The organism is Gemella taiwanensis (assembly GCF_054054385.1).
Genome location: NZ_JBSMTL010000007.1, coordinates 1 through 83971, shown reverse-complemented (window position 1 = coordinate 83971; position 83971 = coordinate 1). Strand labels below are relative to the sequence as shown.

Here is an 83971-nt window from a genome sequence, read left to right as displayed (position 1 = left end):
CAGTAGATGGACAAACAACAAAAGTAACAGAAAAAGAAGTAACAAAAGACAACTGGAACTACGAGTTTAACGATCTACCAAAATATGAAAACGGAAAAGAAATCACATACAGTATAGATGAAGAAGCCGTACCAGGATATGAAAAATCAACAGATGGTTATAATTTGAAAAATAAATATACACCAGAAAAAGTAAGTGTAGCAGGAACAAAAACATGGGATGACGCAAACAACCAAGACGGAAAACGCCCAGACAAGATTAAAGTAATCCTAAACAAAACAGTAGACGGACAAACAACAAAAGTAACAGAAAAAGAAGTAACAAAAGACAACTGGAACTACGAGTTTAACGATCTACCGAAATATGAAAACGGAAAAGAAATCACATACAGTATAGATGAAGAATCAGTTGCTGGATATAAGAAAACTATAGATGGTTATAATCTGAAAAATACTTATATCCCACCTAAACCAAAATTACCTAATACAGGAAGCACATCAACTGAACTAGGTGGATTAGGATTTTTAGCTGCATTAACAGGATTGGTATTAGCTAGAAGAAAAAATAAAACTAATTAATAAATAGTTTATACGAGAAATACGAGACATAGAGCCAAAATATGTCTCGTATTTTTGATTTTTTATGATACAATTAGGATGGGATAAATAAATTAGAATTTATTGAGGAAAAGATGAAAATAGAAATTAGAGAAGTTATAAATAAGGAAGAAAAAGAAGAGATATCCAAGGAAGTACTTTATGATTTACCAGAATGGTTTGGACTTCCTGAAAGCACAGAAAATTATATTATAGATTCGCAAGATAAACCATTATTGGCTTTTTATGTGAATGATGAAGTCGCAGGTTATATTGTTTTAAATGCAACGAGTAAGGATTGTGCAGATATTTTTGTTATGGGTGTTAAGAAGAAATTTCATAGAATGGGTATTGGATTAAAATTGAACAATGCATTTGAAATCTTGGCTAAAAAATTAGGATATACATACTCACAGGTGAAAACAGTTAAGACAGGTTGCTACAAAGAGTATGATATTACCAATAAGTTTTATATAGCGATGGGCTATAAAGAATTGGAATGTTTTCCTACTCTATGGGATGAATGGAATCCATGTCAAATATATATCAAATACCTTGGAGAATAATAAATTTTGAATTATGAAATTATCAACAAAAATAGACTCTTTGTTAAATTCAATTGATGGAGAAAAATAGAATTATCTATATTGTTATATTTTATAAAAGGAACTTTTAACAAACGAAACTTAAGTATAAGTTAATTTATAATATCACTATGCTAAAAAATAATTATGTGATACACTGTAAATATAGATTAACGAGAAAGGGATATAGAAATGAAGAAGGGTAAGAGTTTAGAAGATTATGGATGGATAATAAATGTTTTAGCTCTGATTGTTGCTATTTTCAGTCTATGGTATAGTAGTCAATCTGCCAATTCTGCAAAAGAATCTGCTGATTTTGCAAAAAAAGCTAATATTATTCAGATAGAGACGTATAAATTTGAAGAATTAAATAAGGATATTGAGACAATACAAAGATTATATGCAAAGTATAAACATAATTCAAAACTAGTTTTGGAATCTAGTGACTTAGAAGAATTGGAAAAAGTTTTTGAAGGACTAACTGGACATATAGACATTGATGAAAAAGACGATTCAACTAATTATGCTAAAGTGAAGAAATCTGGAATAAAATTAAAAGAAGCTTGTGAACGTTATATTTAATTCTTAAAATCTACAGATAAAGAAGTATCAAATAATCAAAAAATTAAAGGCAAAGGTAAACTCGTCAATACAGGATCTCTACCAGAGTTAGAGAAATTGCTTAGTGAGTTTAAAAAAGAAAAAAGAGACTATTTAAAAAATAAATAAAATTTATAATATGGAATTGATTTATAGAGACGATAGTGATTGATCTGACCCCAAAAAGTTAGACTTAGGATAGCGTAGTAGTTATAATGACTGCGACGCTATCTTTTTTATATTTATACAGTCATATGTTTTATTCTATATTGCTTAGGACTTAACCATCCTAGTTTCTCTTTTATTCTCTCTTCATTATAATATTTTATATATTTTTCAATAGCTAACTTCAGTTCCATATAATTATTATATGTTGTTCCATAGTATATCTCTTGTTTTAATATTCCGAAGAAATTCTCCATTACCGAATTATCCAAACAATTTGCTTTTCTAGACATACTTTGGTAAATACGTTCTTCTTTTAACCTTTTTGAGTATGCCTTCATTTGATAAGCCGATCCTTGATCAGAATGGAAAGTTCTCCTATAAGGGGATTTAGCTGTGACTTTAATAGCTTCTTCTAGTGCATCCATTATATTTTTAGCTGATGGGCTCTCACTTATACTATAGCTTATTATCTCACCATTATACATATCCATAAATGGATCTAAATAAAGTTTCTTTACTACTAATTTACCTCTCTCACTAACTTCATAATATTTAAATTCAGTTGTGTCTGTAGTGATTTTCTGATGTGGAATATTAGTATTGAATCGTCTTCTAATTCTATTCTTAGCTGTTTTTCCAATTTTCCCTTTATATGAATTGTATTTTCTACTTTTTCTAGTGAATGATGTAACCTGTAATCCTAATTTTTGTATAATTCTTTGAACTTTCTTTTTGTTTATAATATATCCTAAATTACGTAATGCACCATATATACGTCTATAACCATAATCTTTGTTATTCTTTCTTATTTCTAATATTTTCTCTTCAATTTCTTTATCTGGATTAACTCTATCGAATCTCTTCTGCCAGTACATATACGTTGCTTTTGGCATTATCGCATATAAAAGAAGGTCTTTAAGTATGAATTCTCCTCGGAGACTGCTTATAATTCGCGCCTTCTTTTCATTTCTGCTTCTTCCGCTAAACGCAATCTCCTCGCTTCTTTTAAAAATGCATTTTCTATCCTTAGTTGTAGTAATTGATCTTCTAATTCTTTTACATATTCTTTAGATATATTATCAATTGTGGTTTGACTTGTTGTTTCCTTACTTAACTTTTTAGTTGATTTAGCCATTGAGATTTTCCGACCTTTCCTTCGTTCTCTCAATGCATTAGGACCAGCTACTCTAAAGCGATTAACCCAGTTACAAATAAGTGCTGGATTATTTATACCTTCTTGTAAAGCTATGTCATTGTATGAGAGTTCACTTGTTAAGTATAATTCTACAACAAATATCTTTTTTTCGAAAGAATATTCTTCATTTTTTCTAGAACGACGTAATCCTTCATCTCCATATTTCTTATATTTGGCAACCCAAACTTCAATATTATTATGAGATTTTATAGCATACTTTTTCGCTAACGATCTTATGCTTATATTTTCATTTATATACTCTAGTACGACTTTCTTTTTAAATTCAAAATTATATTTAATCATAAAAATATCGACCTCCAAAAAGTTAGATTTTTTGGTCTAACTTTTTGGGGTCGGTACATTTATTATTATGTCTTTTTTTTTTATTTGCAATGTATGGTGAGGTGTGGTACACTTTAAGTGAAAGATGTATGGTGGATAGTGGTACACTTAGAAAGGAGGTTACTATGTTTAAAATTGATTCATTATCAGATAAACCAATTTATAAACAAATAGTAGATCAAATTAAATCTATGATAAGCAAAAACTTATTGCAAGAGGGAGATAAATTACCATCGGTAAGAGAATTTTCTAAAATGTTAGGTGTCAATGTTAGTACGATACAAAAAGCTTTTCAACAGCTGGAAAGTGAAAAAATAATTATAACAATTGTAGGGAAAGGTACTTTTATCACTAATAACTTTGATAGTATTATCCCAAATTATAAATTAATAGATTCTATAATTGAAGAATTGGTTAGGGAAGTAAAGATAAGGGGAATCTCGGAAGAAGATTTATTAGAAAAAATTAAGTTAGAATTTCGAAAGGATGATTAATAATGAATAATAAGAAGATAGATGTAAAGTTAAAAGAATTAATCATGGAATGGAGATTTTTGGGATTATCGATGGAGAAATTGTGTGAAGTGATTTCTGAAAAGCTAAAGGAGAAAAATTATGAAACTTGCGATAAAGAATATTAATAAAAAATTTTCAATAAAGAAAGTATTAAATAATGTTAGTTTTACTGTAAATGCTGGAGAAATTGTAGCACTTGTTGGTAGAAATGGAAGTGGGAAAACAACTTTATTAAAGATTTTATCAGGAATATATAGTCAAGATTCTGGGGAAATAGAAATTGAAGGCATAGATAATAAAAATATAAGAAAACAACTGATTTATATACCGGATAGATTCGATTATTTCAAAAATTCTAAAATTAAAAAGGTTTGTGAATTTTACAAATTAGCCTATGAAAATTTTGATGAACAATATTTTAAAACAGAATTAGAAAAAATTAAATTATTACAGACTAGCAGATTATCTGAATTATCAAAAGGACAATTAGCCATTTTTAGTTTGATTTTGGGGATTTCATGTCGAACAAGGTTTATCTTTTTAGATGAACCGTTAGACGGAATAGATGTGATAAATACTAAAATGATAGTTGACTATATTTTGGATGCTCAAAGTGATGGGATTGGATTATTAATTAGTAGTCACCAATTAAATGCTTTAGAAAATATAAGTGATAAGGTTGTCTATTTAGATGATGGAATTGGAATAGGTGAAGAAATTAATAAGGATGAGTATAGTAAATATCAATTGGTGTATCAAGAAAAGATACCAGAGGAGTTACGTTGTAATCCTAATTTAAGAATTATTAGCAATATTGGAAGAGTTTATGTGGTTATTGTGAGGGGAAGTTATGATGCTACTCATGACATTATTCAAGATGAAGATCTTCTTCAATATGATAAACTACCTATTGTATTAGAGGATATCTTTTTATTAAATAGTAAAGGGGAAGATGAAAATGTGTAAAGATATTTTAAAAATCATTCGTATATACTTAAAACAATATTCAATAATGTTAATTATACTATTAATTGCTTTTTCGATATTTGCTGCTACAACTACTAATAAGCGATTAAATGAATTAAAAAATGGAGTTGCAGCTTATGATTTTCAATTAACAACAGGCATAGCTAAGGAATTGGAAATAAGAAAAGGAGCATCTAATGATGAATTAAATCAAAAAACACACGAACTGTATAAGTTAAAAGAAGAATATCAGAAAAATTATAAAGAAAAATTGTCAAAAGAAAAATTAGATGAGATGAAACATTCTTATGCGGTTGGAGCATATTTACATAATTTTCCAAGTTCTCCAATATGGACATTTTATACTAACAATGAGGATCTAAATGTACTTACAGGTGGAGGAAGTGAAAAATACAAACAATACTTAACTGAAGAAGAACTGAATAACGTTCCTAAATATAAAGAATGGTCACGAATGCAACCCGGTAGCAAGGAGTACTTTGATAAACAAGAGGAATTAGATAAAGTATATCCACCAGCATTAGATATTAGTAATGTAAAAACATTAACCTTCTTAAAAGAAAATTTAGAAGCTAGTAAAGTTAAGTTGAAAGAAACTATGTTTAGCGAAGGAACTAATATTGGTTATTATATTTTGATAACTTTAATCCCGTTGTTAATCTTTGGAGTTGAATATCATACTAATTTTGGTAAATTTGTAGCGAGCTTACCTTATGAAAAAGAGAAAGTATATTTTGCCAAAGTAATTTTATCATTTTTAACTTTAATAGTTACTTATATTTTAACAGGTCTAGTTAATATAGCGGTTATAAGCAATAGTTTGTTAGGAGAAATTTATAACGTGTCAGCGGTATTTGAAATAAACAATAAAGTATATATACTGGGAATAGGTCTAGTATTATTAGGAGCTATTTTATCAAGTTTTTGTGGAAGTATATTAAGCATAGGTGCGATGTATATTCCGGCTCTTACACTGATATATTATCCATTGGGAGTGTGGATTGCTATAGGAAGATTGTTCTTTGTAAATTATCTTCCAGATGGACCGTTTCTTAATAATATACCAAGGATGCCAATATTTTATTATTTCGGCTACACTCCTTGGAAGAATATTATTATTTATCTAGTTATTTTAACAATAATTATGCTGTTAGCAAGTAAGGTTTATAAAATACACAATGTAGAAAAAGAAGGTGAATTTTTCACAATAGAAAGACTGTCATTAGTGGGATATTTTATATTATTAATGGGAATATTTGCTTTTTCACTGGTAATGCTAACAGAAGTGTTTACTATTAGCCAAGGTGTATCTTTAGCATTAACGATATTATTAATACCAGCTATAGTTTGGAAATTAGTTAGAACAAAAATAAGAGTATAAAATTAAAAATAATTAGAAATCATTCTTTATTTTCCGACAATTCTATGGAGTTTTGTAAAGTTTTCAAGAGAAAATACACAATTTTTCAAAAAAATGGTTGACACATAAAAAATTTACTGATATACTTAATAACAAGTTAATGATTCACACGTCGATAAGATAAGTAAAAGTGAAAGATGGTAAAGAGAGTCTCGGTTGGTGAAAAGAGATCGTATTGGAAACTTTGAAAATGGTCTTTGAGTGTTAATGGTCGAATAATTAGGCCTTTACGGGTGAGCCCGTTATAGCTTCAGGGTATAACATCAAATTTGATGCGTACTTTTTGAGTTGATATTTGTGAGAATATCATAAAGTAAGGTGGTAACACGTAAATGATTAGACGTCCTTGCAGAAGCGTAAGCTTCTGTGAGGACTTTTTTATTTCTCAAAATAATCACAAGGATACTTAACTTACAAAATAATACAAAATTTCGGAGGAAAGTAACATGTCAGAATTACTAAATATTTACAAAACTTTAAAAAATAAAAAATGGGTGAACTTAAGCCACAAGATTGATGAAAATTCACCTAAGTTTCCAGCACTTCCTGCCCTAGAAAAAGAAAATGTCTTTACTTTAAAAGATGGTTTCTATGTTCAAAAATTCTCAGTAGTAGGTCAATATGGAACACACATTGATGCACCAATTCACTTCGTAGAAGGTGGACGTTGGTTAGATGAAATTGAACTTAAAGATTTACTATTACCTTTATACGTAATCGATAAAAGTAAAGAAGTGGCAGAAAATAATGACTATGTGATTTCTAAACAAGATATCCTTGATTTTGAAGCTGAGCATGGTGAAATATTACCAGAATCATTCGTAGCATTCAGAAGTGACTGGTCTAAACGTTGGCCTAGCTATGATGAAATTAGAAATCTAGACGAAAATGAAGTTCAACACACTCCAGGTTGGGGAAGAGATGCATTAGAATTCTTAATTAAAGAAAGAAAAGTTAAAGCTGTCGGACATGAAACTCTAGATACTGACTCAGGAGTTACAGCAGCTGCTGAAGGACTTATTCAAGAATATTACTTACTAGAACAAGATATTTATCAAATTGAAGTTTTAGCAAATCTTGATCAAGTACCTGCAACTGGATCATTAATTTCAATTGCTTATCCAAACTGGACAGAAGCAACTGGGTCACCGGTAAGAGTGGTAGCGATACTACCAGAAGACGAATAGTACGGTCTTTATAAAAAAGTTTTAGTTTATGAAAAAAATAGATATTAGAAAAGAGAAAAGAAGAAAAGTTTGAAGAGGAAAGTAACTGGAAGTTTATAATAAGGTCAAAATAATAAAGTCAGAAGAATAAAACAAAAAGAGAAAATAAATCAGTTAAACAAGAGGAGAAAAATATTATGTGTCAAGGATGTCAAAATAAAGTAGTAAAAAATGTAGCGTATAGAGTGGATCATGTAGGATCATTTTTAAGACCTAAAGAGTTAGTAGAAGCTCGTGAGAAATTCTCAAAAGGAGAATTATCACAAGAAGAATTAACAAAAGTAGAAGACAAAGTGATTGCAGAATTAGTTGAAAAACAAATTGAAAATGGATTAAAAGGAGTAACAGACGGGGAGTTCCGTCGTGCATACTGGCACCTAGACTTCTTCTGGGGTCTTAATGGTGTAGAACACGTTCAAGGAGAAAAAGGTTACCCATTCAAAGGTATTGAAACTAAACCAGATACAGCAAAAGTATCAGGAAAAATCAGCGGAGAAAATCACCCATTCGTAGCTCACTACAAATTCTTGAGAGACTTAGTAGCTGATAGAGAAGGTGTAACTGTAAAATTAACAATTCCATCACCATCACAATTATACTTTGAGCTAATTCGTACAGAAGACCACATCAAAGGATACGAAAAATTCTACCCAACATTTGAGGAATTAAAAGATGCGATTGTAGCAGCTTATAAACAAGTTATCGCAGACCTTTACAACGAAGGATTACGTGTATTACAATTTGACGATTGTACTTGGGGAGCATTAGCTGATGATGGATTTGCGAATCGTTTCCGTGATGCGCGTCCTTTAGAAGAAGTTCGTAGAGAATATGCAGCACGTTGTTTAGCATTAAATAATGAAGTTATCGAAGGGAAACCAGGAGACTTAGCAATCAATACACACGTTTGTCGTGGTAACTTCGCTTCTAAATGGATTTCTCAAGGTGGATATCAAAATATCGAAGATGAGCTTCTAGCTGGAGAAAACGTAGATGCGTACTACTTAGAATACGATACAGATCGTGCAGGAGATTTCAAGCCACTAGCAAAAGTTGGAAAAGATAAAAAAGTTGTTTTAGGATTAATTACATCTAAATTTGCAGATTTAGAAGATAAAGAAGAAGTAATCGCAAGAATTAAAGAAGCTAGCGAATACATTCCATTAGAAAACATCTACTTAAGTACTCAATGTGGATTTGCTTCTACAGAAGAAGGAAACGTGATTACAGAAGAAGATCAATGGAAAAAAATCGGCTTAATCAAAGAAATCGTAGAAGAAGTTTGGGGTACAGAAAAATAATAATACTTTAGTATTTCTTCAAGTACACTAAATTAAGAGAATTATATAATTAAAGTAAATGATAAAAGTAAGCACATAAATTGACTTTTTTATCGATAATACAGTAAACTAAACTAGCATTGATTTCATTCGTTCAATGTATAAGTAATATCTGGTTTTATTTTTCACATTATAAAATATAGTCTATTTAATTAATACATGAGTAGCAATGTAAGTCTCTCACTGTCAGATAGGCAAATGTATTTAACCATTATTAAATAGGGGAAACCAAAATATTTCATAGTTTGAAAATAGGACTTAAAATCAAGGAGGAAAAAAGAATGAAAAAGAACAAATTGTTTATAGGAGCACTAGCGTTAGTAATGAGTGTCGTAACAGCATGTAGTTCAAAAACGCAAAACACAATTACCACTTCTCAAGATAAAGATACTTTCACGTATGCTATTAGTGATGATCCATCATCAACTAACCCAATTAAGGTTAGTGACCGTTGGGGGTTAACAATGACTAATATTATCTACTCACCATTAATTAAAGTTAATGGAGATGGTTCAAAAGAATATGCTTTAGCAGAATCTACTGAACTTGCAAAAGATGGTCTTAGCTTAAAAGTTAACTTAAGAAAAGATGTAAAATGGTCTGATGGACAAAAATTCACAGCTGACGATGTAGTTTTCACTTATCAAACAAAAGCTAAAAAAGAAAATGGAAACTTCAAAAACTTATGGATTGGTGATAAACCGATAACTATTGAGAAAGTAGATGACTACACAGTAGTATTTAAGTTCCCAGAGCCAAGTGCAGCTGCAGCAAATAACATTGCAAATGAAACTTATATTATTCCAAAACACGTTTATGGAAATGTATCTGATTTCTCAGTTAAAGAATTAAAAGAAACACCAGTAGGAACTGGACCATACAAACTAGTAGAAAACAAACGTGGAGAATACATTAAATTTGAAGCGAATGAAAATTATTATAATGGTAAGCCAAAAGTTAAAAATGTAGTACTACGTATTATTAAAAGTGCTGATACTACAAAAGTAGCATTACAAAAAGGTGAGGTAGATGCAGCATATGTATTACCTGCTGCAATTAAAGATTTAGATTCTAAAAACATCGATACTTATCCTTACAGTGAAAACCGTATTGGATACTTAGGACTAAACACAAACACAGATGAATTAAAAGATGTTAAAGTTAGACAAGCTATTTTATACGCATTAAACAAAGAAGATATGAATAAAGCTGCTTACTTAGACAGTAAATACTACCAAAACCCTTATTCATTCTTACCGCCGAAAAATCCATTCCATACTGATGATGTAGAGAAATATACTCAAAATGTTGAAAAAGCAAAATCACTATTAAAAGAAGCTGGAGTTTCTAACTTGAAACTTAACCTAGGATATGCAAGTAACGATGCTGCAAATACTATCCAAGCAACATTCATCCAACAACAATTACAATCAGTAGGAATTAATGTTGAGCTACGTGGTGGAGATGAGACAGCTATCTTTACAGAATTAAGAAAACCTGGTTCTAAAGCTTACAACTTATTCTTAGGTGGATATATCATGGGTAACGATCCTGATTTATACTCTAAGCTATTTGGATCAAATGGTACTTCAAATTACTTCCAATACAGAAGTGAAAAAGTTGATGGATTATTCAAACAAGGTGCAGCTGAATTAGATGAAGCTAAACGTAAAGAAGTGTACAAAAACCTTCAACAAGAAATTGCTAACCAAGCATACCTATACCCAATCGTAGATAACCAAAAAATCTTAGCGGTTAATAAACGTGTTGGAAATGTTAACGATGCTAAGTTAGTACCAATCTACACATTTGATGATTTATCAAAAATTACTCTTAAATAGTAATAGTAGTGGAAAATAAAATATAGTGTGAGGGGGAGTACGATAAAATCCTATTTATATAAGATTTTATAGTATCTCCCTCGCTTTATTAGTTTTAAGGGGAATGTTAATTTATAATTTACAACAAAAAGGTTTGCGATAAATTATAAATGAATTTCATAAAAATATAGTAATTAAAATTTAAAGGAGATTGTATGATTCGATATATTTTGAAACGTATATTACAAGCAATACCATTACTTTTAGTAATATCGTTTATAGTATTTACTTTAATACATTTAGCGCCATATGATGCTATCGATTCACAGATAACGTCTAATATGTCACAAGAAGAAATAAATATACTTCGTGAACAAAGCGGGCTTAATAAACCATTCTTAATTCAGTATGTAGATTGGTTAGGTCAAATATTGAGTGGAAACTTCGGGCACTCATTAGTAACTCATAATAGTGTAGGAGAGGAAATTCTAGCGAAAATCCCTAATACAATATCGTTAGTATTACCAGCCTACGTGACAGCACTAATAATCGCAATAGTACTAGGATTAGTAGCTGCAGCAAACAAAGGTAAACGGCAAGATAAACTAATCGATGCTGTAGCTTCATTAGGAATAGCTACACCATCATTTTGGATAGCGATGATATTCATCTATGTTTTAGGATATCAATTAAATTTATTCCCAATAATAGGAATGCACACAATTGGTAAAGAAGGCGACTTTGGTGATTTCTTATCACACTTTATAATGCCTTATCTAACTCTAACGATTGTATTTTTCGCGGAACTTACACGATATGTAAGGTCTTCAGCTTTAAATCAAACAAATGAAGAATATGTAGTAGTTCAGCAAGCTTTCCAAGCGACAAAAACTCAAATCTTCACAAGACACATTATAAAAAATGTACTAATACCGGTCATAACTCAAGTAGGTATGTCATTACCGATGTTAGTAACTGGTGCGATTATTACAGAAACAGTATTTAGTTGGCCTGGAATTGGACCATATATTACACAAGCAACTAGAGCGTTAGATTATCCTATAATAATGGCGGTAATGTTATTATCAGCTACATTAGTAATAGTAGGTAATTTAATTTCAGATATACTGTACTCAATAGTTGACCCTAGAATTAGACGAGGAGGTAAGTAAGATGAAAAGATTTATTAAAATAGCTAAAAGTTCAAAAATTTATATTTTTTCACTTATTTTTATAGCGATATTAGTGTTCGTTTCATTAATAGCACCTTTACTTCCTATTGATCCAGCGGCTACTGATGTAGCGAATCTATCTCAATCACCAAGTCTACAACACCTATTTGGGACTGATGAGGTAGGTCGTGATTACTTCATTCGTGTAGTTTATGGAGGTCGTGTTTCTCTTATCGTAGGATTATTAGCGATGGTGACTGCCGTAACAATCGGAACGATAGTAGGTCTTATCGCAGGGTACGTTGGTGGAGTTGTTGATAGTATTCTTATGAGATTAGTCGATGTATTATCATCTATCCCATGGTTAGTATTAGTAATCGTACTTAGTGTGTTTTTAAAACCAGGAATTGGTTCAATAATTATAGTAATAGGATGTTTTTCTTGGATGCGTCTTGCGAGATTAGTTCGTGCTGAAACTCTATCGGCAAAAGAATATGATTATGTAGTATATAGTAGATTTAGCGGTGTAAAAACTATCTCTATCTTAAAGAAACATATTATTCCAGCTATAATACCAACTTTAGTAGTAGCGGCAAGTGCCTCAATAGCTAACGCAATAATGACAGAAGCGGCACTTAGTTTCTTAGGTCTTGGTATTCAACAGCCTATGACTTCTTGGGGAACACTTCTGCAAAATGCACAACAAAGTCTACAACGTGCACCTCATATGGCAATTATCCCTGGATTATTTGTAATGTTAACAATTTATTCATTCAATAATATTGGTAACCTACTTACAAAATATATTCAAAAGGAGGGAGAATAGTATGACAAACATAGTAGAATTAAAAAATCTAACGGTTAATTATAAACCAAATAAAGAAGTAGATAAACAGCTAATACATGGTATCGATATTAATTTAAGAAAAGGTCATATCACTGGTGTTGTTGGTGAATCAGGAAGTGGAAAAAGTATTCTGATGCGTAGCATAATGTCTATTCTTCCTAACAATATTTTTGATAAAAATGATAAGTTTATCTTTGATGGAAAGGAAGTCAAGAAGGGTGAAAAATTACCAATTTCTATGATTTTCCAAAACCCTATGACCTCACTAGATCCAGTTAGAACAATTGGTTTTCACTTAATAGAATTAATAGAAAGATTTCAAAATAAATCTAAAGAAGATGCGAAAAAACTAGCTATAGAGCAACTTGAAAAAGTAGGTATTCTTAACGCACCACTTAGAATGGAACAATATCCACATGAATTATCTGGTGGTATGCGTCAAAGAATATTAATAGCCATGGCGTTACTTGCTAATCCTAAGTTATTAGTAGCAGATGAACCTACAACTGCTCTAGACGTTACGGTTCAAGCACAGATTTTATCTCTAATTAAGAAATTACAAAAAGAAACAGAACTTAGTGTAGCACTAGTCAGTCACGACTTCGGTGTAATAGCTGGAATGTGTGACTATGTGTATATTATGTATAGAGGTAGAGTTGTCGAAAAAGGTAATGTTGAAGAAATCTTCAGCAATGCACAACACCCATATACAAAACAACTTCTAGCTGCAGCAAGATTAGAAAATACTAATAATGAGCTTCTGACTGTTGATTATAAAGAAGATGACAAACACTATACTTGGCAAAAACTTAGCGATACTCATGAGTATCTGAAAGAGGTGGAGTAATGAGTAAAGAGTATTTAAAACTGAAAAATGTACGAAAAGTTTATAAGTCTAAAGGAATAGGAAAAGAAATCAAAGAAACTATTGCGGTTAATGATATTAGTTTAGATATTTATAAAGCTGAGACGCTAGCTGTAGTAGGTGAATCTGGTAGTGGAAAGACTACTCTAGGTAAGGGAATTTTAAATATAGACCCATTTATTTCAGGTGATGTTTTTGTAGAAGGTAATGAAAAATCTTTAACTAAAATGTCAAAAAAGGAACTTGCAGAAGTTTATAGTAAGATGCAAATTATTTTCCAAGACCCATATTCATCATTAAATCCACGAATGAGCGCCTTAGATATAGTTATGGAAGCTTTACATAAAGAAGACAAAGAAACTGCGAAGAAAAAGGCGTTAGAAATCTTAGAGTTTGTTGGAATTTCTAATGAAGACGCGCTAAAATTATCAAATGCTTTTAGTGGAGGGCAACGTCAACGTATCGGTATTGCTCGAGCAGTTGTAACAAAACCAGACTTCATTCTATGTGATGAACCAACTTCTGCCTTAGATGCTTCAACACAAGCACAGGTAATTAATTTATTAAAAGATTTACAAAAAAAATTCTCTCTAACATATTTATTCATCTCACATAACTTAGGTGTAGTAGAGTATATCGCAGATAGAATAGCGGTAATGTATAGAGGTAATCTAGTAGAACTAGGAACAACAGAACAGATTATGAAAAATCCACAGCATGTTTATACAAAACGTCTTCTAAATTCTATGCCGATTATTGATCCAGTAAGAGCTAGAAAGATGTTCGAAGAATTTGAAGTCAGTGCAGAGGAAATAGTAATAACTGGTACTGAAAAATTTGAAGAAGTTGAAGAAGGACACTTTGTGTTAAAATAATAATTTGAATGCCAATCTCAAAGATTAGAAAGAAAGTCTAGTTCTTGAGGTTGGTATTTTTGCAAAATATTTAAAAGAGATTTTGACAGTAGGCAAACTTTGGAGTAAAATAATAATATTATTACATAATATGGAAAAGAGGAGCTATTATGGCTAAGAAAAAAGAACTAAAAACAAATGCTATGAGATTTTTAGATGAAAATGGTGTAGAGTACAATCATTTTGAATTTGATGCAGAAAGCGATGCTGCGAAAACTGGTGTAGGAGTAGCTGATATCATCGGGCGCGACCATAACCAAGTATTTAAAACAATTATGACTACAGATGGTAAAGGTAATTACGTTGTGGGAGTGTTGATGAGTGAAGATAGCATAAACTTTAAGAAACTAGCTAAAGCAGCAGGTGTGAAAAGTTTATCAATGTTACCACTTAAAGACTTAACAAAAATTACAGGATATGTAAAAGGTGGATGTTCACCATTTGCGATGAAAAAACTATTCCCGACTTTTGTAGATGAAAAATGTCGTGAAGTAGAAACGATTATTGTTTCTGCAGGTAAAGTAGGTCACCAAGTAGAGGTGAAACCAGAAGTACTAGAGCAACTTATCGGTGCTCAAGTAGTAGACTTTAAAGCTGAATAATATAAAAAGAACGACTTTTAATAATGATAATTGATGTATCTTATTATTTGAGTCGTTTTTTATTTTTTAACAAAAAATAATATATATTCAGTAAAATTTAAATATTAAAAATTTATAAATTATTGTTGAAAAAAGACAACAAATCACTCTAAAAATTACTGAAAACGTATGAAGTAACAATATTTATCTTAATTGAAAAAGTATTGTAACATAATTGAAATAGTTTAGATATTCTACTGAAACTTTGTTTTGTTATACTAATAAGAGTAAGGAGGCGTAGTATGTTATTTGATACGCATGCGCATCTAAATGATGATGCTTATTTAGAAGACTTAGAAGAAACTATTGCTCGCGCGAAAGAAGCGGGAGTTAAATTAATAAACATAGTTGGCTTCGATGATAAAAGTATAGAAAAAGCACTGGAAATTACAGCTAAATATGACTTTTTATATTTAACAGTTGGTTGGCACCCAGTAGAAGCAATAGATTTCACAGAAGAAAAATATGAAATGATAAAAAACATTGCTTTAACAAATGATAAAGTAGTAGCAATCGGTGAGATTGGTCTAGATTATCATTGGGATAAAAGTCCAAAAGATGTTCAAAAAGAAGTATTTAGAAGACAAATTCAATTAGCTAAAGAAGTAAATAAACCGATAGTAATTCACACACGTGATGCTATGGCAGATACAATACAAATACTTCAAGAAGAAAAAGCTAGCGAAATTGGTGGGATAATGCACAGTTTTTCTGGTTCTGTAGAAAGCATGAATATTATGCTAAAAGAGAACTTCTATATTTCATTAGGAGGTCCGGTAACATTTAAAAATGCGAAGACACTTAAAGAAGTAGCAAAAGCCTGTCCATTAGATAAGTTGTTAATTGAAACGGATTGTCCGTACTTAACACCAACACCATATAGAGGAAAAAGAAATGAACCTGCATATGTGCATTATGTAGCACAAGAAATTGCAGATCTTAAAGAAATGTCGTATGAACAACTAACAAAACAAACATTCAATAATGCATGTACGTTGTTCGGATTAGAAGATAAAAAGGAGATTGATTAACAGAATGAAATTAGGTAGAATTATTGCAGCAGCAGCAACATCAGGATTATTATTATCAGGAGCTTTCGTAGTAGCGGAAGAATATACAGGGCACAATGTTTTCGCCGTGAGTTTAGATAACGGAAGCAAAGTTGAGTTAAAAGCTAAAAAAGGAACAGTAAGAGAAGTTCTTATTGCTAATGACATTCCTTTTGGAGCAGACGATAGAGTAGAACCAGGACTAGATACAAAGGTAAACGGTGGGGAAACTATTAACATCTATAAAGCTCACGAAGTAACAATCGTTGATGGTGATACAACTACAGTAAGAAAAACTACTTACAAAAAAGTTGGAGATATCTTAAAAGAATTAAACATTACTCTTGGAGAAAACGATAGAGTAACACCAGATTTAAACAAAGAAGTAGCAACAGTTGATACTATTAAAATCGTAAGAGACGGAAAAGCTACAGAAGTTAAAAAAGAAGAAATTAAATTCGGAACAAAAGAAGAAAAAGATGATTCTAAATATGTAGATGAAAAAGTTACTAAAGTTGAAGGTAAAAACGGAGAAAAAGAAGTAACTTATAATGTTGTAAGAGAAAACGGAAAAGAAATTTCTAGAGAAGTTGTTTCAGAAAAAGTACTTACAGAAGCAACAACTAAAGTAGTTGTAGTAGGAACAAAACAACGTCCAGCAGATCAACAAAAATCAGCTAGTCAATCATACGCAGCTCAATCAACTCCAGCTCAATCATATTCATCAGCTGGTGGTTCAGTAAGATTATCAAATGGTAACACTGCAGGAGCAGAAGGAGCGGCAGCAGCTCAAGAAATGGCTCGTCGTACAGGAGTTTCAGCTTCAACTTGGGAACACATTATTGCACGTGAATCAAACGGACAAGTAAATGCTAGAAACGCTTCAGGAGCTAGTGGATTATTCCAAACTATGCCAGGATGGGGATCTACAGCAACAGTTCAAGACCAAATCAATGCAGCTACTCGTGCATACAAAGCGCAAGGGTTAGCAGCTTGGGGAATGAGATAATATAAACAAAAAGGCGATCGCTTGATCGTCTTTATTTGTAAAATTATATAAAGAAAATCTAAGTTATAATATTATGTAATTACACATGATTTTATAACTTAGATTTTTAATTTTGTATTCTCTTTTCAATCAATTTGAATGTTACAAAAGATATCGCAGAACAAATCACTATTGCAATTGCACTAGAATGGAAGATATTACCAATTCCGACTAGTGGTGAAACAACCCCACCTAAGAAAAATGGTACGAACCCGAAGAATGCAGATGCACTACCAGCACGTTCACGCTCTAAACTCATAGCGATAGCAGAACCAGCAGGTAGTATAAAACCTAGCCCTAGTAAAAGAAGGAAGAATCTAGCTTCAATGAATAGGAAAGGTAATGTTAATGTTAATACGATTGCTAGATATATACTAACTGCTAGCATAAGTGATAATCCTAGCTTAATACTATTTTTTTCTTTAAAGCTACCAGCACTTTTACTTCCTAAAACTATAGCAAAACCATTAAGACCAAAACATAAACTGTACATTAATGGAGTTAAATTATAGTGTGTTTGTAAGATAAATGGAGACGCAGCTATATATGCGAACATTGCAGCTAAAGCGAATCCTTGGATGATAACTAGCGCAAAGAACAGTTTATTTTTTGCGACTAGGATGATTGAGTAATAAGTTTTAGTTATTGGAAGATTCAATCTTTTATCTGAATTTAATGATTCATGGAACTTAAAACTTACAGCTAATAAGATAATACCTATTACAGCAAGAGTTACGAAAATTCCTCTCCAGTCTGTAAGTTGTAGTAATAAACTCCCTAATATAGGAGAAAGTATAGGTGCTAATCCATTAACTGCCATAAGTAATGCAAAGAATGCAGCTAGTTCACGCCCTTGGTATAAATCAGTAGAAATAGCACGAGAAATAACTACAGCACCTGCAGATGAAATACCTTGGATAAATCTCAATGTTATCATTGCATAAACATTCGGAAAGATAATAATAGCCAGTGTACTGATTAAATATATAACTAAGCTTATTATTAATGGATTTTTACGTCCGTATTTATCACTGATAGGTCCAATAAGCAATTGCCCTATTGCAAGACCAACCATACTACCTGTTAGAGTAAGTTGAATTGTTGAGGTACTAGCATTGAAAAACGAGGTCATAGTAGGCAATGCTGGTAAATATAAGTCTGTAACAAATGGCCCAAAAGCCGATAAAGTTCCTAGAAATAGAACTAAAAATAATTTAGAATTTCTTTTTAATGTCATATTGACTCCTTTCTATTTTTTGAAATACGTTACGTATTATAGCATAAATAAATTTTTTTCGTAAGTTTTTTTCTTTAAAGAAGTAAAAAAATTTAATATGAAATTTTATAACTATTGATAATAAATCTTAAATAAATATTTTACTATTTTTAGATGTGGGAGATTCAATTTTTGTACTTAACATAAAAACATTAAACTTTATATTTTTAAATATAATTTTGTATTCAAAGTGCGGGGTGTATAATGTTTGTAAACCTCTTAAAAACAGTTGTATCAAGGGTTTATGTCTGTTAAAATAAAAGTATGAAGTACAAAAGGAGGTTGTTAATATGGTAAAAAATTCTCAGAAATTTAAGCATCCTAAGGGGCTGTGGCTTATTAATGTAATGATAGCCATTCAGAGTTATGCATCATATGCAACATCAGGATTTTTAATATTATTTTATACTTATTCTGTAGAACAAGGTGGATTAGGGTTAGATAAAACATTCGCAGGGGACGTTATGGCGTATCTTGGAACAATTGGTTCTCTTCTACCGCTTTTAGGAGCATATTTAACTGATAAATATATCGGTATGCAACGTGCAATTCAGTTTGGTATTCTATTTAACTCGATAGGGACACTGTTTACCGCATTTGCTCATGGTAGATTTTACATCTTCTTAATAGGGGTAATTATTAACTCTATTGCTGGAGCATTCTTCCGTGGTAACCTATCAGCTATTGTAGGGGAACTATACGATGAAAAACAAGTATCTATGAAAGATGCTGCATATAGTATCTTCTATACTTTCGTAAATATCGGAAGTTTACTTGGTCCAATTATCGGTGGTCTAATTTACCAAGATTGGGGAGCTACAAAAGGAGCAGATGGTAAAATTGCAGTTTATGGATTTACACCAGCATTCTTAATGGTTTCTATCTGTTTATTTGTCACATTCATATTATTTACATTTGGTAAAAATAAATTACTAGGTGATTCAGGAAGATATCCAGTTGGTAAAAATAAACATGAATCTGCTGAAGAAAATAAAGAAGACTTAAAAGGATCTAAATATGATAAAGGTCGTTTATATGCTGCCGTTATAATCTTTGTATTCTCTACAGTGTTTTGGTCAGCGTATTTCCAAACACAAACAACAATTACTCTTATGACAGATGAGCTTGTAAATTTAAATGTGTTAGGATTTGATATGCCGATTACTTGGTTAGTTTCATTTAATGGATTCTTATGTATAGTGCTTGCTCCACTATTTGGATGGTTCTGGATGAAAAAAGCAGAAAAAAATAATGACTGGAAAGTAGCTACGAAAATGGGTTGGGGTATGCTACTAACTGGTTTAGGATTTGTATGTTTTGTACTAGGACTTCAATCATTAGGTGGAAAACTAGATGGATCAATAAAAATGAGCATTTGGTACGTATTAGGTGGATACTTCGTACTAACAGTAGGGGAATTACTAGTATCACCAATTGGTATGGCATTGTTCAGTAAATTATTACCTAAAAAATTCGCCGCTATGTCTATGGCGATGTGGTATTTCACATATGTTGTATCTTCATGGATCACAGGTAAAACAGTAGGTTGGACTGAAACTTGGGGTTATGAAAAAGTATTAACTATAATTGCAATAATTATGGGAGTATTAGGGGTACTGCTATTTATTATAGCTAATCCATTAGAAAAAATTATGGCTCTTGATAAAATTGGAAAAGAAGATGAAGAAGAGCTAGAGGTACAACAAGCTTAAAAATAATAAAAAACTGACTTAAATAATCGTAAGTGATTAATTTAAGTCAGTTTATTTTATATCAAAATCTATAGAATCAATATTCATAATAAGTTTGTTATTTATAAACCAAATTAATGAAAATACATAAACGGCATAAGTAAAAAATAATAAAGAAGAAAGAATAGTAATTTTATTATTTTTTAGGAATATGAAATTCAATAAAATTATTATTAAGTAAACAACAACAGAAATTAACAAACGTTGTTTATTTTTTTTTGCCCAATTATTGTATTTTTCCAATAATTCAGCTTTTTTAGCTTCGTTATCCACAAAATTCCTCCTAAGTTTTATATATAAAATTATAACAAATAAAAGACTATGCTGCAATTAAATAACTGAAGTGTAAAAAAGTGAATAATATTTGTATATATTCCCTATTTATGTTGATTGAATACAAATAAATATGGTATAATTAAGTTGCCATATTATACACAAAATTGGAGGCAATATGTCTTATACAAGAGATTATATATTTGAAAAAATAATAGAAAAACTACCTACTTTAAAAATTCATGAAAGACGAGAAAAAGATAATAGTGTTTTTATTTTAGAGTATGAAAATCGTCGTGCAAAAATAGATATAGATAGTTTTGTCAGAAAGTTAGGAGATAAGAAAACTAGCAAAGGGGATAAAAAAATAGAAGAGTTTGTCTACTATATAGTAGAAAATTTCAGTGCACAAACAAGTGTTTCTTTAGACAACATTAATGAAGAACAATTGTTGGAAAATATTTATCCCGTAGTTAGAGCTAGCAGTTTTAATAAAGATAAAGAAAAAGATCTTGTTAGTTTTGAACATACAAATGAAACAAAAATTTATTTAGCGTATGATTTTAAAGATGGCTATAAATTGCTAGATAGTAGTTTTTTAGATAAATTCTCAAAAAATAAGCAAGAAATTTTAGAGGTTGCTAAAAATAATTTAGAAAAATTACCACTTAAGTATAATGTGGATGAAGTTGCAGGGAATAAATTTTATTTCCTAAATGCGAAAGATGGTTATGATGGAGCTAGAATATTCGATAAAAATGTATTAGATTACTTTTATAAGAAAATAGGGGATTCATTTTATGTCGGTCTGCCACATCAAGATACGTTAATTATCGCAGATATAAATAATAAACAGGGATTAGAGATTTTGCAAAAAATGATGGTTCATTTTTTTACAGAAGGTCTAGTGCCGATAACAACAATTACATTTAAATATGATGGAAAAGAACTAGAGAGTTATTTTATTTTTGTAGAATAACTCTAAAAATAAAAATTAAGTATAGGAGAGAGAGTCATGTTATTTTTTTACAATAAGAAAATGTTAGGAGAAACATTATTAATTACTATTCAGAGTAAGGAAGAGGTAACATACGAAGATAAGAAGAATATCACTTTAATTAAAGATGAAAATGGCGCTTTAGTTGGGTTAAATATTTTTAACGTTGAAAACTTGAAATTAGATGGAGAAGGAAGTATTGATTTAACAGAAGAACAAAAAGAGATTCTTCAAAAACGTTTAGAAAAAAATGGAATAAAAATTGATTTAGAAGGAAACAATGACGATTTCTTCGTAGTTGGAGAAGTTTTAAGTTGTGAAAAACACCCAGATGCTGATAAGTTAAAAGTAACTGAAGTAAAAGTTAGTGAAGATGAGACATTACAAATTGTCTGTGGAGCGCCTAATGTAGAAGCAGGACAAAAAGTTGTTGTAGCATTAAGTGGTGCAATGATGCCAAGTGGTTTATTAATTAAAAAATCAAAATTACGTGGTGTAGAATCAAACGGAATGCTATGTTCAAAACGTGAATTAGGATTACCACAAGAAGAAGCGCGAGGAATTTTAGTATTAGATGCTGACACTAAAGTAGGAACTCGAGTGAAAGATTTGAATCTTAAATAAAATCTAACTTAGGAGGTGTAAAGTATGGTTAATTGGAAAAAGTGGTTTTTAGAAGAAGATGAAGATGAGATATTCGAAGAAGAGATATCACGTAAAGAGAAGAAAGAAAGTCCTTTAGAAACTAGGGAAAGAAGAACTGAAAACAAGAGAAAAGAAAGAGTCTATTATGAAGATGAAGAAGATTTTGAAATAGACTTTAGTTCTAGAAAATCTAAGAGATCATTTGAAGATGATGAGTTTGAGTCAGACTCTAGAAATAGAAAAGGAAGAGAGAAAACTCAAGAAAAATTTGATGAATATGAAGAAGTAAACCTTGAGGATTTTGAAATAGATGAATTCGAAGATGATGATTATGAAGAAGACTTCGAACAAGAGAAAAAATCTAAAAAAGGAAATGGTTTCTTTGCTAAATTCAAAAATCTATTTAAACAAAATGATGAAGAATTAGACGATGACTTTTTAGATGAAGATCTTCTTGAAGAAGATGAAGATGACGAGGCTGAAGATTATAAAACATATCTAGAGCGTCAAAAACGTGAACAAAAAGAGAAAGCTAAAATAGCTGAAAAAACACAATCAAGAGTAGTCAAAGAAGAAGACTATGAAGATTATGAAGACGATGAGGAAGAGTACGAAGAAGGTAAAAAAGTAGGATTCTTCTCAAGACTTAAAGAAAAATTATTTAACGTGAGTGATGATGAAATCGATCAAGAAGAATTAGAAGCGGTACTAGATGATTTTGAGGATGAGGTAAAAGAAGAGGAAACTCCAGTTAAGAAAAAAACTCAAGTATCAGTTGAAAGATTTGATTCTGAACCTGAAGAAGAACTAGAGATTGAGTTTGCAGATGAAGTTAAAGAAGAAGCTAAGTTTGAAGAAATCGATATTACTAAATACGAAGAAAAAGAAGAAAAAGCTTCAGCTGGAACAGTTACAGACTTAGGGGATGCTCTTAAGAAACTTGGAGTTTCGAGTTCTGAAATAACTGATGTTGATATCTTTGATGAGAAACCATCAAGAAGAAAACACCCAACTCTTGCTGCTGTTCGTACTAAGAGATTAAAACAAGATCATAAGATTGACACTCTTGGAGACAGTGTAGTACTAGGAAAAGATAGTAGTGAATTAAAACAAGAAGTAGCTACTTCATTCAAAGGTCAAGCTAAAGAGGAAACTCAAGTTCAAGAAGAAAGAACTACTAAAAATAGAGAAGCTCGTAGAGAATTCGAAGAAAACTTTAATTCTCTAGAGAGAAGAAGCGATAAGATTGAAAAAGATAATCCATTATACGCTAAGAAAAACGAAAAATTAGAGGGTATCTTTGATGAAATTCGTGAAAAAGAGAGCAAAACCCACGAGAAAGAGGCTCCAGCACTAGAAGTTAGAGAACTTGATGCTGAAGGAAGCCGCCGTGAAAAATTAAAATATACTTCTGTACATGATGTATTAGAAGGAAATGAAGATTTATTCGAAGATGATATCGACAGAGTAAGCAAAAAACTTGTTGGTGAAAGATTCGAAGAAGGCCAAGAATCTAGCGAAGAAGTTGAAAACTTCAGAAAAGGTTTATATGAAGGTAAGAAATCTGAAAATACTCAAGAAAGAACAGCCTTAGATGAGCTTATTAAAACTGAGAATATTGATGTTTCTCCAAGAAAAGAAGAAACTCTTCCTGAAATAGAAGAACTTAATGAAAACTTAGCTGACCTTAAGAAAGAAAAACAAGAAGAAACTTATGTTGATTTAGTTCAAGAAGTGGCTAAAATAGAAGATGTTGAAGTTGAAGACTACGAAGAATTTAAAGAAGTTAAAAAAGATAGACTTTCTGGTTACAGTGATTATCGTTTAGATGAAGAAGAAATTGAAGAATTAGAAGAACAAAACTATCTAGAAGAATCTGCAGACTCAGTAAATATCGATAGTCTATTAAGAGAAGTATCTCCAAACAATAAGATTATTAAAAAAGCTAATGATGTAGATAAATTCACAGATGAAAAAGTTGTTCCTAAAGAAGTAGCTGAGAAGAGAGTAGAAGACGCTAAAGTTCGCGAAGAAAGTGAACAAGTTGAAGAGGTAGAACGCGGAATAGATTATACTGAAAAACTATATACTAATGATGTTTCTGAGTACTTCGATAAAGGTAATGGAACTAAATTAGGTGAATATAAAACAGTAGATCATGGATATAGACCAGTAAGTAAAGAAAAAATCGAAAATAATCAAAAAATTCTTGACGCAATTTTTGAAAAATATTCATCAGGAATTTCTTCATCGACTAGATCAGTAACGAGTCAAATGATGAGTTCAAATACTATTACACCTAAATCACGCAGTGTTGGTAAATTCAAACCATCTCCAGTATATTCTTCTGTATATGGTTCAGCAACACGTAATACAGCCGAAAATTCAAATAAACCAGTTGGTATATCAACTACAGGATTATCTATAAATAATCAAGTAAAAAAAGATGAACCAAAAATAGCCGAAAAAAAAGCAGTAGAAGCTAAAACAGCTACTACAGTAAAAAATAATGTAAATATCTATAAAGAAATTGCTTCACAAGAAGAGACAGTTTGGAATATAGGTTCAGCAAAACGAGTACCTAAAAACAAGGTGAAAAATAAAAAATAATTAGATAATAGATAAGAAAGAGGATGGCTCAAAAGTCATCCTCTTTTACTTAATGGCTTTAGCCAATTGATGATATGAAGTCTCGGAAATAAATAAACCACCTCTTTTCAGGGGTGATCTTTACTTTGTTAACTTTTTAATCTATTACATATTCTCCAGGGCTTAGGGTGTTAACGATAGTTTCGAATAAAATAATTCCAACTACGTTTAACATTAATCTTGAACGAATTTTTTTTCTGTTTTTTGGTGCATCGTAGACTTTAATCAAATGATCGCTCATTTTTGCTAGTGGACTACTCACAAGGCTAGTGATTGATAGAATTGTTGCTCCATTTTGTTTTGCCTCCAAGACGCAATCATTAATGACGTCAGTATTACCTCCTAGAGAAAATACTAGGATCACATCATCTTTTGTACAAATATCAGGGATTCTTTTAATAGAATAATGTTCAAAATAGTCATTTGACCAAAGGTTAATAAGTTTAAGTTTTCTATTGAAATCACTCATAACCATGTAGCTTGAGCCACTACCTATACAAAATATACGACGAGCATTAATTATTTTATCGGCAAAAGTATCAAAATCATCTTGATTAAGAATAGACATTGTTCGAGAAAATTCAACGCTAAGCTGTTCTTTTAAAGTAATAAAGTTAGAAGAAGTAGCGTTATTATTTTTAGCTAATTCTTTACTCATTTTTAAATCATATTTTAAATCGATAAATGTGTTATACTCCAACTTTTTACAAGCACGAATTACGGTAGAAGAAGAAACGAGAACAGCCTGTTTAATTTCTTTTAAAGTGGTATGTTCAATATTATCTTGCTTCATAAGATAATCGATGGCTTGTTGTTCTGAAATGGATAGTCTATCGTAGTTTTCTTTTAAATTCTCAAAAAACATAAAAATGCCCCCTATAGTAAAATTTACTAATGAATATTTTTTCTTTACTCAGCATTAAGTATCATATCACAAAAATTTTAAAATGAAAAGTTATTTTATAAACGTTTTCTAGAATTTAGTAAAATTTTACTAAAATAGTAATAAATTACAATAGAAGAAACTTTTAGGCAAAAAACTAAAAACCGTTTTCATATCTGTTATAATGTACCTATAAAAAATAACAAAGGAGAAAAGGTAATGGCAAAGAAAAAAAATAAATTCGTCTCTGCTTTTGAGCAATTCGGACGTTCGTTCTTATTACCAGTATCTGTACTTCCTGGTGCAGGTATTATTAAAGGAATCGGGACAGCCTTCAGTAATTCAAACACACTAAAAATGTTCCCAGCGTTAAAAAATGACATTATTCAATTTATTATGAAATTCCTAATTGTATTAGGGGATACAGCATTCAACAACTTACCAATTATATTTGCGGTTGGGGTAGCTGTAGGTTTAGCAAAACGTGAAAAAGGTTCTGCTGCGCTTTCTGGTTTACTAGGATTCATCGTATTACACTACGTACTTAACTTCCTATTAGTACAAAGTCACAAATTAGTAGATACTAGTAAATTATCAAGTAACGAAGCAAAATTAGCATTATCAAATGCCATGCAGACAAAAGTACTTGGTATTCAAACAATGGACCTTAGTGTATTCGGAGGTATCATTGTAGGTATAGTTGTATACTTCGTCCATAAGTGGGCTGTTAAAGTTCAATTACCAACAGTTATTGGATTCTTCAGCGGACCACGTTTCGTACCTATCGCAACTATCGTAATTATGTCGGCAGTTGCTACTGGACTATTCTTTGTATGGCCTCCAGTACAAAAAGGTATCAGTGTATTATCAATCTTCATCCTTAAATCAGGACCTATTGGAACGTTCCTGTATGGTTTAGTAGAGAGAGCATTATTACCATTCGGTCTTCACCACGGTTTAAACTGGCCAGTTCGTACAACTGAATTAGGTGGAGCTTGGGAAATTGGTGGACAACGTGTAGTTGGTACAATCAACGCTTACTTAGCTTCATTAGCTGATCCAAACGTACAACACGTAGATCCAAGTATCACAAGATTTAACGGTGGTAAATTCGTTTACTTCATGTTCGGTCTTTCTGGTGCAGCTTATGCAATGTACAAAACAGCTGACGAGAAAAAACGTAAAGTTGTAGGATCATTATTATTCGCAGCTGCAGGTACTTCATTCTTAACTGGTATTACAGAACCAATCGAATTCACATTCTTATTCGTAGCACCAATTCTTTATGTAGTACACGCATTCTTAGCAGGTTCAGCATTATTCGTAATGCACATGTTAGGAGCAGGGGTTGCTACTCCAACTGGACACGGATTTATTAACTGGGTAATCTATGGAGTACTTCAAGGTCCTAAAACAGCTTGGTGGTTAGTACCAATCGTAGGTGTAGTTTACTTCTTCATCTACTACATCGTATTCAGATTTATGATTGTTAAATTCGATCTTAAAACTCCTGGTCGTGAAGACGGAGATGATGTTAAATTATCTAATAAAAACGAAGCTCGTGCTAAACTTGGTGTAGAAATCGCTACAATCGGTAAAGAAGAAGCACCAAAATCAGTAGACGTAGCTGCTGGTGATGATGAAGTAATGGAAACAGTACAAAAAACACCAGAAGGAATTAGAAAACAAGCGATTGAATTAGTTAAAGCACACGGTGGACCAGATAACATCGAAGCTGTAGATGCTTGTATAACTCGTTTAAGAATTAATGTAAAAGATAAAAGCTTAGTTGACCAAGAACGTATTACAACGAAACTTGGAGCTATGGGATTTGCAGAAAGTGATATGCAAATGCAATCAATTTACGGATCTCATGCTAATGTATTAAAAATGGAAATCCAAGAAATGCTTGGTATGGAGGAATAATTTCATGAAGAATTTGTTTGTTACAGACTTAGACGGTACATATGTTAAGAATTCAGTGTTCGTAGAACAAGAAGATTTAAAAGCGTATCATGATGCGAAAAAATACGGGGATTTCTCAGTTGCGACTGGGCGTTCTGTTGAAGAAATCAAATATATTGCAGAAGGCAATGATATGGATGTTACACACATGATAGGGTTTAACGGAGCGGTCGTAACAAGACAAGATGAAGTTCTTTTTGAAAAACACATTCCTACTAAAGATTTAACTGGAATATTTGAATATCTAAAGGAAAGCAAATTAATATTTGATGCTTTAGATGGAAAACAACGTATCGGTAATTTTGATCATGAGAAAAAAGATAGATTGTGGAACATGGAACTAATTTGTGTTAAAAATCCTTTTGAAATACTAAAAGGAAAAACAATCTATAAAATAAATGTAAGACCAACAAAAGACCAATTAGATTATCATTACGATATAATGAAAGAAAAATTTCCAGAAGTAGAGATTTATAAATCAGGTTCAACACGTATGGAAATCACAGCAAAAAATATTTCTAAAGCTAGTGGTATTGAAGCTATCAGGTCAGGATATGATAGGGTAATAGCTTTAGGAGATTCAGGAAATGACGTGGATATGTTTAAAGTAGCTGACATCTCATACTGTATGAACCGTGCGCCACAAGAAGTAAAAGAGCAAGCTACACACGTAGTAGAAGATTTTGCAGCGGCGATAAAACATTTTGTAGAGAACTATGAATAGTAAAAAGAACCAGCAGAGATGCTGGTTCTTTTTTGTGTACTTAGTATTTTTCTAATAGTTCACCTCTTACCGCTGAGATAAGATAAAGTGAACCTGTAATTAGAAGAATTTCATCATCTTTTAGATTTGGGATAATATTGTTTAATGCAACTTCATAATTCTCATATTTAGTAACATGAGTATCACCAAAGCTTTTTACTAGATTATCAAGATTTGATTCTTTAATTTCGATTGGAACTTTTGTTGCTGAGAATTCAGCTGGGATTGATTTTAATTTTTCAATCATATCTTTATAATCTTTGTCTTCTAGAATACCAAGTAGAATCTTCAATTTAGAGAATTTTTGCTTATCTAGGTAGGCTACTAAACTATCAATTCCATCATTGTTATGCGCGCCATCTAGAAGGATATTTTCACGAATCCATTCTAAACGTCCTACCCAAACTGATTTGCTTAGAGCTTCTTTTATAACCTTATCTTCTATATCGATAATATTGCGTTTTTTCAGGTTAGATAATGCTTCTAGAGCTAAAGATGCATTAAAAGTTTGGTGTGCACCGACCATTTTAGTAGAATAATCTACACCTTTATATGAGAATACGTTACCTCTAGCTTCGACTTTCTTCACAACGATATCCTTTTCGTTTAAAATACTTAAGCTAGCATTTTTTTCTTCACATATGTCTTTTATTACATTTACGACACCTTCACAAGCAGGATAAATTAGAACATTATCATTTTCTTGGATAATTCCACCTTTTTCATAAGCAATTTTTTCAAGAGTATCGCCAAGAATCGCAGTGTGATCTAGACCGATTTTTGCAATTATAGATAATACTTTTTCTTTAAAAATATTTGTTCCATCATATCTTCCGCCAAGACCAACTTCCATAATGACGAAGTCTGTTTTTTGATCTCTAAAGTATAATAAAGCTACACCAGTGATAATTTCAAAGAATGACAGTTTATCGCTAGGATCTGGATTATTTTTATCGTAAGTTTCTTGAACTAGTTTGAATAATCGATAAGCTTCTTTATATGAAATAAAATCATCGTTAACACGGATTCTATCGTTAAAACTCAGCATACCAGGACTTGTATATAATCCAACTTTATATTTAGTTTTTAACACATCTTTCAAATAAGAACAAGTAGAACCTTTACCGTTAGTTCCAGCAACATGAATTACTTTAAGATCTTTTTCAGGATGATCGAAAAGTTCAAGAATATGTTCCATTCTGTGAAGACCAAGTTTCATCCCAGTACGTTCTATTTTATACGATGAAGTAATAAGAAGTTCTTCACAAACACACTCAATCGCATAGTTTATAATTTCATCTTCATCTAAAGTTAGAAGTTTTTCAGCAAGTTGCTCTAAATTTAACTGGCTGAAAAGCTCTAATATGTTATTTTTATCTTTTAAATTATTTTCTTTTAAATATTTCTCAAATTTTATTTTACAATTCAAACTCATAAATAAACACCAACATTTCTAATAATATACACTTAATTTTATAATGATAAAGATGAATTGTAAAGGATATAATTTTGGTGAATTTGATGGAGGGATTTAGCTAGGAACTGTTCCAAAAGTTCTAAAATTTAACAAAATCAATAAGAGAATTCATAGACGCAGTGGTTTATTGATATCTAAATTCACTTTATAAAAGCTTTTTAGATGTCTAATAAACCACTGTGGAAAGTGACTCTACAAAATCTTGTTTCTTAAGAAATCAAGATTTTTGAGTCACTCCCAATACAAAAAAGTGCATACTTTAATTTTAATTGTTAGTATGTTAGTATAATTAATGAAGAAGTTAGAAATCGAAAAGGAGAACAGCATGATAGCAATAACAGGTGTAACAGGAAAACTAGGTGGAAGAGTAGCGAGAGTTTTAAGTGAACGAGGGATAAATACTGTTCATATTGCAAGAAATCCTATGAAAGCTAAGAAATATAGTAATGCAGAAATAAGAAAAGCAAGCTACGAGAATAGCGAAGAAAGTCGTTCGGCATTAACTGGAGTAAAAACATTATTAATGGTATCAGCGAAAGAAAATGCCAAAAGGGTGGAAGAACACATTGGATTTATTGATGCAGCTAAAACAGCAGGAGTAGAACATATCGTATATATTTCATTCTATAATAATAAAGAAGATGCAACATTTACTTTATCACGAGACCACTATCAAACAGAAAAATACATAAAAGAACAGGGATTACAATATACATTCCTTAGAGATAATTTTTATTTAGATTTCTTTTTAGATATGTGTTTAGAATATGGAGAACTTCGAGGACCAGCAGGAGATGGTTTAGTATCTGCAGTAGCTCGTAAAGATGCTTCAGATATGGTAGTGGCAGTTATGTTAAAAACAGAGGAATATAAAAATAAAGTATTAAACTTAACAGGTCCACGAAATTTATCGATGAAAGAAATTGCTGAGATTGTTAGTGAAAAAACAGGTAAGGAAATTACATATTACAATGAAACAGTAGAAGAAGCCTATAAATCACGCCAAAAATGGGAAGCAGAACAATGGGAATATGATTCATGGGTAAGTACATATACAGCTATAAAAAAAGGTGAACAAAAAGGAGTTTCACTAGACATAGAAAAAGTATTAGGAAGACCAGCAACATCATTGGAACAACTTTTAGAGGAGTATGTTGGAAGAAAATAAAGTAGGAACAGAAATTTTCCAAATTTTTTCAACTTTAATTTCATTTTAATTATAGTCTAAAGTTCACGTAAGGTAAGTGGGATATAATATAAACATAACAAAACTTAATAATATTTTTTTTTCATAATATATGGGACTGATTATTTTATCAGTCCCTTTCTCCATTACTATAGTAATTTTCTAAAGTTACTATAATTGTATGCTATATCTTTATATTATATTTCTTTTCCAAGTTTGAGAGAATTTTTTCTCCGTCAATAAGATTTTTATTTTTGATATCTTTAATTCCTGCTTTTAGAAACTCAGCTTCTAATCTTTCTTTATTTGTCTGGGATTGTAATTTTTTTTGAATGTGATTAGATGTTTTTTTAAAAAATTTATTTGTAATAGAATTTGGGTTGTGTTTTTGCATATTATCACCTCACTATAAAAATATACCATCATTTTTAGTATTGTCAATATAAGAGATATATTTGAAAAGTAAATCTTTGAGTAAAGTATTTTTCAGAAAGGTATCTATTTTCAACTTTAATTACATTTTAATTATAGCTTTAAGTTTACATAAGGTTCGGATTATATAATATAAACATAACAAAACTTAATAATATTTTTTTTCATAATATATGGCTCATCGAAAGATGAGTCTTTCTCCATTTTTTGGGATTATTTTCAAGAATTTTCAACTTTAATTTCATTTTAATTACAGCTTTAAGTTTACATAAGGTTTGAATTATATAATATAAACATAACAAAACTTAATAATATTTTTTTTTCATAATATATGGCTCATCGAAAGATGAGCCTTTCTCCATTTCTGGGAGGACTTGACAAGTTATTATTTTTGTAAATATAATATATTTAAATTGATAATTAATAAATTCTATGAATACTCATGCTGTTAAGAGATTAGCAAATGAAAGTATTTAGTATAGATGATATTTGCGAAGGTGTAGATATGAATATTAGTTTTGAAAGAAGCATAAACGAAAGAAATTCTCTATTAATCTGCGAATGGTCGAATGAGAAAGGTGAAGAATTTCAAAAGCAATGGATGGGATCAAAAATTTCTTATCCTTTAGATTTAGAAAAAATAAGAAAATTAGAGAATATATTTTCTATTTTTCATGAAGAAGAATTTATAGGCGTAATACAAATTATAAAAATTGAGGAAAATAATGCACATTTAGGTAGATTTATTTTAAATCCGCAAAAAGTAGGACAAGGATTTGGAAAAAATGCATTAGAGTTGTTTGTTCATCGTATTTTCGAAGATGAAAATATTAATAGTATAACTCTAACAGTATTTGATTCTAATATAACTGCTAAAAAGCTGTACGAGAAATTAGGTTTTAAAATTGATAAAGTGATAGAATTTCCAAGTTTAAAGTATATCATGAAAAGAACTAGATAGTTATTATTTTCAAATATTTTCAACTTTAGTTTCATTTTAATTATAGTCTAAAGTTCATGTAAGGTAAGTGGGATATAATATAAATATAACAAAACTTAATAATATTTTTTTTCATAATATATGGTCCATCGAAAGATGGGCCTTTCTCCATTTTCAGAATAGTTTTCAGGTTATTTCTTGAAACTTTAATTCAAAGTGCTATAATATTATTTATGAAAAAAACATCAGTAAATTTATTAGAAGGTCCGATATTACGGGCGATGATTACTTTTGCAATACCGATTATGATCGCTACTATTTTTCAGCAACTCTATAATACGGTAGATATTATGATTGTTGGTAGATTCCTTGGAGAAGAATCCCTTGCTGCTGTTGGAGCTACTGCTGCGATATTTGAGCTTGTTGTTGGTTTTGCATTAGGTATAGGAAATGGAATGGGTATAGTTATTGCCCGTTACTATGGTGCAGGAAATTATGAAAAGTTAAAGAGTGCTGTGGCGGCTACATTTGTTATTGGTGGAGTATTGAGTATTATAATTGCCGTATTAGGTAATTTTACCTTATATCCTTTGTTGGAATTGCTTGGAACACCTAGTAATATTATTGCTCAGTCTTATGAGTATATTTATTTTATAGTGGTATTTGTAGGTGTTACTCTTGCATATAATTTATGTGCTGGATTACTTCGAGCAGTTGGAGATAGTAAAGCAGCCTTATATTTTTTAATATTTTCTGCAATTATTAATATTATATTAGATATATATTTTATTGCTTATTTACATATGGGTGTGCGTTCAGCGGGGATTGCAACTCTTATTTCACAAGGAATTTCTGCGGTATTATGTTTTACTTATATCCGCAAAAAAACTCCGTTTTTAATACCATCTAAAAAGCATTTCATATGGGATAAAAAGCTTTATATTGATTTATTGGGGCAAGGGATTTCTATGGGGCTTATGCTCTCTGTTGTCTCTATTGGAACGGTAATTTTACAAACATCGATTAATGCCTTAGGTTCAACGATTATCAGTGCTCAAACAAGTGCTAGAAGAATTATGGTACTAGCACTTCTTCCAATAATAGCTATGAATGCGACAATAACGACCTTTACATCGCAGAATTTTGGTGCGAAACAATATAAACGTATTGTTGAAGGACTTCGACAAGGATTGATTATTACGATTACTTGGTCAGTTTTCATTTGTATCGTCTTATTCTTTGCAAGTCCAGCTTTAAATGAATTTATAACAGGAAGTAACGATGAAGAGTTAATCTATCAAGCCTCATTGTATTTAAAAATAAGTTCTGCTTTCTATCCAGTCTTAAGTGTACTCGTTACTTTAAGAAATGCTCTACAAGGTTTAGGTCAAAAAATGATGCCACTTGTTTCGAGTATTATTGAAATGTTAGGAAAAATATTCTTTGTTATTTTTATTATCCCAAGTACAGGATATTTAGGAGTAATATCTGTAGAACCTATACTATGGTGTGTAATGGCAGCTCAATTGTATTATGCATTTAAAAAAGAACCAGTTATTCGTTCGTTGAAGAAACAGAGTTAGTAGAAGGTTGTGGGTAGCACCCAATTAACAAAATAGAGAAGGAATGAGGCTGACCCAAAAGTACTAGATTTTGAAAAAAGTTTACATAAAAACTCATAGACGCAGTGGTTTATTGACATCTAAATTCGCTTTGTAAAAGCTTTTTAGATATCTAATAACCTGTGCGGGAGTGACTCTAAAAAATCGATTTCTACGAAATCACGATTTTTGAGTCACTCCCTTTTTTACTGCAAACACAACAGTCACGTGATATAATAGTAAGGTATTTAAAAATTAATGATAAGGTGACAGAATGAATAAATTAAAACAATTATTAAATGAGAAAAAATATTTAATTATGGGGATATTGAACTTTACTCCGGATTCTTTTTCGGATGGGGGAGATTTCTACGATGTGGAAGCTGCGATTGAAGGTGTTCGTAAGATGGTATCTGAAGGTGCGGATATTATTGATATCGGTGCGGAATCGACTCGTCCAGGTTCGACTGTAGTTAGTGAAGAAGATGAACTTGCAAGACTGCAAAGCGTATTTCCAACTTTAAGAAAAATATTTCCTGATGTGTGCTTTAGTGTTGATACATATAAACCTAATGTAGCTGAATATATGATTGAGGCTGGAGTAGATGTACTAAATGATGTAAATGGAGCAAAAGGAAGTACTATGGCAGAAGTCGCTGCTAAGTATGATATTCCAATCTTTATTATGCACAATGGTGGTGTAGAAGAAGGGCGCGAGATTGAACAAGTTGTACGTGAACTTGGTGAAAGTGTTGATATTTGCCTAAGTGCAGGTGTGAAGAAAGAAAATATTATTGTCGATCCTGGAATGGGATTTGGTAAAACTGCAGAAGCTAACCTAGAAATTACACGAAAACTAGAGTTACTTAATTCATTAGGTTGTGAAATCTTATATGCAGTAAGTAGAAAGAGAACTACAGATTATGTACTAGGTGGAAATAGTAATCCGAAAGATAGAGATATAGTAAGTGCTACATTATCTTTAGAAGCGGTGAAACGAGGAGCTAGAATGGTGCGTGTTCATAATGTAAAAGTTATGAAAGAAGCCTTAATAACATATGAAATAATTAATGGCTAATCTAACAGAAGGAGGTTAAAATGAAGAATACATTTGTTTATAATAATCATTTAGAAGCGAAGAAAGTTCTTAGTACGCTTGAGAGTGAATTAGAAACATGCGATGAATTTATTTTCAGCGTGGCGTTTATTTCTGAGAGTGGTTTAACTAGTTTACTTCAAACTTTGAAGAATTTAGAAGAGAAGAATATCCGTGGGAAAATTTTAACGACGAATTATTTATATTTTAATACTCCTAAAGTGTTAGAGAAATTGTCTAATTTTAAAAATATTTCTTTAAAGATTTATGACTGTGTAGAAAATAAGCACGGTTTCCATACTAAAGGTTACTTATTTAGACGTGGTGACTCATGGAAAGTGCTGATGGGAAGTTCGAACTTAACGAGCGCTGCACTTACGATAAATAAAGAATGGAATACTTTTGTTGAGGGTGATAGGGTTCTAACGGATAACATTCTATATGAGTTTAATAGTCTATGGGAGAAATCTAAGTCTTACTCTGAAATAAAAGATAAGTATGTTGAAGAATTCGCTAGTAATAAGATTGAGACTGCTACTAAGAAAATTATTTCCGAGGAAATTAAACCGAATAAGATGCAAAGGAGTTTTATAGAAAATTTCGAAAAACTTCGTAATCAAGATAATAAGGGGCTTCTTATTTCTGCGACAGGAACTGGTAAGACATTTGCGGCTGCTTTTGCGATGAAGAGTATAAATGCTAAGAGGTTATTATTTATCGTTCATAGGGAACAGATTGCTCGTCAGGCGCTGGAGACGTTTAAGGCTATTTTTGGAACTAGTCGTAGTTATGGTTTACTTACAGGTAAAGAGAAAAATATAGAAGCAGATTTTATTTTTACTACAGTTCAAACTATGTCTAAAGAAAATATTTTTAAGAGTTTTAATGATACTCATTTTGGTGAAATTATAATAGATGAGGTACATAGGGCAGGAGCTGATAGTTATCTTAGATTGATGAATTATTTCAAACCGGTATTTTACTTAGGGATGACGGCGAGCCCTGATAGAACGGATAGTTTTAATATTTATGAATTATTTAATAATAATATTGTTTATGAAGTTCGCCTTAAAGAAGCGATGGAAAATTCATTGTTATGTCCATTTCATTATTTCGGTATTAGTGATTTAGAGGTTGATGGTAAGGTTATTGATGAACTGAGCGATTTTTCAAATTTAGTATCTGATGAACGTGTTGAACATATTATAAGTAAGATCAATTATTATGGTTATTCAGGAGATAGGGTAAAGGGTCTAGTTTTCTGTTCATCGAAACAAGAAGCTAAGGTGCTTAGTGAGGAGTTCAATGCGCGTGGATATAATACTACTAGCTTAACAGGTGAAGACAGTCAGGAGCGACGCGAACTGGAGATTGCTAAGTTAGTTGCGAATGATGGAGATACGCTAGATTATATATTTACCGTAGATATTTTCAATGAAGGTGTAGATATTCCAGAGGTTAATCAGGTAATTATGTTAAGACCCACTCAAAGTTCTATTATTTTTATTCAGCAGTTGGGTCGTGGTTTACGAAAATCTGCGGATAAGGACTTTGTAGTAATAATAGATTTTATCGCGAATTACAAAAATAACTTTTTAATTCCTGTAGCTTTATCTGGAGACAATAGTTATGATAAAGATACCGTAAGGAAATTTTTATCCCAGGGAACTAGGTATATTCCGGGGACGTCGACTATTCACTTTGATGAAATCTCTAAACAGAGAATTTACAGTGCGATAGATAATGTTAAGTTAAACACATGGTTATTCGTTACTGATGAGTATAATAAGCTTAAAAATAAACTAGGAAGAATACCTACGTATTCTGACTTTGAGGACTATGACGCTATAGATATTAGAAAGATTTTCGAGGTAGCTGGAAGTTATTATTCATTTTTAACTAAAAAGGAAAAACAGTTTGAATATAGTGGGAAATTGACGAAGACAGCAGAGAATATGTTGAACTTTGTTTCTACTAATTTAATCTTGAGTAAAAAAATAGAGGAACTTATAATTCTACGTTTGTTATTAGATGATAAGAAGTGTAGTGTTCTTACAATTTTTGAAGAAATAATGTTGAAAGACTACAATAAGTTTATCGCTGACTATGAATTGGATGTCAGTAGGAAGATACTTACTAACAATTTCGTAACTAGTAGCGTCACTAAGAAGAAGTTTCATGATTGTATATTTATTGAGGAGAATGTTGCCGAAATAAAAATATCTAAGGAATTCGAAGAACAGTTACAATCAGAGATTTTTAGGGAGTTATTGTTAGATCTAGTAGATTATGGGATTTACAGATATAATAAATATTACAAAGATAATTTATACAAAGATACTAATTTTGTATTGTATGAGAAATATAGTTTTGAGGATATTTGTAAATTATTCTCATGGGGAATAAACTACGTACCACTCGCTATAGGTGGTTATAAATACGATGAAAGAACGAAGACTTTGCCAGTGTTTATTAATTACGATATTGATGAAAATTCATTTAACCGTGATTACACACATGGATTTTTACCGGATAATGGATTTACTTCGATGTCGAAGCCGAGAAGAAATTTAGAATCGAAAGAGTGCGATTATTTCTATAATAACGATACGAAAATCTATCTATTTATGAGAAAAAATAAAGATGATAAAGATGGAGCAAGAATATTTTATTTCCTAGGTGAGATGAAGACAATAGGAGAGCCTAAGTTGGTAGCTAGAGAAAGAAGCGGAGATACAGTAATACAATTCTTCTATAAAATACAAACTCCAATCCGTGAAGATATGTATGAATATTTCACGAGGGATAGGATATAAAAATAATATATTAAGAGCAACTAAAGTGAATTTGAGTTCTAGAGAATTAGGGTTTAATTTAGTTGCTCTTTTTATTAATTGTGGTGAAAATAAAGTTGAATGATAAATATTTTAAATTTTCAAAAAAGAATGAATAATATATTGAAAATTTAATTGTGCTAATGTAAAATAGAGCTAATATAGGAGGTGATATTCAATGAATATTTTCTTGAAAAACAAACTCTATAGGTTATTCACTGTTTCATTAGCTTTTGGGAATGCAGGGAGGACGTTATTTGATATTGCGTTTATTATTTACGCGACGAGTTTACCGAATCCAGAATTAGCCGTAAGTATAGTGTCAATAGCCACTACATTACCTTATATTATCTCGTTTATCTTAGGATATGTCGCAGATCAGACAAAAGATAAGTATGATAGAATAATGTCTACTAGATTTTATCAGTTTTTATTATTTTCATTATTCGCTTTGGTGTGTATTTATGGAATACAATGGTGGATTTTTATTGTATTAGTATTTGTGAATGTAGTTGCAGATATTCTAGGTGGGTATAATAGCTATTTATCAATGTCGATAAATACTAGGTTAGTGAGTAAAGAACAACTTAGTGGAGCATTGGCATTTATCAGTTCTATAAACAATATAATCTCACTTGGAGGGAAGGCTGTAGGAGTATTTGTTTTAGGGCTTCTAAGTTATAACTATTCATATTTTGGAATGTTGAATGCAGCACTATTCTTAATATCATTTTTAATACTGGCAAAGTATAAAAATGCGATGAAAGATGAGATCGGTAGTTTTAAAGTTGAGAATAAAGAGAAGGTAAGTACTAAAAGATTTTTAAAGGATACTATTGAAAATTTTAAAATACTTCGTGAGATAAAGAAAATATATAATTTTGTTATACTATTTTTAGGGATGAATTTTTATTCATCCGCAATGTTCGCGTTGCTTTTAGTAATTTTAGTAAAAAATGATAGCTTATTGTTTGGAAATGTTGCTTATACTATTACTTTATTAGAAATCGTGGAAGTACTTAGTACAATTGCCGGAGGAGTCTACCAGATTAGTTTTTATAAAAACATGAGTTTAAGGAATAATGCTATATTAGAAATAATTTTATTCATTATGTATGTAGGAAATCTATTGATACTGCAAAATAAATTTATACTCGTGATTTTAACTGTAATAATAGGTTATTTTGCAGGAATATCAAATCCAAAACTAGATGCATTGATTTTACAATCAGTGCCTGAGGAAAAACAAACGTCAATATATAGTATCTTTAGTACTGTTATTACTATTTCCGTTCCGATAGGAACAACAGTAATACTATTTTTCGCGAATTTTATTAGTGCTTCATTTGCATTATACAGTTTGCTACTATTATTAATTATAGTTTTGATGTATTCATTTAAAGTTAAGTAATAAAAAAACAATCCCCTTAGATTTTGTCTAAGGGGATGCTTCTATTCATTACTTCATGGATGAAAAGAAGTATGAGTTTAATGTCTAGTTATTTGAATGAATAGCTTATTGATTTTCTACGAATTTTTTCTCATCAAATCCGAACCAAGCTGCTTCCATGATACCTTCCATATCTTTGATTAGAGCTAATCTTGGGTTGGCAGGAGTACATTGGTCTTCGTAAGCATCCATTGCTAAAGTAGGTAGAGCTGCTTTGAATGCTTCGTAGTCAACACCGTGATCTTTGAAGCACATTGGAGTTCCTACACGTTTACCAAGTTCGAATACTGCTTGAGCATAAGAATCAACTGCTTGTTCTGGAGTATCAGCTTTTAGTCCTAACATACGAGCGATGTCTTGGAATCTTTCATCAGCTTGATAGTGTTCGTATTTAGGCCATAGAGATACTTTACCTGGGCGAGTACCATTGTATTTGATTACGTATGGTAATAATGTTGCGTTAGTTTCACCGTGTACAGTGTGGAATTTACCACCGATTTTGTGTGCCATTGAGTGAGAAATTCCTAAGAATGCATTTGCGAAAGCCATACCAGCTAAGCAAGAAGCATTGTGCATTTTCTCTCTAGCATCTTTATCAAATTCTTTAACAGATTTTTCTAAGTTTTCGAATACAAGTTTGATTGCACGAAGTGCTAATCCATCAGTATAATCGTTAGCAAGGATAGAAGTATAAGCTTCAGTTGCGTGAGTAAGTACGTCCATACCTGTTGCAGCTGTTGGTCTAGCTGGTACTGTTTGAACTAGTACTGGGTCAACGATTGCTACGTGTGGAGTGATAGCATAGTCTGCTAGAGGATATTTTTTATCATTTTCTTTATCAGAGATTACTGCGAAAGGTGTAACTTCACTACCTGTACCAGAAGTTGTTGGAACAGCGATGAATGTAGCTTTTTGTCCTAAGTGAGGGAATTTTACAGTACGTTTTCTGATATCTGCGAATTTTTGAACTAATTCTTTGAAGTCTGCATCTGGTCTTTCGTAGAATAACCACATGATTTTAGCTGCGTCCATTGGAGACCCACCACCTAGTGCTACGATAGCGTTAGGTTTGAATGTATTCATGATTTCTAATCCACGTCTTACAGTTGTGATATCAGGGTTAGGTTCTACTCCAGCGAATATTTCGTATTGAACTTTATTTTTACGACGGTTTAATTGATCGATGATGCGTCCTGCGAAACCAAGTTTAACCATTGATTCGTCAGTTACGATCATTACTCTTTCTAAACCCTCCATTTCACTTAAGTATTTGATTGCGTTTGGTTCGAAGTAAACTTTTGGAGGTAATTTGAACCATTGCATGTTATTGTTTCTACGTCCGATTAATTTGATGTTTAGTAAGTTAACTGCATTTACGTTACCAGATACTGAGTTACGTCCATAGCTACCACATCCAAGAGTTAGTGATGGGATGAATGCATTGTATACATCTCCGATTCCTCCGAATGTAGAAGGTGAATTCCAAACTACACGACAAGCACGAACTACTTTACCAAATTCTTCAGCAACTTCTTCGTTTTGAGTGTGGATTGCTGCAGTGTGTCCTAGACCATTGAATTCAACCATTTGTCTAGCTTTTTCAATACCATCTTTTGTGCTACTAGATTTTAATACAGCTAATACTGGAGATAGTTTTTCACGAGTAAGTGGTTCTTTAACTCCAACTTCGCTACATTCAGCAGCTAAGATTACTGTTCCTTTTGGTACTTCGAATCCAGCTAATTTAGCGATTTCTGTAGCTGGTTTACCAACGATTATAGAGTTTAACTTAGCTCCACCGCAGTTTTTAGAGTTTGCTTCTACACCGAATAGTAAGTTTTCTAGAAGAGTTTTTTCTTTTTTAGTTACGAAGTGTACTCTGTGAGATTTCATAAGTTTAACGAATTCATCGTATAATTCTTTATCAACGATTGCAGCTTGTTCACTGGCACAAATCATACCGTTGTCGAATGCTTTACTTAATACGATGTCGTTAACAGCTTGTTTAAGTTTAGCTTCTTTGTGTACATAAGCAGGTACGTTACCAGCACCAACACCTAGAGCAGGTTTACCGCAAGAGTAAGCTGCGCGAACCATTGCGTTACCACCAGTAGCAAGGATAGTAGCTACTCCATCGTGATTCATAAGTGCATGAGTTCCTTCCATTGAAGGTTTTTCGATAAATTGAATGCAGTTTTCAGGAGCCCCAGCTTTAACTGCTGCATCACGAACGATACGAGCTGCTTGTTTAGAACATTCATTTGCAGATGGGTGGAAACTGAAAATTATTGGGTTACGAGTTTTTAAACAGATTAGAGATTTGAATACTGTTGTTGATGTTGGGTTAGTTGTTGGTACAACACCACAAACAACACCAACTGGTTCAGCTATAGCTGTAAGTCCATCAACGTCATCTTTATCGATTACTCCAACAGTTTTAAGATCGCGCATGTAGTTTACAATGTATTCACATGCATAAAGATTTTTAATCGCTTTGTCTTCAACAACACCACGACCAGTTTCTTCAACAGCTGCAACTGCTAACGGTCCGTGTGCTTCAAGAGCTGCAACGGCTGCTGCTTGAACTATTGCATCAATTTTCTCTTGATCTTCGATCTTTTTGAATTCATCTAAAGCTACTAATGCTTTTGATACTAATGTATTTACTTCTTCAACTGGATCTACAGTTTGTAATTTTTCTTTAGACATGATATTTTACTCCTTTTAATTCAGGAATTTATAACAGAAATAATGAGAATATCTGTAAAGTATAATAGTGGATAATTATCATTTAATTTTTGTTATAAACACCTCTTATTTGTTTACATTTATATTTTACACCTACAATTAATCGATGTAAATACCTGTTATATAACTAAAAAACCTAGATAAAATATATATTTTCATATAAAATTTGAATGTACAAATTAATGGTGTAGGTATTTTTGAATTTAATATTATATTTCTATTATATAAATAAATTACTTTGATAATAATTGTTTTCAATGTTATCTTACATTATACAAAATAATTATTATATAACAGATTATGGAGAGTGTTTTTGTTTTGAATAGTTAAATATAATATTAAAAATAAAGTTTCATATATTGATAACGTTTATCAATTGATATTAAAAGGAATTGTGTATTATAATAGAAGAAAAGAATAACAAGTATATTTATCGTAGTCTAACTTAAGAAGTAATTAAATTGGTGAGGGAGCTAGACTGTAATTTTTTCAGTAAATATTTAACATGAATTATATTTATGATTTACTTGTATTTACTAACGATGATTAAATTAAAAAATATTTAAAAAATACATAGTTATTAGTTGATTTTTATTTTTATACTTGATATAATAATCGCTAGAGTAATTTTATTACTCCTTACTCTCTAGTAAACTAGAGAGTCGCAAAGACCAAAAGGAGGTAACACACACATGAGAAAATATGAAGTAATGTTTGCTGTTCAACCACGTATCGATGAAGAAGCTAAAAAAGCTGTGGTTGATAGATTCGTAAATATTCTTTCAGAAGGTGCAGAAGCAGTAGAAGTTAAAGATTTAGGTAAAAAACGCCTAGCTTATGAAATCGAAGACTTCAGTGATGCTTACTACTATGTAGTAGAATTAACTTCAGAAACAGATGCGTCTACAAAAGAATTCGATCGTTTAGCAAAAATTAGCGATGACATCATCCGTCACATGGTAGTAAGATTAGAAAAATAAGGGGTGAAATACTATGGTAAATCGTGTAGTATTAGTAGGTAGATTAACTAAAGATCCAGAATTGAGATATTCTAGTTCGAATCTTCCAATGCTTTACTTTACAGTAGCTGTAAACAGAACATTCACTGACCAAAATGGTCAAAGACAGACAGATTTTATTAACTGTGTAGCTTTTAGAAAGCAAGCAGAAAATATGGCGCGTTTCTTAGGACGTGGAAGTCAAGTTTCAGTCGAAGGTAGAATACAGACTAGAAATTATCAAGGTAAAGATGGAAACACAGTTTATGTTACTGAAGTAGTAGCAGAAAGTGTTCAATTCCTTGAATCTAAAAACAGCTCACATAGTAGACAAAATAATGGTTTTGATTCTATGAGTTTTAATCAACCTCAATCTCAACCAGCGTATAATAACAATAATCAAAATTATTATAACAACAATACTAATCAAAACTTTGGACAAGCTAATTCAGCTATGCAAGATTTTATTAATGACAGTTCATCATTCTCTGATTTTGGGGAAAACTTCCCAAGTAATCTAGATGATGACTTCATGCAGGATGTAGTAAATCCGTTTAAAGAAGACTAAAATTACATAGGAGGACATGCACAATGGCAGTAAATAACAATCGTCGTAACAACATGCGTCGTCGTAAAAAAGTATGTTATTTCACTAAAAATAACGTAGAATTTATCGACTACAAAGATGTAGAATTACTTAAAAAATTCATCTCTGAACGTGGAAAAATCTTACCACGTCGTGTAACAGGTACTTCAGCTAAGTACCAAAGAATGTTAACTACAGCAATTAAAAGAGCTAGACACATGGCACTTTTACCATACGTAGTAGACGAAAAATAAGAATAAAAGTGAAAAAGATGAGCTTAGGCTTGTCTTTTTTTTGTGCTTTGATATAATAAGAGAGAAATATAGTAAAAATTATAGGATATGATAGGGGGAAAAGGGATGGAATTAAAAAGATTAGATGAAACTAAGGTATTAAAAGATCCAGTGCATAGTTATATTCATATTCACTATGAAGTAATTTGGAATTGTCTTGATAGTAAGGAGTTTCAAAGATTACGCCGTATTAGACAATTAGGAGGAGATTTTCAAGTTTATCCAACAGCGGAACATTCAAGATTTTCTCACTCGTTAGGGGTATATGAGATTGTTAGAAGGATGGTAACTGAGGTAAAGTCTTTATGTGTTGAATTAACTGAATATGAAAAAGTGTGCGTGATGCTTGCGGGGTTGTTACATGATGTTGGACATGGTCCGTTTTCCCATGCATTTGAACATGTAACTAATCATAGTCATGAGGAATATACGGCGAAAATTATATTGGGGAATACTGAACTTAATTCTATTTTACGAGCAGTATCTAAAAAATTGCCTGAAGATATAGTTTCTATTATTCAACATACTCATGAAAATGATATATTGAATCAGATAGTTTCTGGACAACTCGATGCTGATAGGATGGATTATCTACTACGTGATTCTTACTTCACAGCTACAAGTTATGGACAATTTGATCTAGAAAGAATATTGCGCACGATGCGCGTTAGAAAGACGAGTGAAGGTAGGAAGGTAATTGTAGTAAAACATACTGGTATCCATAGTGTGGAAGATTATATTATGGCGAGATACCAAATGTATTGGCAGGTTTACTATCATCCTGTAGCTAGAAGTTATGAAGCAGTTTTTATTCAGTTGTTTAATAGACTGAAAGATATTTTTAAAGATAATAAAGATTATTTTGAAGATATGAGAGTGCTTGTTCCATTTTTAGAGAAATCTGAGGTTAGTGAAGAAGAGTATTTCAGATTAGATGAGAATTCGTTATTATACTGTTGTGCTCTTATTCAAGATAAAGCTGATGCGATAGCTGCAGACTTAGCGAAAAGATTGCAAAATAGAAAACTTTTCGAGTATGTAGATTATAATGAAGAGAATTTAGCTCAAATTCAAAATATGCTACGTGAGAATGGTTATAATGAACAATATTATTTAAGGATAGAGAATGTGGAAGCGAGTGTCTATAGCCCGTATAAAGGTAGAAAAATTTTAATTGAGAAATTAGATGGACAAATAGTTGCTCTTGAAAAAGCGAGTACTATCGTTGAATCTATAACAAAAGGTCAGACTAAAAAAGAGGGAACTATATTTTTCCCAAGATAAAATAAAATTTTTAAGGTAATATGGAAGTGTTTGGAAAGAGAAATGTGCTCTTTTGATAAGAAATATTTCTATGTTACCTTGTTTTATTATTGGGTTTAAAGAGTATAATTTTAAATTTTTATAATAATTGTCAGAAAATAAAATATTTTTAACTTACTATTGATTTTAGTTTTCGGAAATGTTATAATCATAATTACATTATAAAAAACAAAAATAAATTAACAACAAAGGAGAGATGTAAAATGTTTGAATTAGCAAATGTAGCGAGACCAGGGGTAAGTGAATATATTTCAGGAAGCGGGGCATTGTCTGCACTTGATAATAGATTAGAAGGGTTTAAAACTCCTTTGCTTGTTACTGGAGAAAAATCTTACGCGGCGTTTACAAAATTTTATAAAGGAAATAGAGAATTTAGAGTAGCAAAATATGATGGATCGGCATCTTTTGAAGATATGCAACGTATTGCAGATGAATTTGGTGAAGGTGTTGACGTAGTTCTTGGAGTAGGTGGAGGTCGTGTTATCGACACTGCCAAAGGTGTAGCGCAAAACTTAAACGTTGAGTATATGACAGTACCAACAGTAATCGCAACTTGTGCACCTTATGCACCTGTAGCTGCGGTTTATCACCCAGACCACACATTTAGAGAAGTTGCATACTTTAAACGTACTGCGTATGCTTGTGTGGCAGACTTAGATTTATTATTAGAATCTCCAAAAGAATATTTCGTAGCAGGTATCGGTGATACTTTAGCTAAATGGTATGAAGCAGTAGTTTTAATAGAAAGAAATAATAAATTTAACGATCCGTTTGTAAGAATGGGATTAGAAGCAGCTAAAATCACTCGTGATGTACTTTTACGTGATGCTAATGGTGCATTAGAAGCTATGGAAAAAGGTGAAGTAACAGAAAGTTTCAAAAATGCTGTAGACACAGTATTTGCAATCTCAGGATGTGTTGGATGCTTCGGTGTTCACTATGGACGTATGGCAGGAGCTCACGCAGTTCACAATGGTATGAGTTTAGTTAAAGAAACACACTCTGTGTTACATGGTACAAAAGTATCTTATGGCATCTTAGTTCAATTACTTGCTGAAGGTAAGAGAGAAGAAGTTGAGAAACTTGTTCCATTCTATAAAGACAATAACTTAGCTTACAACTTAGCTTGTGTTAATGTAACTGAAGATGTAGAAGAAAAAATGAAGAAAATTGCAGAATTTGCAGCTAGTGAAAAAGAAACATTTAAACTTGCAGTTGATGTTTGTACTCCAGAAGTTGTATTTAATGCGATGAAAGAATTAGAAGAATTAACAAAATAATAAAATGGTAAAAGACCTCGGATAAGTTAATCTGAGGTCTTAATTTTTGTGTTTTATAAGTTGTTTTTTAATACTGGTACTAGCATAGCGTTGCTAATGTTTTGTGCAGTATCGTCTTGAGGTAGATAATTAACGATTTCGTAACCGAATAGAATTGCGACAGCTGGGCCTTGGGCAGTAATTACATTTTTATCAACGATTACCGCTTTTTCGTTATTGTATGTTTTGCAGTTTATTTCTTTATCGAATCCTGGATAAGAAGTTACTTCTTTATCTTCTAGTATACCCGCTTTGCTTAAAACGATAGGTGCGGCACAGATAGCTGCAACAAGTTTTCCGTTGTTATACATTTCTTGATAAAATTCAATTATCTTATCGTTGTCGCGAAGTAGTGTGCTTCCAGGCATTCCACCAGGGATTACTATAGCATCATAGTCAAGGATGTTGTCGATATCGTTAATTTTTTTATCTACTATTATTTTCACATCGTGTGAGCTTGTTATGTGATCTTCGTTGTTGGCAGAAATTAGATCAACATGAATATTAGCACGGCGTAATATATCGAGAGGTGCGATAAATTCTAATTCCTCACTTCCGTTTTCAACGAATAAAGCAACTTTTTTAGTCATAAAAAATCCTCCTAATGGTATTGTATGTAGTTATAGAAAAGGTAATTTGCAAGTTTATATTTTCTCTCCTTACTATTTTTGTGTAGCTTGCGACACCTCCATATCTTTTGTTGTACAAAAGGATATTCCGGTTAAGAAATAAGCCTGTAGTCTTATTTCTTCGCAGTAAAACACTATTGTGTTTTACTTTAGCTACTATAAAATAGTAAGGGGAATAAAAAACTAATTGGATACAATAAGAGTACAGAAAAAATACATATAAGAGAGTGTTTCTTCTATATCGTATATCATTTCTTATTAGTTTTATTTTATTGTATTTATAAAGAAAAATCAACCACCTACGGAAGATGGTTGATTAAGTTTAAACTCATTGTTAATTATTTAGAAATTTCTAGAACTCCGTATCCAGTGTCACGGCGTTTGTATACTACTGAAATTTCGTTTGTATTGCTGTCTAAGAATGCGAAGAAATCGTGTCCTAGAAGTTCCATTTGGAATACAGCTTCTTCTCTTGTCATTGGTTCTACTTTAAGTTGTTTAACTTTACCGAAATCTAATGCAGTTTCTTCAGCTTCTTCTAACTCGTTAGTAAGAAGATTTTCTTCAACAAATCCTTTTTCGCGTCCTTTTCTATTGATTTTAGTTTTGTGTTTTCTCATTTGACGTTCAAGTTTGTCTACAACTAAATCAACAGCTGCGTATAAATCTTCGTTAGTTTCTTCTGCACGAAGTGTTACACCTTTAAGTGGCACAGTGATTTCAATTTTTTTCTTATTATTTTTGTATACTTTAGCATTAGCATAAACGTTTGCTTCTAAACTGTCAGCAAAGTATTTTTCTAATTTAGAAACTTTGTTTTCAACATACTCTCTAATTGCTTGAGTAATCTCTAAATTTTCTCCTCGTACTTGATATCTTAACATTTTAAAGCACTCCTTTCATAAAGTAGCCTAGCTACTTTATAGGGGGTTCCCCCTCTTTTTATAGTTTTATTATACCACTTTTTGATAACGTTAGCAATATAGTTTGCATAAAAATGTCGCTTTTATAAAATGGATATTTATTTTGCTTTATAAATATATTTTTGTTAAAATAAAATTAAATATAGCAAACATAGAAGTTAGAAAGAATTGTAAAAGCTTAAGATGTTAACTAAATGAGTAAAAATAATCTGAAAATTTAATAAATATTTACAGATAAGGAGTGGAGAAATAATGTTTTTTAGGGAGTACTGTGAATTTATAGAAGCACTTTATATAATTTATTATTCAAAAATGGATGACTATGAGAAAAAAATTAATTATAGAAGAATCAAAGACAGTTATGATAGTTTTGGGAAAAGAAACGATGATTTTGAAGAAATTTATGATGAGATAATTACAGGAGCAGTCTATACTTTGAAAGAAAGTGATTTAACTTTTTTGAAGAAGTACGATGGGCTGCTTTTGTCTATTTCTAGATTACTCAATTTAAAAATTAAATTACACTGTTTAGATAATTGTCCGTATATCCAAAAGTTGTATTCAGTTGAGTTGGTAGGGGATAAATATCATTGTCTACAATGTGATAATAGAGATCAAAATTTATTTTTTAGTTTTGAAAATAATAATCTGAAGACTACATATTGTAGGAGATGTATTTCTTTTGGAAGAAGTGATGATAATTTTATAAAATTTCATGTTAATATTCCAGTATCAAAAATTGAGGCACCTAAACGACCAAGTGTAAAGCTGAGTGATATTCAGGAACTAGCGAGTATAGGGTTGGTAGAGAATACTAGAAAAGATTTAAGTACACTAGTTTGGGCTGTTTGTGGAGCGGGAAAGACAGAAATAGTTTACGAGGTGATTTATCAAGCGATCCTAGAAAATAAAACTATTTGCTTAGCTATTCCAAGGAGAGATGTAGTTAAAGAATTATTTGAAAGATTTTCTCGCGATTTTAGTGGTTATCCTATAAACGTCTTACACGGAGAAGAGAAGGTACTAGAAGAATCTAATTTTTATATAATGACTACTCATCAACTTGTGAAATACTACAATTATTTTGATATAATGATAATTGATGAGGTGGATGCTTTTCCGTATTCAGGAGATGAATGTTTAGAAAATGGTGCAAAAACAAGTTTGAAAAATAAAGGGGTATTTATGTTTTTATCAGCTACGCCTTCAAATAAAATTAAAGCTAGTGTCGATGAAGTTATTAAAATACCTATAAGATACCATAGATATTTGTTGCCTGTTCCGAAAATTAAAATTGAAAAGACAGAGGTGTTTGATTTTACGAAGAAATCTAAATTTATAGAAAAATTTATAAAAGAAAGATTAGCTAGAGATAGACGAATTTTGATATTTGTCCCTGAAATAGGAATGTGTGAGACAGCAGTACTTTATCTTAAAAATATTTTTTCAGACGATATTATTATAGATTTTGTGTATAGTGAAGATGAAAATAGGAGTGAAAAGATCAGGGCGTATTATGATAGGAAAATAGATATTCTTGTAACTACTACTATATTAGAACGCGGTGTTACTTTTGATTATCTAGATGTGATAGTTTTTGATGCAAAACATATAAATTTCACAAAATCGGCATTAATTCAAATTTCGGGAAGAGTAGGAAGAAAGGATTATGATAATAGTGGGGATATAGTATTTTTATCGGATAAAATTAGCGGGGAGATGAAATCGGCGATTAAGGAAATAGAATACATGAATAACCTGGCTAAATATAGGAAGTTAAATAGGAGGTAGATTATGAATTGTAGTTTTTGTGGATCGGAAATTAGGAGTAAGTTAGGTTTCGATACAATTTTCAAAACAAGAGAAAAATTTCAACTGTGTGCTGAATGTAAGGTACATCTTGATATTAATGTTTTAGAAGTAGGAGAATACACTCTTTATTATTTCTCCGATTATGAGTTTGTCAAAGATGATATTTATTCGATAAAATATTTTGGAGATGTAGCGTGTGCGCTGAAGTTTAAAAATTTATTTAAACAATTTCTATCTTTAAATAAGTTTGATTTGATAACGATTGTACCTGCTAATGAGATTCGGGAGATTATACGTGGATTTGATCATATTGAACAGCTATGCAAAATGTGCGACATTAATTTTGAGAAGATACTAGGCTGTGAATATAGAGAAAAACAGGCGAAACTTCATAAAGAGAGAGGGGAGAATAAATACTATATTCTACCTAATGGACAAAATTTGGGAACAGTTAGAAGTATGTTGATTATTGATGATATATTTACAAGTGGTAATACCTTACTAGGTTGTGCTAAAACTATAAGAGAACTTTATCCAAAGATAAATATAAGTTTTTTAACGTTATCGAAAGTAATATAATAATAATCTGAGTATTTTTTACTTAACAACTTAGATATTTGTGGTATAATGTTAAAGTTGATTTTAAATGTTGTCTTAGAAAGGTTGGGAGTGACTCAAAAATCGTGATTTCGTAGAAATCGATTTTGTCGAGTCACCCCCGCACGGTTTATTAGATATCTAAAAAGCTCTTATAAAGCGCATTTAGATATCAATAAACCACTGCGTCTATGAGTTCTCATATAAATTATGTTAATTTTTAGAACTTTTGGAGCAACCTCAAATTATACAGCTAGGAGATGGTTAAAACAAAAATTTTATTTTCATTTATAATGATCGCATTAATTTTAATTTTAGTAGTTTTCTTATCTAAGAAATTTGAATTAAATAAAGATCAAATTATTATATTCTGGATATTAGTTTTATTTTGGTCGGCAATAAGTATTATTAGAGCATATAGAAAATTATATGCCATAACGCCGATTGAACAAGGGGGACTTTCGTTAACTCCTGTACTTGCTGCACAGATTGCTGCAGGGTATGGACTTATGAGTTTAATTGTAAGGTTGCCGATGTTTTTAGCGAGTGATATTTTTAAGAGAAGAAAAATATTCGTACAGATTTCATTATTTTTACTAATTGTAACATCGTTTTTAGTTGCATTTAACGGAAGTTATGTGACGTTATACCTATCTTCATTATCTTTAGGTATAAGTGCAACAATGCTTGCCTTATTTAATGTTATTTTCTCAGAAACATTTTCGAGAGATAAGGCTGCGGTATCAGTTTCGATATTATCTGTAGCACCGTTATTAGCTGAATTTATCGCTGCACCGATACAATATGTTTTCACTATGAATACATATAAACACTTTGATTATATGTGGATAGTAGCGGGAGTTATAGCGGTAGTAACGTTCATATTATCATTTATGATGAAAGATTATCGCCCAATCGATAGTGATTTCTCATTTGATAAAGTAAAAGTAGTAATTAAGCATAAGAGTTTTATTTATATTTGTTTATTAGCATTGTTACTTTCATTTATTAAATTCTCAACAAGTGGAGCTAATATGATAGCTTATGGTAAAACAGAGCTAAACATGACGCCACTTATGCTTGCGTATATGGATGCAGTCTTTGCTGTCCCTCAGCTCATTGCAGGGGTTCTTGTGGGAGTGTATTTCACTAGAAAATGGGGTATTCAAAAAACCTTATTATTCTTATTAGGGTGTTCATTAGCATTCTACGTAATAGCACTGTATGTAAATAATCCGTATGTTATTTATTTCAGTTATATTCTTAACGGATTAGGGTATGGAGGTGCATATAACGCACTTATTTCACTTGCTATGCAATATTTTGATAGAGAATACCGCAATGTAAGTATGGGGATATATCAAGCATTCTTCGCATTAGGAATTTATTACGGAGATTATGTTTATGTTTGGATTGCTAAAAATGTTAAAAATGGTCTATTTGGTTTCACGCAAAGTAAAGCAATATTCTTGATAGTAATAGGAATAACTATAGTAAGTATGCTTATGGTTAAAATCAAAGTTAGAGATAATTAAAAAAAGTTGATTCACGATTTTGTGAATCAACTTTTTTGTTTTGAATCTATTATCCGATTAGGTCGGCTCTAATCCAACCATTACTTCCTCCGTATGAAACATAAGCCCATGCTTCACCTTCTGAGTTCACTTCGATATAGTGTTGGTAAACAGAACGTCCTACTGGAATAGTAGTAATGATACTACTTGAGTCGTTAGAAGAACTTCTTAAGTTAACCCCAGCTGATGGTTTAACATAAGCTGTACGCTCATCACTACGACGACTTCTAGAACTTGAAGAGCTAGAAGCTGAAGGTCTAGAAGAACTTTCTTTAACGATGATAGTTTCTTTTTCTTTAGCTTTTTCGTTTAAACCATTAACAGTGAATGTACGTTTAAATTCTCCTGTTGTTTTAAGTTTTAATTTGTTTACTGTATTTTTATTTAATGAAATAGTTACTTCTACTTTGTCACCATTTTTTAAATTGCTTTGTTTATCAAATGAAATATCTGGGTTTGATAATAAGTTTGAGATTTCTGCATTTGAGTTATCAACTTCAGGAACTTTTTTGATATCAACTTCAGGTTTTCCTTCACCTTCAGCACCATATGTTACGAAGTTTACTTCATATGTAGCTAAGTCGATAACATTTTCTTTTTTCAAGAATTTATTATAACCAAAGTATAATCCTACAACTAGTACTATAAAAGTGATGATAGCTGTTAATACAACTGGGATAATACTTTTCTTTTTCTCTTTAGGTTCTTCCATATACATAGGAGGAACGTTATAGTTTTGTTGTTGGTTATTATAATCTTGAGGTTGTTGATACTGTGTGTTTTGGTATTGAGTGTTTTGATATTGTTGATCATAACCTTGATTATTGTATTGAGTGTTATCCATATTTGGATCGTAATTGTAGTTAGGATCAAAATTTTGATTATTGAAGTTTTGGTTGTTTGGACCTTGACTATTTCTATTCATTTAATTCTCCTTTTTTAATAATATTTTAGTTAGCGTAATCTCCACCAGGAGCGTTTAAATACTCTTCAAGTGAAATATTTTTTTCGTGGATTGTTTTAGCGATGTCTTCTCCAACGTAACGGATATGCCAACTTTCTTCCATATAACCAGTCTTATCTACGAATTCTGGTTTGTATCTAACGATATATCCATATTTATGTGCGTTATTTGCCAACCATTCAGCAGCCTTTTTACTGGCTTCGTTAGTTCCGTCTGATCCTAGTAGTTGACCTTGATTGTCGATAAGGTCGAATACTAAACCAGTTTGGTGTTCGCTGTATCCAGGACGAGCAGAGAATCTATCTGCTTCTTGTTTTCCATGAGCAGCTACATAATTATTGTAAAGCCCAGCTTGAGTATCGTAAGCTCTGAAACCTGATACTTGGTTAGAAACGTTAAGTCCTAATGCTTGAGCATCAGCAATAAGCTTATTGACTTTTTGTCGAGCTGTAGGATCTTCTCCAGGATTATAATTAGCAGGTAGTGGATGTTTTTTGTTAGCTAAAATAATACCGTTGATAACTGTAGGTTTAGTAACAGTTTCTGGAGTTTTACCCATAGTTGATGATTCATTCTCACCGTTTTTATTTTTATCGTCCTCTTTATTAGTAGAAGTTTTAGAATCCTGTTTTTGATTAGAAGAATTAGGAGTTGTTGCTTTATCATCTTTAGTTAAATAATAAAAACCACCTAAAGCGACAGTTAAAACTACTAAAGTAACTGTAACGATAGTAATAATATATTTTTTCATAAAAAAATAACCCTTTCTTTAAGTATAATAAATGCATTCAATTCATAATATTAATGCAAAAAAAATATAAATACTAATTTAAATATAGCTCTTATTAAATATGATAAGTTGAATAGGGGTTTTTGTCAATTATAAACAATGTTTAAATTGAAATTTTATAATAAATATAAGATAAATAGTATTTGGTAGATATTTGTATGAGACGATTAATTTCTATAGAGAAAACGTAAAGTAGGAGTAAAAAGAAAATAGATAGAATTATTTGGAAAGGGAATAGATTCGTGTATTTCTTATTTAAAGTATTTAGAATAGCAGTAGTTTTGTGAAGTGCTATATGGATGAAAGATTCAATGAAAACTAATAAAGGAATTCAGTGAATAATAATATCTATAATACTTATAATTAAATATATATGAGTCTAGAATATTTTCTAGACAACAGTTCTAATATTTTTATTTTCCTTTAAAAAAACTGGGAAATTTGATATAATAATAAAGATACCTATATAGTTAGAGTTGCTTTTAAGGGTATTATAAAAACGAAAAAGGAGTGTTAATTTGGATAATAACATTTCAGATTTATTGACAAAAGAAATTGCAAAAGCAATGTTAAATAGATTTTTCTTTAAAGAACCTAGTAATTTAAAAATATTTGCATATTCAGTTGGATATATATTATTAATATTATTAGGGACATTACTAAATATCGAAATTGTTGCAGCATTTCTTTCTGTGTTTCCTCTTACATACGTACTTGGAGCTAAAGGATTAAAATTGTATCTTCCGTTAATTGTTTCAGGGGGGATAATATTAGCACTGTTAGGATCTCCAATAATGATGTTTTGGTTTGGGATTCACATGGTTGTTGCATATATAATATATAAAACTATAGATTTACGTTTATCAAAGTTATTTTTAGTGGTAGCAATAGCGACAGTATTATTTTTAGGAATTGCTATATATGTATTTTTATCTATAAGATTAGGTAATATAACTATAGATAGTAAACAAATTTTGGAGTTTATTAATAACTATGTAAATTCAATGGTAGAGATGAATCAAAATGTAGATAAAAATTTAGTTTTGGAGAGTTTCTCAAGCATGCAAAGAACATTTCCAGTAACTTTATTCATAATGTTGTTTGTATATAGTTTATTAATGGTACAATATACACTTTCTTTATTGGCTAGAGAATATGTGATTATTCCAGCTTTTCCGAGATTTAGTCGCGTAACATTAAGCCCGAAAAGTGGCTATATTTACATCGGAGTTTCTTTAATTACATTGTTATTTGAGATGGGATTAGATGAAAATAAATATAGTTTCTGGAATATATTGTTCCAAAATATATCAGGTGTACTAGCATTAGCATTTATTCTAAATGGTTTGTTTACAGCATATTTCTTTATCGAACAAAAAACTAAGAATAAGGTCACTATAGCAAAACCAATCGCATTTGTTTTAATGTTAATCTTCAGTCCAATTTTTGAATTACTTGGATTTATAGATAGTATATTCAAATTAAGAGAAGGTTATATCATTATGAAGAAGGGGGAATAGATATGAATGGAAAAAGAAAATATGAATTGATAATTTCAACTATTTTTCTAATAGGAGCAATACTTTGCGGAATATTTGATATTTTTAGTTTAGTTATTTATTTATTAATAGGTCTTTTAATCTTCGTATTCTATATTCTTCAGAAGAAAAAAGCTGTAGAACAGATGGAAAGGTATATTAGTAAATTAACTAATAGAATAAAAGATTCATCAGAAAAAGGAATTAATAAGTTTCCTATTGGTATAATTGTAATAGATGAAAATAAGAATATTGAATGGGCTAATAACTTTATCTATAAAAATATAAAAGTTGAAGAGATAAAAGGTCTAAATATCTTAGAACTTATGCCGGAAATTTCAGAGTTATTTGAACTGGAAACTCCGGTAGATAATCAGTTTGAAATCTTTGGTAAATTTTATAAAGTTAACTATCAAAAAGATAGTGGTTATATTTACTTCTTTGATATTACAGAAAGTAAAGTTGTTATGCAGAGATTTAGAGATACAAGGCCTATTATTCTTAATCTAAGTCTTGATAATTATGAAGATGTTTATGATTCGTTAGAAGATGAAGTAGCGAGTAGATTAGATGCTACTGTAGTTGTTACTTTAACAGATTGGGCTAAGAAAAATAGTATTTATCTAAAAAGAATCGATGACGATAGATTTATTGGACTTTTAAATGTCAAAGATTTAAAGAAAATAGAAAAAGAAAAATTCCAGATTTTAGATACTATTAGAAATCTAAAAGAAGAATTCGATGCACCTATTACTTTAAGTATAGGTGTAGGTATGGGAACTGACTTCTTGCCAGAATTAGGAGAACTTGCGAAGAGTTCACTTGATTTAGCTTTAGGGCGTGGTGGAGACCAGGTTGCTATGAAAGATGTTGATGGTACGATTAGATTTTATGGCGGTAAAACAAATCCACAAGAAAAACGTACTAGAATTAAGGCACGTGTTGTATCTAATGCGTTAGCCGATATTGTAAGTGATAGTGATAAAATAATCGTAATGGGACATAAACGACCTGACTTCGATGCTGTTGGAGCTTGTGTAGGGATTTACACATTTTCTAAAATAGTAGGTAAAGAATGTTACATTATTTTAAATGATAGTGACAGAGATGAAACAATTCAAAAAGTAATGTTTGAAATTGATAATTCTGATGAACAATTGTCAAAAGTGTTTGTCGATAGTGATGAAGCTTGGGAACTTATGACTCCTCAAACAACATTAATCGTTGTAGATACTTCTGATGCATCACGTGTTATTGATGCTGCGATATTATCTAAGGCTAATAGAAAAGTTATTATTGATCACCATAGACGCGGTGAGGATATAATTACTAATCCGTTGTTAACTTACATTGAACCTTATGCATCATCTGCATCGGAATTAATCGCAGAATTAATAGAGTATCAAACTAAGATAGAAAAAATCACTCCTATTGCAGCAACGATTATGCTTGGTGGAATAGTGGTAGATACTCAAAACTTCTCAATAAGAACTGGTTCTAGAACGTTTGATGCAGCTGCTTATTTAAGAAGTAATGGAGCTGATCCAACGAGAGTAAAAACAATTCTAAAAGAACCGTTTGAGAACTTTATGAATAGGGTAGAAATTATTAATAATTCTATCCAAAAAACACCGGAGATAATAATGGCAAAAGCCCCTGAAGATAAATATTATACTAATGTAATGCTTGCTCAAAGTGCAGACTTACTTCTAACTCTTAAAGGAATTGAATGTAGTTTTGCTATAGGATATTTAGAAGAAGGTAAAGTTGGAATTTCAGCAAGATCATTAGGTAATATAAATGTTCAATTAATTATGGAGGAGCTTGGTGGTGGAGGTCATCTTGCCAACGCAGCAACTCAAATAGAGGGAATTAATTTAGACGAAGCTTTAGAACGACTAAATGATGCCATCGATAAAATATTATCATAAAATAAAAACATAGATAAAAGGAGAAATTGTAATGAAAGTTATATTTTTAGAAGACGTTAAAGGAAAAGGTAAAAAAGGAGATGTTAAGGAAATTGCAGATGGATATGCAAAATTCTTAATAACAAATAAAAAAGCTGTAGCAGCAACTAATGCTAATATGGCAACACTTAAAGGACAACAAAAACGTGTTGAAAAAGATAAACAAGAAGAATTAGTTCAAGCTAACTTACTTGCGAAACAATTAGAAGGTCTTGAAGTGACAATTAAAGTTAAATCTGGAGAAGGTGGAAGATTATTCGGATCAGTATCTTCTAAACAAATTGTTGAAGAACTTAAGAAACAACATGACCTTAAAGTTGATAAGAAAAAAATCGACTTACCACACGGTATCCAATCTTTAGGATATACAAATGTAAAAATCAAACTACACAACCAAGTAGAAGGAACTATTAAAGTTCACGTGGTGGAGCAATAATAAAGAATTTGAAGGTGACAATATGAAATATCACATAGATTCTGTTGTAATGGCAGAACAATCGTTATTAGGGGCTCTGATGCAAGAGCCAGAGAAATTAATAGAAGTCAAAGCAACGGTTGATCCGGAAGACTTTTATGATGAACGAAATAAAGATATTTATAGTGCTATTTTACGTTTAGATGAAATGGAGATAATACCTGACACCACTACGATTTTTGAAGAAATAAATAATAGTGGGGCATTCAGAACAGTGGATGCCTCATTATATATAGTGGACTTGTATGATATTACTCCAAGTTCTCGTAATATTATGCACTATGCGAACTTAGTAAAAAGATATTCGATATATAGAGAAATTCGAGCGGCACTTTTAAATAGTACTGAAGAGATGAATCAAGGTAATGCTGACATAGACTCTTTAACTGCTACATTATTCGATCAAGTTGAACGTGCGATGGAACGAGCGAAAACATCTCAGTTTAAAAATATGAAAGATGTTACTGATGAAGTTTTTAAAGAAATCTTAGCTCGTATGGCTGGAGAAGGTCAGAATGTTGCTGTACCTACAGGATATGGAGCATTAGACAAACTTGTAGGCTTTGGTAAAGGAGATTTAATTATCCTTGCAGCTCGTCCTGCGATGGGGAAAACAGCATTTGCGCTTAATATCGCACTTAATATCGCTGGGAAAAATCCTCGTTCAGAAGAAGAGAAGAGAACAGTTGCACTATTCTCATTAGAGATGGGAGCAGATCAACTTGTCTCTAGGATGATTTGTAGTGAAGGAATGATAGATTCTGAAAAAATTAAAAAAGGTAATTTAGATAATGATGATCTAATGAAACTTGAAACAGCGGTTCATTTCTTAAATCAAAAAAATGTCTTTATTGAAGATAGTGCTTTTATCAAAGTAAATGAAGTAAAAGCAAAATGTAAGTTATTAAAAGCAGAACATGGTCTAGATCTTGTTGTTATCGATTATCTTCAACTTCTTCAAGGAAGTAAGAGAACTGATAATAGGCAACAAGAGGTATCTGAGATTTCTCGTAGTTTAAAACAGATGGCAAGGGAACTAGAATGTCCAGTTATTGCTTTATCTCAGCTATCTCGTAGTGTTGAGTCTAGACAAGATAAACGTCCTATGATGAGTGACCTTAGGGAATCTGGAAGTATTGAGCAAGATGCTGATATAGTTTCATTCTTATACCGTGGGGATTATTATAGAAGTGAAGATGCCGATGAAAATGAACCCCAAGAAACAAGTGATGTTTCAACTATTGAAGTAATTATTGCTAAAAATAGGCATGGACAAACAGGTACTGCAGAACTTGCATTTATGAAACGATATAATAAATTCGTATCGAAAACTTATGCTGAATAGGAGGGAAAGTAATGACGAATAGAGATACTAATTCTCAAAACAATGAATTTAATAATGATTTAAATGGTTATTATGATCAAAATGGAAACTTTATTCCTTATGGATATTATGACGAGAATGGGAACTATATATCAAACGGTTATTATGACCAAGATAGAAACTTTATTCCGAATGGCTACTATGATCCAAATGGAAACTACATTTCAAATGGTTATTACGATCAAAATGGTAATTTTATTCAAAATGATGGAAATAATCAAAATAATAATGAATTTGCACCTGCGGGTTATTATGATCAAAATGGATTCTTTATGACAAATGGTTATTACGACCAAGATGGTAATTATATTGAGAATAATCAAACTAATTTTGAGCAAGGAGTAAATGGTCAATATGATCAGTTTGCTAATAATAATTTCCAAGGAAATAATAATTATTCTAATGTAAATCAAGAAAATACTGATGAACAAAACAAGGAAACTAAAAAAGATAAGCCTAAGAAGAAATCATCAAAACTTGGATTTATAGTTGCATTTCTTTTAATATGTGTTATTGCTGCGGGAGTTTATTATTTTAAATTTTACAAGAAAGATGATAAGGTAGTTCACCTAGATCAATATAAGGTTGAATTAGCCGCATACGGTACTAACAGACAAGGTAAGGTGAATGTTGATATAGTAGAAATTCCAGAAGTAAAAGATGCAGATGATAACATCAAGAAATTCTTGAAAAAACCTGAGATTAAATATACTCCTACAGAAAACCTAGAAAATGGAAGTAAAGTAGATGTAGAGATTACTCTTAATAAAGATGAAGCTCAGAAAAAAGGTCTGAAAGTTAGCGGAACTTTCAAACGTACACTAACTGTTACTGGATTATCTGAAGAAAAAACAGAGAAAAAAGAAGAAGTTAAAACTACAAGTACAGCTTATTGGAATAAAAACAAAGGTGATAAACTTTATCAATTTGTAAAAAGTTGGGAAAAATCTCTAAACCAAAGTTATAAAGAGTATACGCCGAGTAACCAAGTGAACTTCCATGGATTAAAACTTCCTACTGAAACAGAAATGGCAGGAGACGCACGTTTAGTTCTTGAAGGAGATAAACTAATAAACATGAAGTGGTCACCAGAAGGAAATTATAAAGATGTATATAATATAGTTGCTGTATTTTCAGACATTGATAAACCTGTGAATTCAGTTGCTCACTTATATTATTTCACTATTTTAAATGGTGAACCTATTGTGTTAATAACTGAACAAAATCAAGGAAATTCTAAGAAGTATGTTTACTTTAGAAGAACTGCTAATGTAGACCTACAAAAAGGTTTTGAAAATATAGTTAAGAGTTCATAATAATAGGCTAGGGGCAGATAGCGAAAGTGTTGTTTGTCTTTGGCCTTTTACAAAAAAATATTATAATAAAGTTTTGGAGGACAAAATATGAATTTTAAAAATAAAAGGTTGATATCAACTGTTATTGTCGTAGTATTGGTGGTATTTTCGCTGATTAAAGGAACTATATCATCAAGCAATAATAATAAAAAAGATGAGTCAGAGTTAAATGGCTATTTAACAGAGTTTTTACAGGAACAAAGTATTACTAAGTTAACTCTTAAAAAAGGAGATAGCAGCCAAGTAATTCAAAAGATTTCTATTGAAGGTGAAATTAATTCTGAAATGACGAATACTTATTCACGAGGATCTGTATTGAATCAAATTAAAGAGGCAAAAGGTAATCCGAATGTAAAAGCGATATTACTATCAGTAAATTCTCCTGGTGGAGGAGTTTATGAAACTGCTGAATTATATAACGCATTAAAAAATAGTGGTAAGGATGTTTATGTTTCAATGAAGAAAACAGCTGCTTCGGGTGGATATTATGTATCTACACCAGCTAAGAAAATCTTTGTGAATACTGAAACAACTACTGGTTCTTTAGGGGTAATCATGAGTTATGTATCTGCACAAAAATTCCTAAACGATCACGGAATTAAACAAGAAACTGTTCGTTCTGGAGATCAAAAAGCAGTAGGTGGTCTAACTGAAGACTTACCAGAATCAACTAGAAAAATCTTACAAGAACAAAATAAAGAAGCATATGAAAGATTTGTAAAAGCTATAGCTGAAGGTAGACACTTAAGTGAAGATGAAGTTAAGAAACTTGCTGATGGAAGAACTTATACTGGAACTCAAGCAGTAGCGAATAAACTAGCTGATAAAATTGGTACGGAAGATGAGCTTATTGATTTAATAAAAGAAGAAAAAGGATTATCTAATCCAACTGTAATTGAATTAAGAGCTGATAAAACTGCAGAAAGTTTAATTTCTAGATTTGTTAAAGCTACAACAAAAAGTTTTATCTCTGAATTAAATAGTGAAGTGAATTCAAATAAAGTAGAACGTAGTTACTTAGGATAAGGAGGTTTTTACATGAATAATGAATTAAATAATAATAAACCTTCAAATGATCCTCTTCTAAATGAAACTTCAGAAGCGGTGACGAATGATACGATACCAAATGAACAATCTACCATTGAGAACGAAGACACTAAAGTAAAGGAAGAAAAAGTTGATAAAAAAGAAAAAGACCTTTCGTTGCCAACAACAATGGAAGATTATATAAAACTTTCGAAAAATTTCTATGCAGGTTTTTGGGTTAGATTTGTTGCATATTTAATCGATATGATTGTTATTTATGCGGTAGCTAGTTTATTGAATACATTTAGTTTTGGTCTTTTGAATAAGCGATTAGATTTTCCGATTTTAGGAGAAGAATCTCTTAGTTATGTTATCGTTATGTTTACTTATTTTATAGCGATGACTTACTTCTTTTCTCAAACTTTAGGTAAGATGATTATGAAGATAAAAGTAGAAACTAATAAAGGTGATAAGCTGAGTCTTGCTGATGTGGTTTATCGCGAATTGATTGGTAGATTACTAACAATATTTTTGGCGTATTTCCCGTATATAGCAGTTGCTTTTACTAATAAGAGAAAAGGACTTCATGATTTTATCGCTGATACTGTAGTAGTCAAAGAAGATTTTTCTAAACTTCGACGTCAGATGAATGAAAAATTAGAAAGTAAAAATTAAATAAGTTTTAAAGCTGTAGATTTTAATTAATCTTATAGCTTTTTTATTAATGGTTTTAGCTAGTTGAGAAGATGAAGTCTCGACTAAAAAACCACCCACTATGAGACTATTACTCTCCAAAATAGATTTCTATGAAATGACGATTTTTGAGCCACTCCCTATATCATAATGATAGCTGTTATTGATTATTTAAAATATTGTTGACTAGAGTTTTAGATGGTAGTATACTTAATTTATAACAAAGACTACAATTGTAGACAAATAAAAATATTTAAAAGATAGGTGTGATTAATATATGGTAAAAAATGAAACATATTTAATTGAAGGGATGAGCTGTGCTTCTTGTGCAGCGCATATTGAAGATAGTTTAAAACAAGTTGATAATTTATCAGATGTTAATGTGAATCTTGCGACAAGTAAACTTACTCTTGTCAGAGAAGAAGGAATAGATAGAACTGAAGTAGAAAAGATTGTAGAAAAATTGGGGTATAAGCTTACTTATGTTTCTAGTATTGAAGAGAGAACATTCATATTAGAAGGAATGAGTTGTGCAACGTGCGCGAAAAATATAGAAGATACGATTTCATCTTTAGATGGAACAGAGAAAGTCATTGTAAATTTCGCTACTGAGAAGATGGTAGTAAAATTCGATAAAGAAAAATTAAGTGTAGCTGAGATTGAGAGAAAAGTAGAAGAAGCGGGCTATAAAGCAAAATTAGAAATAGATAATTCGGTAGATGATCAAGCTGAAAAAAAACAGCAAGAAATAGATAATATTTGGAAAAGATTTATTTATTCAGCTATATTTACAGTGCCTGTGTTGTATATAGCGATGGCTGAGATGGTAGGATTACCTATGTTGGAAAGTTTAAGTCCAATGGGAAATCCAAAGTTATTTTCAACTGTACAGTTTATTCTGGTGTTACCTGTTTTGTATTTTGGTAGAAAATTCTTTAGTGTAGGAATTAGAGCTATTCTTAGAAGAAAACCTAATATGGATTCTTTAGTAGCGTTAGGAGCAGGGGCAGCATTCTTATATAGTGTTTATTCAACCGTTTTAGTGTATTCAGGTGATGAACATGCAGCTATGAATTTGTACTATGAATCTGCAGCGGTGATTTTAACGCTAATTACACTAGGTAAATACTTTGAAGGAGTATCTAAAAGTCGTACTACAAATGCTATAAGTAAATTGGTTGGATTAGTACCGAAAACAGCTAATTTAATTAAAGATGGTGAAGAACATGTGGTAGCAGTAGATGAAATATCTACAGGTAATATACTACTTGTTCGTCCTGGTGAAAAAGTACCTCTTGATGGAGTCGTGATTGAAGGTCGTTCGACTGTAGATGAATCGATGTTAACAGGGGAAAGTATCCCAGTAGAAAAAGATATTAACAGTAAAGTAGTAGGAGCAAGTATTAATAAAACAGGTGTCTTTAAAATGAAAGTTACTAAAGTTGGTAAAGATACTACTTTATCACAGATTATTAAACTTGTTGAGGATGCTCAAAATTCCAAAGCGCCTATCGCAAAACTTGCTGATAAAATTTCAGGAGTATTTGTTCCTATTGTTATTGGTTTAGCATTAATCGCTGGAATTTTATGGTACTTTGTCGGTGATGCTACTTGGAGTTTTTCTCTAAAAATTATTATCGCAGTACTTGTTATTGCTTGCCCATGTGCTTTAGGATTAGCGACACCAACAGCTATAATGGTAGGTACTGGTAAGGGAGCGGAACACGGTATTTTAATAAAAAGTTCGGAAGCTTTGCAATTAGCTAAAGAAGTCGATACTGTTGTTTTTGACAAAACTGGAACACTAACAGAAGGTAAAATTTCAGTAACTAATATAGTGACATTTAACAATTTATCTGAAGAGAATCTCTTGCAGCTTGCAGCGAGTGTAGAATATCTTTCAGAACATCCATTAGGCTTAGCGATAGTAGATGAAGCTAAAAATAGAAACTTAGAGCTATTAGAAGTTAAAGATTTTAATTCATTAACAGGATTAGGTATTTCATCAACGGTTGATGGTAAGTCAATGCTTATCGGAAATGAAAAATTAATGTTAGAAAACAATATTGACACTAAAGATTCAGTTGAAAAAGCAGAGAAATATGCTTCTGAAGGAAAAACACCATTGTTCATAGCGGTAGATTCAGAACTTGCTGGAATTATAGCTGTTGCTGATCAAATAAAAGAGAGTAGTTTGAAAACTGTAGAAAAACTACATAGCTTAGGTTTAGAAGTAGTTATGTTGACTGGTGACAATAGAAAAACTGCTCAAGTAATTGCAGAACAATTATCGATAGATAAAGTTGTGAGTGAGGTTCTACCAGAAGATAAAGCAAATGAAATAAAAAAACTTCAAGCACAAGGTAAAAAAGTAGCAATGGTTGGTGATGGTATTAATGACGCACCCGCACTAGTACAAGCAGAAGTCGGAATAGCAGTAGGAACAGGAACAGATGTAGCAATTGATGCTGCGGATATAGTGTTGATGAAACCTGACTTAAATTCTGTTGTTAATGCTATTGTATTAAGTAAAAAAACTATAAAAAATATTAAAGAAAATCTATTCTGGGCATTCTTCTACAATGTTATAGGTATTCCTTTCGCGATGGGGGTATTCTACATATTCGGAGGGCCGTTGTTAAATCCGATGTTAGCGGGAGCTGCTATGAGTTTTAGTTCTATCTCTGTAGTTCTAAATGCTCTAAGATTAAAAAGAGTAAAATTAAATTAATAAAATAAAAAAAAGAAAGAAGGATTAATCATGAAAAATGAATATAGTGTTGAAGGTGTAAAATGTGGTGGTTGTGCATCTACAGTTAAAGAAAAATTATCTAAATTAGATAATGTTGATAGTGTTGAGGTTAATATCCAAAACAAAAATATTGTGGTTGAAGGATCTGCTTCAAAAGAAGAACTTCAAGCTGCATTAGCAGATACAAATTTTAAAATAGTATAATTAGAAAACACCTTAGAATTAGTAATAATCCTAATTCTAAGGTGTTTTTGTGTTCAATATGAATTTTTATTTATCGTATCCTAAATATCCGATTGCGATTGCTTTCGGTCCAGCATGAGAACCGATTACTGGAGATACGATTTCTGTTTCTACTTCGATGTCTCCAAAAGTTTTTTTAATAGAAGACATTGCTTTTTCTAATAACTCGTCAGTTGTATAAAGAACAAATAAGTTCTTTGGATTTTTTTCTTTTATTTCTTCACACATTTTAGAAAGTACTTTATTTATTCCTCTGTGTTTACCACTAACAGAAAGTAGACCATCTTTAATAGTAATAATAGGAAGAATGTTTAGTAGGTTTGATAAAACGAATTGAGCTTTCGTAAGTCTACCACCTGCGTATAAATACTCCATAGTTTCTACTGTTACAAGAACATTATGTTGAGAAGCTAGTTCTGCGTATCTTTTTTCTATATTTTCAAATGTTAAACTTCCATCTTCGAATTCTTTGATAATTTTTTCGATTGCTATTCCTACCATTCTTGCTATTTGAAGAGTATCTATTATTTTGATTTCAATACCGTTAATTAGTTCTTTAGCTTGTACAAAAGAAGAATATGTTCCTGATAATTTAGAAGAAACGCTGAAAGCAACGATACGCTCAACACCTTGTTGTTTAAGTTCTTCATAGACACTTAGTATTTTACCTACAGCAGGTTGGCTTGTGCTAGGTTTTTGTCCACTATGTATTCTTTTGTAAAATTCATCAGGAGTAATAGTTACGTTATCCTCAAAAATCTCATCATCAAGACGAACTTCTACTGGAATAACTGTAATTGGATTGTTGTTTGCAAAATTTTTATTAATTTGTAATGCTGAATCGCACACAAAAGCTGTTTTCATAAATTTAACCTCATGTTTTATTTTTATATTCAAAATTATAGTAGCTTTGCTACGTTTTTATATAATACACTAAAAATAAAATTTTTTCAAATAAAAAGTGAAATAAAAAATTCACTTTTGTTAAGAAGGTGTAGTGAAAAAGTTAAATAAAATAAGATGTTAGGGTTTTAATGGTGTTGAAATTAATTTAGAAAGTTACATGCTTTATCTCTAATTATATTTATATTTGTTGATAGAGATTAATTAATGATTACAGAAAGGTGATAAAAAGTATTAATAAACCTATAATAAAAACGAATACTTCGGTTAGATTAATTTATGTTATAATAAGATTAATACAAATAGATAGAAGTAGGAGGGATAAATATGATTTTAGAAAATATTTCAGGACCCCAAGATCTTAAAAAATTAACAATTGAGGAATTGCATAAGCTTGCTGATGAAACAAGAACGGTATTATTAGAAAAAATTAGTTCTCACGGAGGACATAGTGGACCAAATTTGGGAATGGTAGAAATGACAGTTGCCTTGCACCATGTATTTGATTCACCAGTTGATAAGATAATTTTTGACGTATCGCATCAAACTTATATTCACAAAATGCTAACGGGACGTCAAAAAGCATTTATGGATCCTAAACATTATGATGATGTTTCTGGATACACAAATCCAAAAGAAAGTGAGCATGATCTTTTTACTATAGGACATACATCAACTTCACTATCGTTAGCAAGTGGGATTTTACATGCAAGAGATTTAAAGAATGAAAAAAGCAATGTTGTAGCGATTATCGGAGATGGTGCTTTATCTGGTGGTATGGCTTATGAAGGATTAAATACAATAGCAACACTTGGTACTAATGCAATAATTATAATTAATGATAATGATCAGTCGATTGCTAAAAACCCTAAAGGTGGTATATATACTGCATTAGAAAATTTACGTAAGACTAAAGGTCAGGCGACGAACAATATTTTCAAAGCCTTAGGATATGACTATCATTATTTAGAAGATGGAAACCATTTAGAAGAGCTTATTTCATTGTTTAAAGAAGTAAAAGATATCGATCACCCAGTAGTATTACATATTTATACAGAAAAAGGGAAAGGATTTAAACCAGCAGAAGAAAATCATGAAAAATTTCATGCTGGAGGGCCGTTTAGTTTAGAAACAGGGGAGTATATTAAAAAAGGTGCTGTTACTTCAACATACAATGGAATTACTTCTGAGTATTTAACTAAAAAATTAAAAGAAGATCCACTAGCTGTCGTTATTAATGCAGGAACACCGGGAATAGTTTTTAATAGAAAGCTAAGAGAGCAAATAGGAAGCCAATTTATAGATGTCGGTATTGCAGAAGAACAAGCGGTAACGATGACAACGGGACTAGCAAAAAATGGCGCAAAACCAGTGTGGGCAGTATTATCAACGTTCTTACAAAGAACATATGACCAACTTTCTCATGATATGGCATTAAACAATCAAGCAGGGGTGGTATTAGTATACAGTGCTTCGATAAATTCAATGAATGATGAAAGTCACTTAGGATTTTTTGATATTCCATTTCTATCACATATACCAAACTTTGTATACTTAGCTCCTACTAATAAAGAAGAGCATTTAGCGATGCTAGAGTGGGCAATTAACCAAAATGAGCATCCAGTTGCTATACGTGTTCCTGTGGGAAGTGTAATAGAAACTGGGGAAGAAGATGAAACTGATTACTCTATTTTAAATAAAAATAAAGTAGAAAAATTTGGAGAACAGGTTGCAATATTTGGAGTAGGTAATTTTTATAACTTAGCCGAAAAAGTTTCTGAACAATTAAAATTGGAACATAACATAGAAGCAACATTAGTAAATCCACGATTTTTAACAGGTTTGGATAAAGAATTGCTAAACTCTCTAGAAGATAATCATAAATTGGTTGTAACTGTTGAAGACGGTATAGTAGAAGGTGGATATGGTCAAACTGTAGCGAGCTATTTAGGGAATACAGAATTGAAAGTTCAAAACTACGGAATAAATAAAAAATTCTATGATAGATATAACGTAGAAGAATTAATGGAAGAAAATGGCTTAACTGTAGATAATATGGTTAAAAATATTATAGAAAACCTGTAATGGAAGGAAGCATCCCTAATTTTTAGGGATGTTTTTTTGATAATCAAACGTGATAGGGTGGAAATTAGGATAATATAATTAAAATAAAAACAGTGTAAATTCTATTTTTCTAGCGGATTAAAGCGTTTTTCTTTTTAGAAGAAAATAACTGTATTAATTATTTGAAACATTAACATTATAATAAATATAGGTGGTGAAGCAAATGGAGATTTTTAATTATGATAATAGAAGTTTGAGGTTACTAAATATATTAGAATCTAGTTTTTTAGTTCAAGATCAGTACTTATTAGATGTATTAAAGGTAAGTTCAAAAACTATTAGTAATGAAATAAAATCTTTAAATGAATTATTTGAAGACTGTGCATATATAGAAAATAAGAATTCAAACTATAGTCTCTTTATTACAAAGTTGGAAGAATACTTAAAGAGAAAAAGGTCTATATATGAAGCTAGTGTGAATTTTGATTCTAGTAAGGTAAGGTTAGTATATATATTCAAAACATTAGTTTCTTCGGGTGAGAGCACCCTAATAGACGATTTAGCTTTTGAAATGATAGTTAGCAGAACAACTTTAAATTCTGATATAAAGAAATTAAATGAAATTATAAGTAGTTATAATCTTGTTATAAAAGGAAAACCTAATACAGGTATTAGGGTAGTTGGACTAGAAAAAGATATTAGAATTTTTATTTTAGAAAATATATTTAATTATATGTACAAAGAAGATATTTTTGATAAAGATGATAATATGTTCTTTGATGAAACATTTGAAAAGTACAAAATTGATAAACAGGCAAAAGCTGAATTTTTCAGATACTTAACAGTATCTTTAGATCGATTTGCTAATGGTTATTATTTGAATTTTGAAGAGAATCAATATGAAGAATTATTAAATAATTATGCACAACCTTTTATTAAAGAGATAAGTGATTATATAGAGAATAAATATAAGATAAACTTATCTACTGATGAAATCAAATTTTTAGCGATTTGCTTTGCTACGATGAGAGTTCCTACAAAAATAAATAAAATAAGAGAAAACCTAAAATATACTGAAGAATATACGAACCTTGTTCAGGAAATTTTAGAAACAGTTGTTTACGAGTATGGACTTGAATTTGATACTTCGGATATTATTGAAGAATTTATCTATCACATATACTTCTTAATGGAACGATTAAAATATGGGGTTAGATATAACAACAATATGAAAGAAAAAATTAAAGAACAATATCCAGTATCGTATAAAATTGCTAAAACCGCCAGTAAAGTAATTAACGATAAGTATAATTATATAGTTTCAGAAGATGAAATTAGTTATCTAGCGATATATTTTGAAACGTTATTGAAAAAAATAAAAGTTCAATCTGAAAATTTAAAAATATTGTTAGTAACTAACTCAGGACCAGCATATAGCAAACTTATGGTAAATGAAATAGAAAATATAATAGTAAATTCACAAGTATCAGCATACACCACTTTTGAAAAAGTTGATTACAGTAAATTTAATATTATAATTTCTACAGAGGACATACAGTTTGATACAGAAACACCGGTTATTTATCAAAACGAAATTTTAGATAAGATGTACTTGAAAAAAGAAATTAATTTTCTACAATATGTTAATAAAATGAATAATCCTAGTATTCGAGGAATGGAATCAGTGTTGCTAAGTTCGATGAGAGAAGAGACATTTTTCAAATGTGATAGCAAAAAAACATATGCTGATAATATTGATTTTATGATAGAAGAGTTAATAAAACAGTATTTGGTAGATGATAAGTTTTTAGAAAGAATCAGAGAAAGAGAAAAAAAATCGTCTATGATTTTTGAAAAAAATGTTGCATTCCCACATACGATAAATAAACTAGGAGATGATTTAATAATTGCTCTAGGGGTAAGTGAAAAAGGATTTAAGGATAATGAAGACTTAAAACTAATATTTATGGCGTGTGTACCTGAAGGAGAAAAAAATGGGTTGATTTTAGCTAAAACCTACGATGAATTAATTTCAATTATTAAAGATGAAAAATTAATTACAGATATATCAAAAATAGATAATTATGACTTATTAGTAAATTACTTTATAAAAAATACTAATTTATATAGATAGCAATTAGGAGGACATATGAATTTAATAGTTTTAGGAATACTCTTTATTTTAGCGTTTATTTTACAGTATGCTCTAACTTATGTTCAGTTAAATAGTTTTAAACGAAGCTATAGTAAACTTAGACGAATAGGTAGAGTAGTAATAGGAAGAAAAAAAGGTGCTGCACGAGCAGGAGCAATCGTTATGCTAGCTATTGATGAAAATGATAAAGTTATTACTGGAGAAGCTATGCAAGGAGTAACGGTACTTGCTAGATTTAAAAAATTTGAATATTTCAATGGTCTGAAAGTAGGGACTATAAATAGAGAAGATTGTAAAGCGGTAAAATTATCAGCATCTTTAACTAGTGCAGTACTTGATGGAGTTGTTAATTATAAAACAATTTCTGCAGGTGGACAAGTTGAAATGGAAGCAAGTCCATTTGGGAAATTAGCAAAAAAATTAAAATTAAATTAAATATTATAAGGAGGACAATATGGATTATATTGTTAAAATAGCTTCAGGCTTTACAGGTTTATTTGACGAAGGTGCTAAAACTTTCGTAAGTTGGGTAGGAGGAATCGTACCAAAAGTATTATTACTTCTTGTTTTTATGAATGCCTTAGTTGCTTTTATTGGGCCACACAGAGTAGAAAAATTCGCTAAAGTTTGCTCTAAAAACGTAATTTTAGCTTATGGAATTTTACCATTCGTTTCTGCTTTCATGTTAGCAAACCCAATGGCATTATCAATGGGTAAATTCTTACCAGAACGTATGAAACCAAGTTATTATGCATCAGCATCATATCACTGTCATACAAACAGTGGGGTATTCCCACACATTAACGTTGGTGAGATCTTTATCTACTTAGGAATTGCAAATGGTATTACTCAATTAGGTTTAGATGTTACACCATTAGCAATTAGATATCTTCTTGTAGGGTTAGTAATGAACTTCTTTGCAGGATGGGTTACAGATTTCACAACAAAAATCGTTATGAAACAACAAAAAATTGAATTAAGTAATGAATTAAAAGCGTAAAATTAGGAGAAATAATTATGACATACGGAACAATTAAAATAGAAAAAGGTAGCGGTGGTTTCGGTGGACCTTTAGTAGTTACTCCAAAACCAGGAAAAGATAAAATTTTATATATTACAGGTGGTGGAGCTGAACCTGAAATCGTAGAAAAAATCGTAAAATTAACAGGTGCTACTGCGGTTAACGGATTTAAAACATCAGTACCAGACGAAGAAATTTTCTTAGCGATCATTGACTGTGGTGGTACATTACGTTGCGGTATTTATCCACAAAAAAGAATTCCAACAGTTAACATTATGCCTGTAGGACCAAGTGGACCACTTGCTAAATTTATTAAAGAAGACATCTATGTTTCAGCTGTAGGATTAGACCAAATCTCTTCTGCTGAAGGTAGTGAAGAAGTAGTAGTTGAGGAAAAAACTCAGGAAGAACCAAAACGTGAATTTAAATATAGTGCAGATAAAAAAGTTTCACAAAGTTTAGCAGAAAATGCTAAATCATCTGTTATTCAAAAAATCGGTATGGGTGCTGGTAAAGTAGTTCATACATTATACCAAGCTGCAAGAGATGCAGTTCAATCAATGATTACAACAATTTTACCATTTATGGCATTCGTTGCGATGTTAATCGGTGTTATCCAAGGATCAGGATTTGGTAACTGGTTTGCTAAATTATTAACTCCTCTAGCAGGGAATATCTTTGGATTAGTAGCTTTAGGATTTGTATGTTCTATTCCATTATTATCAGCGTTACTTGGACCTGGTGCAGTAATTGCTCAAATTATCGGTACTTTAATTGGGGTTGAAATCGGAAAAGGAACTATTCCTCCACAACTAGCATTACCTGCATTATTCGCAATCAATACACAATGTGCTTGTGACTTTATCCCAGTTGGTTTAGGTCTTGCAGAAGCTGAACCAGAAACAGTAGAAGTAGGTGTAGTATCAGTACTTTACTCACGATTTATTATTGGGGTACCAAGGGTTATCGTAGCTTGGTTAGCAAGTTTTGGAATGTACTCTTAAGATTTTATAGGAAGCGGTCTTCGCTTCCTACATTAACGACATAGTCGGCCGTAAATGAATGAATAAAAATATAAGCAGAGGAAGAATGAGTATGATAATTTATGAAAATACAATAAAAAGTAAAGGAAGTCTTGTAGGTGAATTTGGAGATGGTATGTTTATCCTTTTTGGAGATAATGCACCGGATATGTTAAAAGATTATTGTTATGGAATTGATGTGGTACCAACTAATGCAACTATAGAAGTTGGTCATAAATTAAAAGTAGATGGAGAAGAGTTTGAAATTCTTGGTGTAGGTGATGTAGCTGAGAAAAACCTAGTAGACTTAGGACATATAACAGTTCATTTTTCAGGAGATTTAGATAGTTTATTACCTGGTGCAATTGTGGTAGAGAATAAAAGTTGTCCTAAGATTGATATAAATACAAAAATTACTATAGAAAAATTAAACTAAAGGAGAAATAATTATGAGTTGGTTAAATTTAGAAGGAAAAACAGTAGTAGTAACAGGTGGAGCATCAGGAATCGGTGCAGCGGTAGTTGATGAATTCTTAAATCAAGGATGTAATGTTGTAGTAAGTGATCTTACAGAAAAAGAATCTGATAATAATAAATTATTATATGTAAAATGTGATGTTACTAAAAGAAGTGATGTTAAAGAAGTTGTTGCTAAAACTGTAGAAAGATTTGGAACAATCGATATTCTTGTAAATAATGCAGGAATTAATATCCCGCGTTTATTAGTAGATAAAAAAGCCCCTGAAGGTAAATATGAATTTAGTGATGAGATATATGATAAAATTATGGATATAAATGTTAAAGGTTTATTCATATTCTCTCAAGAAGTTGGGCGTATACTTGTTGCTAAAGGAAGTGGTGTAATAGTAAATATGTCTTCAGAATCTGGATTAGAAGGATCAGAAGGACAAAGTATTTATGCGGCTAGTAAGAATGCGGTAAACTCATTAACACGTTCATGGGCAAAAGAACTTGGTAAATTAGGTGTTAGAGTAGTAGGTGTGGCTCCAGGTATATTAGAAGCAACGGGACTTAGAACATTAGCTTATGAGGAAGCGTTAGCTTACACTCGTGGTGTAACAGTAGAACAAATTCGTGCTGGATATACAAGTACAAAAACTACGCCATTAGGAAGAGATGGTAAACTATCAGAAGTTGCAGATTTAGTTGCATATGTAGCAAGTGATAGAGCAAGTTATGTTCATGGTGTTACATATAATGTAGCAGGTGGAAAAACAAGAGGATAATAAATGAAATAGGGGAGTTTCCCCTATTTTTTGTAGTTTGTGAATTTCAATTATTTTTACTATAATAAATATATAGAACTAAAAATGAGGTTGATAATATGAATATAAAAGCTGTGTTATTTGATATGGATGGATTAATGGTTGATACGGAAAGTTTAGCAACTGAAGCGTTTATTCATAGTGCGAAAAAGCAAGGATATGGTATGACAAGAGAAGAGACACTTCTAGTATTAGGATTTACTACGAAAAGTATTTATGAGTTTTGGGAGAATTATTTCAAAAATTCTGATGTTAGTTGGAAACAACTAGTAGATGATCATTATAAATATATAGAAAATGTTTTGTTTACTACAGGTCCTAAAAAGATGCCGTATATAGAAGAGTTATTAAAATATTTGAAAGAAAATAATTATAAGATTGCCGTAGCTTCTTCGTCTAATATGAATCATATAATTAACAATATGGAAAAAACAGGATTGAAGAAATATATAGATGAATTTGCTAGTGGTGCTGAGGTGAAAAATGGTAAGCCAGCACCAGATGTGTTCTTGTTGGCTGCAGAGCGTTTAGGGATTAAACCAGAAGAGTGTTTAGTTTTAGAAGATTCAAAAGCTGGAGTAATAGCTGGTAGTTCAGCAGGAGCTAAGGTTATAATGGTTCCTGATATGTTTAAACCAGATGATGAGTGTAAGGAAAAAGCTTATAAAATTGTTAATAATTTAGGAGAAGTTATAAATATGTTAGAGGAGAATAATAATGAAGATTTTAATAGATAGTGCAAACGTAGAGAAAATTAAAGAAATATCGAAATATAGAGAGATAACAGGGATAACGACTAATCCAACAATATTATCAAAGGTAGAAGGAGATATTGAAAATATATTGAAAGAATTAAAGGAATTTACTTACAATAAATATGAAATTCATGTACAAACAACAGAAAGTGAAGTAGAAGGAATATTAAGTGAAGCAAGAGTACTTAGAAAATTTTTTGGAGAAACATTTCATATAAAAATTCCTGTAACAAAGGCTGGTTTAGAGTCTATTAAACTTTGTTCAAGAGAAGGGATTAAGGTGACGGCTACAGCGGTTTTAAGTCCTATGCAAGCATTGGCTGCAGCTATGAATGGAGCAAGTTACGTAGCACCGTATGTAAATAGAATGGAAAATGTCGGGCAAGACGCAACAGAAACAATTTCTGTAATAAGTGATTTATTAATAGATTATCCTACAGAGATTTTGGCTGCAAGTTTTAAAAATATAAAACAGATTCAAGAAGTCTTGCTTCAAGGAGCCGAAGCGGCAACTATATCTCCTGAATTAATAGAAACAAGCATTTGGCATCCTTATACAGATAAGTCTGTTTTAGATTTTGAAATTGATTGGAAAAATAAATTTGGTGATAAAAAAATTATTGATATGATATAATAATTAATAAGAATAAAATATGTCTAGAATGGGAGATTAGTATGGATAACATAAATAATGTAGAAGAAATGACAGATAAACAGTTTATGGAGTATAAAGAAACACTCCTAAAGCTAGTTTTAGAAAACTAGAGAGTAGTGAAACATTAGAAGAAGCTAAAAATAAAATAGAAAAGTTAATTAAATAATTTTAAAAATCAACTCAATGAATAACAAAAAATACTAAGTTATTGAACTTAGTAGTGGTGTTATAATGATATTGGGTTGATTTTAGTGCAAGGAGAATAAAATGATTGGTCTTGTTTTTGATATTGATGATACTTTATATGAACAGATAGTTCCATTTGAAAATGCGTTTAGAAGTCTATTTGATATAGATATTGATATGGAAAAGTTTTATCTCTTGAGTAGATATTATAGTGATGTAAAATTTGAAGCTTCTAGAAATGGTGAGATGACGATGGATGAGTATCATATTTATCGAATCCAAGAAGCGGCAAAAGATTTAGGTGTATACCTAACAGATGAACAGGCTCTTAGTATGCAAAGGCAATATAAGAATAATCAACAAAAATTAAAACTGTCTGATACAACGATAAGTATTTTGGAACTTGCTAAAAAGAATAATGTGAAGTTGGGTGTCGTAACTAATGGTCCTAGCGATCATCAATGGACGAAAGTAGATGCTTTAGGCGTTGAAAAATGGATTCCTAGAGAAAATATTATTGTTTCAGGTGATTTAGGAATAAACAAACCAGATGTTAGAATATTTGCTGCTATGCAAGAAAAGTTACAACTAGGAGTTGAATCTTTATATTACATTGGGGATTCTTTAGAAAATGATATAGTTGGAGCGAATAATGCGGGATGGAAAGTGATTTGGATTAATCGCTATAATAAAGAATATCCACTTGGTACTGAAATGTATAAAAAAGTTCAAAATAATTATGAATTGTTTGAAATTATTAAAGAAATAATTGAAAAATAATATAAAAGTATTTTAGGATACGAATTTTTATGGTAAAATTAATTATATATATTCAATAAAATATTTGTTTTAGGTATTGAATAATCATAATCTTGTATACAGGAGGAAAAGATATGAAATTAGTATTTTTTAATTTAAGAGAAGATGAAAAGAGTGCTTTAGAAAGTTGGAGAAATGCTCATCCTGAGGTTGAAATTGACGTTTATACAGAAGAACTTTCATCTGCTAATAAACATTTATTAGAAGGAAAACAAGGTGTAGTTTTAGCGCAAAATAAACCTTTTGAGAGCGATGTATATGAATATGCTCACGAACAAGGTATTAAAGTCTTTGCGACTCGTTCTGCAGGATTTGATATTTATGATTTAGAGTTAATGAATAAATTTGGTATTAAAATGACAAATGTACCATCATATTCACCAAATGCAATTGCTGAGCACGTACTTACGACAGCACTTAGAATTAGTAGAAACACTAACAAAATTCAACGTAATTTAGAAAGACATAATTTCTCTTGGAATCCAGGGATTTTATCTCGTGAACTTAGAACTTTAACAGTAGGGGTTATCGGTACTGGAAGAATCGGAACACAAGCTGCTAGATTATTTAATGGGTTAGGATCTAAAGTTCTAGGGTATGATGTTTACCAAAATGAAGCGGCAAAAGAAGTTTTAACTTATGTTGAGAATTTAGACGAATTAATTACAAATTCTGATGTAATTACTATTCATATGCCGGCTATTAAAGAATACAACCACATGGTAAATGATGAGTTTATCTCTAAAATGAAAGATAACTCAATTTTACTAAATGCTGCTCGTGGTATGCTAGTTGATACTAAAGCTGTGTTACGTGCTTTAGATAGTGGAAAACTTCTTGGAGCAGGATTAGATGTATATGAAAATGAAAGTAAATATGTTCCTAAAAACTTTGAAGGAAAAGAATTCGATGATGAGTTATTACAAACTCTAATTGATCGCGATGATGTAATTTATACACCGCATACAGCGTTCTACACAGAAACTGCGATTCAAAATCTTGTAGATGGTGGACTAGAAGCAGCTGTAGATGTAATTACAACTGGAACATCAGCGAATGCTGTAAATTAATTTAATAACTAATAATATAAAGGCTTAGTTTTGTTAAATGCAAAATTAAGTCTTTTTATGTTGTTAAATATATAAAAGTAGCATTATAACTGTAGAAGAGAGGGGAAGAGATAAACTACTTGATAAAATGTCTTCTGAAAATTATTTTTAATGCATTATATTATTGTAGTTATATTTGTTTATTTAATTATAAAATTCGCTTATTATTTTTGTTTAAATATATGTTGAGATTTACAAGGTAACAAAGAAAAAGACTATATTGTTAAATGTTTCAATTTAATGACAATGATGCATTATGTATATGAAAGTATTGAATATCTAAAGGATTAGAGATATAATATAATGTATATTAATAATATCGCAAATATAAGAATAAAATGAAGGAGAAGAGAGATGTTATTTAATCGACAAGGGCTACAACAAAAAAACTGGCGAATGGTTAAAAAAGGGAAACATATACTTTTTGGTTGTTCGCTATTCTTTGTTGTTGGGGGAGTAAGTGTTAATGGCCCGCAAGTAACATATGCAAGTGAGATTAAAAGCTCAGAATTATCTGTTAAACAAGATAATATAAGTAATAAAAATATTGCAGTTAGCACTTCGGAATTGAAAAATGAGAAACAAAAGGAAAGTTTAAACAATACAACATTAGAAAAAAATACTTTAAGCGAAAACAAAGAGAAGTTTATCCTGAAAAAGGAAGCTAATAAGGAAGAGCTAAAGAATTTAGTAGATAAGATTAAGAAAGCAGACACCAGTGAAAAAACTGAAAAATCTGTAAAAGAGCTTAATCTTGTTTTGTCACGTGCAGAAAAAGCACTGGATAACAAAGAAATAACTCAAGAAGAAATTGACAAAGAACTAAAACTTTTAAAAGAAGCATTTGAGAACTTAGAAGATAAACCTAGGGAAGATAAAAAATCAGAAATTAAAGAAAAAGATGATAAATCAAATTCTGAGAAAGATATTAAAGAAAAACAACAAGAAAATAATACAGAAGACATCGCTAGAAGACACAATGAAAAAATAACTAAAGCAACTAATATCGTGAAAGAAATTAATAGCTTAGCTAGTGAAATAAACTATGAATTTAGTGATTTAGAAAAAGAGATAGTTAACACTATTGAAAAACTTCCGACTGCTGATAATAATAGTGAAGAAAGTATTCAAAAATTATTGAATGAAGCAATTTATCTTCGAAATAGAGTAGCTAATAGAGTTACTCGTGCTAACTCAGGAAGACGAGACCCACGAAATGGAAAAGTTATAGATAAAAATGGAGAGAGTGGGTTTAGAGCGATTGAAATTAAGCCTTTATTAATTAAATCTAATGGGGTTAATATTAATAGTAATAGTACGAATCTTATTGCTTATAACTCGGATGATTTTCTTGCATTGATGCAATTAACAGCTTCTAAAGGTAGAGATGATACTAGTAGAGGTTTTTATTTAGTTAATAAAGTTACTGTTACTAGTAATATATTAACTGATTTACAAATACAAGTTTCTACCAATAGACGTGGAGTTGTTACTGATCCAAAGACAGTTCGAGATATTAACATACCAAGTGTCCAAGCGGCTATTATTGGGAAAATTGGTGGGAAAGGATTAGTAAAACCTGGTACATATCAATTTGGTTTAACGGTCAATGACTCTCAATATCCGAATAGAAATTATCAAATTACTTATAATATTACTATAAAACCACAAAGTGAACGTAATACAGTGAAAGATTTATCAATTACTTATGTTGATGATGTCCGACATTTAACAGAAACTGAAAAGACAGCTTTGATTGAAAAGTTTAAGACAGAACATCCTGATGTTGTAAATAGAAAAGATGGGCTTAATAACCCTCAAATTGACTTCGACCATGCTGAGATTTCTGCTGATGGAACAACGATGACAATTCACTTTAAAGATGGATTTAATCCTAAAACAATTCAAACAAATGCGACGAATGATGTAGAAGCAAAACACCAAAGTATAACAGCTTATTTTGGTGATTCTAAAGAATTGTATACAAATCCAAGGCAATTAGTACGTTCTAAAACTGGAAATGAAGTACCATCGGCAGCTCAAGTAACTTATAAAACACCATTTAACTTGCAACAAACAGGAACAAGAAACGTTGTAGTAACAACAACTTATGAAAATGGAGTAACAAAAGACGTAACAACTCCTTATACAGTTTTAGACTTTATAGGAAAACAAGACAAGAAAATTAACCAAAATCAATCTGGCCAACTAGGGGATGCAAGAAATTATATTACTGTTTCAGATAATTCAGCACTTCCAAGTGAATTAACTGTTCGTTGGAAAGGTGGTTCATCGACTGTAGATACTTCTGCTGCAGGTGTACAACATAAAGAAATTGAGATTCTTCGTGGTAATCATCTGATGAAAACTGTAACTATACCGGTAGAAATAGTGGACAATATTAATCCAACTATCACAGCACCAGATAATATTACATTGACGAGATTAGAAGGACTTCCAAGTGAAATTAATATTCAAGTTAAAGATAATGATAAAGGAGTAGGACTTAAGGATGGAAATGCTGTTACTGTAGAAAATCTTCCTGCACCTTTAACGTATAATGCAGCAAAATCTAAAATTGAAATAAATGATGTTATTCCGAATAACTTCCAACTTGGGAAATCAAGTATTCAAGTGACTGTTAAAGCGGTTGATAAAAAAGGAAATACTGCGACTAAAAATATTACTTTCCATATTCAGTCTCAAACACAAAAATATACGGCAGTTGCTAATCCTCAAAAACAAGAAGTGAGTTATGCTGAGACGCCTGATGCAGGAACAAGTATTCAAAAAATCGGGTTACCAATAGGTACAAGATATACATGGGCAACTAAGCCTAATACGACAACAGGACCTGGAGATAAAATAGGAGTTGTAACAGTAACTTATCCAGATGGTTCAACAGATACTGTAAGTGTGACTGTAAAAGTGCGTAAGTTAAGCGATGAGCATGAACCAACTGGGAAGACAATTACTGTCAATCAAAATGAACCTGTAACAAATGATAGACTGAAAGCAGCAGTAACAGTAAATAACGGTGGTACTAGTAAAGTGAAGTCAGTCACTGCAGCTCCAATAAAAACTGTAAATGCAGGATCACAAACTATAAAAGCGACAGTTACCTATTTGGATAATACTACTGATTCAGTTGATATTCCACTAGAAGTAAAAGATGTTATAGCTCCAATGATTCAAACACCAACAGATAGACAAAATTGGGATTTAATCGCGTTAGACAGAACATTGCCTACGATTAAAGTAACATCTGAAGATAATACTGGTGGAACTGGAATTAAATCAACAACAGTAACTGGATTACCAGATTTCTTAGTTTATGATAATGCAACTAAGACAATTAAGTTTAAAAATTCTGTTCAAGAGGTAACGAAATTACCTGCTGGACAAGATAGTAAGATATATAATGTTAATATCCAAGTAACGGATAATTCGAATAACTCTAGTCAAAGACAGGTAACAGTTACTGTTAAGTCAATGACTACGAAATATACTGCAACAGCGAATCAACAAAAACAAACTGTAAGTTATGGTCAAACACCGAACGCAGAAACAAGTATTAATAAAAATGGATTACCAGAAGGAACATCGTATACTTGGAGAACGATGCCTAACACAACTACTGGTCCTGGTCAAAAGGCTGGTGTAGTAATTGTTACATATCCAGATGGTTCTACAGATTTGGTTGATGTAAATGTGGATGTGCGAAAACTAAGTGAAGAACATGAACCTACAGCTACTAAAATAGTTAAAAATCAAAATGACTCAGTATCGAATGAAGATTTGAAAACAGCGGTAACAATCAGTAACAATGGTGCTAGTAAGGTGAAATCTGTAACTCCTGTCGGTACAATCAACACTGTTGAAGCAGGGGAGAAAGAAATTACTGCAACTGTAACGTATCTTGATGATACAACGGATACGGTGAAAATTCCGTTAGAAGTAAAAGATGTGACACCACCAACGATTCAAACACCAGCAAATGGTCAAAATGTTGATTTAATTGCATTAGATAAAGCTTTTTCTCCAATAAAAGTAACATCTAATGACAACGCTGGAGGAAGTGGTGTTCAGTCAACATCGGTAACAGACTTACCAGATTTCTTAACATATGATGATGTGACTAGAACCATCAAGTTTAAAGAAGGTACTCAGGAAGTTCCTAAATTACCAGTTGGTACAGATTCTCAAACGTATACAACTACAATTCGTGTGACAGATAATGTAAATAATAGTAGTACTTCACATTTAACTTTTATTGTGAAGTCAATGACTACAAAATATGATGCAACTTCAAACACTCAAAAACAAACAGTAAGTTATGGTGAAACTCCAGATGCAGCAACAAGTGTGAATAAAACAGGACTACCAGAAGGAACAAGTTACGCTTGGAAAACAACACCAGTCACAACAGATGGACCTGGTGAAAAAGATGGAGTAGTAGAAGTAACGTATAAAGACGGTTCAAAAGATATGGTAAATGTAAAAGTTACTGTAAAAGAATTAAGTTCAGAATACGAAGTCACTGGAAATGAAATCGTAGTAAATCAAAACGATCGTGTATCAAATGATGATTTAAAAGCCAAAGTAACCGCAACTTCAAAAGTAGGAAATGTGAATGGAACGGATAAAATTTCAAAAGTAGAACCAAAAGCGGAGATTAGCACGGCCAACTATGGAGATCAAAATATAACTGCGACAGTAACATTTAAAGATGGAACAACTAAGGAAGTAACCATTCCATTGAAAGTAAAAGACGTAACGAAGCCAACTATCCAAACACCAGCAGATAATACAAACTGGGAAATGACAGCATTAGACAAAGCTTTACCAAATATGGAAGTAAGAGCTAAAGATAATGCAAATGGTAGTGGAATGAAAAACGTCACTGTAACAGGATTGCCTGATTATCTAGAATATGATAGTGCAACTTACACTATTAAATTCAAATCAGGAAAAGACACAGTTGAAAAACTACCAGAAAATACACCAAGTCAAGAATTTACTTTAAATATTCGAGCAGAAGATAATGCGGGAAATGTTAGTGAAAGAACGGCTAAAATTACAGTATTTTCAATGAGTGCGAAAAAGGATCCTACACCAATTCCACAAAATACAAGTTATGGAAAAGTACCAGATCCTAATGCAAGTGTAGATAAAGAAGGATTACCGGAAGGTACAAATGTAACATGGAAAACACCACCTGTAGTTAATACACCAGGTACAACAACTGGTGAAGTGGAAATCACTTATCCAGATGGATCAAAAGACGTAGTTACAGTAAATGTAACAGTGAGAAAAGTAAGTGAAGATTTTACAGCGACTGGAACACAAATCGAAGTAAATCAAAATGAAGCAGTAACATCTAATATGTTAAAAGCAGCAGTAACTACGGTAAATGTGCAAGGTGAAAATGGAAGTGCCAAAATTGCAACAGTTGAAGCCAAAACACTAATTAACACTGGGGCTTATGGAGAACAAACAATTCAAGCAAAAGTAACATATATTGATGGTTCAGAACAAGATGTTACAATCCCGTTAAAAGTCAAAGATGTAACTCCACCAACAATTCAAACACCAACTAATGGACAGAATTGGGATTTAATCGCAGTAGAAGGAGGAAATCCAACTATTGCTGTAACGAGTGAGGATAACGCTGGAGGAAGTGGAATTAAATCTACAACAGTAACGGGATTACCAGATTTCTTAGAATACAATGAAGCAACTAAGATGATTCAGTTCAAAACAGGAGTAACATCAGTACCAAAATTACAAGAAGGAACGGATATAGAGCCGCATAATGTAACGATAACTGTGGTAGATAACGCAGGGAATGAAACAACAACAAATGTCACAATCACTGTGAAGTCAATGACTACAAAATACACTGCAACTCCAAACTCTGAAAAACAAACAGTGAGTTATGGAGTAACTCCAGATGCAGGAACAAGTATTAAAAAAAATGGTTTACCAGAAGGAACTAATTATACATGGACAACAACGCCAGAAACAAACACACCTGGAGAGAAAGATGGAGTAGTAGAAGTAACGTATAAAGATGGTTCAAAAGATACAGTAAATGTAAAAGTTACAGTAAAAGAACTAAGCTCAGAATATGGAGTGACTGGAGCACCAATTGAAGTAAATCAAAACACTCCAGTAACAAATGATGACTTAAAAGCCAAAGTGACGGCGACATCAACAGTAGGAAATGTAGACGGGACAGATAAGATTGCAAAAGTAGAACCAAAAGCACAAGTAAGTACAGCTGCATACGGTGAAACAAATATTGAAGCAACAGTAACATTCAAAGATGGAACAACGAAAGAAGTAACAATTCCATTAAAAGTCAAAGATGTAACTCCACCAACTATTACAGCTCCAACAGAAAATACGAACTGGGAAATGACTGCATTAGATAAAACTTTACCAAATATGCAAG

At 31.3% G+C, this 83971-nt stretch carries 70 protein-coding genes, 2 pseudogenes and 1 other annotated feature; of the genes and pseudogenes, 59 read left to right on the top strand and 13 right to left on the bottom strand.

Going from position 1 to position 83971, the window contains the following annotated elements:
• From ACWOA3_RS06355 to ACWOA3_RS06345, 3 genes are all read left to right on the top strand, one after another.
• The coding region (locus ACWOA3_RS06355; RefSeq protein WP_456884802.1) for a Cna B-type domain-containing protein at positions 1-578 on the top strand (578 nt) is incomplete at its 5' end.
• A 113-nt stretch (positions 579-691) separates the two neighbouring features.
• Positions 692-1162 carry a GNAT family N-acetyltransferase gene (locus tag ACWOA3_RS06350; protein ID WP_456884800.1) on the top strand — a complete coding sequence of 157 codons (471 nt, stop codon included), beginning with the start codon at positions 692-694 and terminating at the stop codon, positions 1160-1162.
• A gap of 210 nt (positions 1163-1372) precedes the next feature.
• A complete protein-coding gene (locus ACWOA3_RS06345; protein WP_003148094.1) occupies positions 1373-1762 on the top strand; it encodes a DUF4363 family protein in 390 nt (129 codons plus the stop codon).
• Between the two features lie 260 nt (positions 1763-2022).
• On the opposite strand, the gene ACWOA3_RS06340 is transcribed toward ACWOA3_RS06345, so the two are convergent.
• Together ACWOA3_RS06340 and ACWOA3_RS06335 are read right to left on the bottom strand one after the other, a co-directional pair.
• Positions 2023-2961 carry an IS3 family transposase gene (locus ACWOA3_RS06340; RefSeq protein ID WP_456884804.1) on the bottom strand — a complete coding sequence of 313 codons (939 nt, stop codon included), beginning with the start codon at positions 2959-2961 and terminating at the stop codon, positions 2023-2025.
• Complete coding sequence (locus tag ACWOA3_RS06335) at positions 2892-3446, bottom strand: helix-turn-helix domain-containing protein (RefSeq protein WP_456884798.1); 555 nt, start codon at positions 3444-3446, stop codon at positions 2892-2894. The genes ACWOA3_RS06340 and ACWOA3_RS06335 overlap by 70 nt, the downstream gene beginning before the upstream one ends.
• 164 nt (positions 3447-3610) lie before the next feature.
• Between ACWOA3_RS06335 and ACWOA3_RS06330 the strand changes: the two genes are divergently transcribed.
• The 15 genes and pseudogenes from ACWOA3_RS06330 to ACWOA3_RS06260 form a co-directional block, all read left to right on the top strand.
• Complete coding sequence (locus ACWOA3_RS06330; RefSeq protein ID WP_456884796.1) at positions 3611-3979, top strand: GntR family transcriptional regulator; 369 nt, start codon at positions 3611-3613, stop codon at positions 3977-3979.
• A 2-nt stretch (positions 3980-3981) separates the two neighbouring features.
• The gene (locus tag ACWOA3_RS06325) at positions 3982-4125 is read left to right on the top strand and encodes a hypothetical protein (protein ID WP_003148089.1); all 144 of its coding nucleotides are present in this window, start codon (positions 3982-3984) and stop codon (positions 4123-4125) included.
• Positions 4100-4966: an ATP-binding cassette domain-containing protein gene (locus ACWOA3_RS06320; RefSeq protein WP_456884794.1), complete on the top strand. Its 867-nt coding sequence runs from the start codon at positions 4100-4102 to the stop codon at positions 4964-4966. Before ACWOA3_RS06325 ends, ACWOA3_RS06320 begins: the two co-directional genes overlap by 26 nt.
• Positions 4959-6368: a hypothetical protein gene (locus ACWOA3_RS06315; protein ID WP_456884792.1), complete on the top strand. Its 1410-nt coding sequence runs from the start codon at positions 4959-4961 to the stop codon at positions 6366-6368. The genes ACWOA3_RS06320 and ACWOA3_RS06315 overlap by 8 nt, the downstream gene beginning before the upstream one ends.
• 142 nt (positions 6369-6510) lie before the next feature.
• Positions 6511-6758: a binding site (T-box leader), on the top strand.
• Between the two features lie 95 nt (positions 6759-6853).
• A complete protein-coding gene (locus tag ACWOA3_RS06310; protein ID WP_003148086.1) occupies positions 6854-7594 on the top strand; it encodes a cyclase family protein in 741 nt (246 codons plus the stop codon).
• Positions 7595-7770: 176 nt separating this feature from the next.
• On the top strand, positions 7771-8934 hold the full coding sequence (locus tag ACWOA3_RS06305) for a 5-methyltetrahydropteroyltriglutamate--homocysteine S-methyltransferase (protein WP_456884790.1): 1164 nt from the start codon (positions 7771-7773) through the stop codon (positions 8932-8934).
• A gap of 320 nt (positions 8935-9254) precedes the next feature.
• Positions 9255-10814, top strand: coding sequence for an ABC transporter substrate-binding protein (locus ACWOA3_RS06300; protein WP_456884788.1), 1560 nt, complete (start codon positions 9255-9257; stop codon positions 10812-10814).
• 194 nt (positions 10815-11008) lie between these two features.
• Positions 11009-11965, top strand: coding sequence for an ABC transporter permease (locus ACWOA3_RS06295; RefSeq protein ID WP_456884786.1), 957 nt, complete (start codon positions 11009-11011; stop codon positions 11963-11965).
• A 1-nt stretch (position 11966) separates the two neighbouring features.
• A complete protein-coding gene (locus ACWOA3_RS06290; RefSeq protein ID WP_456884785.1) occupies positions 11967-12791 on the top strand; it encodes an ABC transporter permease in 825 nt (274 codons plus the stop codon).
• 1 nt (position 12792) lies between these two features.
• Positions 12793-13659, top strand: a complete 867-nt coding sequence (locus ACWOA3_RS06285) for an ABC transporter ATP-binding protein (RefSeq protein ID WP_003148079.1) — start codon at positions 12793-12795, stop codon at positions 13657-13659.
• Positions 13659-14552 carry an ATP-binding cassette domain-containing protein gene (locus ACWOA3_RS06280; protein ID WP_003148078.1) on the top strand — a complete coding sequence of 298 codons (894 nt, stop codon included), beginning with the start codon at positions 13659-13661 and terminating at the stop codon, positions 14550-14552. Before ACWOA3_RS06285 ends, ACWOA3_RS06280 begins: the two co-directional genes overlap by 1 nt.
• Positions 14553-14701: 149 nt before the next feature.
• Positions 14702-15193, top strand: coding sequence for a Cys-tRNA(Pro) deacylase (gene ybaK, locus ACWOA3_RS06275; protein WP_003148077.1), 492 nt, complete (start codon positions 14702-14704; stop codon positions 15191-15193).
• Between the two features lie 281 nt (positions 15194-15474).
• Entirely contained in the window at positions 15475-16263 is a 789-nt protein-coding gene (locus tag ACWOA3_RS06270; protein ID WP_456884782.1) for a TatD family hydrolase, read from the top strand.
• Between the two features lie 4 nt (positions 16264-16267).
• Positions 16268-16918, top strand: a pseudogene (locus tag ACWOA3_RS06265) (G5 domain-containing protein); the annotation flags it as partial.
• 69 nt (positions 16919-16987) lie between these two features.
• Positions 16988-17290 (top strand): annotated as a pseudogene (locus tag ACWOA3_RS06260) (transglycosylase SLT domain-containing protein); the annotation flags it as partial.
• Positions 17291-17396: 106 nt separating this feature from the next.
• On the opposite strand, the gene ACWOA3_RS06255 reads toward ACWOA3_RS06260, so the two are convergent.
• Positions 17397-18566 (bottom strand): multidrug effflux MFS transporter, encoded by a 1170-nt coding sequence (locus ACWOA3_RS06255; protein WP_456884780.1) that lies wholly within the window; start codon positions 18564-18566, stop codon positions 17397-17399.
• 329 nt (positions 18567-18895) lie between these two features.
• Between ACWOA3_RS06255 and ACWOA3_RS06250 the strand changes: the two genes are divergently transcribed.
• The gene (locus ACWOA3_RS06250; protein WP_003148072.1) at positions 18896-20317 is read left to right on the top strand and encodes a peptide MFS transporter; all 1422 of its coding nucleotides are present in this window, start codon (positions 18896-18898) and stop codon (positions 20315-20317) included.
• 51 nt (positions 20318-20368) lie between these two features.
• Here ACWOA3_RS06250 and ACWOA3_RS06245 read toward each other — a convergent pair whose 3' ends face one another.
• Complete coding sequence (locus tag ACWOA3_RS06245) at positions 20369-20629, bottom strand: hypothetical protein (RefSeq protein ID WP_003148070.1); 261 nt, start codon at positions 20627-20629, stop codon at positions 20369-20371.
• A 178-nt stretch (positions 20630-20807) separates the two neighbouring features.
• Here ACWOA3_RS06245 and ACWOA3_RS06240 point away from each other — a divergent pair, with 178 nt between their 5' ends.
• Genes ACWOA3_RS06240 through ACWOA3_RS06230 form a run of 3 tightly spaced genes read left to right on the top strand, consistent with a single transcriptional unit; the run spans position 20808 to position 24881 of the window.
• Positions 20808-21608, top strand: a complete 801-nt coding sequence (locus ACWOA3_RS06240) for a DUF1444 family protein (RefSeq protein WP_456884777.1) — start codon at positions 20808-20810, stop codon at positions 21606-21608.
• A 36-nt stretch (positions 21609-21644) separates the two neighbouring features.
• Positions 21645-22250 (top strand): YtpR family tRNA-binding protein, encoded by a 606-nt coding sequence (gene ytpR, locus ACWOA3_RS06235; protein WP_003148066.1) that lies wholly within the window; start codon positions 21645-21647, stop codon positions 22248-22250.
• Between the two features lie 24 nt (positions 22251-22274).
• Complete coding sequence (locus tag ACWOA3_RS06230; protein ID WP_456884775.1) at positions 22275-24881, top strand: hypothetical protein; 2607 nt, start codon at positions 22275-22277, stop codon at positions 24879-24881.
• Positions 24882-25017: 136 nt separating this feature from the next.
• Here the strand turns inward: ACWOA3_RS06230 and ACWOA3_RS06225 are convergent, their stop codons facing one another.
• Positions 25018-25785, bottom strand: a complete 768-nt coding sequence (locus ACWOA3_RS06225) for a MurR/RpiR family transcriptional regulator (RefSeq protein WP_456884774.1) — start codon at positions 25783-25785, stop codon at positions 25018-25020.
• A gap of 237 nt (positions 25786-26022) precedes the next feature.
• Here ACWOA3_RS06225 and ACWOA3_RS06220 point away from each other — a divergent pair, with 237 nt between their 5' ends.
• Together ACWOA3_RS06220 and ACWOA3_RS06215 are read left to right on the top strand one after the other, a co-directional pair.
• A complete protein-coding gene (locus tag ACWOA3_RS06220) occupies positions 26023-27729 on the top strand; it encodes a PTS transporter subunit EIIC (RefSeq protein WP_456884772.1) in 1707 nt (568 codons plus the stop codon).
• 4 nt (positions 27730-27733) lie between these two features.
• Complete coding sequence (locus ACWOA3_RS06215) at positions 27734-28492, top strand: Cof-type HAD-IIB family hydrolase (protein ID WP_456884770.1); 759 nt, start codon at positions 27734-27736, stop codon at positions 28490-28492.
• Positions 28493-28532: 40 nt separating this feature from the next.
• On the opposite strand, the gene ACWOA3_RS06210 is transcribed toward ACWOA3_RS06215, so the two are convergent.
• Positions 28533-29966 carry a bifunctional folylpolyglutamate synthase/dihydrofolate synthase gene (locus ACWOA3_RS06210; protein WP_456884768.1) on the bottom strand — a complete coding sequence of 478 codons (1434 nt, stop codon included), beginning with the start codon at positions 29964-29966 and terminating at the stop codon, positions 28533-28535.
• 367 nt (positions 29967-30333) lie between these two features.
• Between ACWOA3_RS06210 and ACWOA3_RS06205 the strand changes: the two genes are divergently transcribed.
• Positions 30334-31176 carry an SDR family oxidoreductase gene (locus tag ACWOA3_RS06205; RefSeq protein ID WP_456884766.1) on the top strand — a complete coding sequence of 281 codons (843 nt, stop codon included), beginning with the start codon at positions 30334-30336 and terminating at the stop codon, positions 31174-31176.
• Between the two features lie 202 nt (positions 31177-31378).
• Here ACWOA3_RS06205 and ACWOA3_RS06200 read toward each other — a convergent pair whose 3' ends face one another.
• On the bottom strand, positions 31379-31588 hold the full coding sequence (locus tag ACWOA3_RS06200; protein ID WP_456884764.1) for a hypothetical protein: 210 nt from the start codon (positions 31586-31588) through the stop codon (positions 31379-31381).
• Between the two features lie 501 nt (positions 31589-32089).
• Here ACWOA3_RS06200 and ACWOA3_RS06195 point away from each other — a divergent pair.
• The 5 genes from ACWOA3_RS06195 to ACWOA3_RS06175 all read left to right on the top strand — a co-directional run bounded on the left by ACWOA3_RS06195 (position 32090) and on the right by ACWOA3_RS06175 (position 39508).
• Positions 32090-32587 carry a GNAT family N-acetyltransferase gene (locus ACWOA3_RS06195; protein ID WP_456884762.1) on the top strand — a complete coding sequence of 166 codons (498 nt, stop codon included), beginning with the start codon at positions 32090-32092 and terminating at the stop codon, positions 32585-32587.
• Positions 32588-32799: 212 nt separating this feature from the next.
• A complete protein-coding gene (locus tag ACWOA3_RS06190; RefSeq protein WP_456884760.1) occupies positions 32800-34149 on the top strand; it encodes an MATE family efflux transporter in 1350 nt (449 codons plus the stop codon).
• Positions 34150-34441: 292 nt separating this feature from the next.
• Positions 34442-35245 (top strand): dihydropteroate synthase, encoded by an 804-nt coding sequence (gene folP, locus ACWOA3_RS06185; RefSeq protein WP_456884758.1) that lies wholly within the window; start codon positions 34442-34444, stop codon positions 35243-35245.
• 20 nt (positions 35246-35265) lie between these two features.
• Positions 35266-38079 carry a DEAD/DEAH box helicase gene (locus tag ACWOA3_RS06180; protein ID WP_456884756.1) on the top strand — a complete coding sequence of 938 codons (2814 nt, stop codon included), beginning with the start codon at positions 35266-35268 and terminating at the stop codon, positions 38077-38079.
• A 196-nt stretch (positions 38080-38275) separates the two neighbouring features.
• A complete protein-coding gene (locus tag ACWOA3_RS06175; RefSeq protein ID WP_456884754.1) occupies positions 38276-39508 on the top strand; it encodes an MFS transporter in 1233 nt (410 codons plus the stop codon).
• Positions 39509-39613: 105 nt separating this feature from the next.
• Here the strand turns inward: ACWOA3_RS06175 and adhE are convergent, their stop codons facing one another.
• Positions 39614-42256, bottom strand: coding sequence for a bifunctional acetaldehyde-CoA/alcohol dehydrogenase (gene adhE, locus ACWOA3_RS06170; protein ID WP_456884752.1), 2643 nt, complete (start codon positions 42254-42256; stop codon positions 39614-39616).
• Positions 42257-42987: 731 nt separating this feature from the next.
• Between adhE and rpsF the strand changes: the two genes are divergently transcribed.
• The 5 genes from rpsF (at position 42988) to ACWOA3_RS06145 (ending at position 46775) form a co-directional block, all read left to right on the top strand.
• Positions 42988-43275 carry a 30S ribosomal protein S6 gene (gene rpsF, locus ACWOA3_RS06165; protein WP_027129919.1) on the top strand — a complete coding sequence of 96 codons (288 nt, stop codon included), beginning with the start codon at positions 42988-42990 and terminating at the stop codon, positions 43273-43275.
• Positions 43276-43288: 13 nt separating this feature from the next.
• Positions 43289-43861: a single-stranded DNA-binding protein gene (locus ACWOA3_RS06160; RefSeq protein WP_456884749.1), complete on the top strand. Its 573-nt coding sequence runs from the start codon at positions 43289-43291 to the stop codon at positions 43859-43861.
• 23 nt (positions 43862-43884) lie between these two features.
• Positions 43885-44133: a 30S ribosomal protein S18 gene (gene rpsR, locus ACWOA3_RS06155; protein ID WP_003148047.1), complete on the top strand. Its 249-nt coding sequence runs from the start codon at positions 43885-43887 to the stop codon at positions 44131-44133.
• A 105-nt stretch (positions 44134-44238) separates the two neighbouring features.
• Positions 44239-45456: an HD domain-containing protein gene (locus tag ACWOA3_RS06150; RefSeq protein ID WP_456884747.1), complete on the top strand. Its 1218-nt coding sequence runs from the start codon at positions 44239-44241 to the stop codon at positions 45454-45456.
• 242 nt (positions 45457-45698) lie between these two features.
• Positions 45699-46775, top strand: coding sequence for an iron-containing alcohol dehydrogenase family protein (locus ACWOA3_RS06145; RefSeq protein WP_456884745.1), 1077 nt, complete (start codon positions 45699-45701; stop codon positions 46773-46775).
• Positions 46776-46828: 53 nt separating this feature from the next.
• On the opposite strand, the gene ACWOA3_RS06140 is transcribed toward ACWOA3_RS06145, so the two are convergent.
• Both ACWOA3_RS06140 and hpf read right to left on the bottom strand, forming a co-directional pair.
• Positions 46829-47404 (bottom strand): DJ-1 family glyoxalase III, encoded by a 576-nt coding sequence (locus ACWOA3_RS06140; RefSeq protein WP_456884743.1) that lies wholly within the window; start codon positions 47402-47404, stop codon positions 46829-46831.
• A gap of 377 nt (positions 47405-47781) precedes the next feature.
• The gene (gene hpf / locus ACWOA3_RS06135; protein WP_048802184.1) at positions 47782-48327 is read right to left on the bottom strand and encodes a ribosome hibernation-promoting factor, HPF/YfiA family; all 546 of its coding nucleotides are present in this window, start codon (positions 48325-48327) and stop codon (positions 47782-47784) included.
• Positions 48328-48618: 291 nt separating this feature from the next.
• Here hpf and ACWOA3_RS06130 point away from each other — a divergent pair, with 291 nt between their 5' ends.
• From ACWOA3_RS06130 to ACWOA3_RS06120, 3 genes are all read left to right on the top strand, one after another.
• The gene (locus ACWOA3_RS06130) at positions 48619-50157 is read left to right on the top strand and encodes a DEAD/DEAH box helicase (RefSeq protein ID WP_456884740.1); all 1539 of its coding nucleotides are present in this window, start codon (positions 48619-48621) and stop codon (positions 50155-50157) included.
• A gap of 3 nt (positions 50158-50160) precedes the next feature.
• Positions 50161-50757, top strand: a complete 597-nt coding sequence (locus ACWOA3_RS06125; RefSeq protein WP_456884738.1) for a ComF family protein — start codon at positions 50161-50163, stop codon at positions 50755-50757.
• A 311-nt stretch (positions 50758-51068) separates the two neighbouring features.
• Positions 51069-52310 (top strand): MFS transporter, encoded by a 1242-nt coding sequence (locus tag ACWOA3_RS06120; protein WP_456884736.1) that lies wholly within the window; start codon positions 51069-51071, stop codon positions 52308-52310.
• 49 nt (positions 52311-52359) lie between these two features.
• Here ACWOA3_RS06120 and ACWOA3_RS06115 read toward each other — a convergent pair whose 3' ends face one another.
• Together ACWOA3_RS06115 and ACWOA3_RS06110 are read right to left on the bottom strand one after the other, a co-directional pair.
• The gene (locus tag ACWOA3_RS06115) at positions 52360-53274 is read right to left on the bottom strand and encodes an SH3 domain-containing protein (protein WP_003147967.1); all 915 of its coding nucleotides are present in this window, start codon (positions 53272-53274) and stop codon (positions 52360-52362) included.
• 25 nt (positions 53275-53299) lie between these two features.
• Positions 53300-54064 (bottom strand): M15 family metallopeptidase, encoded by a 765-nt coding sequence (locus tag ACWOA3_RS06110; RefSeq protein WP_003147966.1) that lies wholly within the window; start codon positions 54062-54064, stop codon positions 53300-53302.
• Positions 54065-54621: 557 nt separating this feature from the next.
• Here ACWOA3_RS06110 and ACWOA3_RS06105 point away from each other — a divergent pair.
• The 9 genes from ACWOA3_RS06105 (at position 54622) to ACWOA3_RS06065 (ending at position 65500) form a co-directional block, all read left to right on the top strand.
• Positions 54622-55623, top strand: a complete 1002-nt coding sequence (locus ACWOA3_RS06105) for a DUF2232 domain-containing protein (RefSeq protein ID WP_003147965.1) — start codon at positions 54622-54624, stop codon at positions 55621-55623.
• A 2-nt stretch (positions 55624-55625) separates the two neighbouring features.
• A complete protein-coding gene (locus ACWOA3_RS06100; RefSeq protein ID WP_003147964.1) occupies positions 55626-57572 on the top strand; it encodes a DHH family phosphoesterase in 1947 nt (648 codons plus the stop codon).
• A 31-nt stretch (positions 57573-57603) separates the two neighbouring features.
• Positions 57604-58047, top strand: a complete 444-nt coding sequence (rplI, locus tag ACWOA3_RS06095) for a 50S ribosomal protein L9 (RefSeq protein ID WP_003147963.1) — start codon at positions 57604-57606, stop codon at positions 58045-58047.
• A gap of 22 nt (positions 58048-58069) precedes the next feature.
• Positions 58070-59431: a replicative DNA helicase gene (gene dnaB, locus ACWOA3_RS06090; protein WP_456884733.1), complete on the top strand. Its 1362-nt coding sequence runs from the start codon at positions 58070-58072 to the stop codon at positions 59429-59431.
• Between the two features lie 11 nt (positions 59432-59442).
• Positions 59443-60786, top strand: coding sequence for a DUF4767 domain-containing protein (locus tag ACWOA3_RS06085; protein WP_456884731.1), 1344 nt, complete (start codon positions 59443-59445; stop codon positions 60784-60786).
• A gap of 87 nt (positions 60787-60873) precedes the next feature.
• Positions 60874-61851 carry a signal peptide peptidase SppA gene (sppA, locus tag ACWOA3_RS06080; protein WP_456884729.1) on the top strand — a complete coding sequence of 326 codons (978 nt, stop codon included), beginning with the start codon at positions 60874-60876 and terminating at the stop codon, positions 61849-61851.
• Between the two features lie 12 nt (positions 61852-61863).
• Positions 61864-62526: an RDD family protein gene (locus tag ACWOA3_RS06075; RefSeq protein WP_456884727.1), complete on the top strand. Its 663-nt coding sequence runs from the start codon at positions 61864-61866 to the stop codon at positions 62524-62526.
• A 295-nt stretch (positions 62527-62821) separates the two neighbouring features.
• Positions 62822-65275, top strand: a complete 2454-nt coding sequence (locus ACWOA3_RS06070) for a heavy metal translocating P-type ATPase (protein ID WP_456884725.1) — start codon at positions 62822-62824, stop codon at positions 65273-65275.
• A gap of 30 nt (positions 65276-65305) precedes the next feature.
• A complete protein-coding gene (locus tag ACWOA3_RS06065) occupies positions 65306-65500 on the top strand; it encodes a heavy-metal-associated domain-containing protein (protein WP_456884722.1) in 195 nt (64 codons plus the stop codon).
• Between the two features lie 66 nt (positions 65501-65566).
• Here ACWOA3_RS06065 and ACWOA3_RS06060 read toward each other — a convergent pair whose 3' ends face one another.
• Positions 65567-66403 (bottom strand): DegV family protein, encoded by an 837-nt coding sequence (locus ACWOA3_RS06060; protein WP_456884719.1) that lies wholly within the window; start codon positions 66401-66403, stop codon positions 65567-65569.
• Between the two features lie 366 nt (positions 66404-66769).
• Between ACWOA3_RS06060 and ACWOA3_RS06055 the strand changes: the two genes are divergently transcribed.
• From ACWOA3_RS06055 to ACWOA3_RS06000, 12 genes are all read left to right on the top strand, one after another.
• Positions 66770-68527 carry a 1-deoxy-D-xylulose-5-phosphate synthase gene (locus tag ACWOA3_RS06055; protein ID WP_456884715.1) on the top strand — a complete coding sequence of 586 codons (1758 nt, stop codon included), beginning with the start codon at positions 66770-66772 and terminating at the stop codon, positions 68525-68527.
• Positions 68528-68729: 202 nt separating this feature from the next.
• Complete coding sequence (locus ACWOA3_RS06050; protein ID WP_456884712.1) at positions 68730-70640, top strand: BglG family transcription antiterminator; 1911 nt, start codon at positions 68730-68732, stop codon at positions 70638-70640.
• A gap of 15 nt (positions 70641-70655) precedes the next feature.
• Positions 70656-71096 (top strand): transcriptional regulator GutM, encoded by a 441-nt coding sequence (locus ACWOA3_RS06045; protein ID WP_003147951.1) that lies wholly within the window; start codon positions 70656-70658, stop codon positions 71094-71096.
• Between the two features lie 19 nt (positions 71097-71115).
• Positions 71116-71661: a PTS glucitol/sorbitol transporter subunit IIC gene (srlA, locus tag ACWOA3_RS06040; RefSeq protein WP_003147950.1), complete on the top strand. Its 546-nt coding sequence runs from the start codon at positions 71116-71118 to the stop codon at positions 71659-71661.
• Positions 71662-71678: 17 nt separating this feature from the next.
• Entirely contained in the window at positions 71679-72686 is a 1008-nt protein-coding gene (gene srlE / locus ACWOA3_RS06035; RefSeq protein ID WP_003147949.1) for a PTS glucitol/sorbitol transporter subunit IIB, read from the top strand.
• A gap of 91 nt (positions 72687-72777) precedes the next feature.
• Entirely contained in the window at positions 72778-73140 is a 363-nt protein-coding gene (locus ACWOA3_RS06030; protein ID WP_456884710.1) for a PTS glucitol/sorbitol transporter subunit IIA, read from the top strand.
• Between the two features lie 13 nt (positions 73141-73153).
• Entirely contained in the window at positions 73154-73951 is a 798-nt protein-coding gene (locus tag ACWOA3_RS06025) for an SDR family oxidoreductase (protein WP_003147947.1), read from the top strand.
• Positions 73952-74049: 98 nt separating this feature from the next.
• Positions 74050-74727 (top strand): HAD family hydrolase, encoded by a 678-nt coding sequence (locus ACWOA3_RS06020; RefSeq protein ID WP_456884708.1) that lies wholly within the window; start codon positions 74050-74052, stop codon positions 74725-74727.
• The gene (locus ACWOA3_RS06015; protein WP_456884706.1) at positions 74708-75379 is read left to right on the top strand and encodes a transaldolase family protein; all 672 of its coding nucleotides are present in this window, start codon (positions 74708-74710) and stop codon (positions 75377-75379) included. The genes ACWOA3_RS06020 and ACWOA3_RS06015 overlap by 20 nt, the downstream gene beginning before the upstream one ends.
• 288 nt (positions 75380-75667) lie before the next feature.
• On the top strand, positions 75668-76366 hold the full coding sequence (locus ACWOA3_RS06010) for an HAD family hydrolase (protein ID WP_456884704.1): 699 nt from the start codon (positions 75668-75670) through the stop codon (positions 76364-76366).
• A 113-nt stretch (positions 76367-76479) separates the two neighbouring features.
• Positions 76480-77475, top strand: coding sequence for a D-2-hydroxyacid dehydrogenase (locus ACWOA3_RS06005; protein WP_456884702.1), 996 nt, complete (start codon positions 76480-76482; stop codon positions 77473-77475).
• 393 nt (positions 77476-77868) lie between these two features.
• Positions 77869-83971 (top strand): Rib/alpha-like domain-containing protein (locus ACWOA3_RS06000; protein WP_456884700.1); only part of this gene is annotated, 6103 nt, incomplete at its 3' end.

Bases quoted from the DNA above. Each gene is read 5' to 3' on its own strand.
- rpsF (WP_027129919.1), top strand. From the start codon at position 42,988: ATGAGAAAATATGAAGTAATGTTTGCTGTTCAACCACGTATCGATGAA.
- ACWOA3_RS06050 (WP_456884712.1), top strand. From the start codon at position 68,730: ATGGAGATTTTTAATTATGATAATAGAAGTTTGAGGTTACTAAATATA.
- ACWOA3_RS06190 (WP_456884760.1), top strand. From the start codon at position 32,800: ATGAAAAAAACATCAGTAAATTTATTAGAAGGTCCGATATTACGGGCG.
- ACWOA3_RS06280 (WP_003148078.1), top strand. From the start codon at position 13,659: ATGAGTAAAGAGTATTTAAAACTGAAAAATGTACGAAAAGTTTATAAG.
- ACWOA3_RS06005 (WP_456884702.1), top strand. From the start codon at position 76,480: ATGAAATTAGTATTTTTTAATTTAAGAGAAGATGAAAAGAGTGCTTTA.
- ACWOA3_RS06255 (WP_456884780.1), bottom strand. From the start codon at position 18,566: ATGACATTAAAAAGAAATTCTAAATTATTTTTAGTTCTATTTCTAGGA.
- ACWOA3_RS06305 (WP_456884790.1), top strand. From the start codon at position 7,771: ATGTGTCAAGGATGTCAAAATAAAGTAGTAAAAAATGTAGCGTATAGA.
- ACWOA3_RS06310 (WP_003148086.1), top strand. From the start codon at position 6,854: ATGTCAGAATTACTAAATATTTACAAAACTTTAAAAAATAAAAAATGG.
- ACWOA3_RS06180 (WP_456884756.1), top strand. From the start codon at position 35,266: ATGAAGAATACATTTGTTTATAATAATCATTTAGAAGCGAAGAAAGTT.
- srlA (WP_003147950.1), top strand. From the start codon at position 71,116: ATGGATTATATTGTTAAAATAGCTTCAGGCTTTACAGGTTTATTTGAC.
- ACWOA3_RS06315 (WP_456884792.1), top strand. From the start codon at position 4,959: ATGTGTAAAGATATTTTAAAAATCATTCGTATATACTTAAAACAATAT.
- ACWOA3_RS06250 (WP_003148072.1), top strand. From the start codon at position 18,896: ATGGTAAAAAATTCTCAGAAATTTAAGCATCCTAAGGGGCTGTGGCTT.
- ACWOA3_RS06295 (WP_456884786.1), top strand. From the start codon at position 11,009: ATGATTCGATATATTTTGAAACGTATATTACAAGCAATACCATTACTT.
- rplI (WP_003147963.1), top strand. From the start codon at position 57,604: ATGAAAGTTATATTTTTAGAAGACGTTAAAGGAAAAGGTAAAAAAGGA.
- ACWOA3_RS06140 (WP_456884743.1), bottom strand. From the start codon at position 47,404: ATGACTAAAAAAGTTGCTTTATTCGTTGAAAACGGAAGTGAGGAATTA.
- ACWOA3_RS06320 (WP_456884794.1), top strand. From the start codon at position 4,100: ATGAAACTTGCGATAAAGAATATTAATAAAAAATTTTCAATAAAGAAA.
- ACWOA3_RS06015 (WP_456884706.1), top strand. From the start codon at position 74,708: ATGAAGATTTTAATAGATAGTGCAAACGTAGAGAAAATTAAAGAAATA.
- ACWOA3_RS06350 (WP_456884800.1), top strand. From the start codon at position 692: ATGAAAATAGAAATTAGAGAAGTTATAAATAAGGAAGAAAAAGAAGAG.
- ACWOA3_RS06210 (WP_456884768.1), bottom strand. From the start codon at position 29,966: ATGAGTTTGAATTGTAAAATAAAATTTGAGAAATATTTAAAAGAAAAT.
- ACWOA3_RS06330 (WP_456884796.1), top strand. From the start codon at position 3,611: ATGTTTAAAATTGATTCATTATCAGATAAACCAATTTATAAACAAATA.
- ACWOA3_RS06270 (WP_456884782.1), top strand. From the start codon at position 15,475: ATGTTATTTGATACGCATGCGCATCTAAATGATGATGCTTATTTAGAA.
- ACWOA3_RS06075 (WP_456884727.1), top strand. From the start codon at position 61,864: ATGAATAATGAATTAAATAATAATAAACCTTCAAATGATCCTCTTCTA.
- ACWOA3_RS06070 (WP_456884725.1), top strand. From the start codon at position 62,822: ATGGTAAAAAATGAAACATATTTAATTGAAGGGATGAGCTGTGCTTCT.
- ybaK (WP_003148077.1), top strand. From the start codon at position 14,702: ATGGCTAAGAAAAAAGAACTAAAAACAAATGCTATGAGATTTTTAGAT.
- ACWOA3_RS06175 (WP_456884754.1), top strand. From the start codon at position 38,276: ATGAATATTTTCTTGAAAAACAAACTCTATAGGTTATTCACTGTTTCA.
- ACWOA3_RS06115 (WP_003147967.1), bottom strand. From the start codon at position 53,274: ATGAATAGAAATAGTCAAGGTCCAAACAACCAAAACTTCAATAATCAA.
- ACWOA3_RS06215 (WP_456884770.1), top strand. From the start codon at position 27,734: ATGAAGAATTTGTTTGTTACAGACTTAGACGGTACATATGTTAAGAAT.
- ACWOA3_RS06290 (WP_456884785.1), top strand. From the start codon at position 11,967: ATGAAAAGATTTATTAAAATAGCTAAAAGTTCAAAAATTTATATTTTT.
- sppA (WP_456884729.1), top strand. From the start codon at position 60,874: ATGAATTTTAAAAATAAAAGGTTGATATCAACTGTTATTGTCGTAGTA.
- ACWOA3_RS06160 (WP_456884749.1), top strand. From the start codon at position 43,289: ATGGTAAATCGTGTAGTATTAGTAGGTAGATTAACTAAAGATCCAGAA.
- ACWOA3_RS06220 (WP_456884772.1), top strand. From the start codon at position 26,023: ATGGCAAAGAAAAAAAATAAATTCGTCTCTGCTTTTGAGCAATTCGGA.
- ACWOA3_RS06045 (WP_003147951.1), top strand. From the start codon at position 70,656: ATGAATTTAATAGTTTTAGGAATACTCTTTATTTTAGCGTTTATTTTA.
- ACWOA3_RS06030 (WP_456884710.1), top strand. From the start codon at position 72,778: ATGATAATTTATGAAAATACAATAAAAAGTAAAGGAAGTCTTGTAGGT.
- ACWOA3_RS06195 (WP_456884762.1), top strand. From the start codon at position 32,090: ATGAAAGTATTTAGTATAGATGATATTTGCGAAGGTGTAGATATGAAT.
- ACWOA3_RS06125 (WP_456884738.1), top strand. From the start codon at position 50,161: ATGAATTGTAGTTTTTGTGGATCGGAAATTAGGAGTAAGTTAGGTTTC.
- ACWOA3_RS06110 (WP_003147966.1), bottom strand. From the start codon at position 54,064: ATGAAAAAATATATTATTACTATCGTTACAGTTACTTTAGTAGTTTTA.
- ACWOA3_RS06285 (WP_003148079.1), top strand. From the start codon at position 12,793: ATGACAAACATAGTAGAATTAAAAAATCTAACGGTTAATTATAAACCA.
- ACWOA3_RS06130 (WP_456884740.1), top strand. From the start codon at position 48,619: ATGTTTTTTAGGGAGTACTGTGAATTTATAGAAGCACTTTATATAATT.
- ACWOA3_RS06205 (WP_456884766.1), top strand. From the start codon at position 30,334: ATGATAGCAATAACAGGTGTAACAGGAAAACTAGGTGGAAGAGTAGCG.
- folP (WP_456884758.1), top strand. From the start codon at position 34,442: ATGAATAAATTAAAACAATTATTAAATGAGAAAAAATATTTAATTATG.
- ACWOA3_RS06300 (WP_456884788.1), top strand. From the start codon at position 9,255: ATGAAAAAGAACAAATTGTTTATAGGAGCACTAGCGTTAGTAATGAGT.
- hpf (WP_048802184.1), bottom strand. From the start codon at position 48,327: ATGTTAAGATATCAAGTACGAGGAGAAAATTTAGAGATTACTCAAGCA.
- ACWOA3_RS06200 (WP_456884764.1), bottom strand. From the start codon at position 31,588: ATGCAAAAACACAACCCAAATTCTATTACAAATAAATTTTTTAAAAAA.
- ACWOA3_RS06345 (WP_003148094.1), top strand. From the start codon at position 1,373: ATGAAGAAGGGTAAGAGTTTAGAAGATTATGGATGGATAATAAATGTT.
- adhE (WP_456884752.1), bottom strand. From the start codon at position 42,256: ATGTCTAAAGAAAAATTACAAACTGTAGATCCAGTTGAAGAAGTAAAT.
- ACWOA3_RS06065 (WP_456884722.1), top strand. From the start codon at position 65,306: ATGAAAAATGAATATAGTGTTGAAGGTGTAAAATGTGGTGGTTGTGCA.
- ACWOA3_RS06325 (WP_003148089.1), top strand. From the start codon at position 3,982: ATGAATAATAAGAAGATAGATGTAAAGTTAAAAGAATTAATCATGGAA.
- ytpR (WP_003148066.1), top strand. From the start codon at position 21,645: ATGTTATTTTTTTACAATAAGAAAATGTTAGGAGAAACATTATTAATT.
- ACWOA3_RS06100 (WP_003147964.1), top strand. From the start codon at position 55,626: ATGAATGGAAAAAGAAAATATGAATTGATAATTTCAACTATTTTTCTA.
- ACWOA3_RS06145 (WP_456884745.1), top strand. From the start codon at position 45,699: ATGTTTGAATTAGCAAATGTAGCGAGACCAGGGGTAAGTGAATATATT.
- ACWOA3_RS06060 (WP_456884719.1), bottom strand. From the start codon at position 66,403: ATGAAAACAGCTTTTGTGTGCGATTCAGCATTACAAATTAATAAAAAT.
- srlE (WP_003147949.1), top strand. From the start codon at position 71,679: ATGACATACGGAACAATTAAAATAGAAAAAGGTAGCGGTGGTTTCGGT.
- ACWOA3_RS06055 (WP_456884715.1), top strand. From the start codon at position 66,770: ATGATTTTAGAAAATATTTCAGGACCCCAAGATCTTAAAAAATTAACA.
- ACWOA3_RS06230 (WP_456884775.1), top strand. From the start codon at position 22,275: ATGGTTAATTGGAAAAAGTGGTTTTTAGAAGAAGATGAAGATGAGATA.
- ACWOA3_RS06020 (WP_456884708.1), top strand. From the start codon at position 74,050: ATGAATATAAAAGCTGTGTTATTTGATATGGATGGATTAATGGTTGAT.
- dnaB (WP_456884733.1), top strand. From the start codon at position 58,070: ATGAAATATCACATAGATTCTGTTGTAATGGCAGAACAATCGTTATTA.
- rpsR (WP_003148047.1), top strand. From the start codon at position 43,885: ATGGCAGTAAATAACAATCGTCGTAACAACATGCGTCGTCGTAAAAAA.
- ACWOA3_RS06025 (WP_003147947.1), top strand. From the start codon at position 73,154: ATGAGTTGGTTAAATTTAGAAGGAAAAACAGTAGTAGTAACAGGTGGA.
- ACWOA3_RS06085 (WP_456884731.1), top strand. From the start codon at position 59,443: ATGACGAATAGAGATACTAATTCTCAAAACAATGAATTTAATAATGAT.
- ACWOA3_RS06225 (WP_456884774.1), bottom strand. From the start codon at position 25,785: ATGTTTTTTGAGAATTTAAAAGAAAACTACGATAGACTATCCATTTCA.
- ACWOA3_RS06120 (WP_456884736.1), top strand. From the start codon at position 51,069: ATGATCGCATTAATTTTAATTTTAGTAGTTTTCTTATCTAAGAAATTT.
- ACWOA3_RS06150 (WP_456884747.1), top strand. From the start codon at position 44,239: ATGGAATTAAAAAGATTAGATGAAACTAAGGTATTAAAAGATCCAGTG.
- ACWOA3_RS06335 (WP_456884798.1), bottom strand. From the start codon at position 3,446: ATGATTAAATATAATTTTGAATTTAAAAAGAAAGTCGTACTAGAGTAT.
- ACWOA3_RS06240 (WP_456884777.1), top strand. From the start codon at position 20,808: ATGTCTTATACAAGAGATTATATATTTGAAAAAATAATAGAAAAACTA.
- ACWOA3_RS06010 (WP_456884704.1), top strand. From the start codon at position 75,668: ATGATTGGTCTTGTTTTTGATATTGATGATACTTTATATGAACAGATA.